105 protein-coding genes and 1 pseudogene (1 of these 106 running past the window's edge) are annotated in these 114,065 nt (G+C 59.2%); 51 read left to right on the top strand and 55 right to left on the bottom strand.

Annotation, left to right across the window (positions count from 1 at the left end; all coding sequences use genetic code 11):
- The 6 genes from AC1DVE_RS16555 to yaaA all read right to left on the bottom strand — a co-directional run.
- Positions 1–479, bottom strand: the 5' portion of a protein-coding gene (locus tag AC1DVE_RS16555) for an alginate export family protein (RefSeq protein WP_223459764.1). Its footprint begins 1,006 nt before the window's first position; 479 of the gene's 1,485 nt are visible here — the first part of the coding sequence; the start codon lies at positions 477–479; its stop codon lies beyond the left edge, outside the window.
- Entirely contained in the window at positions 476–1,987 is a 1,512-nt protein-coding gene (algK, locus tag AC1DVE_RS16550) for an alginate biosynthesis TPR repeat lipoprotein AlgK (RefSeq protein ID WP_411741612.1), read from the bottom strand. The genes AC1DVE_RS16555 and algK overlap by 4 nt, the downstream gene beginning before the upstream one ends.
- Positions 1,988–1,996: 9 nt before the next feature.
- Complete coding sequence (locus AC1DVE_RS16545; RefSeq protein ID WP_223532218.1) at positions 1,997–3,166, bottom strand: alginate biosynthesis protein Alg44; 1,170 nt, start codon at positions 3,164–3,166, stop codon at positions 1,997–1,999.
- A 36-nt stretch (positions 3,167–3,202) separates the two neighbouring features.
- Positions 3,203–4,684, bottom strand: coding sequence for a mannuronan synthase (gene alg8, locus AC1DVE_RS16540; protein WP_263287238.1), 1,482 nt, complete (start codon positions 4,682–4,684; stop codon positions 3,203–3,205).
- Between the two features lie 95 nt (positions 4,685–4,779).
- On the bottom strand, positions 4,780–6,096 hold the full coding sequence (locus AC1DVE_RS16535) for a nucleotide sugar dehydrogenase (protein WP_223459759.1): 1,317 nt from the start codon (positions 6,094–6,096) through the stop codon (positions 4,780–4,782).
- A gap of 812 nt (positions 6,097–6,908) precedes the next feature.
- Complete coding sequence (gene yaaA / locus AC1DVE_RS16530) at positions 6,909–7,688, bottom strand: peroxide stress protein YaaA (protein ID WP_057713390.1); 780 nt, start codon at positions 7,686–7,688, stop codon at positions 6,909–6,911.
- Positions 7,689–8,027: 339 nt separating this feature from the next.
- On the opposite strand from yaaA, the gene AC1DVE_RS16525 reads away from it, so the two are divergent.
- Together AC1DVE_RS16525 and AC1DVE_RS16520 are read left to right on the top strand one after the other, a co-directional pair.
- Positions 8,028–9,152, top strand: a complete 1,125-nt coding sequence (locus AC1DVE_RS16525) for a polysaccharide deacetylase family protein (RefSeq protein WP_477784050.1) — start codon at positions 8,028–8,030, stop codon at positions 9,150–9,152.
- A gap of 338 nt (positions 9,153–9,490) precedes the next feature.
- Positions 9,491–10,885, top strand: a complete 1,395-nt coding sequence (locus AC1DVE_RS16520; protein ID WP_007993255.1) for a PhoH family protein — start codon at positions 9,491–9,493, stop codon at positions 10,883–10,885.
- 132 nt (positions 10,886–11,017) lie between these two features.
- On the opposite strand, the gene AC1DVE_RS16515 is transcribed toward AC1DVE_RS16520, so the two are convergent.
- The gene (locus tag AC1DVE_RS16515) at positions 11,018–11,461 is read right to left on the bottom strand and encodes an HIT family protein (RefSeq protein ID WP_411741611.1); all 444 of its coding nucleotides are present in this window, start codon (positions 11,459–11,461) and stop codon (positions 11,018–11,020) included.
- Between the two features lie 600 nt (positions 11,462–12,061).
- Here AC1DVE_RS16515 and moaC point away from each other — a divergent pair.
- The 4 genes from moaC (at position 12,062) to AC1DVE_RS16495 (ending at position 14,295) form a co-directional block, all read left to right on the top strand.
- Positions 12,062–12,535, top strand: coding sequence for a cyclic pyranopterin monophosphate synthase MoaC (moaC, locus tag AC1DVE_RS16510; protein WP_007972660.1), 474 nt, complete (start codon positions 12,062–12,064; stop codon positions 12,533–12,535).
- Positions 12,532–12,774, top strand: a complete 243-nt coding sequence (gene moaD / locus AC1DVE_RS16505) for a molybdopterin converting factor subunit 1 (RefSeq protein WP_075945584.1) — start codon at positions 12,532–12,534, stop codon at positions 12,772–12,774. The genes moaC and moaD overlap by 4 nt, the downstream gene beginning before the upstream one ends.
- 3 nt (positions 12,775–12,777) lie before the next feature.
- Positions 12,778–13,230 carry a molybdopterin synthase catalytic subunit MoaE gene (moaE, locus tag AC1DVE_RS16500; RefSeq protein WP_007989960.1) on the top strand — a complete coding sequence of 151 codons (453 nt, stop codon included), beginning with the start codon at positions 12,778–12,780 and terminating at the stop codon, positions 13,228–13,230.
- Positions 13,231–13,518: 288 nt separating this feature from the next.
- Positions 13,519–14,295, top strand: coding sequence for an ABC transporter substrate-binding protein (locus AC1DVE_RS16495; RefSeq protein WP_223459756.1), 777 nt, complete (start codon positions 13,519–13,521; stop codon positions 14,293–14,295).
- A 112-nt stretch (positions 14,296–14,407) separates the two neighbouring features.
- On the opposite strand, the gene AC1DVE_RS16490 is transcribed toward AC1DVE_RS16495, so the two are convergent.
- The 5 genes from AC1DVE_RS16490 to AC1DVE_RS16470 form a co-directional block, all read right to left on the bottom strand.
- Positions 14,408–15,049 carry a helix-turn-helix transcriptional regulator gene (locus AC1DVE_RS16490; RefSeq protein WP_223459754.1) on the bottom strand — a complete coding sequence of 214 codons (642 nt, stop codon included), beginning with the start codon at positions 15,047–15,049 and terminating at the stop codon, positions 14,408–14,410.
- A 90-nt stretch (positions 15,050–15,139) separates the two neighbouring features.
- Positions 15,140–16,267 carry an NAD(P)/FAD-dependent oxidoreductase gene (locus AC1DVE_RS16485; RefSeq protein WP_477784049.1) on the bottom strand — a complete coding sequence of 376 codons (1,128 nt, stop codon included), beginning with the start codon at positions 16,265–16,267 and terminating at the stop codon, positions 15,140–15,142.
- 60 nt (positions 16,268–16,327) lie between these two features.
- Positions 16,328–17,272: an ornithine cyclodeaminase family protein gene (locus tag AC1DVE_RS16480; RefSeq protein WP_477784048.1), complete on the bottom strand. Its 945-nt coding sequence runs from the start codon at positions 17,270–17,272 to the stop codon at positions 16,328–16,330.
- A gap of 123 nt (positions 17,273–17,395) precedes the next feature.
- Positions 17,396–18,886: an ATP-dependent RNA helicase RhlB gene (gene rhlB, locus AC1DVE_RS16475; protein ID WP_223459748.1), complete on the bottom strand. Its 1,491-nt coding sequence runs from the start codon at positions 18,884–18,886 to the stop codon at positions 17,396–17,398.
- A gap of 98 nt (positions 18,887–18,984) precedes the next feature.
- Positions 18,985–19,641 (bottom strand): alpha/beta hydrolase, encoded by a 657-nt coding sequence (locus AC1DVE_RS16470; protein WP_223459746.1) that lies wholly within the window; start codon positions 19,639–19,641, stop codon positions 18,985–18,987.
- Between the two features lie 468 nt (positions 19,642–20,109).
- Between AC1DVE_RS16470 and AC1DVE_RS16465 the strand changes: the two genes are divergently transcribed.
- From AC1DVE_RS16465 to AC1DVE_RS16440, 6 genes are all read left to right on the top strand, one after another.
- Positions 20,110–21,141, top strand: a complete 1,032-nt coding sequence (locus AC1DVE_RS16465; protein ID WP_046041975.1) for an amino acid ABC transporter substrate-binding protein — start codon at positions 20,110–20,112, stop codon at positions 21,139–21,141.
- A 65-nt stretch (positions 21,142–21,206) separates the two neighbouring features.
- A complete protein-coding gene (locus tag AC1DVE_RS16460; RefSeq protein ID WP_223459744.1) occupies positions 21,207–22,388 on the top strand; it encodes an amino acid ABC transporter permease in 1,182 nt (393 codons plus the stop codon).
- Between the two features lie 10 nt (positions 22,389–22,398).
- Positions 22,399–23,496 carry an amino acid ABC transporter permease gene (locus AC1DVE_RS16455; RefSeq protein ID WP_477784047.1) on the top strand — a complete coding sequence of 366 codons (1,098 nt, stop codon included), beginning with the start codon at positions 22,399–22,401 and terminating at the stop codon, positions 23,494–23,496.
- Positions 23,497–23,524: 28 nt separating this feature from the next.
- Positions 23,525–24,289, top strand: coding sequence for an amino acid ABC transporter ATP-binding protein (locus AC1DVE_RS16450; RefSeq protein WP_223459741.1), 765 nt, complete (start codon positions 23,525–23,527; stop codon positions 24,287–24,289).
- 279 nt (positions 24,290–24,568) lie between these two features.
- Entirely contained in the window at positions 24,569–25,228 is a 660-nt protein-coding gene (locus tag AC1DVE_RS16445; protein WP_223459739.1) for a FadR/GntR family transcriptional regulator, read from the top strand.
- The gene (locus tag AC1DVE_RS16440) at positions 25,218–26,522 is read left to right on the top strand and encodes a CynX/NimT family MFS transporter (RefSeq protein ID WP_223532214.1); all 1,305 of its coding nucleotides are present in this window, start codon (positions 25,218–25,220) and stop codon (positions 26,520–26,522) included. The genes AC1DVE_RS16445 and AC1DVE_RS16440 overlap by 11 nt, the downstream gene beginning before the upstream one ends.
- A gap of 13 nt (positions 26,523–26,535) precedes the next feature.
- Here the strand turns inward: AC1DVE_RS16440 and AC1DVE_RS16435 are convergent, their stop codons facing one another.
- The 5 genes from AC1DVE_RS16435 to AC1DVE_RS16415 form a co-directional block, all read right to left on the bottom strand.
- Positions 26,536–27,186 (bottom strand): DUF1120 domain-containing protein, encoded by a 651-nt coding sequence (locus AC1DVE_RS16435; protein WP_223459735.1) that lies wholly within the window; start codon positions 27,184–27,186, stop codon positions 26,536–26,538.
- A gap of 82 nt (positions 27,187–27,268) precedes the next feature.
- A complete protein-coding gene (locus tag AC1DVE_RS16430) occupies positions 27,269–27,883 on the bottom strand; it encodes a DUF1120 domain-containing protein (protein WP_223459734.1) in 615 nt (204 codons plus the stop codon).
- A gap of 83 nt (positions 27,884–27,966) precedes the next feature.
- Entirely contained in the window at positions 27,967–29,109 is a 1,143-nt protein-coding gene (locus tag AC1DVE_RS16425; protein WP_223459732.1) for a DUF1120 domain-containing protein, read from the bottom strand.
- 10 nt (positions 29,110–29,119) lie between these two features.
- Positions 29,120–31,603 (bottom strand): fimbria/pilus outer membrane usher protein, encoded by a 2,484-nt coding sequence (locus AC1DVE_RS16420; RefSeq protein ID WP_223459730.1) that lies wholly within the window; start codon positions 31,601–31,603, stop codon positions 29,120–29,122.
- A 134-nt stretch (positions 31,604–31,737) separates the two neighbouring features.
- Positions 31,738–32,472: a fimbria/pilus chaperone family protein gene (locus AC1DVE_RS16415; RefSeq protein WP_223459813.1), complete on the bottom strand. Its 735-nt coding sequence runs from the start codon at positions 32,470–32,472 to the stop codon at positions 31,738–31,740.
- 472 nt (positions 32,473–32,944) lie between these two features.
- Here AC1DVE_RS16415 and AC1DVE_RS16410 point away from each other — a divergent pair, with 472 nt between their 5' ends.
- The 4 genes from AC1DVE_RS16410 to AC1DVE_RS16395 all read left to right on the top strand — a co-directional run bounded on the left by AC1DVE_RS16410 (position 32,945) and on the right by AC1DVE_RS16395 (position 35,538).
- Positions 32,945–33,571: a response regulator gene (locus tag AC1DVE_RS16410; protein ID WP_223459729.1), complete on the top strand. Its 627-nt coding sequence runs from the start codon at positions 32,945–32,947 to the stop codon at positions 33,569–33,571.
- 120 nt (positions 33,572–33,691) lie between these two features.
- Entirely contained in the window at positions 33,692–34,162 is a 471-nt protein-coding gene (locus AC1DVE_RS16405; protein ID WP_223459727.1) for a nuclear transport factor 2 family protein, read from the top strand.
- Positions 34,163–34,202: 40 nt separating this feature from the next.
- Positions 34,203–34,514: a GIY-YIG nuclease family protein gene (locus tag AC1DVE_RS16400; protein ID WP_223459725.1), complete on the top strand. Its 312-nt coding sequence runs from the start codon at positions 34,203–34,205 to the stop codon at positions 34,512–34,514.
- 88 nt (positions 34,515–34,602) lie between these two features.
- Positions 34,603–35,538, top strand: a complete 936-nt coding sequence (locus AC1DVE_RS16395) for a glutathione S-transferase family protein (protein ID WP_223532212.1) — start codon at positions 34,603–34,605, stop codon at positions 35,536–35,538.
- 128 nt (positions 35,539–35,666) lie between these two features.
- Here the strand turns inward: AC1DVE_RS16395 and AC1DVE_RS16390 are convergent, their stop codons facing one another.
- Positions 35,667–36,017, bottom strand: coding sequence for a glutaredoxin family protein (locus AC1DVE_RS16390; RefSeq protein WP_223459721.1), 351 nt, complete (start codon positions 36,015–36,017; stop codon positions 35,667–35,669).
- Positions 36,017–37,021, bottom strand: a complete 1,005-nt coding sequence (gene yejK, locus AC1DVE_RS16385) for a nucleoid-associated protein YejK (protein ID WP_057396732.1) — start codon at positions 37,019–37,021, stop codon at positions 36,017–36,019. Before yejK ends, AC1DVE_RS16390 begins: the two co-directional genes overlap by 1 nt.
- Before the next feature lie 396 nt (positions 37,022–37,417).
- Between yejK and AC1DVE_RS16380 the strand changes: the two genes are divergently transcribed.
- Both AC1DVE_RS16380 and AC1DVE_RS16375 read left to right on the top strand, forming a co-directional pair.
- Entirely contained in the window at positions 37,418–37,699 is a 282-nt protein-coding gene (locus AC1DVE_RS16380) for an HU family DNA-binding protein (RefSeq protein WP_007905514.1), read from the top strand.
- Between the two features lie 305 nt (positions 37,700–38,004).
- Positions 38,005–38,439: a DUF3757 domain-containing protein gene (locus AC1DVE_RS16375; protein WP_223532210.1), complete on the top strand. Its 435-nt coding sequence runs from the start codon at positions 38,005–38,007 to the stop codon at positions 38,437–38,439.
- Positions 38,440–38,594: 155 nt separating this feature from the next.
- Here AC1DVE_RS16375 and rlmF read toward each other — a convergent pair whose 3' ends face one another.
- The 5 genes from rlmF to AC1DVE_RS16350 all read right to left on the bottom strand — a co-directional run bounded on the left by rlmF (position 38,595) and on the right by AC1DVE_RS16350 (position 46,749).
- Positions 38,595–39,626 (bottom strand): 23S rRNA (adenine(1618)-N(6))-methyltransferase RlmF, encoded by a 1,032-nt coding sequence (gene rlmF, locus AC1DVE_RS16370; protein WP_223532208.1) that lies wholly within the window; start codon positions 39,624–39,626, stop codon positions 38,595–38,597.
- Positions 39,627–39,885: 259 nt separating this feature from the next.
- Positions 39,886–42,732, bottom strand: coding sequence for a valine--tRNA ligase (locus tag AC1DVE_RS16365; protein WP_223459717.1), 2,847 nt, complete (start codon positions 42,730–42,732; stop codon positions 39,886–39,888).
- 253 nt (positions 42,733–42,985) lie between these two features.
- A complete protein-coding gene (locus AC1DVE_RS16360) occupies positions 42,986–44,302 on the bottom strand; it encodes an MFS transporter (protein WP_223532206.1) in 1,317 nt (438 codons plus the stop codon).
- Between the two features lie 389 nt (positions 44,303–44,691).
- Complete coding sequence (locus AC1DVE_RS16355; RefSeq protein WP_223459714.1) at positions 44,692–45,924, bottom strand: transporter associated domain-containing protein; 1,233 nt, start codon at positions 45,922–45,924, stop codon at positions 44,692–44,694.
- Positions 45,925–45,936: 12 nt separating this feature from the next.
- On the bottom strand, positions 45,937–46,749 hold the full coding sequence (locus tag AC1DVE_RS16350; protein WP_223459712.1) for a cytochrome C assembly family protein: 813 nt from the start codon (positions 46,747–46,749) through the stop codon (positions 45,937–45,939).
- A 210-nt stretch (positions 46,750–46,959) separates the two neighbouring features.
- On the opposite strand from AC1DVE_RS16350, the gene ffh reads away from it, so the two are divergent.
- From ffh to rplS, 5 genes are all read left to right on the top strand, one after another.
- Positions 46,960–48,336 (top strand): signal recognition particle protein, encoded by a 1,377-nt coding sequence (ffh, locus tag AC1DVE_RS16345; protein ID WP_056726162.1) that lies wholly within the window; start codon positions 46,960–46,962, stop codon positions 48,334–48,336.
- Between the two features lie 250 nt (positions 48,337–48,586).
- On the top strand, positions 48,587–48,838 hold the full coding sequence (rpsP, locus tag AC1DVE_RS16340; protein ID WP_007972721.1) for a 30S ribosomal protein S16: 252 nt from the start codon (positions 48,587–48,589) through the stop codon (positions 48,836–48,838).
- Between the two features lie 5 nt (positions 48,839–48,843).
- Positions 48,844–49,380, top strand: coding sequence for a ribosome maturation factor RimM (rimM, locus tag AC1DVE_RS16335; RefSeq protein ID WP_223459710.1), 537 nt, complete (start codon positions 48,844–48,846; stop codon positions 49,378–49,380).
- Positions 49,381–49,382: 2 nt separating this feature from the next.
- Entirely contained in the window at positions 49,383–50,135 is a 753-nt protein-coding gene (gene trmD, locus AC1DVE_RS16330) for a tRNA (guanosine(37)-N1)-methyltransferase TrmD (RefSeq protein ID WP_007897583.1), read from the top strand.
- Between the two features lie 45 nt (positions 50,136–50,180).
- A complete protein-coding gene (gene rplS / locus AC1DVE_RS16325; RefSeq protein ID WP_003175895.1) occupies positions 50,181–50,531 on the top strand; it encodes a 50S ribosomal protein L19 in 351 nt (116 codons plus the stop codon).
- A gap of 74 nt (positions 50,532–50,605) precedes the next feature.
- On the opposite strand, the gene AC1DVE_RS16320 is transcribed toward rplS, so the two are convergent.
- Positions 50,606–52,408: a cation:proton antiporter gene (locus AC1DVE_RS16320; RefSeq protein ID WP_223459707.1), complete on the bottom strand. Its 1,803-nt coding sequence runs from the start codon at positions 52,406–52,408 to the stop codon at positions 50,606–50,608.
- A 107-nt stretch (positions 52,409–52,515) separates the two neighbouring features.
- Here AC1DVE_RS16320 and xerD point away from each other — a divergent pair, with 107 nt between their 5' ends.
- From xerD to AC1DVE_RS16290, 6 genes are all read left to right on the top strand, one after another.
- On the top strand, positions 52,516–53,412 hold the full coding sequence (gene xerD, locus AC1DVE_RS16315; protein WP_223459705.1) for a site-specific tyrosine recombinase XerD: 897 nt from the start codon (positions 52,516–52,518) through the stop codon (positions 53,410–53,412).
- A gap of 255 nt (positions 53,413–53,667) precedes the next feature.
- On the top strand, positions 53,668–54,399 hold the full coding sequence (dsbC, locus tag AC1DVE_RS16310) for a bifunctional protein-disulfide isomerase/oxidoreductase DsbC (RefSeq protein WP_007990033.1): 732 nt from the start codon (positions 53,668–53,670) through the stop codon (positions 54,397–54,399).
- A gap of 134 nt (positions 54,400–54,533) precedes the next feature.
- Positions 54,534–55,838 carry a homoserine dehydrogenase gene (locus AC1DVE_RS16305; protein ID WP_223459704.1) on the top strand — a complete coding sequence of 435 codons (1,305 nt, stop codon included), beginning with the start codon at positions 54,534–54,536 and terminating at the stop codon, positions 55,836–55,838.
- A gap of 150 nt (positions 55,839–55,988) precedes the next feature.
- On the top strand, positions 55,989–57,398 hold the full coding sequence (gene thrC, locus AC1DVE_RS16300) for a threonine synthase (protein ID WP_075945553.1): 1,410 nt from the start codon (positions 55,989–55,991) through the stop codon (positions 57,396–57,398).
- Between the two features lie 119 nt (positions 57,399–57,517).
- Positions 57,518–58,873, top strand: coding sequence for a transporter substrate-binding domain-containing protein (locus AC1DVE_RS16295; protein WP_223459700.1), 1,356 nt, complete (start codon positions 57,518–57,520; stop codon positions 58,871–58,873).
- Between the two features lie 161 nt (positions 58,874–59,034).
- Entirely contained in the window at positions 59,035–59,322 is a 288-nt protein-coding gene (locus AC1DVE_RS16290; protein ID WP_223459698.1) for a DUF3509 domain-containing protein, read from the top strand.
- A 169-nt stretch (positions 59,323–59,491) separates the two neighbouring features.
- Here AC1DVE_RS16290 and AC1DVE_RS16285 read toward each other — a convergent pair whose 3' ends face one another.
- Positions 59,492–60,460, bottom strand: a complete 969-nt coding sequence (locus AC1DVE_RS16285) for a TIGR02285 family protein (protein ID WP_223459696.1) — start codon at positions 60,458–60,460, stop codon at positions 59,492–59,494.
- Positions 60,414–61,613, bottom strand: coding sequence for a CaiB/BaiF CoA transferase family protein (locus AC1DVE_RS16280; RefSeq protein ID WP_150759557.1), 1,200 nt, complete (start codon positions 61,611–61,613; stop codon positions 60,414–60,416). The genes AC1DVE_RS16285 and AC1DVE_RS16280 overlap by 47 nt, the downstream gene beginning before the upstream one ends.
- A gap of 147 nt (positions 61,614–61,760) precedes the next feature.
- Between AC1DVE_RS16280 and AC1DVE_RS16275 the strand changes: the two genes are divergently transcribed.
- The 3 genes from AC1DVE_RS16275 to AC1DVE_RS16265 all read left to right on the top strand — a co-directional run bounded on the left by AC1DVE_RS16275 (position 61,761) and on the right by AC1DVE_RS16265 (position 65,455).
- On the top strand, positions 61,761–62,303 hold the full coding sequence (locus AC1DVE_RS16275; protein ID WP_007971297.1) for a YaeQ family protein: 543 nt from the start codon (positions 61,761–61,763) through the stop codon (positions 62,301–62,303).
- A 66-nt stretch (positions 62,304–62,369) separates the two neighbouring features.
- Entirely contained in the window at positions 62,370–64,079 is a 1,710-nt protein-coding gene (gene recJ / locus AC1DVE_RS16270) for a single-stranded-DNA-specific exonuclease RecJ (protein ID WP_223459694.1), read from the top strand.
- 269 nt (positions 64,080–64,348) lie between these two features.
- A complete protein-coding gene (locus AC1DVE_RS16265) occupies positions 64,349–65,455 on the top strand; it encodes an NADH:flavin oxidoreductase/NADH oxidase (protein WP_477784046.1) in 1,107 nt (368 codons plus the stop codon).
- A gap of 67 nt (positions 65,456–65,522) precedes the next feature.
- Here the strand turns inward: AC1DVE_RS16265 and glpD are convergent, their stop codons facing one another.
- The 4 genes from glpD to AC1DVE_RS16245 form a co-directional block, all read right to left on the bottom strand.
- Positions 65,523–67,061, bottom strand: coding sequence for a glycerol-3-phosphate dehydrogenase (gene glpD / locus AC1DVE_RS16260; protein ID WP_223459690.1), 1,539 nt, complete (start codon positions 67,059–67,061; stop codon positions 65,523–65,525).
- A 333-nt stretch (positions 67,062–67,394) separates the two neighbouring features.
- The gene (locus AC1DVE_RS16255) at positions 67,395–68,150 is read right to left on the bottom strand and encodes a DeoR/GlpR family transcriptional regulator (RefSeq protein WP_046042004.1); all 756 of its coding nucleotides are present in this window, start codon (positions 68,148–68,150) and stop codon (positions 67,395–67,397) included.
- Positions 68,151–68,245: 95 nt separating this feature from the next.
- Positions 68,246–69,751 (bottom strand): glycerol kinase GlpK, encoded by a 1,506-nt coding sequence (glpK, locus tag AC1DVE_RS16250; protein WP_046042005.1) that lies wholly within the window; start codon positions 69,749–69,751, stop codon positions 68,246–68,248.
- 74 nt (positions 69,752–69,825) lie between these two features.
- Positions 69,826–70,677, bottom strand: coding sequence for an MIP/aquaporin family protein (locus AC1DVE_RS16245; RefSeq protein ID WP_223459811.1), 852 nt, complete (start codon positions 70,675–70,677; stop codon positions 69,826–69,828).
- A 346-nt stretch (positions 70,678–71,023) separates the two neighbouring features.
- Between AC1DVE_RS16245 and ybaK the strand changes: the two genes are divergently transcribed.
- On the top strand, positions 71,024–71,494 hold the full coding sequence (gene ybaK, locus AC1DVE_RS16240) for a Cys-tRNA(Pro) deacylase (protein WP_007971306.1): 471 nt from the start codon (positions 71,024–71,026) through the stop codon (positions 71,492–71,494).
- Positions 71,495–71,600: 106 nt separating this feature from the next.
- Positions 71,601–72,383 (top strand): PhzF family phenazine biosynthesis protein, encoded by a 783-nt coding sequence (locus AC1DVE_RS16235; protein WP_223459686.1) that lies wholly within the window; start codon positions 71,601–71,603, stop codon positions 72,381–72,383.
- 114 nt (positions 72,384–72,497) lie between these two features.
- Here the strand turns inward: AC1DVE_RS16235 and AC1DVE_RS16230 are convergent, their stop codons facing one another.
- The 3 genes from AC1DVE_RS16230 to AC1DVE_RS16220 all read right to left on the bottom strand — a co-directional run bounded on the left by AC1DVE_RS16230 (position 72,498) and on the right by AC1DVE_RS16220 (position 74,833).
- On the bottom strand, positions 72,498–73,607 hold the full coding sequence (locus AC1DVE_RS16230) for an ABC transporter ATP-binding protein (protein WP_223459684.1): 1,110 nt from the start codon (positions 73,605–73,607) through the stop codon (positions 72,498–72,500).
- The gene (gene argF / locus AC1DVE_RS16225) at positions 73,604–74,524 is read right to left on the bottom strand and encodes an ornithine carbamoyltransferase (RefSeq protein ID WP_223532204.1); all 921 of its coding nucleotides are present in this window, start codon (positions 74,522–74,524) and stop codon (positions 73,604–73,606) included. Before argF ends, AC1DVE_RS16230 begins: the two co-directional genes overlap by 4 nt.
- Before the next feature lie 174 nt (positions 74,525–74,698).
- Complete coding sequence (locus tag AC1DVE_RS16220; protein ID WP_477784045.1) at positions 74,699–74,833, bottom strand: hypothetical protein; 135 nt, start codon at positions 74,831–74,833, stop codon at positions 74,699–74,701.
- A 265-nt stretch (positions 74,834–75,098) separates the two neighbouring features.
- On the opposite strand from AC1DVE_RS16220, the gene AC1DVE_RS16215 reads away from it, so the two are divergent.
- Together AC1DVE_RS16215 and grxD are read left to right on the top strand one after the other, a co-directional pair.
- Positions 75,099–77,207 (top strand): molybdopterin oxidoreductase family protein, encoded by a 2,109-nt coding sequence (locus AC1DVE_RS16215; RefSeq protein ID WP_477784044.1) that lies wholly within the window; start codon positions 75,099–75,101, stop codon positions 77,205–77,207.
- Positions 77,208–77,304: 97 nt separating this feature from the next.
- Positions 77,305–77,646, top strand: a complete 342-nt coding sequence (gene grxD / locus AC1DVE_RS16210) for a Grx4 family monothiol glutaredoxin (protein WP_007971318.1) — start codon at positions 77,305–77,307, stop codon at positions 77,644–77,646.
- 107 nt (positions 77,647–77,753) lie between these two features.
- Here grxD and bfr read toward each other — a convergent pair whose 3' ends face one another.
- Both bfr and AC1DVE_RS16200 read right to left on the bottom strand, forming a co-directional pair.
- Positions 77,754–78,230 carry a bacterioferritin gene (gene bfr / locus AC1DVE_RS16205; protein WP_046026484.1) on the bottom strand — a complete coding sequence of 159 codons (477 nt, stop codon included), beginning with the start codon at positions 78,228–78,230 and terminating at the stop codon, positions 77,754–77,756.
- 199 nt (positions 78,231–78,429) lie between these two features.
- A complete protein-coding gene (locus tag AC1DVE_RS16200; protein WP_008053520.1) occupies positions 78,430–78,648 on the bottom strand; it encodes a bacterioferritin-associated ferredoxin in 219 nt (72 codons plus the stop codon).
- Between the two features lie 311 nt (positions 78,649–78,959).
- On the opposite strand from AC1DVE_RS16200, the gene AC1DVE_RS16195 reads away from it, so the two are divergent.
- On the top strand, positions 78,960–79,562 hold the full coding sequence (locus AC1DVE_RS16195) for a peroxiredoxin (RefSeq protein WP_007985868.1): 603 nt from the start codon (positions 78,960–78,962) through the stop codon (positions 79,560–79,562).
- Positions 79,563–79,677: 115 nt separating this feature from the next.
- Here the strand turns inward: AC1DVE_RS16195 and rnt are convergent, their stop codons facing one another.
- On the bottom strand, positions 79,678–80,355 hold the full coding sequence (gene rnt / locus AC1DVE_RS16190) for a ribonuclease T (RefSeq protein ID WP_046043606.1): 678 nt from the start codon (positions 80,353–80,355) through the stop codon (positions 79,678–79,680).
- Positions 80,352–81,398, bottom strand: coding sequence for a dihydroorotase (gene pyrC / locus AC1DVE_RS16185; protein WP_223459678.1), 1,047 nt, complete (start codon positions 81,396–81,398; stop codon positions 80,352–80,354). Before pyrC ends, rnt begins: the two co-directional genes overlap by 4 nt.
- Before the next feature lie 159 nt (positions 81,399–81,557).
- Between pyrC and AC1DVE_RS16180 the strand changes: the two genes are divergently transcribed.
- Together AC1DVE_RS16180 and AC1DVE_RS16175 are read left to right on the top strand one after the other, a co-directional pair.
- On the top strand, positions 81,558–82,547 hold the full coding sequence (locus tag AC1DVE_RS16180) for a flagellar protein MotY (RefSeq protein WP_477784043.1): 990 nt from the start codon (positions 81,558–81,560) through the stop codon (positions 82,545–82,547).
- A 45-nt stretch (positions 82,548–82,592) separates the two neighbouring features.
- Positions 82,593–83,810 carry an argininosuccinate synthase gene (locus AC1DVE_RS16175; protein ID WP_046043604.1) on the top strand — a complete coding sequence of 406 codons (1,218 nt, stop codon included), beginning with the start codon at positions 82,593–82,595 and terminating at the stop codon, positions 83,808–83,810.
- Positions 83,811–83,960: 150 nt separating this feature from the next.
- On the opposite strand, the gene AC1DVE_RS16170 is transcribed toward AC1DVE_RS16175, so the two are convergent.
- On the bottom strand, positions 83,961–84,659 hold the full coding sequence (locus tag AC1DVE_RS16170; protein ID WP_223459674.1) for a hypothetical protein: 699 nt from the start codon (positions 84,657–84,659) through the stop codon (positions 83,961–83,963).
- Positions 84,660–85,205: 546 nt separating this feature from the next.
- Between AC1DVE_RS16170 and AC1DVE_RS16165 the strand changes: the two genes are divergently transcribed.
- Positions 85,206–85,832 (top strand): response regulator transcription factor, encoded by a 627-nt coding sequence (locus AC1DVE_RS16165; RefSeq protein WP_008053528.1) that lies wholly within the window; start codon positions 85,206–85,208, stop codon positions 85,830–85,832.
- Between the two features lie 81 nt (positions 85,833–85,913).
- Here AC1DVE_RS16165 and AC1DVE_RS16160 read toward each other — a convergent pair whose 3' ends face one another.
- The 8 genes from AC1DVE_RS16160 to metG form a co-directional block, all read right to left on the bottom strand.
- Positions 85,914–86,093, bottom strand: a complete 180-nt coding sequence (locus tag AC1DVE_RS16160; RefSeq protein ID WP_007972325.1) for a PA3496 family putative envelope integrity protein — start codon at positions 86,091–86,093, stop codon at positions 85,914–85,916.
- A gap of 106 nt (positions 86,094–86,199) precedes the next feature.
- On the bottom strand, positions 86,200–86,838 hold the full coding sequence (gene nth / locus AC1DVE_RS16155) for an endonuclease III (protein ID WP_477784042.1): 639 nt from the start codon (positions 86,836–86,838) through the stop codon (positions 86,200–86,202).
- 25 nt (positions 86,839–86,863) lie between these two features.
- A complete protein-coding gene (locus tag AC1DVE_RS16150) occupies positions 86,864–87,448 on the bottom strand; it encodes an Rnf-Nqr domain containing protein (RefSeq protein ID WP_223459672.1) in 585 nt (194 codons plus the stop codon).
- Complete coding sequence (locus tag AC1DVE_RS16145; protein ID WP_477784041.1) at positions 87,441–88,052, bottom strand: RnfABCDGE type electron transport complex subunit G; 612 nt, start codon at positions 88,050–88,052, stop codon at positions 87,441–87,443. Before AC1DVE_RS16145 ends, AC1DVE_RS16150 begins: the two co-directional genes overlap by 8 nt.
- On the bottom strand, positions 88,049–89,035 hold the full coding sequence (locus tag AC1DVE_RS16140; RefSeq protein WP_223459668.1) for an RnfABCDGE type electron transport complex subunit D: 987 nt from the start codon (positions 89,033–89,035) through the stop codon (positions 88,049–88,051). Before AC1DVE_RS16140 ends, AC1DVE_RS16145 begins: the two co-directional genes overlap by 4 nt.
- Positions 89,022–90,038, bottom strand: a complete 1,017-nt coding sequence (gene rsxB / locus AC1DVE_RS16135; RefSeq protein WP_223459666.1) for an electron transport complex subunit RsxB — start codon at positions 90,036–90,038, stop codon at positions 89,022–89,024. Before rsxB ends, AC1DVE_RS16140 begins: the two co-directional genes overlap by 14 nt.
- A complete protein-coding gene (locus tag AC1DVE_RS16130; protein ID WP_223459664.1) occupies positions 90,035–90,604 on the bottom strand; it encodes an electron transport complex protein RnfA in 570 nt (189 codons plus the stop codon). Before AC1DVE_RS16130 ends, rsxB begins: the two co-directional genes overlap by 4 nt.
- Positions 90,605–90,747: 143 nt before the next feature.
- Positions 90,748–92,799: a methionine--tRNA ligase gene (gene metG, locus AC1DVE_RS16125; RefSeq protein ID WP_223459662.1), complete on the bottom strand. Its 2,052-nt coding sequence runs from the start codon at positions 92,797–92,799 to the stop codon at positions 90,748–90,750.
- Between the two features lie 209 nt (positions 92,800–93,008).
- On the opposite strand from metG, the gene apbC reads away from it, so the two are divergent.
- Positions 93,009–94,103: an iron-sulfur cluster carrier protein ApbC gene (apbC, locus tag AC1DVE_RS16120; RefSeq protein WP_223459660.1), complete on the top strand. Its 1,095-nt coding sequence runs from the start codon at positions 93,009–93,011 to the stop codon at positions 94,101–94,103.
- A gap of 134 nt (positions 94,104–94,237) precedes the next feature.
- Here the strand turns inward: apbC and AC1DVE_RS16115 are convergent, their stop codons facing one another.
- Positions 94,238–94,996, bottom strand: a complete 759-nt coding sequence (locus tag AC1DVE_RS16115; protein ID WP_150728303.1) for an SDR family oxidoreductase — start codon at positions 94,994–94,996, stop codon at positions 94,238–94,240.
- A gap of 162 nt (positions 94,997–95,158) precedes the next feature.
- Here AC1DVE_RS16115 and AC1DVE_RS16110 point away from each other — a divergent pair, with 162 nt between their 5' ends.
- The 4 genes from AC1DVE_RS16110 (at position 95,159) to groL (ending at position 98,670) form a co-directional block, all read left to right on the top strand.
- On the top strand, positions 95,159–95,890 hold the full coding sequence (locus AC1DVE_RS16110) for a HugZ family pyridoxamine 5'-phosphate oxidase (RefSeq protein WP_223459658.1): 732 nt from the start codon (positions 95,159–95,161) through the stop codon (positions 95,888–95,890).
- Positions 95,891–95,956: 66 nt separating this feature from the next.
- A complete protein-coding gene (locus AC1DVE_RS16105) occupies positions 95,957–96,433 on the top strand; it encodes an FxsA family protein (RefSeq protein ID WP_218426941.1) in 477 nt (158 codons plus the stop codon).
- A 248-nt stretch (positions 96,434–96,681) separates the two neighbouring features.
- On the top strand, positions 96,682–96,975 hold the full coding sequence (locus tag AC1DVE_RS16100) for a co-chaperone GroES (protein ID WP_007985847.1): 294 nt from the start codon (positions 96,682–96,684) through the stop codon (positions 96,973–96,975).
- A gap of 48 nt (positions 96,976–97,023) precedes the next feature.
- A complete protein-coding gene (gene groL / locus AC1DVE_RS16095) occupies positions 97,024–98,670 on the top strand; it encodes a chaperonin GroEL (RefSeq protein ID WP_150728305.1) in 1,647 nt (548 codons plus the stop codon).
- Positions 98,671–98,857: 187 nt separating this feature from the next.
- On the opposite strand, the gene AC1DVE_RS16090 is transcribed toward groL, so the two are convergent.
- Together AC1DVE_RS16090 and AC1DVE_RS16085 are read right to left on the bottom strand one after the other, a co-directional pair.
- Entirely contained in the window at positions 98,858–99,601 is a 744-nt protein-coding gene (locus tag AC1DVE_RS16090; protein WP_223459656.1) for a phosphatase PAP2 family protein, read from the bottom strand.
- A gap of 54 nt (positions 99,602–99,655) precedes the next feature.
- Positions 99,656–101,605: an LTA synthase family protein gene (locus AC1DVE_RS16085; RefSeq protein WP_223459654.1), complete on the bottom strand. Its 1,950-nt coding sequence runs from the start codon at positions 101,603–101,605 to the stop codon at positions 99,656–99,658.
- Positions 101,606–101,807: 202 nt separating this feature from the next.
- Here AC1DVE_RS16085 and colR point away from each other — a divergent pair, with 202 nt between their 5' ends.
- The 5 genes from colR (at position 101,808) to AC1DVE_RS16060 (ending at position 105,526) form a co-directional block, all read left to right on the top strand.
- Positions 101,808–102,491 (top strand): two-component system response regulator ColR, encoded by a 684-nt coding sequence (colR, locus tag AC1DVE_RS16080; protein WP_007978572.1) that lies wholly within the window; start codon positions 101,808–101,810, stop codon positions 102,489–102,491.
- Positions 102,481–103,755, top strand: a complete 1,275-nt coding sequence (locus AC1DVE_RS16075; RefSeq protein WP_223532198.1) for a sensor histidine kinase — start codon at positions 102,481–102,483, stop codon at positions 103,753–103,755. Before colR ends, AC1DVE_RS16075 begins: the two co-directional genes overlap by 11 nt.
- 154 nt (positions 103,756–103,909) lie before the next feature.
- Positions 103,910–104,578, top strand: coding sequence for a class I SAM-dependent methyltransferase (locus AC1DVE_RS16070; protein ID WP_223459810.1), 669 nt, complete (start codon positions 103,910–103,912; stop codon positions 104,576–104,578).
- A 4-nt stretch (positions 104,579–104,582) separates the two neighbouring features.
- Positions 104,583–105,296 (top strand): lipopolysaccharide kinase InaA family protein, encoded by a 714-nt coding sequence (locus AC1DVE_RS16065; RefSeq protein WP_223459650.1) that lies wholly within the window; start codon positions 104,583–104,585, stop codon positions 105,294–105,296.
- A 2-nt stretch (positions 105,297–105,298) separates the two neighbouring features.
- Positions 105,299–105,526, top strand: a complete 228-nt coding sequence (locus AC1DVE_RS16060) for a hypothetical protein (RefSeq protein WP_223459649.1) — start codon at positions 105,299–105,301, stop codon at positions 105,524–105,526.
- A gap of 100 nt (positions 105,527–105,626) precedes the next feature.
- Here the strand turns inward: AC1DVE_RS16060 and AC1DVE_RS16055 are convergent, their stop codons facing one another.
- The 5 genes from AC1DVE_RS16055 to AC1DVE_RS16035 all read right to left on the bottom strand — a co-directional run bounded on the left by AC1DVE_RS16055 (position 105,627) and on the right by AC1DVE_RS16035 (position 113,650).
- Positions 105,627–108,653, bottom strand: a complete 3,027-nt coding sequence (locus AC1DVE_RS16055) for a multidrug efflux RND transporter permease subunit (RefSeq protein ID WP_223532196.1) — start codon at positions 108,651–108,653, stop codon at positions 105,627–105,629.
- A 13-nt stretch (positions 108,654–108,666) separates the two neighbouring features.
- Complete coding sequence (locus AC1DVE_RS16050) at positions 108,667–109,815, bottom strand: efflux RND transporter periplasmic adaptor subunit (protein WP_223459645.1); 1,149 nt, start codon at positions 109,813–109,815, stop codon at positions 108,667–108,669.
- A gap of 200 nt (positions 109,816–110,015) precedes the next feature.
- On the bottom strand, positions 110,016–111,116 hold the full coding sequence (locus tag AC1DVE_RS16045) for a DUF1513 domain-containing protein (protein WP_223459643.1): 1,101 nt from the start codon (positions 111,114–111,116) through the stop codon (positions 110,016–110,018).
- 14 nt (positions 111,117–111,130) lie between these two features.
- Positions 111,131–112,195 carry an imelysin family protein gene (locus AC1DVE_RS16040; protein WP_223459641.1) on the bottom strand — a complete coding sequence of 355 codons (1,065 nt, stop codon included), beginning with the start codon at positions 112,193–112,195 and terminating at the stop codon, positions 111,131–111,133.
- 27 nt (positions 112,196–112,222) lie between these two features.
- On the bottom strand, positions 112,223–113,650 hold the full coding sequence (locus AC1DVE_RS16035; protein ID WP_223459639.1) for a di-heme oxidoreductase family protein: 1,428 nt from the start codon (positions 113,648–113,650) through the stop codon (positions 112,223–112,225).
- 245 nt (positions 113,651–113,895) lie between these two features.
- On the opposite strand from AC1DVE_RS16035, the pseudogene AC1DVE_RS16030 reads away from it, so the two are divergent.
- A pseudogene (locus tag AC1DVE_RS16030) lies at positions 113,896–114,065 on the top strand (IS5/IS1182 family transposase); the annotation flags it as partial.

Genomic DNA, 114,065 nt, shown 5'->3' with positions numbered 1-114,065 from the left:
TTCAGGGCTTCGATGTTGGTATCGCGCCATTGGCCGTCGTCGTTGCGCAGGCGCTGGCGACCGAGTTTCAGGATCTCGCCGGGGTAGGGCGTGAAGCCGCTGTAGCCAACCCAGAACTCACGCATGGCCAGGTAGTTTTTCTTGGTCTGGCGATCATTGTTGTCAGTGTTCTCGGCGCCATCGGATTGTTGCAGGGTGTCGGTCTCGATGATGTCGGTGGACGTCACCGCCTGACCCATGGCGTAGGCGCTCCACGCGCCGCTTTCACCGTAGACCCACGGGCGCAGGTCGAGGCCGACGCCGTTGACGTCGCCGCCGGGAGCGGTGCCGAGGTCGCGGTCGTCTTCTGACTGACCGGTGATTTTCACTTCCAGGCCAAAGTTCTTGGTTTCTTCAGTCATCGCAGCAAGCGTCGGGCAAGACCAGATCAGCGCGAATGTCAGGCCAATGCCGGCCTTCATGAATGGATTCAACTTCATTGGGATTCCTCGCCATCTTCTTCTTGCAGGGCATGCAGTTCCGGCGTGTTCGGGCTCAGGGCACCGCGCACGGCCTGTTCTTGTTTCAACAGGCGTTGGGCTTCGGCCAACCGGTCGGGCGGCAGTTGCGTTTGGATTGTTTGCGCAAGCTCGGTGGCTTGCGGAGTGTTCTGGGCCAGGGCCAGTTGGCTGAAGACGTAGGCGTTCAGCGGATCAGGCTTGGTGCCCTTGCCTTGGGAAAACAGTTGGGCAATGGCGAAGTCGGCGCTGTTCTGGCCGTTGCGCGCAGCGGTCAACAGATGGTCGAGGGCCTTCTGCGGATAGACCTTGCCCAGGTAGCCACGGCGATAGATCTGGCCGAGGTAGTAATCGGCAGCGACTTCGCGGCCAACGGCTTTCTGGAAGTGCGCTTCGGCGACCTTGGCGTCAGCCGGCACCAGTTTGCCTTCGAAGTAGAGCTTGCCCAGCAACAGCTCGGCGCGTGGCTGGTCGGCGGCGCGACCGTTGTCCAGGTACTTCATCATCTGGTCGACGTCGCCCAGTTCGGGGAAGTCGTAGAGCAGTTGTGCGAGGGTGACCCACGACGCCGGGTAGCCCGGTGCGATCGGTTCGAGCAGCGACTGCGCGGTTTTCTCGTCAGTCTTGCCCAGGGATGCATCGGCGAGCACACGGGCGACGCTGTCGACGCGCTGCGCCGAAACGCTGCCGCGGGCGTGCGCCGCTTGCATCTGCTTGATCAGCTCGGCCTGTTGCTCTGGCTTGGCCTGTTTCTGATAGACCGTGGCCAGTTCGACGTAGCAGATATCGCTGGTGTTGAGCGCGGCTTTGCAGATTTTTTCCACGTCATCCAGATGCTGGTCGTAAGTGCCCTGGGTGCGATAGAGCAGCACCTGCGCCAGACCTGCTTCCGGTTTGTTCTCGGCACGCCATTGGCTGATCTGCTGCTGCGCATTCACGTTGGGAAAGCTGTGCGGGTATTGCAGGTACAACATCGCCAGCGGGATCAGCGTGTTGCCTTCACCTGCGGCGGCGGCTTTTTTCAACAGGGTTTCGGCTTCGTGTTGTTCCGCTTCGGTGGAACCGGGCTTGGCCACCAGCAGACGACCGAGGCGTGCCTGGGCGCGTGGCGAAACGCTGGCCGCGGCGCGGTAAGTCGCCTCGGCCTGTTTCATCTGCGCCGGGTCACGGCTGTCGACTTGGATATCGGCCAGACCGACCTGCGCTTCGCTGTAGCCCAGGTCTGCCAGTTGCCGGTAGTTCGCCGCGGCAGTGGTGGTGTCACCGCGCTTGAGCGCTTCGTTGGCCAGGCGCTGGTCGGGGAGACCGGCGCAACCGGCCAGGCTCACCGCCAATGCCACTGCACACAGAGACCCCATGTGGGAGCGAGCTTGCTCGCGAAAGCGGTGTGTCAGCAAGCATTGATTCTGAATGTTCAACCGCATTCGCGAGCAAGCCCGCTCCCACAGGGGCTGCGGCGTGTTTTGAGTTTTTGTGATAGTCACAGGCATGTCCTCGACTTAAAGACCGACAGCCATGGCTTTGTCGATCAGCCAGTTCAGGTTCGGGCCACGGTCGCTGTTGACTTCCACCGGGCGGCCGGCGAGGGAGCTGTCCAGGGTTTCGTCCGGCTGGATCAGCACGCGGATGTCCGAAGACAGGTCGGCGCTTTTCAGGCTGGTGCTGCTGACGATCTTGCCGGTGCGGCTCTTGTCCTCGCCGGCGATCTGGAAGCGCACCGAAGTGCCCGGGCGCACGTCGCCGAACTGGCGATAGGAGAAGCGCGCTTCAACATTGGCTTCGCTGTTGCGCGGCACCAGTTGGAAGATCACGTCGCCCTTGCTGGCGTACTGACCGTTGGCGACCATTTGCTGGGCCACGGTGCAGTCGCAAGGCGAGGTCAGGGTGCCGGTCATCTGCTTGCCGAACAGTTCTTCAACCTTGGCCGGTTGCAGTTGGTCTTCGTCCAGATGGCCCTTGAGCACGTCGAGCATGCTGGTGCTGAAGGTCGCCAGCGGTGCGCCCTTGGCGGCCACGCCGTCGGATTTCACCAGGCTCTGCACGGTGCCGTCGCGGGGCATGGTGATGTTCACGCCCGGCACGCTGACCAGGCCGGCCTGGGCGTGGCTGACGAAGTACATGCCGTACACCGATTTGAAGACAAAGCCGAATGCAGCCACGCCGACAACGAAGATCCCCAGGCTGAAGGTTACGGCTTTCAGGCGTCCGAACGCGGTCATGCCGTGGCCGCCGTCCTTCATCTTGCGCGCCTTGGTGAAGTTGTCGCGCTGCAGGGTCGCCAGCATTTCACCGACGCTGACGATGTCGCCAGCCAGGTGCGAAGTGATCAGGTGGCGCAGGGTCGAGATGTCCCGTGGTTCCAGGTTCTGGAACTGGCAGCCGGCGCGTCCGGTCTCGCGATCGAAGGAGCGGACCTGCAACTCGACGTCCATGGCCAGGCCGAGGTTGTCGATGACGAATTGCAGGCGGGCCTTGTACACGTCACCCATCTTCAGCGGCAATTGACCGGCGTTGAACGCCAGGCCACCGGCGGACAGGTCGATCACCCGGGCTTCGACCGGCGTCCGGTCAGGGCCGAAGAAACGCAACTTGGCCGGGATTTTCACTCGGGCGTGTTGGCGCTGGGCTTCGGATTCGTGCACTACGTTGGCGTTGACGGCGGTATTCATAGGGGGCGTTTTCCTAGTTAATTCAGGCGAGTTCGGTCAGACCATCAACAGCAGCACGGCGACAAAAATGCTGCCGGCAGAGAAGGTCATGGTCCGAGACGACCAAGTGTTGAACCAACGTTGAAAGCTGGCGAGATCACGGGTCAGAGACGTGGGTTGGCGAGTCCAGGACTGTTGGTCGAGGCGGAAGAACACGTAGATCTTCACCAGCGCGCCGACGATCTGGTTGTAATAGAGAATCGCCGGATAGGCCGGGCCGATCCGGTGTCCGGAGCACGACAGCAACAAGGTCAGGATGAACCGGGTGATGCCGATCCACAGCAGGTACACCAGGATGAACGCGGTGCCGTACTTGAAGCTGGCGATCAACGCCACGGTCAGGCCCAGCAGCGAGGTCCACATCGATACGCGCTGATCGAACAGCACCACCGAAGTGAACACGCCGAGGCGTTTGATCCCCAGGCCCAAGGCACGGGAGTTCTGCCGCAGGTTGTTGCCGTACCAGCGGAACATCAGTTTGCGGCTGGCCTTGATGAAGCTCTTTTCCGGCGGGTGTTCAACGGTGTTGATCGCCGCGTCGGGCACGTAGAACGTGTCGTAGCCCAGGCGCATCAGGCTGAACCAGCTCGACTTGTCGTCACCGGTGAGGAACTTGAAGCGACCCAGGCGCCAGTGTTGCAGCGAGTCGCTTTCCACGTCGGCGATGAAGTCCGGGTTGGTGACCACGGTGGCGCGGAACACCGACATGCGGCCGGTCATGGTCAGCACGCGCTTGGACAAGGCCATCGAGCACATGTTGATGTGGCGCTGGGCGAAACGCAGCTTGTGCCATTCGCTCATGATGTAGCCGCCGCGCACTTCGCAGAACTCGTTGGTGGTCAGGCCACCGACGTTGCCGAACAGCTGGAACCACGGCACGGTCTTGAGCACCACGCCTTCGGCCAGCACGGTGTCGCCATCGATCACCGCGACGACGGCGCGATCATCCGGCAGGTGCCGGGAGATGGCGCGGAAGCCATAGGCCAGGCCGTCGCGTTTGCCGGTGCCGGGAATGCGCACGAAGTCAAGCTTGACCCGGGACGGCGGGTTCATCCGGTTCCACAGGCTTTTGACCAGAAGCTCATCGGACATTTCCACGATGGAGCAAACCACGGTGGTCGGCAGGCCGCAGTCGATGGCTTCGCGGATCACCGAGCTGTAGACCTGCGCGGTGGTCAGGGCGTCGATGCGGAAGCTGGTGACCATCAGGAACACGTGGGACGGGTCAGCCGCTTTGCCCAGCTTGCGCACTTTGCGCCGCAGGTACGGGTAGACGATGTACAGAAAAATCATGCCGCGCACAAAGTGCGTGGCACCCATCGAGTAGCGCCAGATACCGACGATACCGATCAGGAAAATGAAGTCCTTCGACTCAGAGTCGAACGTGGACACGGGCAACGCCATGGCGAGGCCCATCAGTAAACTCAGGTAGAACAGCCACCCGGCGGCCTGGAGTAGGCCGTGCTTTAGCCTGTGCATAATCGGAATCCTAAAGTCAGTTGCAAGCCCCAAGCTTCAAGCCCCAAGCGAGGAGCTTTGAACTTGCGGCTTGGAGCTTGAAGCTTGCGGCTGCTTTACCAGCAGATACCTTCGGCCCGGCTATTCGTGCTGGTGGCCTTGGACATGAAACCAACCAGGTCGATCACCTGCTTGCCGTGTGGAACGTCCTTCACCAGGGCGCGGAATTTCTCGTCACGGTTGCCGAGGATGATCACGTCGGAGTTGTTGATCACCGCGTCGAAGTCGGAGTTGAGCAAGGACGAGACGTGAGGAATCTTCGACTCGATGTAGTCCTTGTTCGCACCGTGAACGCGGGCGTACTCGACGTTGCTGTCGTAGATGCTCAGGTCGTAGCCCTTGCCGATCAGCATTTCCGCCAGGTCGACCAGCGGGCTTTCGCGCAGGTCGTCGGTGCCGGCCTTGAAGCTCAAGCCCAGCAGGGCGACTTTGCGTTTGTCGTGGCTGGAAACGATGTCGAACGCGTTCTGCACCTGGGATTCGTTGCTGCGCATCAGCGAGTTGAGCAACGGGGCTTCCACGTCCAGGGAACTGGCGCGGTAGGTCAGGGCACGCACGTCTTTTGGCAAGCACGAGCCGCCGAAGGCGAAGCCTGGGCGCATATAGTACTGGGACAGGTTGAGGGTCTTGTCCTGGCAGACCACGTCCATCACTTCGCGACCGTCGACGCCGACCGCCTTGGCGATGTTGCCGATTTCGTTGGCGAAGGTGACCTTGGTGGCGTGCCACACGTTGCAGGTGTACTTGATCATCTCGGCGACCGCGATGTCCTTGCGGATGATCGGTGCGTCGAGCTCTTCGTACAGCGATTGCAGAACGTCGCCGGAAGCCTTGTCGAACTCGCCGATGACGGTCATTGGCGGCTGGTCGTAGTCGGCGATAGCGGTGCTTTCGCGCAGGAACTCAGGGTTCACGGCCACGCCGAAATCAACACCGGCCTTCTTGCCGGAGCAGTCTTCGAGAATCGGGATGACCACGTTGGCCACGGTACCCGGCAGCACGGTGCTGCGTACGACGATGGTGTGGCGGGTGGTCTTGTCACGCAGGACAAAACCGATTTCGCGGCACACTGCCTCGATGTAGTTCAACTCCAGATCGCCGTTCTTTTTGCTCGGCGTGCCCACGCAGATCATCGACAGGTCGGTGTCGCGAATCGCCTCGGCGAAGTTGGTGGTGCCACGCAGACGACCGGTCTGGATGCCCTGCGCCAGAAGTTCGCCCAGGCCTGGTTCAACGATCGGCGATTTGCCGGCATTGATCATATCGATCTTGTCTTTGGCCACATCGACGCCAACGACGTCATGGCCCCGTGCAGACAGGCAACCGGCACATACTGCGCCGACGTAACCCAAACCAAAAATGCTGATGCGCATCGCAATTACCTCTGTATTGATCAAGCCATTAGATGGCCGGAGTTAATGGTGTTCAGCGTGTTTTAATGCACTCGCAAGTGTGCCTTACAGGCGCAACAATGCCGTGTGCTGGCATATAAGTTACGAGTGTCTAAATAAATGCACTCAAGGTGTGCGCAACTAGGCCTTGTTGTTATGATTTGCCCTGTTATGCAGCCGATCCTCCTTTCAGAAGGATGCAGGTGCAACGGCCTTGCACGCTTGATGTCAGGCACGAAAGCCCGTGGATCAAGCGGTTGGGTGCTCGGGTGAGCACGTTTATAGGGGCGCTGCCGTGGCCTTGTAGGGGATAGCCATACTGCGTTATCTCCTCTCCGATTGCCGTTGTCCAAATCAGTGATTAGTCAGGGCAAGTTAATATTACAACTTGACTACATGAATCGCTTATCTGCGTAAGTTATCTCGTACACGCTCGGCGAGAATCGTTACCGGTGGTATGAGCGGCGCGTTTGGACATAGTTCCAGTCCGCTCATCGTCAAATCTGAAATTTCTTGAAATATTGAGAAAGATGGCACTGCTCTCAAATTGATAGCACTTGCCGTTTCGCCCTTTATATATAGGCGGATCATTGGGGGGGATATTTTTTTGCCACTACTGTTAAAAAAAGTCAGTGCCACTACGCAAAAAAATGTTCGAAGTCGAGTGAAACTAAAGTTAGAAAATTGGGCGATGTATTTTTGGCGCCATAAATATGGCGAAAAGGCGGGGAAGGTTGAAGTGAATCAAGGGTCGGCGCACGAGAGTTGTGGAGATCGTGCGCCGACTGGGTGCATCACTCTGGTGCGTGATCGCGCAGAAACACCAGATTGTCCGGTTTGGATTGTTCGGCGCTGTAGCGATAGCCTTGAACGTCGAACTGCTTGAGGGTGGCCGGGTCGTTGATGCGTTCTTCGATGACGAAGCGGCTCATCAAACCGCGGGCCTTTTTCGCGTAGAAGCTGATGATCTTGTACTGGCCGTTCTTCAGGTCCTTGAATTCGGTATTGATGATGCGCGCGTTCAAGGCGTTGCGCTTGACCGCCGAGAAGTACTCGTTGGACGCCAGGTTGAGCAGCACGTCATCGCCTTGATCGACCAGGGCTTCGTTCAGCCATTCGCTGATGCGCGTGCCCCAGAAGGCATACAAATCCTTGCCCCGGGCGTTGGCCAGCTTGGTGCCCATTTCCAGACGATAAGGTTGCATCAGGTCCAGCGGGCGCAGCAGGCCATAGAGGCCCGAGAGCATGCGCAGGTGTTTTTGCGCGTAATCGAAATCGGCTTCGCTGAGGGTTTGCGCATTCATGCCGGTGTACACGTCGCCCTTGAAGGCCAGCAGCGCCTGCTTGGCGTTTTCCGGGGTGAACGCGGGCGTCCAGCTGCCGAAACGCGCAGCGTTGAGCCCGCCGATCTTGTCGGAGACGTGCATCAACTCGCTGATTTGCGCGGGCGTCAGCTCGCGCAATTGCAGGATCAACTCCTGGGAGTGGTCGAGGTACTGCGGCTGGGTGAAGCGCTGGGTCGCCGGCGGTGTTTCATAGTCGAGGGTCTTGGCAGGTGAAATCACCATCAGCATGAAGTCGTCTCCTTTAATCGTGGCGGCGATTCTAGGGGGTTGTCCTCGTTGACTCCAGCTATGGCGTCCATAGGTGATGGCCGGTGGAGCACGGATTTTGTCTGGATGGGCTTCTGTGGCGAGGGAGCTTGCTCCCGCTCGAGCGCGAAGCGGTCGCAAAACCGGTAGTCGGGGTCTGGCTGAAGGAATGTGGTGACAGGTTTAGGTCTGCTTCGCAGCCCAGCGGGACGGTGCGGCGGTCCGACAAGCTCCCTCGCCACAGAAAGCATTCATGCCTCAGGAGGAGTGGGTGCCTTATCAGCTATAGTGCCGCGCGGGTTTTGTTATGGAGACATCCCATTGCGTATCGCTTTTCTCATCTCGATCTGGCTACTGAGCTTTGGCGCCATCGCGGCCCCGGGCGATGTGGCGACGCTCGATCGCAGCACCTGGCCGGAAAAACTCGGTAACCCGACGCTGTTCGACGTGGCGTCGAGGGCCGAGATCCTCATGTTTTCCAGTGTCCTGTTGGCCAGCGAGGCGCTGGATGAACCTGCCCTGGCCCAGCGCCTGGGCCTGCGCACGATCAATCTGGAGTCGGTCAACCGGGTTCGCCAACGTATGTGGCAACGGCTGCTGGGCAACTACAACTTCGCCCAACAGAGCTGCGATCAGGATGCCTCCTTCTGTTTTCTGGTCGAAGACATGCCCACCTTGCGCGAACAGGCCGCCAAGTTCCAGGTCGGCGCAGACAGCTACTACATCAAGTGGGCCGAGCCGAGCCGTGTGTTCCACACCCAGTACCTGGACGAACAGTTGCGCAAGGCCGCTTTGTTTCCGCAAACCAGCAGCGAAGTCGATCATTTTGGCGACTATGAGCGCAGCGGCGACGGAATGCATGACCGGCTGTTTCTGCTGACCTTCGACAGCGCTGCCAACGCCGCGCCGGATAACACCGCCTGGGTCGCCGAGTACCTGCGCAAGTCGAACCTGAGCGGGACATTCTTCGTCCTCGGCAAGGACATCCAGGCCCGTTTGGCCGAAGCTTCGGTGAGTAACCTGCAAGCGACCTACTCGAGCCAGTGCATCGGCGTACAAGGCTGGGAGTTCCGTTCCCACAGCCACTGGCAGGACTGGCAGGACTCGGTGCGCCGCAGCGCCGAACTGGTCAAGAGCAAGCTGCCGGAGAACTACGTGCCCCTGTTCCGTCCGCCCGATGGCCAGCGCCGTTCCGATGCCGAAGGCTTCTTCAAGACTCAGGGGCTGCAGGTAGCGTTGTGGGACATCGATGCCCAGGACGGTGCCGGCAAACTCAAGGGCAACCCGAGTGCGCAACGGGTGCTGACCCTCATGCTGCTGTGGCGGCACGGGGTGATCAATTTCAATGTGAAACAGGACGCAGTGAAAACGGCGTTGCCGTGGCTGGTCATGCAAACGGCGCCTGTCGGGATCGGCTGGGAGGATTGCCAGGATGCGTTTCGCTGAAAACGAAAAAACCCCGTAAACATTGGGTTTATGGCGATTTTGGAAGGGGATTCGTTGCAGGTGGACTTCCGACTGTAAACGGGTGATGGCAGTCCGCCAAGTGCTATTGGTCAATCTGCAAAATAAACTTCAAAAAAGCGTCAAAGTACTTTTTTCTGTCACACGTTTTGGAGTATTACGAAGACAGACCGCCGAAACCTGCAACACAGGTGGCGTCTCCCAAGACCCAGCTATGTATGCAGTTCACTTGAGTCCCCGCAGGTGAAGTTCGGTAGTCACTTCGAGGCGCAGCACCGTCAAGGTATTGCGTCGAATGGCTCCCACAAAGGTGACCGAGTATGGATGATCACGGACGTAGCTCTTCTTCCAACCAGCCAATCCTTTATGTACTCGATACCAACGTATTGATTCACGATCCAAACGCGCTGCTTAACTTCGAAGAACACCACGTCGCGATCCCGATGACCGTGCTTGAAGAGCTCGACAAGCTCAAGAGCGGGCATCACAGCGTAGCCGCCGAATGCCGCCAGGCCATCCGCCTGATCGACAAGACCCTGGGCGATGCCTCACCCGAGGACGTCGAGCAGGGTGTGCCGATCCAGCGTGGCAAAAGCGGACCCAAGGGTTTGCTGTCAATTCTGATGAGCAAGCATGCCGAGCCGAACCTGATTCTGCCCGAGCACCTGAACGACAACAAAATCATCAACCAACTGATCGACCTGCACGCGCGCGACCCGAAGAAGCCCGTGGTGCTGGTCACCAAAGACATCAACATGCGCCTCAAGGCGCGCGCCTGTGGGATCGCGGCCGAGGACTACAGCACCGACCAACTGGTCGATGACGTGTCCTTGCTGCCCAACGGCTACCACAACATGACCGGCTCTTTCTGGGACCGCGTGAGCAAGGTCGAAACCCGTCAAGACCACGGCCGCACCTGGCATCAGGTGCAGTTGATCGACAACCTGCCGGCGGTGCACGTCAACGAATTCATCATTGATGAGCAGGGCTTTGTCGGCTGGATCAAGGAGATTGAAGAGGACCGCTTGCTGATCCTCGACCTGCACCAGGAACCGCTGCTGCACCAGGAAGCCTGGGGCCTCAAGCCGCGTGATATCTATCAGAGCCTGGCGTTGTACGCCTTGCTCGATCCGGACATCCACCTGGTCAACCTGTCGGGTGCCGCGGGTTCGGGTAAAACCATCCTGGCGCTGGCCGCTGCGATCGAGCAGACCATGGTCAGCAAACGTTATCGCCGCATCATCGCCACCCGCAGCGTACAGGGCCTGGACCAGGAAATCGGCTTCCTGCCCGGCACCGAGGCGGAAAAAATGGAGCCGTGGCTGGGCGCCATCACCGACAACCTCGAAGCCTTGCACATGGATGACGAAAGCACCCATGGCAGCGTCGACTACATCCTCAGCAAAGTGCCATTGCAGTTCAAATCCCTCAACTACATCCGGGGCCGCAGCTTCCAGCAGAGCCTGATTTTGATCGACGAATGCCAGAACCTCACACCGCACCAGATGAAAACCATCATCACCCGTGCCGGCGCCGGTTCCAAAGTGGTGTGCCTGGGCAACCTGGCACAGATCGACACCCCTTACCTGTCCGCGACCAGCTCCGGGCTGACCTACCTCACCGAACGCTTCAAGGACTTCCCGAACGGGGTGCACATCACTCTGCAAGGGGTACCGCGCTCGATCCTGGCCGAATACGCCGAATCGCATCTGTAACTGTCCACCTGAACCGGGCGGCCGCAAGGTCGCCCGGTTTTTTGTACGCGACGTAAAGGCGCCCGTGCCTCAGGGCAGACCCAATACCGATGAATGTGTTTCTGCAAAGCCTGGGGCCGAAAGCAGTCTTATTTACAGAGATTGCGAAAAATAGCTCTTGAGGGTTTCCGTAAGAATTGATTGAGCGTTCAATACCTCTTGGGTCGGCTCAGGCTGTGAGCTACTGAACTTTTTTCGCGTCCAGCTGAAAAAGAAGGGGCCATCAATAATACGTTCACTGTGTTCCGCCAAATATAATTTGGTTACGGAGGCATACCTGGGGAAAACATGAAAATGTAGCTCATGATTGAGCTCGGAAATACGCATTATGTATATTTTCTCGGGAGAAAATAGAGTGTTTAAGGCTTGCTCCGTAAATGCCAAGCTTTTCATCAGTTCAGCACTTTCCGTCGAACTTAACTCTTCCAGTTTAAGTATCTTCCGCTTCAGAGCAATAATCATGTAGCCCGGGATGTCACAGTCCCGGCAGTGAGAGATTACGATGTGTTTTCCTGAGTAAATTGTCCGCGCTGACATGACTAGTCTCCCGTGTGCCACCATGGTTTACGTGTAGGGCCTGCCCCGTTGAGCTGCTGCCGGAGGTCAGTAGAAAAAAACCTAATGCGATACCTCAGTACTGAAATTTTTAGAATCGTTAGCTTTGTTGGTCAGTTTTTCTCGAATTAACAAATCGGTCTAACATTCAGTTGTAGGAAGTTTCATAGCGGGCCATGAGTGCGTACTTACGGAAAATTCTCACGTCGAAATTTGTTATAAAATAATCAGTAACTTACCGGCTGGTGCACCAATTAAATCTGATCGGTGATGGCAGAAAAAGCGAATGCTCAGTAGGCTTTTGTTACATTTTTTTCTGTTGTTTTGTATGACTTTAATTTGTGTTTTTAAAACTTAATAAGGAATCGCATCTGAAACTGTCCACCGAGTCCGGGCATATGAGGAACCTGTGGGAGCGAGCTTGCTCGCGATGACGGTGTGTCAGTCGACATCTCGGGTTAATGACAGGCCGCTATCGCGAGCAAGCTCGCTCCCACATTGGTTTGTGGTGGGCCGACAATCGTGCGTGCGGAAATCTGACCCGCAGGTTTACAATCGACGCTCCTGATCAGGAGTAATCCCGTGCTGACTCATCTCGATTCCCAAGGTCGCGCCAACATGGTCGACGTCACCGAAAAAGCCGTGACATTCCGTGAGGCGACCGCTCAAGCGCTGGTGCGCATGCTGCCCGAAACCCTGCAGATGATCGTCAGTGGCGGCCACCCCAAGGGTGATGTGTTTGCCGTGGCGCGCATTGCCGGCATTCAGGCGGCGAAGAAGACCAGCGATCTGATTCCCCTGTGCCATCCGCTGATGCTGACCGGCGTCAAGGTCGAGCTCAGTGCCGAAGGCGACGATTCGGTGCGCATCGTGGCGCGCTGCAAGCTGTCCGGGCAGACCGGCGTCGAGATGGAAGCCTTGACCGCCGCCAGTGTCGCCGCCCTGACGATCTACGACATGTGCAAGGCCGTGGACCGTGGCATGACCATCGAAAGCGTGCGTCTGCTGGAGAAGGTCGGCGGCAAGAGCGGACATTTCCAGGCGGAGCAGCCATGAACGTTACCGTGAAGTTTTTCGCCCGTTATCGTGAAGCGCTGGGTCTGGACTCGGTGAAAGTAGAAGGCAACTTCGCCACCGTTGACGACGTCCGCGCACTGTTGGCCCAACGTGACGGTGCCGAGGTGTTGAGCGAGCAAAACCTGATGTGCGCCCGCAATGAAGACCTGTGCCAGCTCGACGAGCCGGTCAGCGAGGGCGATGAAGTGGCGTTCTTTCCGACTGTGACCGGAGGCTGAGCCATGGCGATTCGCGTGCAGTCCACCGCGTTCGACCCGGGTGCCGAAGTCAATGCCATGCACGATGCCAATGTCGGCGTGGGTGCGGTGGTGAGTTTTGTCGGCTACGTGCGCGACTTCAATGACGGTCTCGATGTCGCCGGGATGTTCCTCGAACACTATCCGGGCATGACCGAAAAGGCCCTCGGCAAGATTGCCATCGAGGCCGAGCAGCGCTGGCCGCTGCTCAAACTGGAAGTGCTGCACCGCATCGGCGCCCTGGAACCGGGCGAGCCGATTGTCTTCGTCGGCGCGGCCAGCGCTCATCGTCAGGCGGCATTCGACGCCTGTGCCTTTGTCATGGATTACCTGAAAACACGTGCGCCGTTCTGGAAGAAAGAAAACACCAGTGACGGGCCGCGTTGGGTCGAGGGTCGTGACAGTGATCATGCGGCGGCGGATCGCTGGAAGCAGTAATTCCTGCGGCGTCTCTGATTAAGCCATCGCGAGCAGGCTCGCTCCTACAGTAGATCTGTGTTCACAGTTCAAATGTAGGAGCGAGCCTGCTCGCGATGGCGTCATCTGCACCACTAAAAATCTTGATGATTCACCACCCGACCATCGGCCGGTACGGGCTGCATTTGCCTCATTGACGATTTATACATAAAAGTCCAGTATGGAATTATAAGTACAAAAAAAGGTTTCCACCCGTTTCAGCTTTTTCTTCTGTCTTGCCAAACCAACAACAACCGCGAGAAAACGAACATGAAGAAGTTCCCCCTCATCACCGGTCTGGCCCTGAGCCTGTTGGCGTGCAGCTCTGTGTTCGCCGCCGAGAAAACCTTGCGCATCGGTATCGAAGCGGCGTATCCGCCGTTCGCCTCGAAAACCGACAAAGGCGAAATCGTCGGTTTTGACTATGACATCGGCAATGCCCTGTGCGCGCAGATGAAGGCCAAGTGTGTGTGGGTCGAAGGCGAGTTCGACGGTCTGATTCCTTCCCTGAAGGTGAAGAAAATCGACATGGCGCTGTCGTCCATGACCATCAATGAAGACCGCAAGAAGTCGGTGGATTTCACCCACAAGTACTATTTCACTTCGTCGCGTCTGGTGATGAAGGATGGCGCGGTGGTGGATGACCAGTACGCCAGCCTCAAGGGCAAGACTGTCGGTGTGCAGCGCGCCACCACCACCGACCGTTACGCCACCGAGGTGTTCGAGCCCAAGGGCATCAACGTCAAGCGCTACAGCAACAACGAAGAAATCTACATGGACCTGGCCGCCGGTCGCCTCGACGCGATTTTTGCCGACACCATTCCACTGAATGACTTCCTGTCGATGCCGCGTGGCAAGGGTTACGCCTTTGCCGGGCCGGAGCTGAAAGATCCGAAATATGTGGGCGAGGGTGCGGGGATTGCGGTGCGCAAGGGCAACACCGAACTGGTCAGCGAGCTGAACACGGCCATTGATGGCATTCGCGTCAGTGGTGAGTACCAGAAGATTTCGGACAAGTATTTCAAGTCCGACATTTACGGCGACTAATCAATCGCTTTCGCGAGCAGGCTCGCTCCTACAGGGTACGGTGTACACCGATCCATTGTAGGAGCGAGCCTGCTCGCGATGGCGTCGGATCAAACAACTCAAGTCTCAGGGCCTAGCCCTTCAATTCCTTCAAATGCTTGTACACCGTCGCCCGACCCATGTTCAGTACATTGGCCACGTAGTTCGATGCGCTTTTGCCCTTGAACGCGCCTTCGGCGTGCAACGCCAGCACCAGTTCACGCTTGTGGTCGCGAGTCAGCAGATTCAGGCTCAACTGCCGTTCGCGCAGCCAGGCGTGGAGGAAGGTGTTGATCCGCTCCTGCCAGTCATCGCGAAACAGTGAGTCCGGTTGCGGGATCAGCTTGGTCGGCGACAGGAACAGGTCCAGGGCGGCCTTGGCATTTTCGAACAACGAAATATTCAGGTTGATGCACAGCACCGCCAGTGGATGACCCCCGCTGTCCCGTAGCACGGTGCTGAGGCTGCGAATCTTCTGACCATCCCAGTTGAGCTTTTCGTACGGCCCGATGTTTCGTTCGCTGACATCGTCGCTGAGCATGTCTTCCAGCGCCGAGTCGTCGCCGATTTCCCGCTTGGACAGGTTGTTGGCGATGTAGTCGACCTTTTGCGTGCGCAGGTCGTGCAGCACCACTTCGGCGTGGGGGAAAAACAACGTGGCGATGGCGTCGGCAATCGCGTGGAAGTTATCCAGGGACGTGTCGTCCAGGGCCGAGTCTTTTTCGGGGGCGTTCATACAGTGGAGCTCCAGGCAGCGTCAGCGCCCCATCAAAGGGGCGCTGAAAGTGTGCCGTAATCGTGTGGGTACGTCACCTGAGGATCAGGATCAGCCGAGGCGGGCAGGGGAGAGCATTTCGGCATTCAGGCCGAAATAGCTGAGCGACTCGGGCAGCGCGGCACCGCGCACCAGTGCTGCGCTGGCCTGACCCATGGCCGGCGAGGTCTGGATGCCATAACCGCCTTGTGCCGCAACCCAGAATAGCCCCGGTACCTGTGGATCGAAGCCGGACAGCAAGTCGCCGTCGCTGACGAAGCTGCGCAGGCCGGCCCAGGTGCGGGTCGGGCGGCGAATGGTCAGGGTCGTGGCTTCTTCGATCTGGTAGATGCCCATGGCGATGTCCAGTTCTTCGGGCTGCACGTCGTGGGGTTCCACCGGATCGGCGTTGGCCGGCGAGCCGAGGAACATCCCGGCGTCGGGTTTCATGTAGAAGGATTCGTCGAGGCTGACCAGCATCGGCCAATGATGGATGTCCACGCCTTCGGGGCCGGCGAAGATGAAAGCGGCACGGCGTTTGGGTTGCAGGCCCAGGGGCTTGGCGCCAGCCAGTTCGCCGATCTTGTCGGCCCAGGCGCCGGCGGCGTTGATGATGATCGGCGCGCTGAAGGTCTGGCTGCCGGTCTGGACGTGCCATGTTCCTTGGTCGTCGCGGCTCAGGCTGACGACTTCGCTGTCGGTATGCACTTCGCCCTGGTTGCGGCGGATACCGCGCAAATAGCCCTGGTGCAGGGCATCGGTGTCGATGTCGCTGGCGGTCGGGTCGTAGATGGCGCCGTGGACCTTTTCCCGGCGCAAGACCGGCACCAACGCGCAAGCCTCGTCGACGCCGAGCAATTGCATCTCCGGCACCGTGGTTTTTGCGCTCTGGTATTGCCTGTTCAGTTCGTCCGGGTCACCGGTCAGGTCCACGGTCATTTCACCGCGCGGGGTCAGCAGCGGGTGCTCGCAGAAACCGCTGGGCGGGTTGTCGAAAAAGTCCCGGCTGGCCAGGGTCAACGCCCGCACTTGCGGGGTGCCGTAGGCGGCGGTGTATAGCGCCGCCGAACGGCCGGTGGAGTGATAGGCCGGATGGGATTCGCGTTCGAGCACGATCACGCGGCCGTGCTGCGACAGCCAGAAACCCGTGGAAGCACCGGCAATCCCGCCGCCGATGATGATGAAATCTGCCTGGCTCATGAACGTCTCCTGTAAAGCACAATGCCGGAATTATGGTGATCCCCTGTAGGGGCCGAGATGTCAGCGGGACAGGCGATAGATCGCATTGGCCAGCGCAATGTCTTCCAGGCCCAGGCCGATGGAGCGGAAAAACACATGGCGATCGTAATCAGGGCGCAGGACTTTTTCGCTGAGCAGGTCGGCCAGGTCGCCGACAATCGCGCCCTTGTCCCAGCCGTGCTGCTCGGCGGCGATCAGCATTTCACCGGCCGAGCCCGGGGTCGTCAGGCGATAGTCACAGAACACCTGCATGTCGTTGAGGCTTTGCGGCGGCACTTCATGGGCACGCGGTGCGTTGGTGCTGATGGAGGTGATCAGCGCCGGTTTGCGCAAGCTCGATGGATCGATCACCGGACCGGCGGACGAGGTGCAAAGCATGATCACGTCGGCGTCCTGAACGGCAGCTTCGCGACTGTCGACGATGTTCAGGCGTGGCTCGATGTTTTTCAGCCGGCTCACGGTTTCGGCGTCTTCGCTCAGGCTCGGCGAGTACAGGCTGATGCTCTGCCAGTCGCGCAGGCCTTTCACATAGTGCAGGTGCGCCTGGGCCACTTTGCCGCTGCCGATAATGGCCAGGCGAATGGCTGTGAGTGGCGCGAGGGCATCGACCGCTACGGCGGTGGTCGCAGCGGTGCGCGCTGTGGTCAGTTCGCCGGCATCGCACAGCAATAGCGGCTGACCGGTCTGCATCGACATCAGCAGCGTCCACGCCGTCACCAGCGGCCCTTGTTCACGGACGATGTATGGCGACGTCTTGATCCCGTACACACCGTCTTCAGCCAACACGCCCAGGTAGTTGATGAAATCGCCGGCGCCCTGTGGAAACTCCACCAGTTGTTGCGCCGGTTGTACGGCCTGCCCGGCGGCCAGGTCGCGGAACAGTTTGCGCAGGATCTGCGGCACATCGACCTGCGCCAGTAGCTCGCGAGCCTGGGCTTGAGGGATCACTTGGGGCGTGCTGGACATGGTCGGCTCCGGAGTTGAAAGTAAACTAATTTGTCCATTATGGACTTTTAGATATCTCAGGCAATATCCGGGCGAAAAAAAAGCGCAGTCCGTTGCCGGCTGCGCTTGTCTTTTCAGCGTCGCTTAATGCGGGCGCTTGCGTTCAACGGCCCGCAACAGATGCGTCGGTGGTGTTTCACAGCTGATCTTGCGCCCCAGCTTTTCCTCGATGGACGGTAGCTGGTAGGAGTCGTCTTCACCCGCAAAGCTGATGGACACGCCGTCGGCGCCAGCACGACCGGTACGACCGATGCGGTGCACGTAGTCGTCCGGCACTTCCGGCAAGGTGAAGTTGATCACGTGGCTGATGCCGTCGATGTGGATGCCGCGACCGGCCACGTCGGTGGCGACCAATACGCGGATCTTGCCTTCGCGGAAGCCTTCGAGGGTCTTGATGCGCTTGTGCTGCGGCACGTCGCCGGACAGTTGCGCGGCGTTGATGCCGTCACGCACCAGGCGTTCTTCGATGCGTCGCACTTCATCCTTGCGGTTGGCGAAGACGATGACACGCTCCCAACCATTGTCGTTGACCAGGTTGTAGAGCAGTTTGTACTTGTCGGCACCGGCCACCGCGTAGATGTGCTGCTCGACGTTTTCGTTGGCCACGTTCTGCGACTCGATCTCGACGATCGACGGGTCGGTGGTCCATTGCTTGGCCAGGTTCATCACGTCTTCGGTGAAGGTCGCGGAGAACAGCAGCGTCTGGCGCTCGGACTTCGGAGGCGTCTGGCGAATGATCTGGCGCACTTGCGGGATGAAGCCCATGTCGAGCATGCGGTCGGCTTCGTCGAGCACCATCACTTCGACCATGTCCAGATGCACGTCGCCGCGCTGGTTGAAGTCCAGCAGGCGGCCCGGTGTGGCCACGAGGATGTCGCAGTGGCGGGCTTCGAGGTGCTTGAGCTGCTTGTCGAAGTCCATGCCACCGACGAACGTCATGACGTTGAGGCCGGTGTACTTGGTCAGGTCGGCGGCGTCCTTGGCGATCTGCACCACCAGTTCGCGGGTTGGCGCGATGATCAGTGCCCGTGGCTCACCCATGTAGCGCTCTTTCGGCGGTGGGGTTTGCAGCAACTGGGTGATGATCGAGACCAGGAACGCAGCGGTTTTGCCGGTACCGGTCTGGGCACGGCCGATGGCGTCTTTGCCCGCGAGGGTGAAGCCCAGCACCTGGGCCTGGATCGGCGTGCAATACGGGAAGCCCAGGTCCTGGATGGCGTGCATCAGTTCCGGGGCGAGTTTGAAATCGTGGAAGCGGGTTTTGCCTTCCTGGGGTTCGACGACGAAGTCTTCGAGTTTCCATGGGATGACCGGCGCCTTGGGCTTGGGTTCGCGACGCGGTTTGGCGGGTTTCGGCGTTTCGCTGAGCGGCTGCTCCGGGGCTGTTATCGCCGCAGGCTGGGCAACTTTTGCGGTCTTTGGCTCATGCTTGGGTGCCGCGGCGGTGGCGGCTCGTTCAGACTGATTACCGTCGGTGCGGTGGCCGGGAGCGTGAGACGCAGGGCTGGGAACTGGCGCGAGTTGCTCAGTCTCGCTTTTACCGAACATTTTCTTGAGTGCTTTGAGCACGGTCATCTCATCAATTGATTAAGGAATGTACGCCGGCCAGTGTAATGCAAGAATCGGGCGCGGCGTAGTAGGATGGATCAAAGGGCACTTTTAAACAGGAATGCTTAACGCAAACGCTCGGCGAGCCAGACGCCGATGTCGCGAATTTCTTCGGGTAACACTTCGTGACCCATTGGGTATTCCTGCCATGTCACGGTGACACCACGCAGCTTCAAATGCTCGTAGGCGCTGCGCCCCATCGAGTTTTGCACCACGTCGTCGTACTGGCCGTGCATCGACAGCACCGGAATCCGCTGCTGGCTGGCGGACAGTTGCAGTTCGTCGCTGAAGGTCGGTGCATAAGTAGAAAGGGCAACTACGCCACCCAGTGGTCCCTGCCATTTCAGAAACGCGGTGTGGAAAACCACGGCGCCGCCCTGGGAAAAACCTGCCAGGAAGATCCGCGAGGCGTCTATTCCGCTGGCTCGCTGCACTTCGATCAATTCAATGACGCGATCTGCCGACACTTCCAGTTGCTCGCGGTTGATCGCGCGCGCCGGGCTCATGGCCAGGATGTCGTACCAGCTCGGCATCTCGTAGCCGCCGTTGATAGTGACAGGGCGGTGCGGTGCCTGCGGGAGAACGAAGCGGGTACTCAGCAAGGTTTCCTGCAGCGCTTCGGCCACCGGCAGGAAGTCGTAGCGATCGGCGCCCAGGCCGTGCAGCCATATAACGCAGGCGTCTGCGGTCTTTACGGGCTGAAGAATCAAGGGCTCGGTCATGTCTGCTCCAATGTTGTGCGTGCGCGCACATATAAGTGCGTGATCAAAGTGCGCGTCAGGTTGATCCGTTAAGAAAGTGTCGCAAGCGTACAAGTTTTGCTATTGACCTGCAGCTGAACCGCTTCGGTGAGCGGTGTGGTACGGGCTTTGCTATGGAGAAACGGTGCAACACATCTCGCGCCCGGCGGTAACACTATCAGTGTACTGCCGACTGTGGGATAGCAATGAATCCGGTGATGGATGTTCGCCAAGGGCCGCTACGGGGCTTCGCGAACGTGAAAGGGCTACAGCCCGTTCGGCCGACTGGTGAGAGTGAGTTTTCCATGACGTGGATTTTCTCCTACTAGACTCATAGCTAACGTCTTACGTCGGTTGATCCCAAAACAAGCCAACACGGGTCGACTACGCCTCAAAAGGGTGCGACAGGACTCACGCTCCGACACAACAAGAGCAAAACTGGAGGTTTGAATGAAGATGTTGAAATCCACCCTGGCTATCGTGACTGCAGCCGCGGTACTCGGTGTCAGCGGGTTTGCCCAGGCGGGCGCAACCCTGGATGCAGTGATGAAGAAAGGTTTCGTGCAGTGTGGCGTCAGCGATGGCCTGCCAGGCTTTTCGGTTCCGGATTCCACCGGCAAGATCGTGGGTATCGATGCTGACTACTGCCGTGCAGTAGCGGCTGCTGTCTTCGGCGACGCGACCAAGGTCAAGTTCAGCCAGTTGAACGCCAAGGAGCGCTTCACCGCGCTGCAATCCGGCGAAATCGACATTCTGTCGCGCAACACCACCATGACCAGCTCCCGTGACGCGGGCATGGGCCTGAAATTCCCGGGCTTCATTACCTACTACGACGGTATCGGCTTCCTGGTAAACAACAAGCTGGGCGTCAAGAGCGCCAAGGAACTGGACGGTGCAACCATCTGCATCCAGGCCGGTACCACCACCGAACTGAACGTTTCCGACTACTTCCGCGGCAACGGCCTGAAATACACCCCGATCACCTTCGACACCTCCGACGAAAGCGCCAAGTCGCTGGAATCCGGTCGTTGCGACGTACTGACCTCCGACAAATCCCAGCTGTTCGCCCAGCGCAGCAAGCTGGCTTCGCCGAAGGACTACGTGGTTCTGCCGGAAACCATTTCCAAGGAGCCTTTGGGCCCGGTCGTGCGTAATGGCGACGACGAGTGGCTGGCCATCGTGCGCTGGACTGGCTACGCCATGCTCAACGCTGAAGAAGCCGGCATCACTTCGAAGAACGTCGAAGCCGAAGCCAAGGGCACCAAGAACCCTGACGTTGCCCGTCTGCTGGGTACCGACGGTGAATACGGCAAAGACCTGAAAGTGAAGAAAGACTGGGTCGTGCAGATCATCAAGCAAGTCGGTAACTACGGCGAAGTGTTCGAGAAAAACCTCGGCAAGGGCACTCCGCTGGAAATCGACCGCGGGCTGAACGCTCTGTGGAACGCTGGCGGCATTCAATACGCACCACCAGTGCGCTGATGGTTCTATCACCCGGTGGGCCAACCACCGGGTGATGTTCTGTTCCATTATTTCCGGGGCACTTCATGCAAAATTCAATCGGCGCACCAAAGCAGAGGCTCAGCCTCAGCGATCCGAAAGTGCGTGCGTGGCTATTCCAGATCATCACCATTGTGGCGGTGGTCTCGATGGGCTGGTATCTGTTCGATAACACGCAGACCAACCTTCAGCACCGGGGCATTACCTCGGGCTTCAGTTTTCTGGAGCGCAGTGCCGGTTTCGGCATCGCTCAACACCTGATCGACTACACCGAATCGGACACCTATGCCCGAGTGTTTGTCATCGGCCTGCTCAACACGCTGCTGGTGACCTTCATCGGCGTCATCCTGGCGACGATCCTCGGGTTCATCGTCGGCGTGTCACGGCTGTCGAAGAACTGGATCATTGCCAAGCTGGCGACGGTGTACGTGGAGGTTTTCCGTAACATCCCGCCGCTGCTGCAGATCCTGTTCTGGTACTTCGCGGTGTTCCTGACCATGCCGGGGCCGCGCAACAGCCATAACTTCGGCGACACCTTCTTTGTCAGCGCCCGTGGCCTGAACATGCCGGCGGCGCTGATGGCGGACGGCTTCTGGCCGTTTGTGGCCAGCGTTGTAGTCGCCATCATCGCCATCGTGCTGATGAGCCGCTGGGCCACCAAGCGCTTTGAAGCCACCGGTGTGCCGTTCCACAAGTTCTGGGTTGGCCTGGCGTTGTTCCTGGTGATCCCGACACTGGGCGCACTGATCTTCGGCGCGCCGCTGCACTGGGAAATGCCGAAACTGCAAGGCTTCAACTTCGTCGGTGGCTGGGTGCTGATCCCGGAACTGCTGGCGCTGACGCTGGCCCTCACCGTGTACACCGCGGCGTTCATCGCCGAGATCGTACGTTCGGGCATCAAGTCGGTCAGCCACGGCCAGACCGAAGCGGCGCACTCACTCGGCCTGCGCAACGGTCCGACCCTGCGCAAGGTGATTATCCCGCAAGCCCTGCGCGTGATCATCCCGCCGCTGACCAGCCAATACCTGAACCTGGCGAAGAACTCCTCGCTGGCGGCCGGTATCGGTTATCCGGAAATGGTCTCGCTGTTTGCCGGTACGGTGCTGAACCAGACCGGTCAGGCGATCGAGGTGATTGCCATCACCATGAGCGTGTACCTGGCGATCAGTATCAGCATTTCCCTGCTGATGAACTGGTACAACAAGCGCATTGCGCTGATCGAGCGGTAAGGAATAGCGCATGAGTACTCATACTTTCAAACCTGACATGCCGCCACCGAGCAAAGTCTTTGGGCCGGTGGCGTGGATGCGCGCGAACATGTTCTCCAGCTGGCTCAACACCCTGCTGACCCTGTTTGCCTTCTACCTCATCTACCTGGTGGTGCCGCCGATCCTGCAGTGGGCCATCCTCGACGCCAACTGGGTCGGCACGACCCGCGCCGACTGCACCAAGGAAGGCGCCTGCTGGGTGTTCATCCAACAGCGTTTCGGCCAGTTCATGTATGGCTATTACCCGCCGGAACTGCGCTGGCGTGTGGACCTGACGGTGTGGCTGGCGATCGTCGGCGTGGCGCCGTTGTTCATCTCCCGCTTTCACCATAAAGCGGTGTACGGGCTGAGCTTCCTGGTGCTGTACCCGATCTTTGCCTACTTCCTGTTGCACGGTGGCATCTTCGGCCTGACCAACGTGGCGACCAGCCAGTGGGGCGGCCTGATGCTGACCCTGGTGATCGCCACCGTCGGCATCGCCGGTGCGCTGCCGCTGGGGATTGTCCTGGCTCTGGGCCGTCGTTCGAACATGCCGGCGATTCGCGTGGTCTGCGTGACCTTCATCGAGTTCTGGCGCGGCGTGCCGTTGATCACGGTGCTGTTCATGTCCTCGGTGATGCTGCCGTTGTTCCTGCCTGAAGGCATGAACTTCGACAAGCTGCTGCGGGCGTTGATCGGCGTGATCCTGTTCCAGTCGGCCTACGTGGCTGAAGTGGTGCGCGGCGGTCTGCAAGCGATTCCAAAAGGTCAGTACGAAGCGGCGGCGGCGATGGGCCTGGGTTACTGGCGCAGCATGGGTCTGGTGATTCTGCCGCAAGCCCTGAAGCTGGTGATCCCCGGCATCGTCAACACCTTCATTGCGCTGTTCAAGGACACGAGCCTGGTGATCATCATCGGCCTGTTCGACCTGCTCAACAGCGTCAAGCAAGCCGCCGCCGACCCGAAATGGCTGGGCATGGCCACCGAAGGCTATGTGTTCGCCGCCCTGGTGTTCTGGATTTTCTGTTTTGGTATGTCGCGCTATTCCATGCATCTGGAACGCAAGCTCGACACTGGCCACAAGCGCTAAGTCGCTACCTAATTTAGGAAGTTTTGTGATGAGCGAAGCAATCAAACAGCCTGTGAGCCCTGAAGGCATTATTCAGATGCAGGGCGTGAACAAGTGGTACGGTCAGTTTCACGTACTCAAGGACATCAATCTCAACGTCAAGCAGGGCGAGCGTATCGTCTTGTGCGGCCCGTCGGGTTCCGGCAAATCCACCACCATCCGCTGCCTCAACCGTCTGGAAGAGCACCAGCAGGGCCGTATCGTGGTCGATGGCGTGGAACTGACCAACGACCTCAAGCAGATCGAAGCGATCCGCCGCGAAGTCGGCATGGTGTTCCAGCACTTCAACCTGTTCCCGCACCTGACCATCCTGCAGAACTGCACCCTGGCGCCGATGTGGGTGCGCAAGATGCCTAAGCGCAAGGCCGAGGAAATTGCCATGCACTACCTGGAACGCGTACGCATTCCGGAGCAGGCGCATAAATTCCCGGGGCAACTGTCCGGCGGTCAGCAACAGCGTGTGGCCATTGCCCGCGCACTGTGCATGAAACCGAAAATCATGCTGTTCGACGAGCCGACCTCGGCACTCGACCCGGAGATGGTGAAAGAGGTACTGGACACCATGATCGGCCTGGCCGAAGACGGCATGACCATGCTCTGCGTGACCCACGAAATGGGCTTCGCCCGCACCGTGGCCAACCGCGTGATCTTCATGGACAAGGGCGAAATCGTCGAGCAGGCGGCGCCGAACGACTTCTTCGACAAGCCGCAGAATGAACGCACCAAGCTGTTCCTGAGCCAGATCCTGCATTGATCGAACCCAGGCACTGAAATAAACCCGGACCGAGTGCCGGGTTTATTTTTGCCTGGAATTCAAGCTTTTCTGTGGCGAGGGAGCTTGCTCCCGTTGGGCTGCGTAGCGGCCCTAAGGTCTTCAAGATCATGGACAATTGTGAGTGCTGCGCACTCAAGCGGGAGCAAGCTCCCTCGCCACAATTGTCTTATTCGTTGCGACTTTGTAGTTGCCCAGCGGAAAGATGCTGACTAACATGTCAGAAAATTCATCCTATGATTGGATGAAAGGGCGAATTCCATGTCAGACATCTCTCCATTAGTAAAACGATCCCTGGTTGATCAAGCCCTGGACCAACTGCGCTTGCGCATCAACCAAGGCGTTTGGGTCGTGGGCCAGCGTTTGCCTACCGAGCCTGAGTTGTCCGCCGAGCTGGGCATCAGCCGCAACACCGTGCGCGAAGCCATGCGGGTGTTGGCATTTTCCGGGTTGATCGAAATCCGTCAGGGTGACGGCAGTTACCTGCGGGCAGTGGTCGATCCGCTCGATACCTTGAAGGCGCTGTCCCGTTGCTCCCTTGAGCAGGCCCGGGAAACCCGGCACATCCTAGAAGTCGAGGCCATTGGCCTGGCGGCAGTGCGCCGTACCGACGAAGACCTGGTGGCATTGCGCGAGGCGCTGGGTGTCAGTGGCAGCCACTATCACGGCGATCTTGATACCTACATCGCCTGCGATCTGGTGTTTCACCGCCGTCTGGTGGACGCCGCGCACAACCCGACCCTCAGCGAGTTGTATCGCTATTTCTCCAGCATCGTCGGCGCGCAATTGCGCCAGACCCTGAACATCGTCCCGCGCCGCCAGGAAGTGTTCGACCTGCACATCGAGTTGCTCGATGCCGTCGAACAACGCGACCCGGAACGGGCCAAAGCCCTGTCGAGGCAGTTGATCAATGAACCTTGAAACCGAGAAGTCCATACACCGCAGTGATTTATCCACAGCCCTAAAACGCTCGGCAGAGCTGGAAGAGCTGCTGATCGACGCCGAGGCTGATGACGAACAGGTCCAGCAAGCCCACCCGGTTCTGCGCCGGCCGTGGCTGTTGCTGCTGGGCCTGATTCTGGTGGCGCTGAACCTGCGCCCGGCGCTGTCGAGCATGGCGCCGATGCTCAGCGAGGTGTCGAAGTCCCTTGGCTTGTCGGCGTCCGCGGCGGGATTGCTGACCACGTTGCCGGTGCTTTGCCTGGGTCTGTTTGCGCCGTTGGCACCCGTGCTGGCGCGGCGATTTGGTGCGGAGCGGGTGGTGCTGGGCATTCTTCTGACTCTGGCGGGCGGGATCATCCTGCGCAGTTCGCTCGGTGAAATCGGCCTGTTTGCCGGCAGCGTGCTGGCCGGTGCCAGCATTGGCGTGATCGGCGTGTTGCTGCCAGGCATCGTCAAGCGCGATTTCCCGAAACAGGCCGGGACCATGACCGGGGTCTACACCATGGCCCTGTGTCTGGGCGCGGCGATGGCGGCGGGTGCGACCGTGCCGCTGAGCGAGCATTTCGACAAGAGCTGGGCGATGGGCCTCGGCTTCTGGGTCATTCCGGCATTGGCGGCCGCGCTGTTCTGGTTGCCGCAAGTCGGCCAGAAACACGGTGCGCACAACGTTGCCTATCGCGTTCGGGGATTGCTGCGCGATCCGCTGGCCTGGCAAGTGACCTTGTACATGGGCTTGCAATCGTCTCTGGCCTACATCGTGTTCGGCTGGTTGCCGTCGATCCTGATCGGGCGCGGCCTGACCCCGACCCAGGCTGGGCTGGTGCTGTCGGGTTCTGTGATGGTGCAACTGGTCAGCTCCCTCGCCGCGCCATGGCTGGCGACGCGTGGCAAGGACCAGCGGCTGGCGATTGTGATCGTGATGGTGCTGACCCTCGGTGGCTTGTTCGGTTGCCTGTATGCACCGATCGAAGGCTTATGGGGCTGGGCGATCGTGCTGGGGTTGGGACAGGGCGCCACGTTCAGCTTGGCATTGACGCTGATCGTGCTGCGCTCGCGGGACTCCCACGTCGCGGCGAATCTGTCGAGCATGGCCCAGGGCTTCGGTTACACCCTGGCGTCCATGGGGCCGTTCGCGGTCGGTATCGTGCATGACTGGACCGGCGGCTGGACGGCCGTGGGCTGGATTTTTGGCGTCATTGGCCTCGGTGCGATCATCGCCGGGCTCGGTGCCGGGCGGGCGCTGTATGTGCAGGTCAGCAGTGAGAAAATTTAATCGCGATGCACGCCTATAAATAGAGAACCTCCAGGGTCGCCGAGCCATCGAGTGTTGCATCGTCACTCAAGTCCAGGGTTGAGGTGGCGGCAATGACCGTGACGAGAGTAACCCGACTGCTCAGGTTCAGAATCGCGACAGGACCCGCAGTGCTGCCCGCCACATCGGTGAAGCCCAGATAACTTTTGGCGCTGATCGGTATGGGGCTGGACCTGGATGTACTCCACGCCCGCCCATTGGTGGTGGAATCGGTTCGATACACTTGAGGCAGAGCGTCCACTACGGTGTTGGCGGGATCGAAGTGCAGTGAATACAGACCGATCCTGTTGCCGCTGCGGTCGAACTCCAGGCCATAGTAGATCCCACTGTCGACGATGGCCGAGCCTTCCCGGTTGTCCTGCATGAGCAATGCGAAACGGGCAGGTGTCGTGCAGCTGATGTTGAGGTCGAGGGATTCGTCACGCAGTTGCGTCCTTTTGTCGACGTTCAGGTCTTGCCGGGAGATTATTCCGTAGTCGACAACGCCGTTGTTGGAAAAAATCGGGGTGCAGGCGACCGGGGTGATGATGCCGTTGACAGTCAAATCAGCGGTAGACGCCGCCAGGGCGCAAGTCACCGTACTCATCAACAGCGCTGCGGTCAGGGTTAAAGGCATACGCTTCATCGGTAAATTCCTTTTTGAGAAGAAGGTATAGGTGCTGAACCGCTTGTTCATACAGGCAACGAACGGTTCAGCGTCTTGGTCCTTAGAGGTACTTCACTTCGAACGTCGCGGAGCCGTCAATGTCGAGGTCGCCGTTCAGCGTCAGCTGGTCAGCACGGATGATGTAGGTTTCGACCTTAAAGTCCACGGTGACAAGCTTTGCATCGATCGGTGTAGTACCGCCACTAGTGGCGGCAGCGGACAACCAGTATCCCGGTTTAGCAGCGTCTGTTGTCGCCCAAGTGACTCCGCTGTCGTTTGACTCGATAGGATAAACCGTGTCTGCATCTGCAGTGACTGTCTGAATTAGTGGGATAAAGTATCCCACCGGTTCTCCGTCGTTCAGGCCAAGGCCAAACCCGTCACCAATTCCTGAACCGCTTCTATTGTCGATTGCAATGATGGCGAAGCCGGTAGATCCATCGCAGTCCATGGTCAATGTAATATCATGATCGTCAAGCTTGGTGTTCTCGTCCTTTTTAAGCTCATGATACGAGATCGATCCCAAGTCAATGACACCTCCACTGGAGAGTGTCGGCGTGCAAGCGGCTGGCGTGATGACGCCGCTGACCGTCAGGTCAGTGCTCGGCCCTGCGAGAGCAAAAGGAGCGACGCTGATCAGTGCCGTTGTGGTGAGTGCTGCGAAGTACTTTTTCATAGATGAAACTTCCTTTCTGTTATTGACCTTGAATGGCCCAGGGCGCGTGATTGCACTTCGGGTTCAACAAGGCAGGGTGGGTGTTACGGGTAAAATATTTCAATCGTCCCTGAGCCATCGAGGTGAACGGCGGTGCTCATGTCCAGGCTCGCGGTGGGGGCGATGACGGCATCGACCGTAACCGTCGTTGTGAGGTTTTGGACCGAGGCCGGCCCTGCGGTACTGGCGGCGCTGTCGGTAAAACCCAGGTAGCTTTTCTGGGCGATCGGTATGGGGTTTGAACTGGAGGTACTCCAGGCCATGCCTTGGGTGGTGGAGTCGGTTCGATACACGCGGGCAAAGCTGTCCGCGCTGGCGTTGGCGGGATCGAGATTCAGTGAGTACAGGCCAATCCTGTTGCTGCGCTTATCCAGACCCAGTCCGTAGTAAATCCCGCTGTTGACCGTCGCCGTACCTGGGCGGTTGTCATGCATGACAAGGGCAAATTGCGTCGGTGCGTCGCAGCCAACCTGCAGGGTCAATTCCTTGGGTGGCAGTCGGGTACTTTTGTCGGGGTTCAGGTCGTTTATCGATAACCGACCGAAATCCACCAGGCCGCCATTGGACAGTTCCACCTTGCACGCGGCAGGGGCGAAACTGGCGCGCAGGGTTAGCTCCCTGGAGCGGCCCGTAGCGACCGCGTCGAACAGGCCGGTGGTTTCCCAGACAACGGTGTCACGTACCTGCAATGCTTTTGCCGGCGCCCAGGCTGTCAGTTCCAGTTGCGCCGACAGGCTTTGCCCTTGTACCGCCACCCCACCCCGAACCGGAACGATCGCCTGTTGCGGTCGCCAAAGCAGACTTGAAGCGGCTTCTTCGGGTACCTGGCCGACGGCGGAAATCTGGCCCAGGTCCACCGGTTGCCCATCGAGTACGGCGTCCCCCATGCGCACGGCATAGCTGCCGTGCTCGGTAAAGCGAAAGCGCTCGGCGGTCGCTGCCATGGCGCGGTAGAACAGGGTCATGTCGGTGGGTTGTGAGCAGTTCAGGTTCAGGCTCAGGCGGCGCTCGCCCAGTGGCTGTTCTGCGGGGGCATTGGCGCGTATTGCCCGATTCATCAAGCCGTAATCGAGTACCGGCTGACTCAAGGTGAGCTGGCATTCATCGGCGAGCGCCCAGGCCTGTGGCGTGAGTCCGCTCAACATCAGCGTGCCGAGTGTTAACAGCAAAGGGCGGGACAGTTTCATAGGGTCATCCTTAAAGAGCCCGACACTGGGCGGTGGCGGTCTCGTAATACACCTGGGCATTGGCCTTGGCGGGCAGCTCGAAACGCAGTTCGCAGCGTTCCAGCCCCGGTGCGGTTATCCACAGGTCGCGGGTGTCCAGGACGTTGGGCAGAAACACCAATCCCCCTTCTTGAGCGAGCGTGACGAACTCACCGTTTGCGGTGCTTACCGTCGCGCCACGGGGCAGGGGGGCACCGTTGTCGGTGGTGACTTTGAGCAAGGCACGACGGGTCAACGTGACACCGAACTCGACTTTGTCGACGGCTCCGCGCCCGGCGGAAACCACGGCCAGTCCGTTGTTGATATCGAGGTTGCGTGGCAGCGAGCGGGTGTCGACTTCTACCGGGCTGCGGCCATAGGCGCTCACGTGAGGAACCACGGCGTGACCTTGCCAATCGGTCCAGACCGGACCGCTGGGGGTCGAGACTTTGATGGCGCTCGTATCGCCTACCGAAAGCAGCGCGAAGGTGTCCCGTACGGGGTATGGCGATAACGTCAAGCCGTCGCCGTGCAGCACAGCGCCGCCACGCGCGCCAATCTGGTAGCTGGAGTGTTCGGCATCGGAGCGGGTGTAGCTCAAGTCCAATTGGCTGTAGCGCGGCAGCAGGGAAACCCCTGCTGAGGACTGCACTTGTTTGTCTCGGGTGTCGTGTTCAACGCCGACCCGGTAACTCAACTGGTCGTTGATCTGTTCGTTCAAGCCGACACCGCTGCGGTATTCGCCAGCGGAACTGCGTAACCAGGTGCGGGCTCGACGGCTTTCACCCAGTGGAATACTCAGGCTCAGGTAAACACTGTCGTCGCTACGTTGGGTGCCGCTGACTTGCCATAGCGCCGTGGCCGACAGCGACACGCCGCCGATCTGGGTGCCCCAGGACGCCAGGGCGCGGCTACTGTTTTGTCCGTCGAAAGTCGTTGAACGATTGAAGCCGCTGCTGAACGCGCCAAGCCCGGGGCGAGACCAGGCCAGCGACAGGCTCTGCTGATCGCGGTAACGCGTCTGGCTGCGCTCCGAGTGAGTATCGAACACTGCCTCCGACAGTTCGCGAAAGCCGAAGGTCCGGTGCGAAGTTCCGGCATTGATCGACCACTGCTCCCCCATGCGTTGCGAAACATTCAGGTCGGCCTGAAGCCCTCTGTTGGCCTGGTGGGTGCTGGTGTCGGTCGCTTGCAGGGTGGCCTGGATCTGTGTGTCGGGCCCTGGCAGCAGGCTCAGGCCTGCGCCCGCAGCACGGTAGTCGGCGGCGCCCGTAGCGCCGGTGCTGAGCAGGACATTCGGGTTGAGTGCTCCGCTCCAGCTGCCGCTGATTACCCAGGGGTCGCCGCTCTGTGCAGTGCCGAGACTGCGTACCTGGCCGGCGGCCAACGAAAAGCCGGGAGCCGGCAGGCCAACGCCGAGCATGGCGACGGGGACCGTGAAGCGTTGCTCGCTACCATCCGCTTCCTTGACGGTGACCTCGACATCGGAGCGACTGTCGAGCCGACGCACGTTACTAAGGGAAAACGGCCCGGCCGGCACCACTGTCGAGTGGATCAGCGAACCGTTCTGCCGGATTTCCACCTGAGCCTGGCTGTGAGCAATCCCTTCGATGGGATTGCTTTGGCCTTCGACCTGGAGCGCCTGCTCGGTCATGACCTGGACGCCGGTGATCTGCGCGCCGGCCAGTACCGGGTTGTAGAGATTGACCTGACCTGCTTGAAGCACCGTCTCATGGCTGGCAATGGTGCGCTGGGCGTAAGCCGCCAGGTGAGTGGTGCTGGACACATCGTTCTGCCAGGTCTGCACCTGACGACTGCGCACAATCCAGTCGCCGGCATTGAAACCGACTTCGGTATTGGCCGAGAGGTAGCGGTTCGATTGACTGCCGTATTGGCTGTGAAGGCTGTTGACGTCGTAGTTGAGTAACCCGGCGATACCGCCGGTTTGAAAAGCAGAGATATCGCGGACAGCCGGACGTATCGCCTGGGTGGGCACTATCAATGAAAGGCCGAGGTTGGCCGGGTCCTGTTCGATTCGGGCTTGCGGCCAGGTGGCGAGCGTATCGAAACAGCCTTTGTCGTTGGCTGGAGTTGGGGGGGCGGTCAGGTTTGCCGCATCGAGCAGGGCACGGTCAAAGCACAAGTCGCCTTCGCGGTTGAATGTGACGTCCACCCGGCCACTACGCATTCCATTGACCGTGAGGGTGATCGGATGTCGGCCAGGGGTGAAGTTCGGAGCGGCCAGCAGCAGGGTTGCGAGACTGGGGTCGATACCGCGTTGACTCAGCATTTTCTGGTCGAACGAAGTCAGCATCGAAGCATCATTGAGATCTTCGGCATAGGCGTTGGTCCCCATCACTACATTGCTTAGCAGCAACACCATGCCGGTACGAAGTCGCGACAGATGAGGGAGTTTGCGGATCGCCCGAATCGCAGGCATGGCTTCGCCATCACGGTATTTCAATACGGTGTTCATGAGGTTCACTTGGGTTATGTCTGGGTGCCGACTTGATCCGCTACGGCTTCCGTCACGCATGCAGCGAAAGCAAAACCGGCCGTCACGTTGAAATGTCGACGCCTGCCTTTCCCTGTACGGCGCTATCGGTGGCGTCAGTTCCAGGGGGCGAGCGGCGCCTCATAGGGCGGCACAGAAAAGCCATAGACGGTCGCTGGGAAAATTCGAACCTGGGTGGCAGCCTTTGCACGGACCGAAACGCTGATGTGGTCACCAGGCAGCACATAGGTTCGCGGTAGCAGTGCAGCGCTCCCGGAAGGCAGCAGTTGTACTTCCTGAGCCAGGCGAACGACATAAGGTGTTTCGTTGCGTACGGTCAGTTGACCATCCTGCAGCGACCATTTCAGATCGGTCCATGGTGTGCGGTTGCGCGCCAAGCCAGCGGGGTGAAGGATGATTGGCAGGTTCTGGCGCACCGTCACCCCCACACGGGCACGCCCGGCTTCCAGAGCGGATTTGTCTTGGGGGATGCCTTCAAAAATCACCCGTTTCAAACGCTGGGTGAGCAGGGGTTTTTCTGATTGCAGGATGAAGCGCACCAATTGTGACTTGGAGGCTTCAACGCGTGCCAATGGAGGGGTCACGAACACCAATGGCTCGGTGTCTTCGGGAATGTCTTCGATGGTGATATGTAGCAGCGCCAGGTTGGCGTCGGTATTGGTCACGGATACAGCGGTTTCCCCATTGGCTTCATTGACGATCACCACTGAGGTATCGGGCACCATGCCGTCGGCGTGAGCCTGCGCGGTCAATAGCAGAGCGCATGCACCGATGCCCGTATGGGTCAAGCGGCGCATCTGCTTCAAAAATATTGTCTTGATGTCTCTCATTGAAATTCCCGGATAAAAGACCGTTGGCATGGCTCGCAGTACAGGTAATGCAGGGATTCTGTGAGTAAGCGTGGATTGCGCAGGGTCATTGGCGTCTTGTTCATGTTTTCGATAGTCAGGCGAGAGTGAGCGCAGTTCTGTGCAGGTACGGCCGGACTGCTTGGTAGACCGCAATTTAGCGAGCAGGCGGAGCGGGAGGAATGCAACTAGTACGAAAAGAGAGGGGGGTATGTATGAAAGAGTGTTGCGGACTACGTAACGTTTTCTAACGAGGAATCCTTTGGTAATAGCCCTCCTGCGTAGTCTTCAGCGCGCTGCAATGTAGGAACCATCTATTTGTTAGATGGGCAAAGAGTTAGCCCATTGAATACATTGAGGATGTGACGTTAGAGGTTTTTTCGGGGCGTTGTGGAGGGGGGAAGAACGGCGCTATTTTTCGCGCCATTGCGCCACAAGCAGGAGGTATCCCACAATGCGAGTCGTAATTGCTGACGACCATTCCGTCGTTCGAGTCGGACTACGCATACTCATCAACGCCAGCCGACGATGCGTGATCGTCGGCGAGGCCGACAGTGCCGACAGCCTGATGCATCTGCTTTCAAGCACGTCCTGCGACCTGCTGATCACTGACTTCTCCATGCCGGGAGGGCAGCAGGCCGATGGCTTGAAAATGTTGAGTACGATTCAACGCCTTTACCCGGCCTTGCCGATCATTCTGGTAACGATGTTTACCAGTGTGGCGACGGCAAGGGCTGCGTTGGCTCAAGGCGTGATGGCCATCGTCGCCAAAACCGCATCGGCGACTGAGCTGCCTCTTGCAATCAATGCGGTGCAGGAAGGGCGCCGTTACCTCAGCGAGTCCCTGCGCACACTGCTGGCCAACGCCCGCAATCAGCTGCACGAATCGCCACTGTCAGCCAAGGAGCACGAAGTGGTCCGAATGCTCGCCAGTGGCATGACCGTCAGCGAAATCGCCATTCATTTCAAACGCAGCGTGTCGACCATCAGTAAACAAAAGAACATGGCCATGCACCGGCTGGGTATTTCCACGGACGTTGATCTTTTTTCCTACGCCCGGGACAACGGAATGTCGTACTGAAATGAAGTGAATAATCATCGCGTTATTTTCGTCATGAATGCCGATAGTGTTCGATGCATTTGCAGATTATCGTGCAGGCAATCTTTCGAAGCCATTATGCAAATCCAGGGGAACCCGCAAATGAGTGAAGCCCATAGCGCCTTGATCACCCGTTTCTACCAGGCTTTCCAGCGCTTGGATGCCGAAGCCATGGCGGCCTGCTACACCGATGATGTGGTGTTCAGTGACCCTGCGTTCGGCGAGCTTCGCGGTCGCGATGCCGGTGACATGTGGCGCATGCTGACCACGCGGGCCAAGGACTTTTCCCTGACCTTCGATCATGTTCGCGCCGACGAGCGAACCGGTGGTGTTCATTGGGTCGCGACCTATCTGTTCAGTCAGACCGGCAACACCGTGGTCAACGATATCCAGGCGCGTTTCATCTTCCGTGATGGCAAGATTTGCGAACATCACGACAGTTTCGATCTATGGACCTGGTCGCGTCAGGCGTTGGGTTTCAAAGGCCTGTTGCTGGGCTGGACGCCGCTGGTGAGAAACGCCGTTCGCGCACAGGCATTGAAGGGCCTGAAGGCATTCCAGGCCAGTCGCTGATAAGATCGCGGCTTGTTTTCCTTCAAGCCCTGATCGTTACGTGACCACCCTCAGCGAAAGCCCTGTCGACGCCGACACCCCCGCGAGCAAAACCTGGTTCGTCTACCTTGTTCGTGCGGCCAACGGTTCGCTCTATTGCGGGATCAGCGATGATCCCGTGCGTCGCTTCGCCAAGCATCAAAGCGGCAAGGGCGCGCGATTCTTTCTTTCCAGCCCTGCCATGGCCCTGGTCTACACCGAACGCTGTCGCGATAAAGGCGATGCTTTACGTCAGGAACGGCTGATCAAAAAACTCAAAAAGAGCGCCAAGGAATGCCTGGTGGCGAGCGCCGTCTCTGGCTTATCACTCTGACTGATCAGTTCCCATCAGGCAGATCTGTAGGCTGCCAGGTGATTGCGCGCTAAGCTGCGGACTCCTGATCCTTGCGGCGGAGCCGAGCATGTCCGAGTTGATTCTGCATCATTACCCGACGTCCCCCTTTGCCGAGAAGGCCCGCCTGCTGCTGGGCTTCAAGGGCTTGTCCTGGCGTTCGGTGAAGATCTCGCCAGTGATGCCGAAACCGGATCTCACGGCGTTGACCGGTGGCTACCGCAAGACTCCGGTGTTGCAGGTCGGTGCCGATATCTATTGCGACACGGCATTGATTGCTCGGCGACTGGAACAGGAAAAAGCCTTGCCTGCGTTCTTCCCGGAAGGTCAGGAAATGATCACCGCGTCGTTTGCAGCCTGGGCCGACTCAGTGGTGTTCCAGCATGCGGTGAGCCTGGTGTTCCAGCCGGAATCGATAGCGGTGCGCTTTGGCAATTTGTCGCCGGAAGCGATCAAGGCGTTTCTGGCCGACCGTGCCGGTTTGTTCAGTGGAGGTAGCGCGACAAAACTGTCCACCGAACAGGCCAAACATCAGTGGCCAACGATCATGTCGCGCCTGGAGTTGCAGTTGCAGCGCGAAGAGGGTGATTTCCTGTTTGGTGAACCGTCGATTGCCGACTTTGCACTGGCCCATTGCCTCTGGTTCCTCAAAGCCACACCGGTCACGGCACCACTGGTGGAGGCTTACCTGGCGGTGGCCGCGTGGCATGCTCGGGTATTGGGCTTCGGTCATGGAGCGTCCAGCGAGATGAGTTCCGAGGAGGCTCTGGCAGTGGCACGCGCGTCCACGCCAGCGGCATTGCCGAATGAGCAGTTCGTTGATCCCAATGGATTCAAGGCGGGGCAACAGGTAGTGATCGCGGCCACGGATTACGGCGTTGATCCGGTGGCGGGGGAGTTGTTGTTTGCCGGCTGCGAAGAGCTGATTGTACGGCGAGAGGACGAGCGTGGCGGTGTGGTGCATGTGCACTTCCCGCGGTTTGGTTTCCGGATCGAAGCCTGCTGAAACCGACATGCACCTGTGGCGAGGGAGCTTGCTCCCGTCGGGTCGCGAAGCGGCCCCTGAAGAGGGACTGCTGCGCAGTCCAGCGGGAGCAAGCTCCCTCGCCACACGGATTGTTTGAACCCGATTAGTTAATTCAACGCCGCCAGAATCGCATCCGGGTCATACCCGCGAATCAGCGTCCCGTTCACATCGATAATTGGAATGCCGCCACCGCCCAGTGCCCGATAGTCCTCGCGCGCGACAGCATCCTTCTCGATATCGAATTCCTTGTACGGTATGCCTTCCTGATCGAGGAAGCGCCGGGTCAGCTTGCAGTAACCACACCATTCGGTGGCGTAGAGCACGACGTTGGCCTTGGCCTGCGTCTGCGCAGGCACCACTTGCGATGGGTTGAACACCCGCTCGATCTTGCCCCAGTTCTGATAGACCACGACCACCAGCAGGATCAGCAGGAATTTCTTCAGTACGCCACCGAGCATCAGTTTCGGCGCTTCAGTTGATCGGTGAGCGAAGTGGGCAGGCCCTTGATGATCAACGTGCCGGCTTCTTCGTCGTACTCGATCTTCGAGCCCAGCAGGTGTGCTTCGAAACTGATCGACAGGCCTTCGGCGCGGCCAGTGAATCGGCGGAACTGGTTCAGGGTGCGTTTGTCGGCCGGGATTTCCGGCGAGAGGCCGTAATCCTTGTTGCGGATGTGATCGTAGAAGGCTTTCGGGCGTTCTTCGTCGATCAGCCCCGACAACTCTTCCAGGCCCATCGGCTCACCGAGCTTGGCCTGGCTGCTGGCGTAATCCACCAGGGTCTTGGTCTTCTCGCGGGCGTCGTCTTCCGGCAGGTCTTCGCTTTCAACGAAATCACTGAAGGCTTTGAGCAGGGTGCGGGTTTCACCCGGACCGTCGACGCCTTCCTGACAGCCAATGAAGTCGCGGAAATACTCCGAAACCTTTTTGCCGTTCTTGCCTTTGATGAACGAAATGTACTGCTTGGATTGTTTGTTGTTCTGCCACTCGGAAACGTTGATCCGCGCGGCCAGGTGCAACTGGCCAAGATCGAGGTGGCGGGACGGGGTCACGTCCAGTTCGTCGGTCACGGCCACGCCTTCACTGTGGTGCAGCAGGGCGATGGCCAGGTAGTCGGTCATGCCTTGCTGATAGTGTGCGAATAGCACGTGGCCGCCAACCGACAGGTTCGATTCTTCCATCAGCTTTTGCAGATGCTCAACCGCCACGCGGCTGAACGCGGTGAAATCCTGGCCGCCATCGAGGTACTCCTTCAGCCAGCCGCTGAACGGGAACGCGCCGGATTCCGGATGGAACAGGCCCCAGGCTTTACCCTGTTTGGCGTTATAGCTTTCGTTGAGGTCGGCGAGCATGTTCTCGATGGCTGCAGACTCAGCCAGTTCAGAGTCACGAGCGTGGAGAACTGCGGGTGTGCCGTCGGGTTTTTTGTCGATCAGGTGGACGATGCAATGACGGATCGGCATGGGCTTCTCGGCTGAATGAAGAGAGGAGGGCGTGCTCCCCCGAAAAAGCGCCCAGTGTACCGCAACCACTGGTTTTGGCGCGGTGCGAAGGGCAATTGGCGGGCGACCGACGGTGCTTATGCAGTTTTTTACGGTTTTAGCGCAATAAAGCTGACCAAATGGGTAGCTAGAGGCGGATATTTCCACGTCTGTGTGCTAGCTTTGCCCGGTCTTGCGCGAAGTCACTGCGTTAAGCGTGCAGTCAGCATTTGTCAGGTCGAACCAAACCCTGATTTCGGTATCTATAACCCCGATCCCGAGGTTATTTGGCCGAGGGTGCCGGATCCAAAAGATCGGGCTCGATGGCTGACATTGCACTCTGCAATCCATATGAATTTGATAGGGAAGGAACACTAAATGGCTCTTACTAAAGACCAACTGATCGCCGACATCGCTGAAGCTATCGACGCGCCGAAAACCACCGCGCGTAACGCTCTGGACCAACTGGGCCAAATCGTTGCCGATCAGCTGGAAAACGGCGGCGAAATCACTCTGCCAGGTATCGGCAAACTGAAAGTGACCGAGCGCCCTGCCCGTACTGGCCGTAACCCTTCGACTGGCGCTGCCATCGAAATCGCTGCCAAGAAAGTGATCAAGCTGGTTGTGGCCAAAGGCCTGACCGACGCTGTTAACAAGTAAGACTTGTTAAGAAAAAACCGTGCACCGGAGCGATCCGGGCACGGTTTTTTTGTGGGCGTCGTAACGATTTACGCAATGTAAATTGTTGAAATAATCCCTTTGTTTGAAAGCAGTTGTTACCCGCGCATCTGACAGGAATAGCCGTTTGCGCTGAGTTGCATTTTTCTCTCTGTATAAAACGAACGTTCCTACAGAACTGATAGTTGAGTGTGCGCCTTGGGTCGGTAGTATCAATAAGGCGTAGCGCTTGGCTTTGCGTAAAAAGCCAAAACCAAATTTCAGTTGTTGGTTACAGGGACGTTTTTATGAAAGTTAAACAGTTGTTGATGTGCGTATCGTTTCTGGTGTCCGGTCAGGCTTTGGCAAATGTTACCGAGTACTGCCCAAGCCCATCTGACATCAAGGAGTTTGCACCAGGTTCCTATAAAGCCCCGACAGCAAGTGGAGAGGGGGAGTGGTACGGTGTTTCGCAAACCGGGCGTGGGCTGGTAGGTGAATTCGAGTTGGCGATATTCGTACCTCGCGTAGCAGCCGAAGGTGGCACTGTTGCCGGTGAAATTCTGCGTTGTGGTTACAAACTGCAAAATGGAGGCGATCTGGATATGAGATACAAACGAGAGGGAACTATCGTAAGTATTGATACCAGTGGGCCATGGGAGCAATGGTATGGTCAGTATCACTGCTATAGCAAGGAGGCGCGAGCTTGTGCGTTCACAGAGAATGTTCGTACAAAACGTTAAAGCGAAGATATCTAAACTTTCCTGTTATCGAAGTTGCAGGAAAGTTGTCAGGCAGTTAGTGGTTACAGATCTGAGCGTCACTGTTAATCGCTAAGGTCTGTTAAAAGCCGTGTACAGGAGTCATCCAGGCACGGCTTTTTTGTGCGTCTGGCTTTTTACTCGGCTGTAGCTTTCGACCATCGTGCCTGACGCCAGGCCTGTTGCTGCGCTTTGGTCTGGAAGGTCCAGGCGACGAAGCGGCTCTGCTTTTGGCCTTGGCCCATTTCGACCACTTGGCTGTCCAAAGCACCGACCTTTTTCAAGGCGGTCTGGATCGCCGGCAGGTTCGACGCCTTCGACACCAGCGTGCTGAACCACAGCACTTGTTGCGCCACTTGTACGCTCTCGCTGACCAGTTGCGTGACGAATCGCACCTCCCCACCTTCACACCATAATTCCGCCGCTTGCCCGCCAAAGTTCAAAACCGGCAGCTTGCGCTTCGGATCGGCTTTGCCCAGGGCCCGCCATTTGCGCGTGCTGCCCCGCGTGGCCTCGTCCAGCGAGGCGTGGAATGGCGGGTTGCACATGGTCAGGTCAAAGCGCTCTGTGTTCTCCAGCAGTCCTGCGAGGATCTGCTTGGGGTTGCTCTGCTGGCGTACCTGGATCGCTTTGTTCAGGCCATTGGATTGAATGATGGCCTTCGCCGCGGCGATGGCAGTCGCATCGATATCGGAACCGAGGAACTGCCAGCGATAGTCGCTATAACCGATCAGCGGATACACGCAGTTGGCGCCCATGCCGATGTCCAGCACCTTCACGACGGCGCCACGGGGAATCACACCGTCATTGTCACTGGCCAGCAGGTCGGCGAGGAAGTGTACGTAATCGGCACGGCCTGGCACCGGTGGGCACAGGTAGTCGGCCGGAATGTCCCAGTGAGCGATGCCATAGAACGACTTGAGCAGCGCCCGATTGAACACCCGCACGGCTTCCGGGCTGGCGAAGTCGATGCTTTCCTTGCCGTACGGATTGATGATCACGAACTTCTTCAGTTCCGGCGCGCTTTTGATCAGCGTCGGAAAGTCGTAGCGACCCTGATGGCGATTGCGCGGGTGCAGGTTGGCCTTTTCGCGGGGCTCCACGGCTTTGGCCGGAGTCGCGGGTGAAGGCTTTTTACGCGCAGGTTTCGGTGGACGAGGGGCGGTCATGGCGGCGGTCGATTCGGGTATGGCTAAAAGTGGCGGGCATTGTCCCACATCTGAGAGCCACACTAATCAAATGTGGGAGCGGGCTTGCTCGCGAAAGCGGACTTTCAGTCAATATTTATATCGAATGTTATGGCCTCTTCGCGAGCAAGTCGGATCGCCGCACCGCCGCTCCCACAGGGGATCTTCATTGGATGTAAGAAAGTGACAGGCATAAAAAAGGGAGGCCACTTGGGCCTCCCTTCTTCATTGCGATCTGCCGTTACAGGCTGGCAATCCGCGCATGCTGCTCGGCCAGCTTGCCCAGGGCCTGTTCGGCCTCGGCCAGTTTGGCGCGTTCTTTCTCGATGACTTCGGCTGGCGCCTTGTCAACGAAGCCGGCGTTGGACAGCTTGCCGCCGACGCGTTGCACTTCACCTTGCAGACGCTGGATTTCCTTGTCCAGACGCGCCAGTTCCGCACCTTTGTCGATCAAGCCGGCCATGGGCACCAGCACTTCCATCTCGCCGACCAGTGCGGTGGCGGACAGCGGTGCTTCTTCGCCAGCCGCCAGAACAGTGATCGATTCGAGGCGCGCCAGCTTCTTCAGCAGGGCTTCGTTCTCGGTCAGGCGACGCTGATCCTCGGCGCTGACGTTCTTCAGGAACAGCGGCAGCGGTTTGCCCGGGCCGATGTTCATTTCGCCACGGATGTTACGAGTGCCGAGCATCAGGCCCTTGAGCCATTCGATGTCATCTTCGGCGGCCTGATCGATGCGTGTTTCGTTGGCCACTGGCCAAGGTTGCAGCATGATCGTCTTGCCTTCGATGCCGGCCAGCGGCGCGATGCGCTGCCAGATTTCTTCGGTGATGAACGGCATGAACGGATGCGCCAGGCGCAACGCCACTTCCAGTACGCGCACCAGGGTGCGACGGGTACCGCGCTGGCGTTCGACCGGTGCGTTTTCGTCCCACAGCACTGGCTTGGACAGTTCCAGGTACCAGTCGCAATACTGGTTCCAGATGAACTCGTACAGGGCTTGTGCGGCCAGGTCGAAACGGAACTGGTCGAGCTGGCGGGTCACTTCGGCTTCGGTGCGTTGCAGCTGGGAGATGATCCAGCGGTCAGCCAGGGACAGCTCAAAGGCTTCGCCGTTCTGGCCGCAGTCTTCGCCCTTGTCCAGCACGTAGCGCGCCGCGTTCCAGATCTTGTTGCAGAAGTTGCGATAGCCTTCGACGCGGCCCATGTCGAACTTGATGTCGCGACCGGTGGACGCCAGCGAGCAGAAGGTGAAGCGCAGGGCGTCGGTGCCGTAGCTGGCGATGCCTTCGGCGAACTCGTCGCGGGTCTGCTTCTCGATCTTCTTCGCCAGTTTCGGCTGCATCATGCCGGAGGTGCGTTTCTGCACCAGGGCTTCGAGCTCGATGCCGTCGATGATGTCCAGCGGGTCCAGGACGTTGCCCTTGGACTTGGACATCTTCTGGCCCTGGCCATCACGTACCAGACCGTGAACGTACACGGTCTTGAACGGAACCTGCGGCGTGCCGTCTTCGTTTTTCACCAAATGCATGGTGAGCATGATCATCCGGGCAACCCAGAAGAAAATGATGTCGAAACCGGTCACCAGGACGTCGGTGGAGTGGAATTTCTTCAGGAATTCGGTTTTTTCCGGCCAGCCGAGGGTGGAGAACGTCCACAGGCCCGAGCTGAACCAGGTGTCGAGAACGTCGTTGTCCTGTTGCAGCGCAACGTCAGGGCCGAGGTTGTGCTTGGCGCGCACTTCGGCTTCGTCGCGACCGACGTAGACCTTGCCCGACTCGTCGTACCAGGCCGGAATCCGGTGGCCCCACCACAGCTGACGGCTGATGCACCAGTCCTGGATGTCGCGCATCCACGAGAAGTACATGTTTTCGTACTGTTTCGGCACGAACTGGATACGGCCGTCTTCAACGGCGGCAATCGCAGGCTCGGCCAATGGCTTGGTGGACACGTACCACTGGTCGGTCAGCCAAGGCTCGATGACGGTGCCGGAGCGGTCGCCTTTCGGCACTTTCAGGGCGTGATCGTCAACGCTGACCAACAGGCCGGCAGCGTCGAACGCGGCTACGATCTGCTTGCGCGCTTCGAAGCGGTCGAGACCGGCGTATTCGGCCGGGATCTTGCCGTCGATGGTTTCGTTCAGCGTGCCGTCGAGGTTGAACACCTGGCAAGCCGGCAGGACCGCTGCGTTCTTGTCGAAGATGTTCAGCAGTGGCAGGTTGTGACGCTTGCCGACTTCATAGTCGTTGAAGTCGTGGGCCGGGGTGATTTTCACGCAGCCGGTGCCGAATTCTGGGTCGCAGTAATCGTCGGCGATGATCGGGATGCGGCGGCCAACCAGTGGCAGCTCGACAAATTTTCCGATCAGGGCTTTGTAGCGTTCATCGTTCGGGTTCACCGCGACGGCGGAGTCGCCGAGCATGGTTTCCGGGCGAGTGGTCGCGACGATCAGGAAATCGTTGCCTTCAGCGGTCTTGGCGCCGTCGGCCAGCGGGTATTTCAGGTTCCACAGGAAACCTTTCTCGTCGTGGTTCTCCACTTCGAGATCGGAAATCGCCGTGTGCAGCTTGGTGTCCCAGTTGACCAGGCGCTTGCCGCGGTAGATCAGACCGTCTTCGTGCAGGCGGACGAAAGCCTCTTTAACGGCTTCCGAGAGACCGTCGTCCATGGTGAAGCGCTCGCGGCTCCAATCTACGGACGAACCGAGGCGACGGATCTGACGGCTGATGTTGCCACCGGACTCATCCTTCCACTCCCAGACTTTCTCGAGGAATTTCTCACGGCCCAGGTCATGGCGGCTCTGGCCCTTGGCTTCGAGCTGACGCTCTACCAGCATCTGCGTAGCGATACCAGCGTGGTCGGTACCCGGCTGCCACAGGGTGTTGCGACCCTGCATGCGGCGGAAACGGATCAGGGCGTCCATGATCGCGTTGTTGAAGCCGTGACCCATGTGCAGGCTGCCGGTGACGTTCGGCGGCGGGATCATGATGGTGTAGGACTCGCCCGCGCCTTGCGGGGCGAAGTAATTCTCTGACTCCCAGGTGTTGTACCAGGAAGTTTCAATGGCGTGCGGCTGGTAGGTCTTATCCATGCGCGGCGGGACCCTATTGGCATTTATTCAGGAAAAGCCGGGAAGTATAGCGGGGATGAGCCGAAGCGCGTAGAGCGAGGTGACAATGGGTGGGGGAAAAGTTGTGGGGGATCGGGATCTATTGAGTCAGTGAAGACCCCATCGTCGGAACGCCGCCCGGAGCCGGCTCGCTCCCACAGGGATATGTGTCGTACCAGCATTTTGTGAACGACACTCAACCTGTGGGAGCGAGCCTGCTCGCGATGACAATCTGTCAGACAACCTGATTCAGGTCGTTATGCCGCGTTTCCTTCAGGCACAGCACCGCAATCAAACTCAGCACCGCCGCCCCGGACACATAACCGCCGACGTAACTCAACCCGCCCATCGCCACCAGTTTCTGGGCGAAGAACGGCGCCGCGGAAGCGCCGACGATACCGCCCAGGTTGTAGGCAGCCGAGGCGCCGGTGTAGCGCACGTGGGTGGGGAACAGCTCCGGCAGCAGCGCACCCATCGGCGCAAATGTCACGCCCATCAGAAACAGTTCGATGCACAGGAACAGCGCCACACCCCAGGTCGAGCCTTGGGTCAGCAGGGGCTCCATGAGGAAGCCGGACAGGATCGCCAGCACACCGCCGATGATCAGCACCGGTTTGCGCCCGTAACGGTCGCTGGCCCAAGCCGACAGCGGGGTGGCGGCAGCCATGAACAGCACCGCGAAGCACAGCAGGCCGAGGAAGGTTTCGCGGCTGTAGCCGAGCGTTGCCACGCCGTAACTCAGGGAGAACACGGTGGAGATGTAAAACAGCGCGTAGCACACGACCATTGCGCCAGCTCCCAGCAATACGGGCGCCCAGTATTGGCCGAACAGCTCGAACAGCGGGATCTTCACTCGTTCCTGACGCGCTATGGCGTTGGCGAACACCGGGGTCTCATGCAGCTTGAGGCGCACGTACAGGCCGACCATCACCAGTGCGGCGCTGAGCAGGAACGGAATACGCCAGCCCCATGAACGGAACTGTTCATCATCCAGCACCACGGCCAGGGTCAGGAACAGGCCGTTGGCCGCCAGAAAGCCAATGGATGGACCCAATTGCGGGAACATGCCGAACCACGCGCGCTTGCCTTTCGGCGCATTCTCCGTGGCCAGCAATGCCGCGCCACCCCATTCACCGCCCAACCCAAGGCCTTGGCCGAAGCGCAGGACGCAAAGCAGGATCGGTGCCCAGGCGCCAATGCTGTCGTATCCCGGCAGCACGCCGATCAGCGTAGTGCACACGCCCATCAGCAGCAGCGAGGCGACCAGGGTCGACTTGCGGCCGATACGGTCGCCGAAGTGACCGAAAAGGGCCGAGCCCAAGGGGCGTGCAAGGAAGGCGATGCCGAACGTGAGAAACGCCGATAGCATCTGGGCGGTGCCGGATGTCTGCGGAAAGAACACCGGGCCGATTACCAGTGCGGCGGCGGTGGCATAGACGTAGAAGTCGTAGAACTCGATGGCGGTACCGATGAAGCTTGCGGTGGCCACGCGGGTGGCGGAGTTCGTCGGTTGCGCGGGTGTGGAGTCGCTGTAAGTCGTGCTGGTCGTCATGCGGTTATCCCTGACAGTCATGTGCTCCAGTGGAGCTAATTATTATGGTCGAGAACCCAGGGATGTGGGTGGAGGCACGGTCGCTGTTCAAGGTAGGAACAGTCGTCGGTTTGCTGCGGGCATTGCTGATGGTCGGGCCGGAAGCTGCGAAGTGCGGGGTAAGCACGGGGCCGGCGAGGCTTGGGTAAGCGCTTCGATTATAGGAAGGTGGCTAACGATCGAACAAGAGGGGGGAGCACTGGATTATTGTGGCGAGGGAGCTTGCTCCCGCTGGGCTGCGAAGCAGGCCTAATGGACAGACACCTCTATTATTCTGGTCCGGCTTGATGGCGGCCGCTGCGCGCCCGAGCGGGAGCAAGCTCCCTCGCCACAGAAAACTGCGCTGACCTTTAGATAACAACAGGCATCGAGCTGGTCTGCCAGATCAGCACCCGCGTGACACGGTTGTCCTCGGTCTCGAGAATCTCCAGGCGATACCGACCGATCTTCAGGCACACCGCGCTTTCGGGAATGGTTTCCAGTGCCTCGGTGACCAGACCGTTCAGGGTTTTCGGGCCATCGCTGGGCAGGTGCCAGCCGAGGCTCTTGTTCAGCTCACGAATGGACGCGGCACCGTCGATCACCAGGCGTCCGTCGGCTTGTGGATGAATGTGCGGATTGTCCAGGCTGTGCTGGCTTTCGAACTCGCCGACGATTTCTTCGAGAATGTCTTCCAGGGTGACGATGCCCAGCACTTCGCCGTATTCGTCGACCACCATGCCCAGGCGCCGCTGCTGCTTGTGGAAGTTGAGCAGTTGCAGCTGCAACGGGGTACTTTCCGGCACGAAGTACGGCTCGTGACTGGCCGCCAGCAACGCTTCCCTGGTCAGGCTCGCATCGGGCAGCAAGTGAAGGATGTGTCGGGTGTTGAGGACGGCTTCGACCTGGTTGATATCACTGTGGAACACCGGCAGGCGCGTGCGCTTGTTGTGGCGCAATTGTTCGATGATTTCTTCGATGGAGTCATCGAGATTGATGCCGTCCACGTCGCTGCGCGGTACCAGGATGTCATTGACGGTAATGTTGTCCAGCGCGTGGATGCCTGGCAGCGGGTGAGGGCGGCTTACGGTTTCGGAGGGCGCATGCCGCTCCGTCAGCATTTCGTCCTCACTTTGTTGCACCACTTTGGTTTTACGGGCGAATGGTCGCGTCAGCAACTGACTGATGCTATTGAGCAACCATGCCGCGGGGTAGATGATTTTCAGCGGCACCCGCAGCAGATTGTTGCCCTGGGCCAGGATCGCATCCGGATAGCGTGCGGCGAGGGCGCGTGGCAAGTAGTCGGAAAACACCAGCAAAATGGCGCCCGCCCCGAGGCAGGCGACCCACGGGCCGTTCTCGGCCCAGGTGAATATGGCCAGCAAGGTGCTGATGACCACCACGAGTGCACGGCAGAGGGTATTGCAAAAAATCAGGCTGGCCAGGGGGAAACTGAGTTTCGCCACCGGTTTGTCGCTGGAACGCGTTGCGGTGCGCTGGGCCAGCAAATGCTGATGCGCCGCTTCGATGGCGGTAAACAGCCCCGACCATAAAACCAGCAGGGTCACTACCGCGAGCATCGGCCCTATGGGCAAGTCGTCCATTAATGCCGCCCGTCAGATATGCAGGATGTATTCACGAACCAGTTTGCTGCCGAAATACGCCAGCATCAGCAGGCAAAAACCGGCCAGGGTCCAGCGAATGGCTTTGTGCCCGCGCCAGCCGAGGCGATTGCGTCCCCACAGCAGCACGCTGAAAACGATCCAGGCCAGGCAGGCCAGCAGGGTTTTGTGCACCAGGTGCTGGGCGAACAGGTTCTCGACGAACAGCCAGCCGGAAATCAGCGACAGCGACAGCAGCGTCCAGCCGGCCCAGAGGAAACCGAACAGCAGGCTTTCCATGGTTTGCAGCGGCGGGAAATTCTTGATCAGCCCGGAGGGGTGCTTGTGCTTGAGCTGGTGGTCTTGAACCAGCAGCAGCAAGGACTGGAACACCGCGATGGTGAACATGCCGTAGGCCAGAATCGAAAGCAGGATGTGGGCGAGGATGCCCGGCTCCTCATCGATGACCTGTACCGTGCCGGCGGGGGCAAAATGCGCCAGCAACACGGTCAAGGCCCCAAGCGGGAGCAGCAGGACCAGCAGGTTCTCTACCGGAATCCGCGAGCAGGCCAGCAGGGTCAGTGCGATGACCGCCACGGCAATCAGGCTGGCGGCGCTGAAGAAGTCCAGGGCCAAGCCGCCCGGGGTCAGCAGGTGGGTGAGCAGGCTGGCGCTGTGGGCCAATACGGCGAGCACGCCGAGCATGACCAGCAGGCGTTTGTTGGCCTTGGCGCCGGACGCCAGGCGAGTGCCCTGATAAATGGTCGCAGCGGCATACAAGCAGGCGGCGGCGAGGGTAGTAAGCAAGCTGGGTGACAAGGGGAGCATAAATCCTGTTAGGCAAGCCCGAAAGTCGCTGAGTTTGGCATAGAACCCCTGCCACACGAAAGACCGCGCAACCCGACAGCGAGGTGTCCGCCGGCCACAGTCTTCGCTATAATCCGCGACCTGCCCACGCCGCAGGCTCGCCGAGCACACGTTTAGTCCGGTCCGGGCCGCCATTATCCCGGTCTACACAGGGCCTGAAAGGATCGCGCAATGTTTGAAAACTTAACCGACCGTCTCTCGCAGACGCTGCGCCATGTCACCGGCAAGGCCAAGCTGACTGAAGACAACATCAAAGACACCCTGCGTGAAGTGCGCATGGCGTTGCTCGAAGCCGACGTCGCCCTGCCGGTGGTCAAGGACTTCGTCAATTCGGTCAAGGAACGCGCCGTAGGCACCGAGGTGTCGCGCAGCCTGACGCCGGGCCAGGCCTTCGTGAAGATCGTCCAGGCCGAACTCGAAAGCCTGATGGGCGCGGCCAACGAAGATTTGAACCTGAGCGCCGTGCCGCCAGCGGTCATCCTGATGGCCGGTTTGCAGGGCGCTGGTAAAACCACCACCGCCGGCAAGCTCGCGCGCTTCCTTAAAGAGCGCAAGAAGAAGTCGGTCATGGTCGTATCCGCCGACGTTTATCGTCCTGCGGCGATCAAGCAGCTGGAAATGCTCGCCGGTGAAGTCGGCGTTACCTTCTTCCCGTCCGACCTGAGTCAGAAGCCGGTCGAGATCGCGCAAGCGGCTATTAAGGAAGCGAAACTCAAATTTATCGACGTGGTCATCGTCGATACCGCCGGTCGCCTGCACATCGATGAAGAGATGATGGGCGAGATCAAGGCGCTGCACGCCGCGATCAATCCGGTCGAAACCCTGTTCGTGGTCGACGCCATGACCGGTCAGGACGCCGCCAACACGGCCAAGGCCTTCGGTGATGCATTGCCGCTGACCGGTGTGATCCTGACCAAGGTCGACGGCGATGCCCGTGGCGGTGCTGCGCTGTCGGTGCGCGCCATCACCGGCAAACCGATCAAGTTCATCGGCATGGGCGAGAAGAGCGAAGCGCTCGATCCGTTCCACCCTGAGCGTATCGCCTCGCGCATCCTCGGCATGGGCGACGTGCTCAGCCTGATCGAGCAGGCGGAAGCGACCCTCGACAAGGACAAGGCCGACAAACTGGCCAAGAAGCTGAAGAAGGGCAAGGGCTTCGACCTCGAAGACTTCCGCGATCAGCTGCAACAGATGAAGAACATGGGCGGCCTCGGCGGGCTCATGGACAAGCTGCCGAACATGGGTGGCGTGAACCTGGCGCAAATGGGCAACGCCCAGGGCGCGGCAGAAAAGCAATTCAAGCAGATGGAAGCCATCATCAACTCCATGACCCCGGCCGAGCGCCGCGACCCTGAGATGATCAGCGGTTCGCGCAAACGCCGGATCGCCATGGGTTCCGGCACCCAGGTGCAGGACATCGGCCGCTTGATCAAGCAGCACAAGCAGATGCAGAAGATGATGAAGAAATTCTCCGCGAAAGGCGGAATGGCCAAGATGATGCGCGGCATGGGCGGTATGTTGCCCGGCGGCGGCATGCCAAAGATGTAAAGAATCCGCGCCGGCCATCAGGTCGGCGCAGCCCCACACGGAAGTGGGATATACAGCAAACCCGCACTTGGCGGGAGCTGACCGGCCGTTTTCAACGACGGCTCTATAGCAAATCTGCATGGCGGCCGATAGACCGCCGGAAAAAGTCATTTGCAAAAGTCCGGATATTCCTTAGAATATGCGGCCTTTCGGGCACCCATGCCCGCTGTGCCTTTAGATTTGCAGCACCGACTACAGGAACGATGTTCACATGCTAACAATCCGTCTTGCCCTTGGCGGCTCCAAAAAGCGCCCGTTTTACCACTTGACCGTAACCGACAGCCGCAACCCGCGCGACGGTTCGCACAAGGAACAGGTTGGCTACTTCAACCCTGTTGCCCGTGGTCAGGAAGTTCGTCTGTCCGTGAACCAAGAGCGCGTAGCCTACTGGCTGAGCGTTGGTGCACAACCTTCTGAGCGCGTTGCTCAGTTGTTGAAGGAATCTGCTAAGGCTGCGGCCTGAGCAATATGAACGCGACGCCTGCCATTGCTGATGATTTGATCGTTATCGGCAAGATTTATTCTGTTCACGGCGTTCGCGGCGAAGTGAAGGTGTACTCCTTTACTGATCCGATTAAAAACCTGCTGGACTACAAAACCTGGACGCTCAAGCGTGACGGTAATGTAAAGCAGGTAGAGCTGGTCAGCGGACGCGGGAACGACAAGTTCCTGGTCGCAAAGCTCAAGGATCTCGATGATCGCGAAGAAGCTCGTCTTCTGGCCGGTTATGAGATCTGCGTGCCGCGCAACCTGTTCCCTGAACTCACCGACGGCGAGTACTACTGGTACCAGCTGGAAGGTCTCAAGGTCATCGACACCCTCGGACAACTGTTCGGGAAAATCGATCACCTGCTGGAGACCGGCTCGAACGATGTCATGGTGGTCAAGCCTTGCGCTGGCAGCCTGGATGATCGCGAACGCCTGTTGCCCTATACGGAGCAATGCGTGTTGGCCGTCGACCTGGCAGCGGGCGAGATGAAGGTGGATTGGGACGCGGATTTCTAAGCGTGGCTAACTTGCGCGTAGAAGTGATCAGTCTGTTTCCCGAGATGTTTTCCGCCATCAGCGAGTACGGCATCACCAGTCGGGCGGTGAAACAGGGGCTCTTGCAGCTCACCTGTTGGAATCCGCGAGACTACACGACGGATCGACATCACACTGTGGACGATCGCCCGTTTGGCGGTGGTCCGGGCATGGTGATGAAGATCAAGCCCCTGGAAGATGCTCTGGTTCAGGCCAAGGCAGCAGCCGGGGAGGCGGCGAAGGTAATTTACCTGTCCCCCCAAGGCCGTCAACTGACTCAGTCGGCGGTACGCGAGTTGGCGAATCTGGATGCATTGATCCTGATTGCCGGCCGCTATGAAGGCATTGACGAGCGTTTTATTGATGCTCATGTCGATGAAGAGTGGTCGATTGGCGACTATGTACTGTCTGGCGGCGAGCTGCCGGCGATGGTCCTGATCGATGCGGTTACACGACTGCTGCCTGGAGCTTTAGGGCATGCGGACTCCGCCGAGGAAGATTCCTTTACGGATGGTTTGCTGGATTGCCCGCACTACACCCGACCGGAGGTGTATGCGGATCAGCGTGTTCCCGACGTATTGCTAAGTGGCAATCACGCGCACATCCGGCGTTGGCGTTTACAGCAGTCCCTTGGTCGGACCTTTGAACGACGCGCTGATCTTCTGGAAAGCCGCTCGCTTTCTGGAGAAGAGAAGAAGCTGCTCGAGGAATACATCCGCGAGCGGGACGATAGTTAACAACGTATCGATGGTAGATCCGACGATTTACCTTAGGAGCACAGCATGACTAACAAAATCATCCTTGCACTCGAAGCAGAGCAGATGACCAAAGAGATCCCTACCTTTGCCCCGGGCGACACCATTGTCGTTCAGGTGAAAGTGAAGGAAGGCGACCGTTCGCGTCTGCAAGCGTTCGAAGGTGTTGTTATCGCCAAGCGTAACCGCGGCGTAAACAGTGCATTCACCGTTCGTAAAATCTCCAACGGTGTTGGCGTAGAGCGTACTTTCCAGACCTACTCCCCGCAAATCGACAGCATGGCTGTCAAGCGTCGCGGTGACGTACGTAAAGCCAAGCTGTACTACCTGCGTGACCTGTCGGGTAAAGCAGCTCGCATCAAGGAAAAACTGGCTTAAGTCCAGCTTCCGATGCAAAAAAAGCAGCCTGCGGGCTGCTTTTTTGTTGCCTGCGATTTAGTGCTCGCTTGGATTTACACTGTCTCGGGCTGGATCAACGCTAACAACGTCCATCCCGCCGAAGGCTTTAACGTGTTTTCCGGTGTCACCACGTGTACCCAACCGCTGTTGTCGCGCACGAACAGCAGGGTCGCACGCTCGCCATGCAGCGCGCGGTAGTCGTCCCAGCTGAAACCGTCTGTCAATGTCGTGCTGTACAGCTCTGAGCCCTGACTCAGCTGGCTGGCGAGCTTGGCGTAGGTCAGCGCTTCGCTGCCCAGTTGATTGCCGCGATGTTCCAGACTGGTGCGATGCTTGTCGGTGCGGCGGCTTTCCTGGCCGCTGGCCAGACCAAACATGCGTTGATGGCCCAGTTCATGACGAAAGCGCATCAGCGCCAGGGTGTTCATCTCGCCGGAGGGTGACAGCGCCAGCAAATGCCCGAGGCCGACCAGGTCCAGATGCGCATCGGCATGTTGCGACGCCGGGTTGCCAAAATAGGTCGACAAGCCTTCCATCCGCGCTGCACTAATGTTTTCCCAGCTCGAATCCGTCAGCAGTACGCGACTGCCCAGTTGTTGCAGTGCCTTGCCCAGCGTGCGCGCAGGCCCGTTGGCGCCGATGATCAGGAAACCGCTCGGTGCCGGTTCCGCCACCTTCAGCAGGCGTGCCAACGGTCGTGCCGTCGCGCTTTGCAGCACCACCGTGCCGATGATCACAGCAAAGGTGAGCGGCACGAGCAGCAACGCGCCCTGATGGCCGGCCGCGTGCAGGCGAATGGCGAAGATTGCCGACACCGCCGCTGCCACGATGCCCCTTGGGGCAATCCATGCCAGCAGCGCCCGTTCGCGCCAATTCAGGCTGGAGCCCGCCGTGCACAGCAGCACATTCAAAGGGCGGGCGATGAATTGAATGACCAGCAGCAAAATCAGCACCAGAGGCCCGAGGCCGATCATGGCGTTCAGGTCCAGCCGTGCCGCCAAAAGAATGAACAGGCCGGAGATCAGCAGCACGCTGAGGTTCTCCTTGAAGTGCAGGATATGCCGCACGTCCACGCCTTTCATGTTGGCCAGCCACATGCCCATCAAGGTCACGGCCAGCAACCCGGATTCGTTGGTGACTTCGTTGGAGGCAATGAAAATACCCAGGACTGCCGCGAGCGCTGCCAGGTTGTGCAGGTATTCCGGCAGCCACTGGCGACGAATCAGGGTGCCGAGCAACCAACCACCAAAAACACCGAACAGGCTGCCGCACAAAATCACGCCACCGAAGGTCAGCAGGCTTTCCTTGAGGCCGTTACCTTCAGCGTTGGCGATGATAAAGCTATAGACGACCACCGCCAGCAGGGCACCGATGGGATCGATGGCAATGCCTTCCCAGCGCAGGATATTGGCAATCGACGCTTTCGGGCGCACGACGCGCAGCATCGGTACGATCACGGTCGGCCCGGTCACCAGGGTCAGACTGCCGAACAGGATGGCCAGCATCCAGTCGAAATCCAGTAGCCAGTGAGTGGCGACAGCAATGACCACCCAAGTGGAGAGGGCGCCAATCGTGACCAGGCGGTGGACGACGCTGCCGATCTCTCGCCACTCGGACAAATGCAGGGTCAGGCTGCCTTCGAACAGGATCAGCGCCACCGCCAGGGACACCAGCGGCATCAGCAGTGGCCCGAACATCTCTTGCGGGTTGAGCAAGTGCAGCACGGGGCCGGCCAGGATGCCGGTCAACAGCAGGAAAAGGATTGCCGGCAGTTTCAAGCGCCAGGCCAGCCATTGACAGAGCAGTGCCGCCGCACCGATTCCGCCAAATGCCAATAAGATCTGCTGTTCGCTCATTGCGGCTCCCTGTTCCTTGAAATGGCGGCCTATGAAAGACTAGCGGCCGTTTCCATGTCCAATTTTAATTTTGCGCGCAGCCTCAAGGCTGCGTGATTCGAGTGCCCATGCCTGCCATCGATCACCCGCTGATAGATCAATTCCTCGATGCCTTGTGGCTGGAGAAAGGCCTTTCCGATAACACTCGCGGTGCCTATCGCAGTGACCTGGCGCTGTTCAACGGCTGGTTACAGGACAAAGGACTAGAGCTGGTCAATACCGGGCGCGAGTTGATACTCGACCACCTGGCCTGGCGCCTGGAGCAAAACTACAAGCCTCGTTCCACTGCGCGATTTCTTTCGGGTGTGCGTGGCTTCTATCGGTATCTGTTGCGGGAAAAGATGATCTCGGTCGATCCAACGTTACGGGTTGATATGCCGCAACTCGGCAGGCCGCTGCCAAAGTCCTTGTCTGAGGCGGATGTGGAAGCCTTGCTGAAGGCGCCGGACTTGAGCGAGGCCATCGGTCAGCGCGACCGGGCCATGCTTGAAGTGCTGTATGCCTGTGGCTTGCGGGTGACCGAGCTGATCAGCCTCACCCTGGAACAAGTCAATTTGCGTCAAGGCGTGTTGCGAGTGATGGGCAAGGGCAGCAAGGAGCGGTTGGTGCCGATGGGCGAGGAGGCGATTGTCTGGGTCGAGCGCTACATGCGTGATGCCCGCAGCGAACTGCTTGGCGGACGTCCCAGCGACGTGTTGTTCCCCAGTCAGCGTGGCGAGCAGATGACCCGCCAGACCTTTTGGCACCGGATCAAGCATCAGGCCAAGGTGGCCGGCATCGGCAAGTCGCTGTCGCCACACACGCTGCGCCATGCCTTCGCCACGCACCTGCTCAACCACGGCGCAGACCTGCGGGTGGTGCAGATGCTGCTGGGGCACAGCGATTTGTCGACGACACAGATCTACACCCATGTTGCCCGGGCGCGCTTGCAGGATCTGCATGCCAAACACCATCCCAGAGGCTAACGCAAAACCTGTGGGAGCGAGCCTGCTCGCGAAGAGGCCGGCATATCCAATATTAATGGCGCCTGATACACCGCATTCGCGAGCAGGCTCGCTCCCACAGGGGGGTTGTGTCGCCACAAATGTCTTGTGTCAGGTGCATTCGGCCATGCGGACCTTATGTGATAGGCTGGGCCGGTTTGCACGATGGGCGGTTATGACCCGGTGTTTCGGCACGGGCGTTCTGATCGTCCCATATGTTCGCCTTCAGGAGTTCTCATGCGTCTGACCCAGATTTTCGCCGCCGCAGCCATTGCGTTGGTCAGCACTTTTGCCGTCGCCGATGATGCGGCCGACAAAGCCATTCGTAAAAGCCTGGAAAACCTCCAGCTCGAAGTCCCGGTGGAAAGCATCACCGCCAGCCCGTTGCCAGGCCTGTACGAAGTCAAACTCAAAGGCAGCCGTGTGCTGTACGCCAGTGCCGACGGCCAGTACGTGGTTCAGGGCTACCTGTTCGATCTCAAGGACGGCAAGCCGGTCAACCTGACCGAGAAGACCGAGCGCCTGGGCATCTCCAAGCTGATCAACGACATCCCGGTTGCCGAAACCGTTGTCTACCCGGCCATTGGCGAAACCAAGTCGCACATCACCGTATTCACCGACACCACTTGCCCGTACTGCCACAAACTCCACGCCGAAGTGCCTGAGCTGAACAAGCGCGGCATCGAAGTGCGTTACGTCGCGTTCCCGCGCCAGGGCCTGGGTTCGCCGGGTGACGAACAGCTGCAAGCGGTGTGGTGCTCGAAAGACAAGAAAGCGGCCATGGACAAAATGGTCGACGGCAAGGAAATCAAGGCCGCCAAGTGCGATAACCCGGTTTCCAAACAGTTCGCACTCGGTCAGTCGATCGGCGTGAACGGCACACCGGCCATCGTTTTGGCCGACGGTCAGGTCATTCCGGGCTACCAGCCTGCGCCACAAGTCGCCAAACTGGCGCTGGGCGCGAAGTAAATTCGCATCGTCACGGTCAGCCATTGACGATCATGGTCCGGTAGCGACATTCGCCGGGTCATCAATAGAGAACCGCGAGTATGCGGTTGTTTTCACGGCCGGCCTCGAGTCGGCCGTTTTATGGGGAGTTCACAGTGAAACCGGTCAAAGTAGGCATCTGTGGGTTAGGAACCGTCGGTGGCGGTACCTTCAACGTACTTCAGCGCAACGCCGAGGAAATTGCTCGTCGTGCCGGGCGTGGGATCGAAGTGGCACAAATTGCCATGCGCACGCCAAAGCCTCAGTTCCAAACGACCGGTATTGCGATTACCAACGATGTCTTCGAAGTGGCCACGAACCCTGAGATCGACATCGTTATAGAGCTGATGGGCGGCTACACCGTTGCCCTCGAGCTGGTACTCAAGGCCATCGAGAATGGCAAGCATGTGGTCACCGCGAACAAGGCGCTAATCGCCGTTCACGGTAATGAAATTTTCGCCAAGGCCCGCGAGAAGGGCGTGATCGTTGCGTTCGAAGCGGCGGTGGCCGGTGGCATCCCGGTGATCAAGGCGATCCGCGAAGGCCTGTCCGCCAACCGCATCAACTGGGTAGCCGGCATCATCAATGGCACCGGCAACTTCATCCTGACGGAAATGCGCGAGAAGGGTCGCACCTTCGAAGACGTATTGGCCGAAGCCCAGGCCCTGGGTTACGCCGAAGCCGATCCGACCTTCGACGTTGAGGGTATCGACGCCGCTCACAAGCTGACGATCCTGGCGTCCATCGCGTTCGGTATTCCGTTGCAGTTCGACAAGGCTTACACCGAAGGCATCACCAAGTTGACCACCGCCGACGTGAACTACGCCGAAGCGCTGGGTTACCGCATCAAACACCTGGGCGTGGCGCGCAGCACCGCGGCCGGTATCGAACTGCGCGTGCACCCGACGCTGATCCCGGCCGATCGCCTGATCGCCAACGTCAACGGCGTGATGAACGCGGTGATGGTCAACGGCGATGCTGCCGGTTCGACCCTGTTCTACGGCGCTGGCGCAGGCATGGAGCCGACCGCTTCGTCGGTGATCGCCGACTTGGTGGACGTGGTTCGCGCCATGACTTCCGACCCGGAAAACCGCGTGCCGCACCTGGCGTTCCAGCCGGACTCGCTGTCGGCTCACCCGATCCTGCCGATCGAAGCCTGTGAAAGCGCCTACTACCTGCGTATTCAGGCCAAGGACCATCCGGGCGTATTGGCTCAGGTCGCGAGCATCCTCTCGGAGCGCGGCATCAACATCGAGTCGATCATGCAGAAGGAAGCCGAGGAGCACGACGGCCTGGTGCCGATGATCCTGCTGACCCACCGCGTGCTGGAACAGCACATCAACGATGCCATCGCTGCTTTGGAAGCCTTGGCGGGTGTGGTCGGTCCGGTTGTACGGATCCGTGTCGAGCACCTTAACTGAAGCAGCGGCAAGCTTTTAGCTGCAAGCTGCAAGAAAAAGCATTAACACAGCGGCAGGCTTCATGACGCCAGTGGCAGGACGAAAGCGATTCGGCTTTTACTTGCAGCTTGTAGCTTGAAGCTTGCAGCTCCAAACCAAAGGTTTGCCCCTATGCGCTACATCAGTACCCGCGGCCAGGCACCGGCCCTGAATTTCGAAGACGTCTTGCTGGCAGGCCTTGCCACCGACGGCGGTCTGTACGTCCCGGAAAACCTGCCACGTTTCACCCAGGAAGAAATCGCTTCCTGGGCCGGCCTGCCGTATCACGAGCTGGCTTTTCGCGTTATGCGCCCGTTCGTTACCGGCAGCATCCCGGACGCCGATTTCAAAAAGATTCTTGAAGAAACCTACGGCGTGTTCGCCCACAGCGCCGTTGCGCCGCTGCGTCAGCTGAACGGCAACGAATGGGTGCTGGAGTTGTTCCACGGGCCGACCCTGGCGTTCAAGGACTTCGCCCTGCAATTGCTGGGTCGTTTGCTCGACTACGTGCTGGAAAAGCGCGGCGAGCGCGTGGTGATCGTCGGTGCCACCTCCGGTGACACCGGCTCGGCCGCCATCGAAGGCTGCAAACACTGCGAAAACGTCGACATCTTCATTCTGCATCCGCACAACCGTGTGTCCGAAGTGCAGCGTCGGCAGATGACCACCATTTTCGGTGAGAACATCCACAACATCGCCATCGAAGGCAACTTCGATGACTGCCAGGAAATGGTCAAGGCAAGCTTCGCCGACCAGGGTTTCCTCAAGGGCACTCGCCTGGTGGCGGTGAACTCGATCAACTGGGCGCGGATCATGGCTCAGATCGTCTACTACTTCCACGCGGCCCTGCAGTTGGGTGGCCCGGCGCGTTCGGTGTCGTTCTCGGTACCGACCGGCAACTTCGGCGACATCTTCGCCGGTTACCTGGCGCGCAACATGGGCCTGCCGATCAACCAGTTGATCGTCGCCACCAACCGCAACGACATCCTGCATCGCTTCATGAGCGGCAACCAATACGTTAAGGAAACCCTGCACGCCACGCTGTCGCCGTCCATGGACATCATGGTGTCGTCGAACTTCGAACGCCTGCTGTTCGACCTGCATGGTCGCAACGGCGCGGCAATCGCCGGGCTGATGGATTCGTTCAAGCAGGGCGGCGGTTTCAGCGTCGAGCAGGAGCGCTGGACCGAAGCCCGCAAGTTGTTCGACTCGCTGGCCGTGGATGACGCGCAAACCTGCGAAACCATCGCCGAAGTCTACGAGCAGACCGGTGAAGTGCTGGATCCGCACACCGCTATCGGTGTCAAAGCCGCGCGGGAATGCCGCCGTAGCCTGGACATTCCAATGGTGATCCTGGGCACCGCCCACCCGGTAAAATTCCCGGACGCCGTGGAAAAAGCCGGTGTAGGAAAAGCTCTCGAACTGCCTGTGCATCTTTCTGATTTGTTTGAACGAGACGAACGTTGCACCGTTTTGCCAAATGACCTGAAGGCCGTGCAGGCCTTTGTCAGTCAGCATGGTAACCGCGGCAAGCCGCTGTAACCGGTCAGCGCTGTTACATTTTGAAGCCCGTCTCCTGACGGGCTTTTTCATTTCTGCATGCACACTTGTCGTGTTATCGCCGCGAAAGGACAGGCGAGTGAATCACCAAGGACGTGGGAATGCTGTTTACAAGTGTGTTCAAGTCAGTTGTGCGCTGGCTGTTTTTGCTCGGCATCCTGGGTGTTGCCCAATGGGGAGGGGCGAGCCCTGCATCGACTCAGGAGCGTGGGAAGTCTGTCGCACGTTCAATGGTCGTGCTGGATGACCAGGAGTTGCAATGGATGGCCGGCCATCCACGGGTCGTGGTCACGGCACTGGAATACCCGTTGTACCTGTTCAAGGATGAACATGGCCAATGGACGGGCTTGAACAGTGACCTGCTCAAGCGCATCAGCGACATGACAGGGTTGCAGTTCGTTTACGAACAGTCTTTTTCCACCGATCAGATGCTGGCCCATCTGGAAAGCGGCGCGGCGGATTTGAGTACGACCCTGTCGATGAATGACGAACGAAAGGTATTTCTCGACTTCAGCCATGCGTTCGGCGGTGCCGGATGGGTCTTTGTCGGGCAGGCTGGGGCGCCGCCGGTGCAGTCGCTGGAGGATCTGGCGAAGCGGGTACTGGTGCTGCCGACCCGGCATGCACTGGAAGCAGTGATCCGTCGAGATTATCCATCCATCGAATTGCGTTCGGTTAAAACCTACGCCGAAGCCCGTGCCTGGGTTGAAAGTGACGAAGCCTACGTCACCATCGAAAACGAAATCGGCGCCCAGCATTTTCCGTCGGGTCGGCTGCAGATCGGGGCTGTGGTGCCGGGCAAATGGGATGCGGATTATCTGACATTGCGCAAAGGTCAGCCGCAGTTGCTGAGTATCCTCAACAAGGCGCTTGAGGCGTTTCCTGCGCAGGAGTTGCGCGACCTTCGTCTGAAATGGTTCGGTGGCGCTACCGTGCCACAGCCGACTGGCCTCTGGCAGCGGATTGACCAGTGGGTTTGCTGGGGGGTGTTGGTGCTCAGCCTGTTCGGTCTGTTGTCCCTGCTCTGGAATCGGCGGTTGGCGGTGGTGGTCAGGCAACGGGTCGAGGCCCAAAGCAGTCTGCGCGATCAGCTCGCATTCCAGCATGCCCTGATGGATGCCATGCCTGACCCGATGTTTGTCCGTGATCTGCAGGGGCGCTTGATCATGTGCAACAAAAGTTATGAGGACGCCTTGTCGACGCGCTTTGACAGGATGCAGGGGCGGCAGTTGATCGAGGTCGATGTCATGCCCAGACAAACCGCGGAACTGCTGCATGCCGAGTTCCTGGCGCAATTGAGTACGCGCAGGACGCGCTTCTTCGAGCGTCAATTGATGTTTAAGGACGGTGTCAGGGATATCTACCAGTGGACAGTGCCGTTTTATACGGCCGATGGCCAGCTACGAGGATTGTTGGGGGGCTGGGCCGACATCGCCCGGCGTACCCGACAGACGTGATGGTTGGGTTTTTTCTCTGTCATGTTCGCCGTGCATGCTCTCTTGACTGGGTTGCAGGTTCGCCTGCTGTCAGTATCCAGAACTTTCTTCTCGGGCCAGCGGTCATCTGTTGTAGGCATGCCCCAGGTACGTTGTTTTCGGACTATTGAGTGGTGATCGGGATGGAAAGTATCAGTTTGTTGCTCGGTGAGGCGCTGAGCCCGTATCAGGTCACACTGACCCCGTCAGGCATTCGTGGCGAATGCCGGGTGACCCTGAAGAATGCTATCGGTGCGACGGTGGTCGAGCGCGAGTTCAATCAGGTCCAGTTGAAAGACAAACGCTTGCTGACGGATGTGGTCGACGGTTTGCATCGCGACGTGCTGATCGCTGAAGGACGCCTTGAGCCTTGTGTCATCGCGGCATTGCGTAATGCGGCGCAGGACAAGCTTCTGGCCAGCCGCAATTGAACGGATGTTTGTGGGAACCTTCCCGCGCCCAGGTCAGTCAGACCTTGTAACAGCAGGATCGAGCATTGTGCTCCGGTGCTTGTAGCTTGCTGCTACTGGTCTCCAAGCAGGCCACGTTTTACCCCGAGTCGTCTCCCCACTTCTCGGGGTTTCTTTTGCCCGGGATTTGTCAGGGCTGCGCCAGGTTGTCGAAAAACGCCTTGGTGTCTTTCAGGTAATCGCTTCGACTCTCCGGATCCAGCCAGGCAGCGTAGGCCTCGTCAAGGCGTTCGCGGGGAAGGGTGCGCAGCACCTGGTTGATCTCGACAATGGCCTGCCGGCCCTTTGGCGTGTCGGTGCAACCGATGTAACCGGACAGGTACTTGCCCGTGCCACGGATCGGATAGAACTGCAATTCATCCTCGGCGATGCCTTGCAGTGAGGCCTGGTAGCGAATTTCCGGGCGATAGCCCAACAGCAGGCGCAAGCGCCCCAAGCGCTGCATCTGCAGCAGGCTGCCCAAGGCGTCGTTGCCGTAATGAGCGGTCAGCGCGTCGGCTGGCGCTTGCTTGAGCAGCCCGTCGAGGTATTCGCCGTAATTGCGCTCGGCAATGATCCCCAGCTTTTCGCTGCCGCTGGCGAGCAGCTCTGCCAGGTCCACTTCGCCGTCCTTGATAAAGGGTGCCAGCACTTTCTGGTCAACGCGCCGCACGGCCAAGCCATTGCTCATGGCGCGGAAGACCGGGATGGAAAAGGCAATCCACTGTTCCCGTTCCTTGCTCCAGTTCAGCGCCGCGTCGCAGACGAGGGACGGTTCGTGGAGCATTTGCAATCCACGGGCACGATTGACCCTCATCACGCTGTGCTGGTATTGCGGCATGCCGGCAATCAACAACAGAAGCAGTTGATCGATAACGCCCTGGCCCTTTTTCGGCCCGTCGAAGATCGTCAGCGGCGGCAGGTCGCGCTTGAGCCAGATCAGGGTTTCCTTGGTTTGCGCCAGGGCTGACGGGACCGGTTCAAGGAGCAGGAACAAGGTCGCCAACACGCACAGTAGCCACCCGCCGCGCGACGGGCAGTGACTAATGGCCCATGCAGGCCGGCGCCTCCGTTCAGATGGCTCCGTCTTTGCGCAATTGTGCGATCTGTGTCGCGTCATAGCCAAGTTCCTGGAGTACCTGTGCGTTGTGCTCACCCAGTTGTGGCCCGACCCATTCACATTCCCCGGGTGTCTCTGAGAGTTTCGGCACAATGCCCGGCATCTTGAAGTCTTTGCCGTCCGGCAGCTTGGCTTGCAGGAACATTTCCCGCGCCAGGTACTGAGGGTCATTGAACATGTCTTCGGCGCTGAAGATCCGGCTGGCCGGCACCTCGGCCTGATTGAGCTGTGCCAGCACCGTGTCCAGTGGCAACGAGTTGACCCAGCGATCGATGACGCCATAAATCTCGTCGCGTCGGGCATCGCGGCCATCGTTGCTGGCAAGCAGAGGGTCGTTGGCCAGGTCTTCCCGGCCAATGATCAGCATGAAGCGTTTGAAAATCGCGTCGCCATTGGCGCCGATCTGCACGTGCTTGCCATCGGCACTGGTGTGGATCGAGGACGGGGTGATGCCCGGCATGATGTTGCCCGTGCGTTCGCGGATGAAGCCGAACACGTCGAACTCCGGGACCATGCTTTCCATCATCGCGAAGATGGCTTCGTACAGCGCTACGTCCACCACTTGCCCCTGGCCGCCGTTGACTTCACGATGACGCAGGGCCATCAACGCGCCGATCACGCCCCAGAGCGCGGCAATCGAGTCGCCGATGGAAATGCCGGTGCGCACCGGTGGCCGGTCTTCGAAGCCGGTGATGTAGCGCAGGCCGCCCATGGATTCACCGACCGCGCCAAAGCCGGGCTGATCTTTCATCGGGCCGGTCTGGCCGAAACCCGACAGCCGCACCATCACCAGTTTCGGGTTCAAGGCGTGCAAGACGTCCCAGCCCAGGCCGAGTTTTTCCAGGACACCGGGACGAAAGTTTTCGATCAGAATGTCGGCTTCACCCAGCAGCTGTTTCAGGATCGCCTGACCGTCGGGGTGCTTGAGATTGAGAGTCAGGGACTTTTTGTTGCGGGCCTGGACGAACCACCACAACGAAGTGCCTTCATACAACTTGCGCCATTTGCGTAATGGATCACCGCCGTCCGGGGATTCGATCTTGATCACGTCGGCACCGAATTCAGCGCAAATGCGCGAGGCAAACGGGCCGGCAATCAAGGTACCCAATTCGATGACTTTCAGACCGGAAAGCGGTTTGGCGGTGAACGGCATGCTGGATCCTGTGGGGCAAAGGTTGGGCGAATAGAGCGTTTTAGCATAGCCGACTGTCCGACGCTCCAGCTTGATTGTGTTCAATTCGTGGATTGCCCGTCGCATCGGTTAGACTTGCCGCCTTTCCTCGTATCAAGAAGCCCGTTCATGGCCCAGCCGTCCACGACCTACAAGTTTGAACTGAACCTCACCGACCTCGACCGCAGCGTCTATGAGAGCGTGAAGCAGACCATCGCCCGTCACCCTTCGGAAACCGAAGAGCGTATGACCGTGCGCCTGCTGGCCTACGCCCTCTGGTACAACGAGCAGCTGTCTTTTGGCCGTGGTCTGTCAGAAGTGGATGAGCCGGCCTTGTGGGAAAAAAGCCTGGATGACCGCGTCCTGCACTGGATCGAAGTCGGCCAGCCGGATGCCGAGCGCCTGACCTGGTGCTCGCGTCGCACTGAACGCACCAGCCTGCTGGCCTATGGCAGCCTGCGCGTGTGGGAAGGCAAAGTGGTGCCGGCGGTGAAAAACCTGAAAAACGTCAACATTGCTGCCGTGCCTCAGGAAGTCCTGGAAACCCTGGCCAAGGACATGCCCCGCGTTATCAAGTGGGACGTGATGATCAGCGAAGGCACGATCTTCGTCACCGACGACCGTGGTCAGCACGAAGTCCAGTTGCAGTGGCTGGCCGGTGAGCGCGGCTGATTTTTCGCTGCTGCACCGCGTCACCCGGTTTTATCCTATGTATTGAAGAGAAGCATCTTTCACCCCATGCGCATCGAACCTCGCCTGCTGCCCGACACCCTGCCATTCCTCGGTGATATTCCGCCGCTGTTGACCCGCCTGTACGCGGCGCGGGGCGTGCAGTCCGAGGCGGAACTGGACAAGAGCCTGGCGCGGTTGATTCCGTTCCAGCAACTCAAGGGCATCGATGCCGCCGTGGATCTGCTGGTGACTGCGCTCGAACAGCGCCAGCGCATTCTGATCGTCGGCGACTTCGATGCCGACGGCGCGACGGCCAGCACCGTGGGCACGCTGGGTCTGCGTCTGTTGGGGGCGGCACATGTCGATTACCTGGTGCCCAACCGATTCGACTATGGCTACGGCCTGACTCCGGAAATCGTCGCGGTGGCGCTCGAGCGTCAACCGCATTTGCTGATCACCGTCGACAACGGCATCTCCAGCGTCGAAGGCGTGGCAGCGGCGAAAAAGGCCGGGCTCAAGGTGCTCGTCACCGACCACCACTTGCCCGGTGACGAGCTGCCGCTGGCCGATGCCATCGTCAATCCGAACCAGCCCGGTTGCGAGTTTCCGAGCAAGGCGCTGGCCGGTGTCGGGGTGATTTTCTATGTGCTGATGGCCCTGCGTGCGCGGTTGCGCGAGCTGGGCTGGTACTCAAGCAAGCCGCAGCCGAATATCGGCGAACTGCTCGATCTGGTGGCTCTGGGCAGCGTGGCCGACGTGGTGCCGCTGGATGCCAACAACCGGATTCTGGTGCACCAGGGCCTGGAACGGATTCGCGCCGGACGTGCCCGGCCGGGGATCAAGGCGATCCTCGAAGTGGCCAAGCGCGATCATGCGCGCATCACCTCTACCGATCTTGGCTTCATCGTCGGCCCGCGCCTGAACGCTGCAGGGCGCCTGGACGACATGAGCCTGGGCATCGAATGCCTGCTGACCGAAGACGCAGGTCTGGCCCGTGAAATGGCTGCTCAATTGGACGGCATGAACCAGGATCGCAAATCCATCGAGCAGGGCATGCAGCGCGAAGCGCTGGCGCAACTCAAGGATCTGCCGGTGGAGTCGATGCCGTTCGGCTTGTGCCTGTTCGATCCCGAGTGGCATCAAGGCGTCATCGGTATCCTCGCGTCACGGATGAAAGAGCGCTATTTCCGCCCGACCATCGCCTTTGCCGATGCCGGAGATGGCCTGCTCAAGGGCTCGGGGCGTTCGGTCCAGGGCTTTCACATCCGCGACGCCTTGAGTGTGGTGGCGGCGCAGCATCCGAATCTGATCACCAAATACGGTGGCCACGCGATGGCGGCCGGCCTGACGCTGCCGGAAGCGAATTTCCCCTTGTTCGCCGAAGCCTTCGACGCTGAAGTGCGCCGGCAACTGCGCGAAGAGGACCTGACTGGCCGCCTGTTGTCGGACGGCACCCTGGCGGTGGAGGAGTTCCACCTGGAGCTGGCCCGTGCCCTGCGGCATGCCGGTCCTTGGGGGCAACACTTCCCGGAACCCTTGTTTCATGGGGTGTTCCAGTTGGTCGAGCAGCGCGTCGTTGGCGAGCGCCACCTTAAAGTCGTGCTGAAAAGCGAGTGTGGTTCGGTGAAGCTCGACGGCATTGCCTTCGGGATCGACCGCGACATCTGGCCGAATCCGACCATCAAATGGGTGGAACTGGCCTACAAGCTCGACCTCAACGAGTTTCGTGGCAACGAGACGGTTCAACTGATGATTGCCCACATCGAACCGCGTTGACCCCTTCGCGAGCAGGCTCGCTCCCACAGGTTTTGCATGAACCCTGTAGGAGCTGGCTTGCCAGCGAAGGCGATTTGCCTGACACCGAATCTCTCTGAACCCTCCCTCATCCCCGGTTGTCGACTAGGCTCTAAGCACTGCTTGATTTTGGCCTTGTGACGTCTTGTCGAATTTTTTGCCCGCGGGGGCGGGTGTTGTACCTTTTTCCTGTCACTCGTCGACTATTCAAACAGAACCTGGAGCCTGCCCACTGATTCGAGAGGTGCCCCATGAGTCTGCTGCTTGAACCCTTTACCCTTCGCCAATTGACCCTGCCCAACCGCATCGCGGTATCGCCGATGTGCCAGTACTCCAGCGCCGATGGCCTGGCCAATGACTGGCACCTGGTCCACCTCGGCAGCCGCGCTGTCGGCGGGGCCGGGTTGGTGTTTACCGAAGCCACGGCGGTCACCGCCGACGGGCGTATCACGGCCGAGGACCTCGGTCTGTGGAATGACGAACAGATCGAACCCCTGCAACGCATCACCCGCTTTATCACCGCCCAGGGCGCCGTTGCCGGCATTCAGCTGGCCCATGCCGGGCGCAAGGCCAGCACTTACCGGCCGTGGCTCGGCAAGCATGGCAGCGTCAAACCCGATGAGGGCGGCTGGGTGCCGGTCGGACCTTCACCGATTGCATTCGATCCACAGCACACCCAACCCAGGCAACTCGATGACGGCGAGATCGCCAAGGTGATCCAGGCCTTTGTCGATGCGGCAAAGCGCTCACTGACGGCCGGTTTCAAGGTGGTCGAAATGCACGCGGCCCATGGTTACCTGCTGCATCAGTTCCTGTCGCCGTTGAGCAATCAGCGTCGCGATCAATATGGCGGTTCGTTCGAAAATCGCATTCGGCTGGTGCTGCAGGTCACCGAAGCGGTGCGTGCGGTGTGGCCTGAAGAGTTGCCGGTGTTTGTCCGGGTCTCGGCCACCGACTGGGTGGAAGACGGCTGGAACCCCGATGAAACCGTGGAGTTGGCGCGCCGCCTGAAAGACCTGGGGGTGGACCTGATCGACGTCTCGTCAGGCGGGACGGCGGTGAATGCGGAGATTCCCACAGGGCCCGGTTACCAGACCCGCTTCGCCGAACGTGTGCGCAAGGAGTCGGGCATGGCCACCGGCACCGTTGGCATGATCACCGAGCCGGCCCAGGCCGAGCACATCCTGCGCACCTGTCAGGCGGACATCATCTTCCTTGCCCGTGAGTTGTTGCGCGATCCGTATTGGGCGCTGCATGCAGATGACGATCTGGGTGGGCACAAGGCCGTATGGCCGGCGCAATATCAGCGGGCGACTCACCGTGAGCAGCCGATTCATGAATCGGATTTGCGCGACTGAAATCCATCGATAAACAAAAGCCCCTGAATCGTGAGATTCAGGGGCTTTTGTTTATGCGGCTGACCGATCAGGCGGCTTCGATCTTGCTGCGGTTCTGCTCGACCTGGTTCAGGTAGCCCTTGAGCTTTTCCTGCTCGGCTATCGTCGTGAACAAACCGAGCTTGCTGCGACGCCAGAGGATGTCGTGGGCGCTGGTTGCCCATTCTTCACTGCACAGATAGTCGACTTCGCGGGTGTAGAGACCGCCACCGATGTGCTCGCCCAGATCGCTGAGGTCCTGTACGCCTTCGAGCATGCGCCAGGTACGGCTGCCGTAGGTGGTGGCCCAGCGGCGAGCGATCTCGCTCGGTACCCAGTCGAATTTGTCGCGGATACGCGAGCTCAAGGCTTGCGGGGTGGTCATGTCTTCACCGCCCGGCAGCGTGGCGCTGGCGGTCCAGCTTGGCTTGATGTGCTTGAAGTACGGTGCCAGTTGCGCCAGCGCCGACTCGGCCAGTTTGCGATAGGTGGTGAGCTTGCCGCCGAACACCGACAGCAACGGAGCCTCTTCGCCAGTGCCAGACAGCGCCAGGGTGTAATCGCGGGTCACGGCCGACGGGTTATCGGATTCGTCGTTGCACAGCGGGCGCACACCGGAATAGCTGTGCAGGATGTCGTCGCGGCTGATTTGCTTTTTGAAATGGGCGTTGACCACGTTCAACAGGTAATCGGTTTCGCCGTCGGTGATCGCAACGGCTGCCGGATCGCCGGTGTACTCGCGGTCGGTGGTGCCGATCAGGGTGAAGTGATTCAGGTACGGAATGGTGAACACGATGCGCTGATCTTCATTTTGCAGGATGTGCGCGTGTTCGCCTTCGTACAGTTTCGGCACGATCAGGTGGCTGCCCTGGATCAGGCGGATGCCGTATGGCGATTCCATCTTCAAGTCATCGCGAATGAACTTGGCGACCCATGGCCCGGCCGCATTGACCAATGCCTTGGCGCGGATCGAAAACAGGCTGCCGTCGGCGCGTTCCAGGTGCAGGTGCCACAGGCCCTTGGTGCGACGCGCGCTGACGCAGCGGGTCTGGGTGTGAACGTGGGCGCCGTTTTCCCGGGCGGCCATGGCGTTCAACACCACCAGGCGCGCATCGTCGACCCAGCAATCGGAGTATTCGAAACCCTTGGTGATCTCGCTTTTGAGCGCGCTGTCGGGGCCGAACTTCAGGCTTTTCGAACCTTGCAGTTGTTCACGCTTGCCCAGGTTGTCATAGAGGAACAGACCGGCGCGGATCATCCACGCCGGGCGCAGGTGCGGGCGGTGTGGCAACACGAAACGCATTTGCTTGACGATGTGTGGAGCCTTGGTCAACAGCACTTCGCGTTCGGCCAGGGCTTCACGCACCAGGCGGAATTCGTAATGCTCGAGGTAGCGCAGGCCACCGTGAATCAGCTTGCTGCTGGCCGACGAGGTATGGCTGGCCAAGTCATCCTTTTCACAAAGGAACACCGAGAGACCGCGACCGGCGGCATCCGCTGCGATCCCCACGCCATTGATCCCGCCACCGATGACGGCGATATCGTAAATCTCGGCGAGAGGGGGCGTAGGCAAGGTGGAAGTGGGCATCGGCGCGGCCTCGGAATTCTTTGATGTTCTGTATTTGAATTCGAACATTAATGTTCATTTGCGAAAATACTAGCCCATAAAGACGCGCACAGCCAGTCAGCTTCGATTGAAAATACTCATCGAAGGGGCGTTAAAGGAAAATTTACGAACATTTGAATGTATGTCGGGAGTGCTTTTTGTGGCGAGGGAGCTTGCTCCCGCTGGGCTGCGAAGCAGCCCTGAAACCCGTCAACCAGGTTCAGTCAGTTGTATTGAGCCAGTCGGGTTTGCGACGGCTTCGCCGTCGAACGGGAGCAAGCTCCCTCGCCACAGGGGAGCGTCGCTTTCGAGAGGTTAAACGACTTCCAGCCGAACCTTGTGCTGGTTCAACAGCTGCGCCAGCGCCGGGGAAGGCTGCTGATCGGTGACCAGGCAATCGACCAGGCTGATCGGCCCCAGGCGAATCATGGCGTTGCGCCCGAACTTGCTGGAGTCGGCCGCGAGGATCACTTGCCGGGCATTGGCAATGATCGCCTGGGATACCCGCACTTCCTGATAGTCGAAGTCCAGCAGGCTGCCGTCTTCATCGATGCCGCTGATGCCGACCAGCGCGAAATCGACCTTGAACTGGTTGATGAAGTCGACACTGGCCTGACCCACCACGCCACCATCGCGCCGCACATTACCGCCGGTCAGCAGGACATCGAAATCGTCCTTGGCGCTGAGCATGGAGGCAACGTGCAGGTTGTTGGTGATGATCTTCAGATGGTTGTGATTGAGCAGTGCCCGGGCAATGGATTCGGTGGTCGTGCCGATGTTGATGAACAACGAGGCATGGTCGGGAATCTGCGCAGCAATGGCTTCGCCGATACGCTGTTTCTCATCGCGCATCTGATCGGCACGCATGGCGTAGGCGGTGTTTTCAACGCTGGAGTCGTAAGCCGCGCCGCCGTGGTAGCGACGCAACAAATTGGCTTCCGCGAGCTGATTGATGTCGCGGCGAATGGTCTGCGGGGTAACTACGAACAGCGTGGCCATTTCCTCGATGCTGACATAGCCGCGTTCGCGGACCAGTTCGAGGATTTGCTGCTGACGGGGAGGCAGATTCATGGGGCGTCCTTTGGGCTGCCGTGCAAAATTTGCCCATGATGCCGCAGGAATCTGCTCCCGACCAGTTACATACAGATATGGGGACTGGAGTTCGCTTATTCAGCTTCGTCTTCAGCCGCCCAATTACGGGTGCGGCTGACCGCTTTTTTCCACCCTGCGTAGAGTTTTTCCTTCGCCGTTTCATCCAGCGTCGGCTCGAACTTGCGCTCGATCACTGCCTTGCCGCGCAACTCTTCCAGGCTGCCCCAGAAACCACAGGCCAGGCCTGCCAGGTAAGCCGCACCCAGTGCCGTGGTTTCGCGCATTTGCGGGCGCTCGACCTGCGTGCCGAGGATGTCGGCCTGGAACTGCATGAGGAAGTTGTTGGCCACCGCGCCGCCATCCACACGCAGGGCCTTGAGGCGTTCGCCGGAGTCCTGTTGCATGGCGTCGAGCACGTCGCGGGTCTGGTAGGCAATCGATTCCAGTGCGGCACGGATAATGTGATCCACGCGTACGCCGCGGGTCAGGCCGAACAATGCGCCACGGGCGTACGGGTCCCAGTAGGGAGCGCCAAGACCGGTGAAGGCCGGCACCAGGTACACGCCGTTGCTGTCCTTGACCTTGTTGGCGAAGTATTCGGTGTCGTGGGCGTCGTTGATGATCTTCAGTTCGTCACGCAGCCACTGCACGGTAGAACCACCGTTGAACACCGCGCCTTCCAGGGCGTAGGCCACTTCGCCACGTGGGCCGCAAGCGATGGTGGTGAGCATGCCGTGTTGGGATTTCACGGCTTTGTCGCCGGTGTTCATCAACAGGAAGCAGCCAGTGCCGTAGGTGTTTTTCGCCTGGCCTGGCTCGACGCACATCTGGCCGAACAGGGCGGCTTGCTGGTCACCGGCAATGCCGCCGATGGCGATGCCGCTTTTGGTACGGCCATAAATTTCCGAGGACGATTTAACTTCCGGAAGCATTTCGCGCGGAATATCCAGCACCTCCAGCATCTTCGCGTCCCACTCCAGGGTGTGGATGTTGAAGAGCATGGTGCGCGAAGCGTTGGTGTAGTCGGTGACATGCACCTTGCCGCCGGTAAATTTCCAGATCAGCCAGCTGTCGACGGTGCCGAACAACAGTTCGCCGTTGCGCGCGCGCTCGCGGCTGCCTTCGACGTTGTCGAGGATCCACTTGAGCTTGGTGCCCGAGAAGTACGGGTCGGTGACCAGGCCGGTGGTGTCGCTGATGTATTGCTCGTGGCCATCGCGCTTGAGTTGCTGGCAGATCTCGGTGCTGCGTCGGCACTGCCAGACGATCGCGTTGTAGATCGGGCGGCCGGTGTTCTTGTCCCAGACAACGGTGGTTTCGCGCTGGTTGGTGATACCGATGGCCGCCACTTGGTCGTGGTGCAGGCCGGCTTGTGCCAGGGCCTCGACCATCACGGCGCTTTGGGTGGCAAAAATTTCCATTGGGTCATGTTCAACCCAGCCGGCTTGCGGGTAATGCTGGGCAAACTCCCGTTGGGCGGTGCAGACCACGTTTGCGTCGCGGTCGAAAATGATCGCGCGGGAGCTGGTCGTACCCTGATCGAGGGCAATGATGTAGTTCTTATTCTGTGTGTCGGTCATGTCGATTGCCTTGGACGAAATAAGGGGGTGAGGTCTGGCGCGCGATCAAAGGGCAGGGGCACGCGCCAACGGTATCAAGAAGTTCTGGGTTTGCCGTCAATGGCAGCTGTTACATCCTTTGTAGCAGGTACGGCGCTGGGCAGATGGCGGGCAATCAACCCACGATAGGCTGCAGCACCGAGGCAGGCACCGACAATCGGTGCAAAAACAGGAATCAGGAAATACGGAATATCGCGTCCGCCGGTGAAGGAAATTTCACCCCAGCCAGCGAAGAAAGTCATCAGTTTAGGGCCGAAGTCCCGCGCAGGGTTCATGGCAAAACCGGTCAGCGGCCCCATCGAACTGCCGATCACAGCAATCAGCAGGCCGATCAGCAGCGGTGCCAGCGGGCCTTTGGGCAGGCCATTGTTGTCATCGGTCAGGGACATGATCACGCCCATCAGGATGGCTGTAATGATCACCTCGACCAGAAATGCCTGGGCGGTGGTCAGCACAGGATTCGGGAAGGTGGAGAACACGGAGGCCAACTCAAGGCTGGCTTGAGTGCCGCGAACCATGTGGTGCGTTTGTTCGAATTCGAAGAATAGATTGCTGTAGAGCGTGTAGACCAACAGCGCTCCACAGAAGGCCCCCGCCACTTGGGCGAGTACGTAGAAAGGCAATTTACGCTTTTCGAAGTCCGCGAAAATGCTCAGGGCAATACTGACGGCAGGGTTCAGATGAGCCCCGGAAACCCCGGCGGTAAGGTAGATCGCCATGCTGACGCCGACGCCCCAGATAACGCTGATTTCCCACAAGCCAAAACTGGCACCCGCGACCTTGAGCGCGGCAACACAACCTGTACCAAAAAAGATCAGCAGCGCTGTACCCAGAAACTCGGCCATGCATTGGCTCGAGAGCGACGGTTGTTGTAAAGCAGTTGTCATTGAAACCTCATTTTTTTGTTGTCTGGCGCTTTTTCCATCATGGTCGGAGCGCGGTTTTCGCCGAGGCAGGATCCCCATCCTGGTCGCGGTTTACTGCTGGGTGCAGCGGTAGGACGTTTCGTACAGTTTCATAAACGAAAAAATATAGACAAGAAACGCTGCTGTCAAAGGTCGAAAGTGAACCATCGGTCACAAAAAAACTATTCGTTGCATGAATGAATGAGTCATTGCGCAATGGGATGGCCAGGCAATGGCGTTATGGATGCGCCGCCGTAGAGCCTTTTAACGATCAATGTCCTAGAATCGGGCGCAGTATTTTTCTTCTGCCGCCCAGTCTGGAGCTGTCATGACCCCCGCATTGGATTTGTTGAAAAAGGTTCGGGCCGAACATCGCGTACACAGTTACGAACATGATCCCAAGGCCGCCTCCTACGGATTGGAAGCGGCGGAAAAACTCGGGCTCGATCCAGCGCAGGTGTTCAAGACTTTGCTGGCGGCCAGCGAAAAGGGCGAGTTGCTGGTGGCCGTGGTGCCGGTTGTCGGCAGCCTGGACTTGAAAGGGCTGGCCCACGCCGCGGGCGTGAAAAAGGTCGAAATGGCCGACCCGGCGGCAGCGCAGCGCTCTACTGGCTATCTGTTGGGCGGGATCAGTCCGCTGGGGCAGAAAAAGCGGTTGCGTACCTTCATTGATAATTCGGCCCAGCCCTTCGCCAGCATTTTTGTCAGTGCGGGCCGACGTGGATTGGAAGTCGAACTGGCACCGGCCGTGCTGGCCGAACACACCCAGGCGAAGTTTGCCGATATCGGCCGTGCGTGAGCGTCCAAGTGAGCGTAGCGCTGTATGGTGAAAATCAGCCTGCTCTGTCACTGGCGCTGGCTCGGCCGGCGCTACATGCTCAGCGGTCTGACAAAGGGAGAAGGTTATGCAGCTTGAGTTTCATCAGGTCGACGCGTTCAGTAATCAGCCATTTAGCGGTAATCCGGCGATGGTCTATCGGCTCGATACATGGCTCGCCGATGAGTTGATGCAAAAGATTGCCGCCGAGCACAACCTCGCCGAAACGGCGTTTGTCGTGCGTGAAGGGCAGGGCTGGCACATACGCTGGTTTACGCCGACCACCGAGGTGCCATTGTGCGGTCACGCGACGCTGGCTAGCGCCTATGTGCTGTTCGAGATCTATAAAGAGCCTGTCGAGAGACTGGACTTCACCTGCAAGTCCGGCCCGTTGAGCGTGACGCGGGAGGGCGGAGGCCTGTGGCTGGACTTCCCGGCGATCACTGCGTCGCCGGTGAACGTGATCCCGGACATCGAGCGTGCACTGGGCGTGAAGGCTGTCGAGGTACTGGCTTCGAATGAGCTGTTCGTGGTGCTGGAGTCGGAGCAAGCCGTGCTCGACTGCAAGCCGGACATGGTGGCCCTGGCGAAACTGCCATGGTTGGGCGCCATCGTGACGGCGCGGGGCGAGCAGCACGATTTCGTTTCCCGCTACTTCGCCCCGGCAATCGGCATCAATGAAGACCCTGTGACCGGATCGACCCATTGCCTTCTGATTCCGTACTGGTCAAAGCGTTTGGGCAAGTCGAGCCTGACGGCTTTTCAGCGTTCGGCGCGGGGTGGGGAATTGTTCTGTCGACTGGAAGGCGATCGAGTGAAGATCGGCGGGAATGCGACGCTCGTGGCGAGTGGAACGCTGATGTTGGGCTGATCCAAAACCACTGTAGGAGCGAGCCTGCTCGCGATAGCGGTATCACATTCAACAGAGGTGTTGACTGATCCATCGCTATCGCGAGCAAGCTCGCTCCCACAGGGATTGTGTTGTTTAGTTAGCGGGGCTGTAACGCCGGACACCGGATTCGGCCACCGGAATCTGCGCCGCCGTGCTGCCGGACGCCTGGAACAGCACCAGGTGTTCAGCTGCGACACGAATACCCACCTCCGTCCCAACCTGACGATCGACATGGCTCGGGAAAATCGATTCCAGCTGTGCGCCTGTCGGCAGTTGCAAGCGATACAGGGTCGATGCGCCCAGGAACGTCTTGCCGGCGATTCGTGCCTTCAGTGCGCTGTCCGGTGCATAGACGATATCGTCCGGGCGCAGCAGCACGTCCACAGCGCCGCCTACCGGCCAGGTGTAGGCCCGATTGCCGCGCAACTCACCCAGCTCGGTTTGCACCGATTCGGGGCTGCTCAACTGACCGCGAATGAAATAGCCCTGGCCGATGAAACTCGCCACGAAGGGGGTCAGCGGTTCGTGATACAGGTTGTAGGGCGTATCCCACTGCTCCAGGCGACCTTCCTTGAACACGCCAACGTGGTCGCTGACCGCGAAGGCTTCTTCCTGGTCGTGAGTCACCAGAATCGCGCTGGTGCCACGGGCTTTGAGGATGTCGCGTACTTCATGGCTGAGCTTGCGGCGCAATTCGCCATCAAGGTTGGAAAACGGTTCGTCGAGCAACAGCAGTTGCGGTTCCGGCGCCAGGGCGCGGGCCAGGGCGACACGTTGCTGCTGACCACCGGAAAGCTCGTGGGGGAAACGCTTGCCGAGGTTCTTCAGGTTGACCAGTTCCAGCAACTCTTCGGTCACGCGATCCTTTTGCGGATGCTTGCGAATGCCGAAGGCGATGTTGTCGGCCACGCTCAAATGCGGAAACAGCGCGTAGTCCTGGAACACCATGCCGATACGACGCTTCTCCGGAGCGAGGGTGAAACCGGCGCTGGAGATGGTCTCGCCAGCCAGCTGGATTTCGCCTTCGTGTACCGGTTCGAAACCGGCAATCGCCCGCAGGGTGGTGGTCTTGCCGCAGCCCGACGAGCCCAGCAGGCAACCGATGTCGCCTGCGTTCAGGTGCAGGTTGAGGTTCTGCACCACGCGCTGGTCTTGATAGCCGCAGGCGAGGTTGCGCAGGTTAAGCAGTAATGGCTGGCTCATGCGTGGTGATACGCCGGTTCGACGAGGAACTCGAGCAGGGCTTTTTGCGCGTGCAGACGGTTTTCGGCTTGATCCCAGGCCACCGAGCGTTTGTCGTCGAGCAGGTCGACGCTGATTTCCTCGCCACGGTGCGCCGGCAGGCAGTGCATGAACAGCACGTCTTCAGCGGCCAGGTCGAGCAGGGCGCGGTTGACTTGATACGGTGCGAACAGTTGCAGACGCTTGGCGGTTTCCTCTTCCTGGCCCATGGAGGTCCAGACGTCGGTGCTCACCAGGTGTGCACCACGCACGGCTTCCTTCGGGTCGCGAACGATGGTGACCCGATCGCCGGCCTTGGCCAGGAACACCGGGTTGGGTTCGTAGCCTTCAGGGCAGGCAACGCGCAACTGGAAGTCGAACTGGATCGCCGCTTCTATATAGCTGTTGCACATGTTGTTGCCGTCGCCGATCCAGGCCACGGTCTTGCCCTGGATGGAGCCGCGGTGTTCGAGGAAGGTCTGCATGTCCGCCAGCAACTGGCACGGGTGCAGGTCATCGGACAGGCCGTTGATCACCGGCACGCGGGAGTTGGCGGCGAATTCGGTCAGGTTGCTGTGGGCAAAGGTACGGATCATCACCGCGTCGAGCATGCTCGACATGACGATGGCGCAGTCGCCGATCGGCTCGCCACGGCCCAGTTGGGTGTCACGTGGCGACAGGAAGATCGCCTGGCCGCCGAGCTGGATCATGCCGGCCTCGAAGGAGATCCGGGTACGGGTCGAGGATTTCTCGAAAATCATCCCCAGGACGCGGTTTTTCAGAGGCTCGAACAGTACGCCGCGGTTACGCAGGTCCTTGAGCTCAACGCCTCGACGGATCACGCTGACCAGCTCTTCGGGCGTGCAATCCATCAGGGAGAGAAAGTGCCTTGCGCTCATCATTGACTACCTTTTGCTACAAACCGCAGATGCTCAAAGCCTTGTTTAACGGAACAACGGGCGAGACCTGCGGCGTAAGCCGCACGGGGCGACGAAATAGGGGGAGGCGCGATCTTATAATTAAATGTCGCGTCTTACCAATAGGGCTACAGTTTTTAGGGAGTTTCAGAGGTGCTACGGGTTCACCGAGGTAGCGCTTTTGAAACCTTTTTCCTGATAGCAGCGGTTCATTTGTACACCGGCCTCTCGGGGCTTGGCAATCAGGCTGGGCGGCAATGGTGCGCTGACAGTCGGTTTCTGACCTGTCATTCATCAGCGCCGGGCTCGACGAACGCTGGCGCCTGATCGGCGAACTGACCGGCGTGCAGGGCCCCCACGGGCCGATTGAAACCCTTCAGGAAATCCAGTTGCAGGCGCTGCCCAGGCTGCCTTCGAACTGAACTCTGATGGCTATCGGCTGGCCTGATAACCCTCGATTCACAAGACGAACGTCGCTGGCGCAGTGTCGGGTCTGGCGCCATAGTTTTGTTTCCGCGGCCAACGCTGCCCGCCCATAACAAGACAGAAACTGGCCATGACCAAGACTCTCCATCACCGTGCGTGCCATTTGTGCGAAGCCATCTGTGGCTTGACCATCGAAACCACCAGGGGCGAAGGCGGTAACGTCCAGATCACTTCGATCAAGGGCGACCCCCAGGATACGTTCAGCCGTGGGCACATCTGTCCCAAGGCCGTGGCGTTGCAAGACATTCAGAACGATCCGGATCGCCTGCATCAGCCGATGCAGCGGGTGGGCAATGAGTGGCAGCCCATCGAGTGGGAAGCGGCATTCAATCTGGTCGCCGAACGCCTCGCCGCCATTCAGGAGCGTCACGGGCAAAACGCCGTGGCGGTCTATCAAGGCAACCCGAGCGTGCACAATTACGGGCTGATGACCCACAGCAATTACTTCCTCGGCCTGCTGAAAACCCGCAATCGGTTTTCCGCGACGTCGGTCGATCAATTGCCCCATCACCTGACCAGTCATTTGATGTATGGCCACGGTCTGTTGCTGCCAATCCCGGACATCGATCACACTGATTTCATGCTGATCCTGGGCGGCAACCCGCTGGCTTCGAACGGCAGCATCATGACCGTGCCGGATGTGGAAAAACGCTTGAAGGCGATACAGGCCCGGGGCGGCAAAGTGGTGGTGGTCGATCCGCGCCGTAGTGAAACGGCGGCGATTGCCAACCAGCATCTGTTCGTGCGCCCGGGTGGTGATGCCGCGCTGTTGTTCGGCATGCTCAATACCTTGTTCGCTGAAGGTCTGACCCGCGACAGCCATCTGCCGGTGGACGGCCTGGAGGACGTGCGGGAGGCCGTCGCGTCGTTCACCGCCGAGGCCATGAGTCCGTTGTGCGCCGTACCGGCCGAACAGATCCGCCAGTTGGCGCGGGACTTCGCCGCGGCACCGAGTGCAGTCTGCTATGGCCGCATGGGCGTTTCGACCCAGGCCTTCGGTACGCTGTGCCACTGGGTGGTGCAGTTGATCAATCTGGTTACCGGTAATCTCGATCGCGTGGGGGGGGCCTTGTGCACCGAGCCGGCGGTGGATCTGGTGGCGTCGACCTCGGGTGGGCATTTCAATCTGTGGCAGAGCCGGGTCTCCGGGCGCCCGGAATACGCCGGAGAATTACCTGTCTCGGCGCTGGCCGAAGAGATGCTCACCGAAGGGGAAGGGCAAGTCCGGGCGTTGATTACAGTGGCAGGCAATCCGGTGCTGTCCACGCCCAATGGCCGAAAGCTCGAGCAGGCGCTGGACGGGCTGGAGTTCATGGTCAGTATCGACCTGTACATCAATGAAACCACGCGTTACGCCGACCTGATCCTGCCGTCCACATCGGCGCTGGAAAACGACCATTACGACACCACGTTCAACCTGTTTGCGGTGCGCAACGTCAGCCGTTTCAACCGCGCCATCCTCGCCAAGCCCGAAGGTGCATTGCACGACTGGGAGATCTTCGTCGGGCTGGCCAAGGCATTTGCCGCCAGGACCGGCAAAGAGTTGAAGCCCACCATCGCCCCTGCGCAAATGATCGATCGCGGCCTGCGCATGGGGATGTACGGCGACACGTCAGAGCACAAGCTGTCGTTGGCGACTTTGTTCGATCATCCCCATGGTGTCGATCTGGGAGCGCTCAAGCCTAACCTGGCACCACGCCTGAAGACTGCCAATCAACGCATCCAGGCCGCGCCGGCCGCGATTCTCGCTGACCTGGCGCGCTTCGCAGCCTTGCGGGCGCCGGCTGCCGACGAGTTGTTGATGATTGGCCGTCGGCATGTACGCAGCAACAACTCATGGATGCATAACTATCATCGGTTGGTGAAGGGCAAGCCACGTCACCAGTTGCTGATGCATCCGGACGATCTGGCCAGTCGCGGGCTCAGCGATGGGCAACGTGTGCGGGTCAGTTCACGGGTGGGGGTGATTGAGGTCGAAGTGCTTGGCAGTCTGGACATGATGAAAGGCGTGGTCAGCCTGCCCCACGGCTGGGGTCACGCGCGGCCGGGCGTGCAAATGACGATTGCCAGCAGCCAGCCGGGCTCCAGCGCCAACGACCTGACCGACGACTGCCAGCTTGACGAGCTGTCGGGAAATGCTGCACTCAATGGTGTGCCGGTGACCGTGGCGGCGGCTTGAATCAGTCTGACGGAGAGACCGAGCAGGGCGCTCGGCTTTCCGTTACAATGCGCCACCGTGCCGACCCATGAGTCGGAAAGTTCAGCCGAGGTGCTCCATGGATATCATCGAAACGATTAAAGAGCAGATTGCCAACAACACCATTCTGCTTTACATGAAAGGCTCGCCGAATGCCCCGCAGTGTGGCTTCTCCGCGAAAGCCGCGCAGGCCGTGATGGCGTGTGGCGAAAAGTTTGCGTACGTGGACATCCTGCAGAACCCGGAAATCCGCGCCAACCTGCCAAAATACGCCAACTGGCCAACCTTCCCACAGCTGTGGGTTGCCGGTGAGCTGGTCGGTGGTAGCGACATCATGACTGAAATGGCTGCTGACGGTTCGCTGCAGAGCCTGATCAAGGACGCTGCCGCCAAGGCCGCTGCTCCAAAGACCGAAGCCTGATTCGCTTCTGCCCGGGTTTCGGTAAACCTGAATCCCGGGTAACAAAAAGCCCCGCCACTCGAAAGAGGGCGGGGCTTTTTATTGCATCGAGATTAATGACGTAGAACTTACTCGTCTTCGCCCATCTGCGATTGCAGGTAGTTCTCAAGACCCACTTTATCAATCAGGCCCAACTGGGTTTCCAGCCAGTCGATATGTTCTTCTTCGGACTCGAGGATATCTTCAAGAAGTTCACGGCTACCGAAGTCGCCGACTGTTTCGCAATGAGCGATGGCTACTTTGAGATCCGCGTGACCGATGCGTTCGATACGCAGGTCGCACTCAAGCATTTCCTTGGTGTGTTCGCCGATATGCAGCTTGCCCAGGTCCTGGACGTTCGGCAGGCCTTCGAGGAACAGGATGCGCTTGATCAGCTTGTCCGCGTGCTTCATCTCGTCGATGGATTCGTGGTACTCGTGCTTGCCGAGCTTGTTCAGGCCCCAATCTTCATACATGCGCGCATGCAGGAAATATTGATTGATCGCGACCAGTTCATTGGCGAGGATCTTGTTGAGATGCTGGATGACTGTAACGTCGCCTTTCATGATGGGGTCCTGCCCTGTATTAGCTGTCAATAGAGCAGAGTTTGAGCCGGGTATTTAAGAGTGTCAAACCTAAGTTATTGAAACTTAAATGAAAATTAATCGGAATAAGAATGTTTGTGTTCCGCGTCTAGAGCATAACTAGTTGATTTTGAGGCACAAAAAAAACCGGACATATGTCCGGTTCTTTGAAATTCGATATTTAAGCCGCGGTAAATTCTGCTGGAAAAGGAATTGCAGCCTGGGCCGTTTGCAGTTTGGTCAGGGTCTCGCGGACCACTTCCTTGGCAAGGCAGGCACATTTGCCGCATTGACTGGCAACGCCGGTAGCCACACGGACTTCCTTGTAGCTGCAGCATCCTTCATAGATCGCATCGCGGATTTGACCGTCGGTGACGCCAGTGCAGAGGCAAACATACATAAGGAAGGTCCGTCGCTGATTGTGACTCAATTGCGATGGATCTTAATGTTAACGAGAATGATTGTCAAAGTGGTTTCAGAACACTTTTCGCCATAAGCGGGTATGGCTGACGAACGGTCGGCCTGGCAAATCAGTGATACAAAACCGTCGGGGATTTCATCGTACAGGGAAAAAACAGCTAAGCCAGCTCAAACACGCGGTGTATGATGGCCGGTCTTTTGCGACCGGGGATCGTGTCACAGGGCTGTCGCCTCAGGGTGGCAGGCTGATGCGAACCCTGTTTCTCACGCTATTACACCAGGAGATATCCAATGAGCGTACTCGTAGGCAAGCAAGCCCCTGACTTCACCGTACCGGCCGTACTCGGCAATGGCGAGATCGTTGACAGCTTCACCCTGTCTTCGGCGATCAAAGGCAAATACGGCCTGGTGTTCTTCTACCCACTGGACTTCACCTTCGTTTGCCCGTCCGAGCTGATCGCTCTGGACAACCGCATGTCTGAGTTCAAGGCACGCAACGTTGAAGTGATCGCTGTTTCGATCGACTCGCACTTCACCCACAACGCATGGCGCAACACTCCAGTGAACAATGGCGGTATCGGCCAGGTTCGCTACACCATGGCTGCCGACATCAAGCAGGACATCATGAAGGCCTACGACGTTCAGTCCGCTGACGGCGTGGCTTTCCGTGGCGCGTTCCTGATCGACGACAAAGGCGTTGTCCGCTCGCAGATCATCAACGACCTGCCGCTGGGCCGTAACATGGAAGAGCTGATCCGTCTGGTCGACGCTCTGCAATTCCACGAAGCGCACGGCGAAGTCTGCCCTGCCAACTGGAAGAAAGGCGACAAAGGCATGAACGCTTCGCCAGAAGGCGTTGCGGCTTACCTGACCGAGCACGCTGCCGCTCTGTAAGGCGCACGCTCCAGCTATAAAAAGCAGGTACAAAAAAACCGGCCATCGAGGCCGGTTTTTTTATGGGCGGGATAACGCCGGGACTGTGTAGGAGCAAGCTCGCTCCTACAACACATCAATCGTCGAAATCTTCCCAGCCACCCATCTGCTTCCAGCGATTGACGATGCCGCAGAACAGCTCTGCCGTCTTCTCGGTGTCATAGCGAGCCGAGTGAGCCTCGCGACCGTCGAAGTCGATGTCCGCTGCCTGGCACGCCTTGGCCAGTACGGTTTGACCGTAAGCGAGGCCGGCGAGCGTTGCGGTATCGAAACTGGAAAACGGATGGAACGGATTGCGCTTCATGTCCAGCCGCGCAACCGCCGCATTCAGGAAGCCCAGGTCGAAGCTGCTGTTATGCCCGACCAGGATCGCCCGTTTGCAACCATTGGCCTTGAGGGCCTTGCGCACGCCGCGGAAGATATCGTTCAGGGCAGACTCTTCACTCACGGCCATGCGCAGCGGGTGATCGAGCTTGATCCCGGTGAATTCCAGGGCAGCCGCTTCGATGTTCGCGCCTTCGAACGGCTCGACACGGAAGAAGTAGGTGTGATCCGGATAAACGAAACCCTTTTCATCCATGGCGATGGTGGTCGCAGCGATTTCCAGCAGGGCGTCGGTGGCCGAGTTGAAGCCACCGGTTTCTACGTCGACGACAACCGGCAGGTAACCACGGAACCTGGCAGCCATTGGATGACGAGGACCGCCTCCGCCGCCATTGCCTTCCAGTTCGTCGTCGAAATGGTCTTCACTCACGCGTGTTCCTCCAGCAGGCGCCAGCGCAGTTTTTCACCGGCGCGCAGCGGGATAACGGTCAGCTCGCCAAATGGCAGGCTGGTCGGGGCGGTCCACTCTTCGCGGACCAGGGTGATGCGATCGGTGTTGGCCGGCAGACCATAGAACCGAGGGCCGTTGAGGCTGGCGAAGGCCTCGAGCTTGTCCAGCGCATTGCGCTGTTCGAAGGCTTCGGCGTACATCTCGATGGCCGCATAGGCGGTGTAGCAACCGGCACAACCGCAAGCAGCTTCCTTGGCGTGCTGGGCATGGGGCGCCGAGTCGGTGCCGAGGAAGAACTTCTCGCTGCCGCTGGTGGCGGCGTCGAGCAGGGCTTCCTGGTGGGTATTGCGCTTGAGGATGGGCAGGCAATAGAAGTGCGGCCGGATCCCGCCCACCAGCATGTGGTTGCGGTTGTACAGCAGGTGGTGAGCCGTGATGGTCGCGCCGACGTTGGCCGAAGCCGAGTTGACGAACTGCACGGCGTCCGTGGTGGTGATGTGTTCGAAGACCACTTTGAGGGTCGGGAAACGTTCGACCACACGGCGCATGTGTTCATCGATGAAGATTTTTTCGCGGTCGAACACGTCGACATCACCACGGGTGACTTCACCGTGAACCAGCAACGGCATCCCGACTTCGGCCATGGCCTCGAGTGCAGGGAAAATCTTGTCGATGCTGGTGACGCCAGAGTCCGAGTTGGTGGTCGCGCCGGCCGGGTACAGCTTGGCGGCGTGAATGAATCCGCTGGCCTTGGCCTCGCGAATTTCTTCAGGCTGGGTGCGGTCGGTCAGGTACAGGACCATCAGTGGCTCGAACAGGCTGCCGGCCGGGCGGGCAGCGAGAATCCGCTGGCGATAGCCGTCGGCTTCGGTCGCGTTGCGCACCGGTGGAACCAGGTTGGGCATGATAATGGCGCGGCCAAAGGTGCGCGCGACATCCGCGACGGTATTGGTCAACACGGCACCATCGCGAAGATGAATATGCCAGTCGTCGGGACGCAGCAGGGTCAGGCGGTCGGACATGAGGGGATTCCAGGCGGGTCAAACTCAAGGGAATGCTACCGGAAAAGACTCTTGCAGGCACTCGCTATCAAGTTTTGCAGGAAGCTTCCGATATCCAACGGGTATGCCGTAAACATGTGTGTGTCGGTCTTTTTGTTGTAGAAGCCAGTGGAGCCTCCCGTGCGCCAGCGTTTTTTAGCCTTGCTCAGTGTGTTTGCCAGCCTTCCCGCGATGGCGCTCACTTTCCAGACCCGTCTGGAGAGCATTGAGTGGACGGTCGAGGGTGACAAGTTCGAATGCCGCCTGACTCAGCCGATTACCGACTTCGGTTCGGGCGAGTTCGTGCGTCGTGCCGGCGAACAGGCGACGTTTCGTCTGAAAGCCTACAACCCGATGATTGGCGGTGGCTCGGCGACGCTGCTGGCCGCTGCCGCGCCGTGGCAACCGGGGCGTGACGATATCAACCTGGGCACGGTGAGAATCGGCAGTGGCAACGTTTTGTTCAACAGCTCACAGGTTCAGGCCGGGCGTCTGATCAGTGGCCTGATGGACGGTCGCAGCCCGGTCGTTCGACATTCCTCGGGGGATGGGCGGGTGTCGGAAGTACGCTTGTTGCCGGTCAGGTTCACCAAAGCGTTTGCGGACTATCAGGGTTGTGTGGCGAAACTGTTGCCACAGAATTTCGAACAGGTGAAGCAATCCGAAATCGGCTTCCCCGGCGGCGGAATCGAACTCGACAGCGCCGCGAAGGCCAGGCTGCAGGTGATGCTGGAGTACATGAAGGCCGATCCGACGGTCAATCACATCGAACTCGACGGTCACTCCGACAACAGTGGCAACCGCCTGACCAACCGCGATCTGTCGCGGCGCCGAGCCCTGGCAGTGCTGGAGTTCTTCAAGGCCAACGGCATCCAGGAGTCGCAAATCACCGTGCGTTTCCATGGCGAACGTTATCCGTTGGCGCCTAATACCAACAACACCAACCGCGCGAAGAACCGTCGAGTAGCGGTACGCCTGGAGCGCGGAGCACCAGCGGAACAAGTCGCCCCGCAAGCGACGAAAGCGGCCACTACGGCCACTTCCTGCCCCGGCTGTAATCGTCGCGCCCTCGACAGAATCTGTCGCTTCGTCGTCATAAGCTGTCGCGCCCCTGTAAATTATTCTGTATGAGCGGTAGACTTCCCCGCTTTCCGTAGAACCCCGTGGAGTGATGGCATGGCGGACGTAAACAAGGTCGTTCTGGCGTATTCCGGCGGCCTGGACACTTCGGTGATCCTCAAGTGGCTGCAGGATACTTATAACTGTGAAGTGGTGACCTTCACCGCTGACCTGGGTCAGGGCGAAGAGGTCGAACCTGCACGCGCCAAGGCTCAGGCCATGGGCGTGAAAGAGATCTACATCGACGACTTGCGCGAAGAGTTCGTGCGCGATTTCGTTTTCCCGATGTTCCGTGCCAACACCGTTTACGAAGGCGAGTACCTGCTGGGTACTTCCATCGCTCGTCCGCTGATCGCCAAGCGCCTGATCGAAATCGCCAACGAAACCGGCGCTGACGCCATTTCCCATGGCGCCACCGGCAAGGGCAACGACCAGGTTCGTTTCGAACTGGGCGCGTACGCCTTGAAACCTGGTGTGAAAGTGATTGCCCCTTGGCGCGAATGGGACCTGCTGTCCCGTGAAAAGCTGATGGATTATGCCGATAAGCACGCGATCCCGATCGAGCGCCACGGCAAGAAGAAGTCCCCGTACTCCATGGATGCCAACCTGCTGCACATCTCCTATGAAGGCGGCGTGCTGGAAGACACCTGGACCGAGCACGAAGAAGACATGTGGCGCTGGACCGTTTCCCCGGAAAACGCTCCAGACAAGGCGCAGTACCTGGAACTGACCTACCGCAACGGCGACATCGTCGCGCTGGACGGCGTCGAAATGACTCCGGCCACCGTGCTGGCGACCCTGAACCGTATCGGTGGCGAACACGGTATCGGCCGTCTCGACATCGTCGAGAACCGCTACGTGGGCATGAAGTCCCGTGGCTGCTACGAAACCCCTGGCGGCACCATCATGCTGCGTGCCCACCGTGCGATCGAATCGATCACCCTGGACCGCGAAGTGGCTCACCTCAAAGACGAGCTGATGCCCAAGTACGCCAGCCTGATCTACACCGGCTACTGGTGGAGCCCAGAGCGTCTGATGCTGCAACAGATGATCGATGCTTCCCAGGTCAACGTGAACGGCGTTGTGCGCCTGAAGCTGTACAAGGGCAATGTGATCGTCACTGGCCGTAAGTCCGACGACTCGCTGTTCGATGCCAACATCGCTACTTTTGAAGAAGATGGCGGCGCGTACAACCAGGCGGATGCTGCGGGCTTCATCAAGCTCAACGCCCTGCGCATGCGCATTGCGGCGAACAAAGGCCGGAAGCTGTTCTGAGACCTTTGAAATCGTGATGGATACCTGACCTCGTCCTCGACGAGGTCAGGTACCTGAAAACGGGGTGTGACGCCAGTTACTACGTTGTCGGGTGTTTTCGTTTCCGCGGATGATTTCCTGTTTTTCTCCTTCTCGATGGTCTGACCTGTACTACACGTTGTTGTTCGCCGGTTGCCCGGCCTGATCAATGACCGACAACCTGTGCGAGTCCAGATTGTAGGCAACATAAAAGGCGGCACAGCGCTTCCTGGTCTGCTTTGAATATTTAAGCGCACTGGCTTTCAGTAAAGTCTCCGAAACGGCACAAGTGACAAACAGAGTCACGTACGCCGTCTTTTCCCGTGGCCTCTGGAGGTTTTCCAGCAGCGCTCCAAACTCGACCTCCTTGCTCATCCAGCGTGCATCAACGATGTACAGGTCTTTTATAAGCTCCGGTAACTGAAGCTGATGCTGAACAGAGACAGTGGTTTGCAGACCAATCTCGGTTGGCGGGTCCTGTGCGCCGCAGGGCGTCCGAGTTGACTGCGGGTCATTCATTGATGTTTCCAGTGCGGGATTTTCAGACGACTTCCCGGCCGCTTTTTTTTCCGGCCGCCCAGCATCATCCATGACCTTCATGAAGTGTTTTCCCTTTTCAAAGTCGGAGGGCGCATAAAGGGATTTGTAGTTGAAGTTGAGTGTCGCGAAAAAAAGCAAAAGTAAATAAAACGGAAAGCTGATCAGAAACCAGACGTAGAGTTCTCTTTCCTCTTGGTCGAGGAAAGGTAGAGAAACAGCTGCCGAAGTTTCAGAGAGTGCTGCGAATATCGCGATAATTGTCATTGGGTTGGTGATTCGTTTTTTTATCATGTTCTGTACTCATGCCGGGTTGTCTTTTCTCGAATGATTTATGAGGTTGGTTTGATGTGGTAATTATTGTAGTGTTTTTTATTGCTTGTTGGTTTTGATAAGCGTTTTTATTCGTTTGTTGTATTGCTCTTCGTTTTTTGGAATGTTAGTGGTGTTTTAATGATTGCTCAAAAAATATTATTTGCTGTAAGAGTAATTGGATGCTTGGTGTGTGATATGTCTGGTGTGAGTGTTTAGTGCGTAAATATCAGTTGCGTTTTAACAGAGGGGTAGAGGCTTATGTTTGTCAGGGCGCTACCGCTCAGGCTGACTCTCGGAAAATTTTGGTCGTAAATCGATAGAGGTGACGGCTGGAAAGTGCGACACACTGACGCTGATACAGTTTTCAATTCATTCCGTTCGAGGGATTTTTGTAGGAGGAATCCGTGTTGTTTGTAGGGGATGTCTCTTGGTGTGGGTGGCTGGGAGGGGCGACATGCCATGGGTGAAACGACTAGGCTATTGTGCGGGCTCTAAAAATTCGAACAGCGAAAATTGGACTTGCCCATGAATAAAGTGCTGATCGTGGATGATCACCCCGTCATTCGTCTTGCGGTACGTATGCTAATGGAGCGTCATGGCTACGAAGTTATTGCAGAAACCGATAATGGTGTGGACGCACTGCAACTAGCCCGTGAACTTATGCCGGATATTGTCATTCTGGATATCGGGATTCCGAAGCTGGACGGGTTGGAAGTCATCGCGCGTTTGTCTTCGACCTCAATGCCTATGAAAGTGCTGATTTTGACTTCCCAGGCGCCGGGGCATTTTTCCATGCGTTGCATGCAATCCGGTGCAGCCGGTTATGTCTGCAAACAACAAGACCTGACGGAGTTGCTCAGTGCAATAAAGGCGGTGTTGTCAGGCTACAGTTACTTTCCTAACCAAGCCTTGCATACCGTGCGTTGCAGTTTGGGAAATGCCAGTGAGGCTGATATGGTTGATCGCTTGTCAGGACGGGAAATGATGGTCTTGCAACAGTTGGCCCGAGGAAAGACCAATAAAGAGATTGCCGATGGAATGTTTCTCAGCAATAAGACAGTCAGTACTTACAAGACCCGCCTGTTGCTCAAACTGAATGCGCGGTCTCTGGTCGATCTGATCGAGCTGGCACAACGCAATGGTCTGGTGTGATGACGTAACTGTGCGACAAGGGGCGTCTACCGGAGTATGGCACTTAGAAAAAAAGCCTCCGTTTCGGGAGGCTTTCAGGTGTCATAAGTCAAAATCGTAATCGGCCAATTGCTTTTGCAGTCGGCGCTCCTCCAGCAGGTTGTCGATGGTGCGGCGTTTGCTCAGATTAGTTTTCGCTACTTCAACCACCGGCTCAGCGTCATCGGTTTCGGCGGTGGTGAAGTCGTCTTCTACGTCCAATTGCTCTTTGCCAGTACTCATTTAGTTACTCCAGGCTAAGAAGGCCTTTGGCGCTCCTTATATCGACAATCTCCCGGCGGGTAAAAAAGATTTTTTCAATCGATAATTCAATAAACCTAATAGCGCCTCAATCGTCGGAGGTTTTGTGCTTGTATTCGCACAAGTCCTCGATCCGGCAGCTCCCGCATCGGGGCTTGCGGGCCAGGCAAACATAGCGGCCGTGAAGGATCAGCCAGTGATGGGAGTCGAGCAGGTATTCCTTGGGCACGAATTTCATCAGTTTTTTTTCGACTTCCACCACATTCTTGCCGGGAGCAATGCCCGTCCGGTTGCTGACCCTGAAAATATGCGTGTCGACGGCCATAGTCAGCTGGCGGAATGCCGTATTGAGTACCACATTGGCGGTCTTGCGGCCGACGCCGGGCAGTGCTTCCAGCTCTTCGCGGGTTTGTGGCACTTCACCGGCGTGACGCTCGACCAGCAAGCGGCAGGTTTCGATCACGTTTCTCGCTTTGCTGTTGTACAGGCCGATGGTCTTGATGTACTCCGACAGCCCTTCGACACCCAGGGCATGGATCGCTGCCGGGGTATTGGCGACCGGGAACAGCCTGGCTGTGGCCTTGTTGACGCCGACATCGGTCGACTGCGCCGAGAGAATCACGGCAATCAGCAATTCGAACGCTGAGGAATAGGCCAACTCGGTCTTTGGTTCCGGGTTGTCCTCGTGCAGTCTGCGGAAAATTTCCAGACGTTTTGCGGCATTCATGGGCGGTGCGTTTCCTCGAAGGCAATCAATGTGTAGGTGTGGGGCGCCAAGCCTGCCAGGCGGCGATCAGCAGTCCGAGCAGTATGAACCCGCCAGGGACCAATGTGGCCAGGCGCAGACCGCCATCAGCCACCAACACCCAGCCTTGCCAGTCAGTTGGCGTTGCGCCGATCGGCCACGATAGATGGTTTCCAAGTGTTCCGTTGCCGATGAGTTCGCGCAGCAGGCCCAGCGCAATCATCAGCGTGGCAAACAGGCCATTGAGTCGCAGGCGTTGGCGCCAACCGTTCTGAAAGAACCCGGTGTGTTCCAGTACGACGCATTGCAAGGCGATCAGGGCGCCATAAAACCCCAGATGCTGCTGCCATTGCAGCGACCAGGCTTGTGCCATGAGTTCCGCGCAACTGGTGAGCGTGGCCGCCAACAGGATGCTGGCCAGCAAACGGGTCGCCGGGACCAGTCGGGTTCGCAGGGCGCCCATGGCCAGACCGAACAACTGGGTCACCACCATGAACATCAGGCACAGGCCAAGTGCAGCCATCAGCGAGTGGGTGGCGCCGATCAGCGGCGTCAGCATCAAGGCGTTGCGCAGAGTCGATGAGTTATCCATGGGCAGGGATTCCGAGCAGTTGTTGCCGGTGTTCATCGAAGTAGCGCAAGGCATCGTGGACGGCATTGATGACCGCTCTTGAGGTGATGGTTGCGCCTGCGATCTGATCGAACTGCCCCTGATCCTTTTTCAGCGCCCAGCCGCCGTCAACGGGTTCTGTTCGAGACTTGCCGGAAAAAACCTGGAGCCAGGTATTGGGCCAGTCGGCGATCCGAGCCCCCAGTCCAGGTGTTTCCGACTGTTTGAGGGTTTTGACGCCCAGCAACCTGCCATTGGCGTCGACAGCGATCAACAGGTCGATGGTACCGGCGTAGCCAAGGGTTTGACTGCGCAGCAACACCGCGATGGGTTGATCGGCCCGGGTCGCCAGATAACCACCCAGCAAGGTGCTGTTGGCCAGTGCGGTTGCTTCAATCTTTATGGGGTGTTCGAGTGGTTGATTGTCGTAGCTGTCCGGCGCGATCAGGTCCAGCAGATTACGGCTGTCGATCAGGCGCTGTTCGGCTGCAATGCGCGGCGCGCTGCCGAGTTGCACGAAGTACGTCACGCCAAGGCCCAGTGCGGCCAAAAGCACCACAAGCGCGATGCTTGATGTCCGGCTCATGGCGCCTCCGGCTGTTGCCTGGCCGCCACGAACCGCTCCAGCGCTGGTACGCACAGGTTCATCAACAGCACGGCGAAGGCGATGCCGTCCGGATAGCCACCCCAGGTACGAATCAGATAAGTCAGAAGCCCCACGCCAGCGCCGAATAGCAGGCGCGCGCCAGGGCTTCTGGCGCCGGACACCGGTTCGGTGATGATGAAGAACGCCCCCAGCATGGTCGCGCCGGTCAGCAGATGAAACAGCGGTGAGCCATGGGAGTCGGAGCCCGAACCGTTCCAGCACAGCAGGCTGATGATGAACAGACTGGCCAGCATGCCGACCGGTGCATGCCAGCTGATCACCCTTCGTTGCAGGAGAAACATTCCACCCGCCACAAAGGCCAGATTCAGCCATTCCACCCCTCGGCCGCCAAAGTGGCCGAATGCCGGGTTGCCGGCAAACAGTTCATCCATGGTCAGGCTTTTGTTGATCCGCAGACTGTCCAGTGCCGTGGCCTGTACCCATGCATCCGGCGCATAGCCGACACCGAACACTTGCTGCAAGCCGCTCAGTAGATCCATGCCATGGGAGGATGGCCAATGGGTCATTGATTGGGGAAAGGTCACCAGCACCAGAGCAAAGCCGAGCATCGCCGGGTTGAAGGGATTCGAGCCGACACCGCCATACAAGTGCTTGCCAAACACCATCGCAAAAGTGGCAGCACTGAGGGTCAGCCACCATGGGCAGTAAGGCGGGAGCGCCAGAGCGAGCAACGTGGCACTGACCAACGCGCTGCAGTCACTCAAGGTTGGCCCCGGCGGTCGCTTGCGCAAATGCACGACGGCGGCCTCGACGGCCAACGCGGCAGCGGCCGCCAGAACCAGATTGATCAACACGCCCCAGCCATACAGCCAGAACGCCGCCAGCATTCCCGGCAGCGTGGCCAACAGCACCAGTTTCATCGCCTGTTGCAGGCGATCATCAACTGCGTCAGGGGCTGGCATGGGCGTCCACCAGGCGTTCGGCTTCACCGAGTGCGCGCTCCAGGGCTTCGATTTGCTCCGCCGGTGCTTCGTTGGCCTGAGCCTTCTTGAGTTCGGCGCGGCGCATGGCCACCTGGATCTTGGCCCGTTTCAGATCGGCATCATTTGACGGCGCAGCAATTGCGACTTTCTGCGCTGGAGCGGGTGGGGTGGCGCTTTCCAGTTGCGCCAGGCTTTGTTCGGCGGCTTCGAACTGTTGTTGCAGGACAATCAACTGCGATTGCTGCTCGAAGGTCGGCGGATGCCCAAAGGCCTTCAGCGATTTGTGCAACTGCGCCCGACTCATCGCCACATCGATCTTGGCCTTTTTCAGCGCGGCATCGGCATTGGCGGTTTTCTGTGCGCGGACGCGCTCGAGGGCCGCCTGCACCGGGTCGGCTGTCGTCTCGGCAGGTTGCGCGGCACGCTGCCTTGCCTGTCGCTCGACGATTTTCTGTTGCTCCTCACGCTGCAAGCGGGCATTGCGCTGTTCGAAGCGGCGCCGTGCGTGATCGCGCTTGAGGGTGCGGGCCTGCCGCGCCTGTGGTGTGAGGGCCAGCCCCCCGACAACGGGCAGTACCGTGTTCGGCGGCAGGGGGCGCATTTCGATGCAGTCCACCGGGCACGGTGCCACGCAGAGGTCGCAACCGGTGCACTCATCGATGATCACCGTATGCATCAGTTTGGCCGCGCCGACGATGGCATCGACCGGGCAGGCCTGAATGCACTTGGTGCAACCAATGCACTCGGCCTCGCGGATATAGGCGATCTGCGCAGGTGCCGAGCCACGGCTGACATCAAGCTCCAGCACCGGCACCTTCAGCAGTTCGGCCAGGGCATTAATGGTTTCGTTGCCGCCTGGCGGACACTTGTTGATCGGCTCGCCATTGGCGATGCCTTCGGCGTACGGCTTGCACCCGGGGTGGCCGCACTTGCCGCATTGGGTTTGCGGCAAGAGTGCGTCGATGAGTTGAATCAGACTCATGTTTTGATCAGTCCGCTGAATCCGAGAAAGGCCACTGCGATCAGGCCGGCGCCGATCAGGTCGATCGGCAAGCCGCGAAAGGGCAGGGGAACATCGTTGTCGGCCGTGCGTTCACGTAAATCAGTGAACAGGCTCAGCACCAGCCAGAAGCCCAGCCCTGCACCGAGGCTCAAGGCTGTGGCGTGAAAAAATCCCTTGTCTTCCTGTGCATTGAGCAAGGCCACGCCGAGCACGCCGGCATTGCCCAGCAGCAACGGCCAGAGGCCCTCGAACGGCAGTGTCGAAAACACTCGAGCCAACAACTTCAGCAACGGGCTGATCAGCAGCACGCTCAATGGCAGAAACACAAACAGACGCAGCGCTGTCAATTGCAGTGGCACCAGCAGCCATTGATAGAGCGCGTAGCCAAGCATGCCCACGCCCAGCATCAGGCAGGTCGTCGCAATGCCCAAGGCATGGACCTGACGGCGCTGACCGGCCAACAGCGGATCGACGGCCAACGGCCAGTGCAACACGAGGTTGTTGATCAGGGCGGTGCTGATAAGCGTAAGCAAGATCTCGGTCATTGTTCGTGCCGGCAAGAACAGGGCTTTTTTAGCGCAGTTGTCTAAAAAGAGTAGGCATTATCCGGCAAGGCGGGAGGGTGGGCCAGACATGAAAATCCCACAGCCGCGCCAGGCACGACTGTGGGATCGATTTGCCGCAGACCTTACTTGATGCGCTGGCCCGGCTTGGCGCCGCTGTCAGGGCTGAGCAGGTAGATTTCTTCACCGCCAGGGCCGGCCGCCATCACCATGCCTTCGGAGATGCCGAACTTCATTTTCCGTGGCTTGAGGTTGGCAATCATCATGGTCAGTCGACCATCGAGCTTGGACGGGTCCGGGTAAGCGCTCTTGATCCCGGAGAACACGTTGCGTTGCTCGTCACCGATGTCGAGGGTCAGGCGCAGCAGCTTGTCGGCGCCTTCCACGTGTTCGGCTTTTACGATCAGGGCGACACGCAGGTCGACGGCGGCGAAGGTGTCGAACTCGATTTCCGGCGACAGCGGATCCTTGGCCAGTTCACCATTGCCGGCAGGTGCGGCTGCGCCGGTGTCGGTCTGGCTGGCGGTCAGGTCTTCCTTCGAAGCGTCGGTCATGGCTTGCACCTTGACCGGGTCGATTCGGGTCATCAACGGCTTGAACTCGTTCAACTGATGGTTGCTGAGCAAGGTCGCGTGGTCGTTCCAGGTCAGCGGCGCGACGTTCAGGAACGCCTCGGCGTCGGCGGCCAGCAACGGCAGCACAGGCTTGAGGAAGATCACCAGTTGGCGGAACAGGTTGACGCCCGTGGCGCAGATGGCCTGGACTTCATCCTGTTTGCCTTCCTGTTTGTTCAGCGACCACGGCGCCTTGTCGGCGATCCAGGCGTTGGCGCGATCGGCTAGGCCCATGATCTCGCGCATGGCGCGGGCGAAGTCGCGGGCTTCATAGGCGTCGGCGATGCTTGGCGCGGCGGCCAGGAAGGCTTCGGTCAGTTCAGGCGCGGCGTTGGTGTCGACCATCACACCGGCATTGCCCTTGTTGATGAAACCGGCACAACGGCTGGCGATGTTGACGACCTTGCCCACCAGGTCGGAGTTGACCTTCTGCACGAAGTCTTCGAGGTTCAGGTCGAGGTCATCAACGCCACGGCCCAGCTTGGCCGCGTAGTAATAGCGCAGGTATTCCGGCGACAGGTGGTCCAGGTAGGTCCGGGCCTTGATGAAGGTGCCGCGGGACTTGGACATCTTCTGGCCATTGACGGTCAGGTAGCCGTGCACGTTGATCCCGGTCGGCTTGCGGTAGCCCGCGCCTTCGAGCATGGCAGGCCAGAACAGGGCGTGGAAGTTGACGATGTCCTTGCCGATGAAGTGGTACAGCTCGGCAGTGGAGTCCTTGCCCCAGAACGCGTCGAAGTCCAGCTCCGGCGTGCGGTTGCACAGGTTCTTGAAGCTGGCCATGTAGCCGATCGGCGCATCCAGCCACACGTAGAAGTATTTGCCCGGCTCGTCGGGGATTTCAAAACCGAAATACGGTGCATCGCGGGAGATGTCCCACTGTTGCAGGCCGGCATCCAGCCATTCGGCGATCTTGTTGGCCACGGCATCCTGCAGGGTGCCGCTGCGGGTCCAGGTCTGCAGCATTTGCTGGAAGTCTGGCAGTTTGAAGAAGAAGTGCTGGGAATCCTTGAGCACCGGGGTGGCGCCGGAGATCGCCGACTTCGGATCCTTCAGGTCGGTCGGAGCGTAGGTCGCGCCGCATTTTTCGCAGTTGTCACCGTACTGGTCTTCAGTGCCGCATTTCGGGCAGGTGCCCTTGATGAAGCGGTCGGCCAGGAACATTTTCTTTTCCGGGTCGAAATACTGGGTGATCGAGCGCGTGGCGATGTGCCCGGCGTCGCGCAGCTTCAGGTAGATCTGGCTCGACAGCTCACGGTTTTCTTCGGCGTGAGTGGAGTGGAAGTTGTCGAAGTCCACCAGGAACTCGGCAAAGTCGGCGCTGTGTTCAGCCTGGACATTGGCGATCAGTTGTTCCGGGGTGATGCCTTCCTTTTCCGCGCGCAGCATGATCGCCGAACCGTGGGCGTCGTCGGCGCAGACATAAATGCATTGATTGCCGCGGTGCTTCTGGAAGCGCACCCACATATCGGTCTGGATGTATTCCAGCATATGGCCAAGGTGGATCGAACCATTGGCATAGGGCAGGGCGCTGGTGACGAGGATCTTGCGTGGCTCGGACATGGGGCTCGGCTACTTGATGAAACGGAGGTCGGCCACTATAAAGCGCCGGCGCATATTTTTCACCCTGTGAGCCTGTTTCCGGATGCATAGCTGGTGAAACCTGTGGCGAGGGGATGCGTTCACAACAAATGATCTACAAGCATGCCGCCTCGGGCGCGGAACAGGTACGATACCCACTATCTTTTCCAGTCCTGTTTTCGGAGTTGCCCATGAGCGCCGTCAATCGCGCAGCGGTGGAAGCCGTCCTTCGCCAATACACCGACCCTTACCTGAACCAGGACCCGGTCAGCGCCGGGTGCGTGCGCAACATCGAGATCCAGGGTGACCGCGTCAGCGTTCAGCTTGAACTGGGTTACGCCGCCGGTCTGTTCAAGAGTGGCTGGGCGCAGATGCTGGAAATGGCCATTCAGGGGTTGGATGGCGTGGCAAGTGCCAAGGTCGAAATCACCAGCGTGATCGCTGCGCACAAGGCTCAGGCGCAGATTCCGGGCCTGGCGAACGTGAAAAACGTGGTGGCCGTGGCATCCGGCAAGGGCGGCGTGGGCAAATCCACCACGGCGGCCAACTTGGCCCTGGCCCTGGCCCGCGAAGGCGCCAAGGTCGGGATTCTCGATGCGGACATCTACGGTCCGAGCCAGGGCATCATGTTCGGCATCCCCGAGCGTACCCGCCCCGAGGTCAAGGATCAGAAATGGTTCGTTCCGCTCAAGTCCCATGGCGTCGAAGTGATGTCCATGGCGTTCCTCACCGACGACAACACGCCGATGGTCTGGCGTGGTCCGATGGTCTCCGGCGCCTTGCTGCAACTGGTGACCCAAACCGCGTGGGGCGATCTGGACTATCTGGTCATCGACATGCCGCCAGGCACCGGCGATATCCAATTGACCCTGGCGCAGAAAGTCCCGGTGGCCGGTGCGGTCATCGTTACCACCCCGCAGGACCTGGCATTGCTGGACGCGCGCAAGGGCGTGGAAATGTTCCGCAAGGTCAACATTCCGGTGCTGGGCGTGGTGGAAAACATGGCCGTGCACATCTGCTCCAACTGCGGACATGCCGAGCATCTGTTCGGTGAAGGCGGTGGCGTGAAGCTGGCCAACCAGTATGGCGTCGAGCTGCTGGCTTCGCTGCCGTTGTCGATGGTCATCCGCGAACAGGCCGATGGCGGCAAGCCAACGGTGATCGCCGAACCTGACAGCCAGATTGCGATGGTTTACCAGGAATTGGCCCGCCATGTCGGTGCGCGGATCGTGTTGCAGGAAGCTTTGACGCCGGCGATGCCGAATATCAGCGTCAGCGACGATTGATATTCGCCAGATAAACGCTGACCAAATGTGGGAGCGGGCTTGCTCGCGAAAGCGATGTGTCATTCAACCAATAAGTTGGCTGATCTATCGCCTTCGCGAGCAAGCCCGCTCCCACATTGGGTTTTGGGTCGGGCTTAGATGCGCAACCCGCCATCCATCTCCAGAATCCGACCGGTGTAATAGTCGTTCTCAAAGATGTAAGCCGCCGAATGGGCGATTTCCTCAGGCCTGCCCATGCGCTTGAGCGGGATCCCTGCAGTCATTTTTTCCAGTGCTTCAGGCTTCATGCCCAAGGTCATTTCGGTTTCGATGAAGCCCGGTGCAATGCCGGCGACGCGAATGCCGTAGCGCGCCAGCTCCTTGGCCCAGGTCACGGTCGCCGCAGCAACACCGGCCTTGGCGGCCGAGTAGTTGGTCTGACCGACGTTGCCGGCGCGGGAAATCGAAGAGATATTGATGATCGCGCCGCTGTTGTTCAGCTCGACCATTTTCGCCGCGACTTCACGGGTGCACAGGAACACGCCGGTCAGGTTGACGTCGATGACCGCCTGCCATTGGGCCAAGCTCATCTTGGTCATTTCGCCATCCTTGACCTTGAGCAACAGGCCGTCGCGCAGGATCCCGGCATTGTTGATCAAGCCATGGATCGCGCCGAAGTCTTCAGCGACCTGGGCAACCATGTGGGTCACTTGCTCTTCGTTGGCCACGTTGCACAGGTAGGCGCGGGCCTCGACACCTTGGGCCTTGCAGGCCGCGACGGCGTCGTCGAGTTTTTCCTGGTTCAGGTCCACCAGCGCGAGTTTCGCGCCCAGGCCTGCGAAATACTCGGCCATGGAGCGGCCTAAACCCTGGCAACCGCCAGTGATAATGATTACTTTGTCAGTGAGTTGCATTCGCATGCCCCGGTAGCAGGTCTGAGTGGTTTCCTTTAGAGAGCCTCTCGATCTGCGCCTGACCTGGCTTGGCTGCACATGAGAACTGCCCCGATGGCTTGCTGGGACTTTCACCAGCAGCTCGTCCGTTTTTCTGACGGATTCTATTTAAGGAGTCATAAATTGAGCGTTGAAGCGGCTAAGCATGCACGAGAATTGCTCCTCAAGGAATACCGTGGGGTGCTCTCGACGCACTCCAAATCAATGCCCGGTTTTCCGTTCGGCTCCGTGGTTCCGTACTGCCTGGACGAGCAGGGCCGGCCGCTGATCCTGATCAGCCGCATCGCCCAGCACACTCATAATTTGCAAAAAGATCCGAAGTGCTCGCTCTTTGTCGGCGAGCGTGGCGCCGAAGATGTCCAGGCCGTTGGTCGACTGACTTACCTGGCTGAGGCGCAGCAGCTCGAAGACGAAGCCGCCATCGAAGCCGCCTCCGAGCGTTACTATCGCTACTTCCCTGAGTCGCAGGGTTATCACAAGGCCCACGATTTCGATTTCTGGGTGCTCAAGCCTGTACGCCACCGTTACATCGGCGGTTTTGGCGCGATTCATTGGGTCAACGAGCTGACCCTGGCCAACCCGTTCGCCGGCAAGGCCGAAGTGAGCATGGTCGAGCACATGAACGCCGATCACGCCAAGGCCATCGCCCATTACGTCGATCTGGCCGGGCTGCCGAAAAACGCGCTGGCGCAAATGGTCGGTATCGATACCGAAGGCATGCACCTGCGTATCGGTCAAAGCCTGTACTGGTTGCCGTTTCAAGTGCCTTGTAATACGCCGACACAAGTCCGCGAAGCCTTGGTTTCTCTGGCTCACGCCGAGCATTGGCCGAAAAATGAAGTGGCCGACGCTTGAATTCACGAAACGGCGACGTCATCTAAGGTGAACTGGCAAGGCATTCTTGCGTTGAGGAACCATTTGATGCGCCCTTTTTTGTTGCTCTTTCTGCTGTTCCCGGTGTTGGAGCTGTTCGTATTCGTCAAGGTGGCAGGGTCCATCGGGTTTTTCCCGGCCCTGCTGCTGATCATTCTCGGCTCGATGTTCGGTGTTTTCGTGCTGCGCGTCGCCGGCCTGGCCACGGCCCTGCGTGCCCGTGAGAGCCTGAACCGCGGCGAGCTGCCGGCCCAGACCATGCTCGAAGGCCTGATGCTGGCATTGGCTGGCGGCCTGTTGATTCTTCCGGGTTTCATCAGCGATGTGATCGGCCTGTTCATGCTGCTGCCGTTCAGTCGTCGTCTGCTGGCCAATAAAATGCGCCAGCGCGCCGAAGAGCAGGCCATGCGTCAGCGAGCGTTCGCCGACGACCTCCAGGCCCGTGGCGGCCCGGCGCCTCGCGAGCCGCTGGGCCGCGAGCCCAACGTGATCGAAGGCGAGTTCGAACACCGCGATACCAAGTAATGCGCACATCGACACGGCACCTTCGGGTGCCGTGTTCGTTTGCGGGGCAGCGAACTGAAAATTTTTCGATCCCCGCCCTTGTAATAAGCTTATGTGCCCTTATGTAACGGTCACCGCAAGGTTTCTGGCGATTACGCCAGACAGACTTCCGCGGTTCGCTTGACGAACCGCAACCGGCACCGCCGGCCTTTGTTAAACCCGCCGGGACTACACCGGCCGATGAAAACCACAATTAGGAGAGATCGACAATGAAGCTTCGTCCTCTGCATGACCGCGTCGTCATCCGTCGCAGCGAAGAAGAAAAGAAAACCGCTGGCGGTATCGTCCTGCCAGGTTCGGCTGCTGAAAAAGCCAACAGCGGCGAAATCCTCGCTGTAGGCACCGGCCGCGTACTGGAAAACGGTGAAGTGCGTGCACTGTCCGTGAAAGTGGGCGACAAGGTTGTGTTCGGTCCTTACTCCGGCAGCAACACTGTGAAAGTCGACGGCGAAGACCTGCTGGTAATGAGCGAGAACGAAATCCTCGCTGTTATCGAAGGCTGATTACCCGTTCATTTTCCGCTACTACAAAGTATTTAAGGAATATCGATCATGGCTGCTAAAGAAGTTCTGTTTGGCGATTCCGCCCGCAAGAAAATGCTCAAAGGCGTCAACGTCCTGGCTGACGCGGTAAAAGCGACCCTGGGCCCGAAAGGCCGTAACGTGATCATCGAGAAGAGCTTCGGCGCTCCGACCATCACCAAGGACGGCGTTTCCGTCGCCAAAGAAATCGAACTCGAAGACCGTTTCGAAAACATGGGCGCGCAGCTGGTCAAAGACGTTGCCTCCCGTGCCAACGATGACGCTGGTGACGGTACTACCACCGCTACCGTTCTGGCTCAGTCGATCGTCAACGAAGGCCTGAAAGCCGTCGCTGCCGGCATGAACCCGATGGATCTGAAGCGCGGCATCGACAAGGCGACCATCGCCATTGTCAAAGAGCTGAAAAACCTGTCCAAGCCATGCGCTGACACCAAGGCCATCGCTCAGGTTGGTACCATCTCCGCCAACTCCGACAACTCCATCGGCGACATCATTGCCGAAGCCATGGAAAAAGTCGGTAAAGAAGGCGTGATCACCGTTGAAGAAGGCACTGGCCTGGAAAACGAACTGTCGGTTGTAGAAGGCATGCAGTTCGACCGTGGCTACCTGTCCCCGTACTTCGTCAACAAGCCGGAAACCATGGTTGCCGAGCTGGACAACCCGCTGGTTCTGCTGGTCGACAAAAAGATCTCGAACATCCGCGAAATGCTGCCAGTGCTGGAAGCCGTTGCCAAAGCCGGCCGTCCACTGCTGATCGTTTCCGAAGACGTTGAAGGCGAAGCCTTGGCGACTCTGGTCGTGAACAACATGCGTGGCATCGTTAAAGTCGCAGCCGTCAAGGCTCCAGGCTTCGGCGACCGCCGCAAGGCCATGTTGCAGGACATCGCCGTTCTGACCGGCGGTACCGTTATCTCCGAAGAGATCGGCCTGAGCCTGGAAGCAGCCACCCTGGAAAACCTGGGCAGCGCCAAGCGCGTGACCATCTCCAAGGAAAACACCATCATCGTTGACGGTGCTGGCGTAGCAGGCGACATCGAGTCCCGCATTGCTCAGATCCGTGCTCAGGTTGCCGAAACTTCCTCGGACTACGACCGTGAAAAACTGCAAGAGCGTCTGGCGAAGCTGTCCGGTGGCGTTGCAGTGATCAAGGTTGGCGCTGGTTCCGAAGTAGAAATGAAAGAGAAGAAAGCCCGCGTTGAAGACGCCCTGCACGCAACCCGTGCAGCCGTTGAAGAAGGCGTGGTACCTGGCGGTGGCGTTGCGCTGATCCGCGCTCTGGAAGCAATCCTCGACCTGAAAGGCGACAACGCCGACCAGGACGTGGGTATCGCCGTTCTGCGTCGTGCCATCGAAGCACCGCTGCGTCAGATCGCTGCCAACAGCGGTGACGAGCCAAGCGTTGTGGTCAACGAAGTCAAGAACGGCAAAGGTAACTTCGGTTACAACGCTGCGACTGGCGAATACGGCGACATGATCGAAATGGGCATCCTGGACCCAACCAAGGTCACCCGTTCCGCGCTGCAAGCTGCATCGTCGATCGGCGGTCTGATCCTGACCACCGAAGCTGCTGTTGCTGATGCACCGAAGAAAGACGGCGGTGCTGGCGGCGGTATGCCAGACATGGGCGGTATGGGCGGCATGGGCGGCATGATGTAAGCCAGCCTTACCCCTGTACGAAAAAACCCCGCCTGCGAAAGCAGGCGGGGTTTTTTATTGCCTTCAATTTGGGGTTGGCTGGAGATCGCGTCGCGCCCATCGCGGGCAAGCCACGCTCCTACAGGATCTGCATCGTCTCTGTGGGAGCGTGGCTTGGTCCGGGCGGCGCTCCGACGAAGGCGTCAGATCAGGCGCTGACAGGTTCTGCAGTGGTCCCGCGTTCAGCCCTCAAAGCCGGTCGATACAGAACGTAGTAGTACGACCCCAAACAAATCAGCCAGCAGAACACCGCCGTCCACACGTTGTGCGAGAAGAAGTGCGCGCCCTGCATCATCCGCCCGATGGAAAACACCGAGCCGAGGGCGAAGGCGAAGACAAACGCTGCGCGAGCCATGCGCGGGCGACGGTCACGCAATACGAAAAACAGGGCAAACAGGGTGAAGCCGGTGGCCGCATGGCCGCCGGGCCAGCAACGACCTGGTTTTTCGGTAGCCGGGCGATGGCTCAACAATTCGCTGTAGGTCTCGTGACCGCCAAATTGCTCAAGGCTCCAAGGACATTGCACCGCGGTCACCGCTTTCATCGGGGTGACAAAGGAAGTCGCCAGACCCAGGGACAGCACCAGGCAACCCAGTTCCCGCTTGAACGGTTTGAGCTTGACCATGAAAAACGAGGCAACGTAGACAATGATCGCGAACACCGAGAAGGCAATGACCACTTGCTTGGCGCGGGTATGCAGGATGTTTTCCAGGAAGTAACTGTGCCGTCCGATGAAGTCACCCGCGACCGGGTCGTAGAACAGCTTGGCAAGGTCCATGTCCAGTGAAGTCAGTTCGAGCAACACCAGAATGATCGCCGCAACGGCGGGAACCCCCAGGCACACCCAGAAGTTGAGCGGGCGCGGGGCAGGGCGGACAGCGGTTGATGACATGGTGGATCCTGAACAAAGGAAAAAGCCCCGGGGCATCAGCCCGGGGCGATTCGGTTAACGTTCGCCGACTTGACCGGCACCCTCCTTGGGCGCCTTCCAGCCAAGCAGCTGTTGCTTGAAGCCATAACTGGCGGTTTGGTAATAGGTGATGGCGCGGGTAATCAGCGGGTCATCGGCGGTCGACCGGGACTCGCGGCTTTCGGTCAGTGCGTCATCGTGACGACGCAATCCCTGGCGTGGGCTCAGAATCGCCAGGTCCTTGCCGTCGAACAACCCCAGGTGCTGGTAGTTGCCGACCACCACCCGTGGCGGCAGCGGGTTATCCTGCAACAGGTTACGGCCAAAGAACGTCGACTCATAATCCAGATTGAGCAAACCGAGCAGCGTCGGTGCCAGATCGATCTGGCTGGCCAGCTGTGCTGTTTCCCGAGCTTCGATCAACTTGGGCGCATAGATGAATAGCGGGATCTGATAGTTGGCGATAGGCAAGTCTTCCTTACCGGCGCTGCCTGCGGTGTGGTCGGCGACAAAGATGAAGATTGTATTGTCAAACCAGGGTTTTTGACGCGCCTGATCGAGAAACTGACCGATGGCGTAGTCGGTGTATTTCACCGCGCCGTCACGACCGTTGCCGGACTTGATGTCGATCCGGTTGTCCGGATAGGTGTAAGGGCGGTGGTTGGACGTCGTCATCAGCTGCAGCAGGAATGGCTGCTGCTTGGCATAGTCGGCATCGGCCAGTTTCAGTGTCTGGTTGTAGAGATCCTCGTCTGCCATGCCCCAGGCATTCTTGAAGTGAATCTCCGACTCCTCGACGCTGCTTTGGTCCACGACGCGGTAACCATTGCCGCTGAAGAATGCATTCATGTTGTCGAAGTAACCGCGGCCGCCGTAGACAAACACACTGTCGTAGCCCACGGCATTGAGTTGCTGACCAAGGCTGGCAAAGCCGCTTTCACGACCCACACGCTTGACGATCGAGCGACCGGGGGTTGGCGGGATCGCCAGGGTAATGGCTTCCAGGCCGCGGTCGGTGCGGGTGCCGGTGGCGTAGAAATTATTGAAATACAGGCTCTGCTTGCGCAAGGCATCAAGGTTGGGGGTCAGGTTACGGTTGTCACCGTTGCTGCCCATGTACTTGGCGCTGAAGCTTTCAATGGTGACCAGCACGATATTGGGTTTGCGCGGTGCGCCCGGGTTATCGATCTGCCGGCGTATGTCCTGCGGGTCTTCACCTACGAAGCGGGCATTGGGTTCTGCCAGTTCGGCGCGAATCTGTTGGGCAACCACGGCCGCCGGCAGTGTGCTGTAGAACTGCGGGTAGTCCAGTTCGTTGTTACGGAACGCGGCGAAGAACTGGTAGGGACCGTTGCTCGCCAGTTCGTTCTGATAGGCGTTGCCGCCCTGGGCGCGCGGGGCATCCTGGCTGAGCAACTGCATGCTCAGGCCGGCGACGATCAACAAACCGAGTGCATTCAGCAAGCGGCCACGTAGCGGCGGCAACGGCGCAGCGAGCGCAGCGTTGAAGGGTTTGCGCAATGCAAGACTCAGGACCACGGCCAGCACGGCGAGAATGCTCAGCAGCGTGCCGATCGGGTATGACTCCAGCAGGTTGTTCAGTACTTCGTCGGAATACACCAGATAGTCGACGGCGATGAAGTTGAAGCGCACGCCGAATTCATCCCAGAACAGCCACTCGGCCACCGAGGTGAACAGCATCGCGAACAGACTGACCGTCAGCAGACCCTGGAGAAACCAGCGGTGGCCACGAGTGCGCCAAAGGGCCGGTGGGCACAGTAATAGGTAGAGCCCCATGGGCAGTGCCGCGTAGGCAATGAAACCCAGGTCGTAGAGCAGGCCGATACTGAAGACGGACAGAAACCCGCTACCGGCCTCATCCAGATGCGTGAGGAGCAGGACGGTTCGAGTCAGAAAAAAAATTGCCAGCCAGGAGCCGGTTACCAGCAGCAAAAAGCGCATGGGTGCCGTCTTCAAATAGTCCATTTTCTATATTCCTTATTATCAATCGCGTGACAGTCTTCACCGCCTGCTGTAGGCAGCGTGTGAATCGATAGTGAAAAACTTGTCAATCATACCTGTTGGTTGAGCGAATTGATCCATGCACAGCCTTCCCCTAGCCGTGAGCCACACTTGGCCTTAAGCTGCGCGGGCCATGACGGCCGTTACTGTGGACGGAGAGATACCCATGCGAATTCTATTGGTTGAAGACAACCGCGATATCCTGGCCAACCTGGCCGATTACCTGGGGCTCAAAGGCTATACCGTGGATTGCGCGCAGGATGGTCTGTCTGGCCTGCATCTGGCGGCCACCGAGCATTACGATTTGATCGTGCTCGATATCATGCTGCCCGGCATCGATGGCTACACCCTGTGCAAACGCCTGCGCGAGGATGCCCGTCGCGAAACGCCGGTGATCATGCTCACGGCCCGTGATCAACTGGATGACCGTCTGCAAGGCTTCAAGTCCGGCGCCGATGACTACCTGATCAAACCGTTCGCCCTGTCTGAACTGGCGGCGCGTATCGAAGCGGTCATGCGCCGAACCCAGGGCGGCGGGCGGCGGACGTTGCAGGTCGGCGACCTGAACTATGACCTCGACACCCTGGAAGTCACTCGCGAAGGCCGGTTGCTGAAACTCAACCCGGTCGGCCTGAAGTTGCTGGCCGTGTTGATGCAGAAAAGTCCTCATGTGCTGCGCCGTGAAATTCTTGAAGAAGCGCTCTGGGGCGACGACTGCCCGGACAGCGACAGCCTGCGCAGCCATGTCCACCAACTGCGCCAGGTGATCGACAAGCCGTTCGCCAAGCCATTGCTGCAAACCGTGCACGGTGTGGGGTATCGCTTGGCCGAGGGCCGTGATGGAGTTTAAGCAGAGCCTTGCTCAACGCATCATCATTGCCTTTGCGCTGATGAGCGCACTGGTGGCGGGTGCCTTTGCCATGGGCATCGTGGCGACCGTGCACCTGGTGGAAGAAAAACTGATTTCGGCAGGTCTGGGCGGCGATTTGCAGCGCCTGTTGCTGATGGACAATGTCGCGGACTGGAGCCATCGTCCCGAACCGGACCAATTGTTCTACTTCAGTGGCGGACCGGGCGATTTCCAGCTGCCCAAGGATTTGCGGCACCTGGAACCGGGTTTCCACGAAGTGTTCCGTGAAAACCTGTCGTACCACGCCATGGTCGAAATCGTCGACGGCCGGCGTTATGTGTTATTGCAGGACCAGAGCGACTTCGAAGAGCGTGAACGGGTGCTGTTTGCCGTGGTGCTGGTGGGTTTCGTACTGAGCCTGGCGCTGGCGGTGTTTCTCGGCTGGGTCCTGGCGCGCAAGGTCATGGCGCCGGTGGTGCGGCTGGCCCGCCAGGTACGCCATCGCGATCAACTGCTGGGTTTGGCTCCCCCTTTGGCGCCGGATTATGCCGCCGACGAAGTGGGCGAACTGGCCGTGGCCTTCGACGCCACCCTCGGGCGCTTGCGTCAGGCCCTGACCCGCGAGCGGTTGTTCACCAGCGACGTCAGCCACGAATTGCGTACGCCCCTGATGATCCTGGCCAGTTCCTGCGAACTGTTGCTGGAAAACCCAGGTCTCGATCAGCGCGGTCGAGCCCAGGTCGAGCGCATTGCCAGGGCGTGTGAAGAAATGCGCGAGCTGGTGCAAACCTTCCTGATGCTGGCCCGCGCCCAGCGCGAAGACGCCAGCATGTCGCCGCAGCAGTCCCTGGGCCAGATAGCCGAGGGCCTGCTCGGTCTGTGGCGCGAGCCCATAGAAGAAAAAGGATTGAAGTTGATCTTCGAACCGGGCAACCCTGAGGCCAAGGGCTACAACGCGACATTCCTGCATGCGGTGATGGGTAACTTGCTGCGTAATGCCTTGCATTACACCGAACAGGGCTTCATCCGCTTGACCCTGACGGGTACAGGCTTTCTGGTCGAAGACAGTGGCGTGGGCATTCCCGAGGAAAAACGCGAGGCGATGTTCGAACCCTTCGTTCGGGGCACTGAAAAACGCGGTGAAGGCTTGGGCCTGGGGCTTTCACTGGTGCAGCGGATCTGTGAAAACCAGGGCTGGAGCGTCAGCCTGACGACCATGGAACCCAATGGCTGTCGTTTTCAGGTGGAATTGTCCCGAACTTGATCGGTTGAGTCAGGCGTTCAGCAAACCCTGCCAACTCTGTAAAACCCTGTAATACTTCTTGGTTTCCCATCATAAAATTTTCACAAGTGGATCACCTGTCACCAACACCACGAAACCTAAGGTAGTTGCTATCAGAAGTTCAGGAGACCTGATGATGGACGGTCCGATCAAACTCGATTTTTCGGAAAAATACGACGATCAACACGCCCAACGCTATTTGCGCAAACACCAGGAAGGTCTCGGCCGTCGATTGTCCCATTGGCGTGACGAACAACTGGCACGCAAGGCGCTGTCCCTGGCTGGCGAGCCTGGCCTGGTCCTCGATTTGCCTTGTGGTGCAGGGCGTTTCTGGCCCTTGTTGGCGGAAAAATCCAACCGCGTGATCATCGGTGCCGATAACTCGCAGTCCATGCTGAAAATCGCAACCCAGGCGCAACCTGCCGATGTGGTGAAACGGGTACAACCCTTGCCCACGTCTGCATTCGACATCGCCTTGCCGGACAACTCCGTCGACAGCATTTTTTGCATGCGCTTGCTCCACCACATCGGTGAAGCCGAGCATCGCATGGCTATTTTGCGTGAATTCGAGCGGGTTTCCCGTGACAGCGTGATCATTTCGCTGTGGGTCGATGGCAACTTCAAGGCTTGGAAACGCAAGCGTTCGGAGAAAGCCCGTGGGCAGGTAGGTTACCAAAACCGGTTTGTGTTACCGGCCGCTACCGTAGAAAAGGAATTTGAGCAGGCGGGTTTCCGCATCCAGGAACAACTGGACTTTTTACCGCTCTATGCCATGTGGCGAGTTTACGTATTACGCAAGAGGTAACAGGATGGCAGTGCAGTGTGCAGCAGAAACGGAAGTCGCTCCCCCGGACCGCTTCGATTACTTTTGGAATCAGCGCGGTGAATGGGTAGAAGAACCCAACGTCCGTCGCGGCGGGGAAAGCGGCGTTCAACGCCTGATGGGCAGTGATGGTCAACTGCTCTACGTCAAGCGCCAGACCGGGCATATCCATCGTAGCTGGCAGCACCCATTCGGGCGGCCTACGGTACTGCGCGAGCATGCTGCGCTCATCGGTGTGACCGCGCTTGGCGTACGGGTTCCTGAAATCGTTTTCTGTGGCGCACAGCGCGATCCTGTGCACAAGTGGCGTGCCTTGCTGGTCACCAAGTCATTGGACGGCTACGAGGAAATCGATCGCTGGTACGCCGGTGGCGGTCGAGAGCGTCATGGTGAAGCCATAAACGAACGAGTGCTTAAGGACCTGGCCGAAAACCTGGCTCGCATGCACAAGGGCCGCTGGCAGCACGGTTGCCTTTACGACAAGCACGTATTCGTTCGCGTGACCGGTGAGGGCGAAACGGCCAAGGTCGAGGTTGCCCTGATCGATCTGGAGAAATGTCGACAGCGTTTGACCGCCAATCGCGCAGCTGTCCATGACTTGAAGCAGTTGCGTCGCCACTCGTCGTTCAGCGACGCAGACTGGAAAAAACTCATCTACTTTTATGAGACGGCGTTTGGCAGCGCTATCAAGGATTTATAGCGATGAAACTCGAAATTGCACGAGGTTTGTTTCTGGTAGGAGCCTTGGCAGTTGCATCGATCGCGATGGCAACCTGGGAGCAACCGCGCCCCCAGGTTCTCAGCTCGATAAGCGCAGAAGAACATTGTCCATTACCACGGGTTGCAAAGGCATCCGTGGCCACCCGACCCGATCATGACTTATTGTTGTTCATGTTCGGACTTTCTCAGGGATTGAGGCCGCAAAATTGAACCGATTGAAGCCCAAATGAAAGGCCTCGCTGATGCGAGGCCTTTTTTTATTGCCCTGACTTTCAATACAACAGGTTCATCTCATACAGATACATCTGTTTCAGCGCTTATCGGGTTTAGCCAGCAACGTGTAGACGCAGGGCAACACAAACAGGGTGAACAACGTCCCGATCGACATGCCCGTCGCGATGACCGTGCCGATGTCGAACCGGCTGACTGCGCCAGCACCGGTGGCGATGATCAATGGCACCATGCCGAACACCATCGCCGCAGTGGTCATCAAGACCGGACGCAGCCGGATGGCCGCCGCTTCCTCCACCGCTTCCCGTGCCGTCAGGCCCTTGTCCTTGCGCAGCTGGTTGGCGAACTCGACGATCAGAATGCCGTGCTTGCTGATCAGCCCGATCAACGTCACCAGCCCGACCTGGGTGTAGATGTTCATGCTCGACCAGCCCAGGAACAGCGGAATCAATGCGCCGCAGATAGACAACGGCACGGTGACCAGGATCACCAGCGGGTCGCGGAAGCTTTCGAACTGGGCCGCCAGCACCAGGAAAATGATCGCCAGTGCCAGGGCAAAGGTGACCCACAGGGCGCTGCCCTCCTGAACGTACTGCCTCGATGCGCCGGCGTAGTCGAAGGCAAAACCGGCGGGTGCCTCTTCCCGGGCGATCTGGCGCACGAGGTCGATGGCTTCCCCCATGCTCACCAGCGGCACGCCGGACAGGATGGCCGAGTTGAGTTGCTGGAACTGGTTCAGCTGTCGCGGTCGAGCACGGTCGGTGACGGTGATCAGGGTCGACAACGCCAACAGTTCGCCGTCGGTGTTTTTCACGTAGTAATTGTTCAGCCAGTCCGGATTGTCGCGGAACGGCCGCTCGACCTGGGCAATGACTTTGTAGCTGCGACCTTCAACGGTGAAACGGTTGATCTCGCCTTCACCCAGCAGGGTCGCCAGGGTTCCCCCCAGATCCTGCATGGAAACCCCCATCTGCGCGGCCTTGGCGCGGTCGATATCCACCACCACTTCCGGCTTGTCGAAGGCCAGGTCAACGTGGACAAACGCAAACTTGCCGGATTCCTTCGCACGTTTTTTTACCCGTTCGACCACCTGTAGTAGCAATTCGTAATCTTTGGCAGAGTTGATGACGAACTGGAACGGCACGCCTTCGCCGGTGCCCGGCAGTGATGGCAGGTTGAAGCCGAAAATCTGCAACCCCGGGATCTTTTCCAGTTTGGCCTGCACCTCGGGCAGGATCGCCATTTGCGTGCGACTGCGCTCGTTCCACGGCTTGAGCAGGAAACCGCCGATGCCCGATTGCACGCCGTTGAAACCGTTGATCTGGAATGACGAGTAGTACTCGGGAAACGCCTTGAAGATCGAGACGAATTCGTCGGTGTAGGTGTTCAGGTAGTCGAGGTTGGTCGGTTGCGGGGCGTTGGCTATCATGAAAATGATGCCCTGGTCCTCATCCGGCGCCAGTTCCGATTTGGTGAATTTGAGAAAGACCGGAATCAGGCACAACACGATCACGGCGAACACCAGCACCACCGGCCGGGTGTTGAGGGTTCCGTGAAGCAAGCTCTGGTAGCGGCGCTTGAGTCTTTCGGAAATCATGTCCAGGCGATGGGCCAGGCCAGTGGGGTTCTCATCGTGGCGCAGCAGAAAAGCACACATCATCGGCGACAGGGTCAGGGCGACAATACCGGAAATCACCACCGCGCCGGCCAGGGTCAGGGCGAACTCCTTGAACAGCGCCCCGGTCAGGCCGGTCAGGAAACCGATCGGTGCATACACCGCCGCCAGGGTGATGGTCATCGAGACCACCGGCATGGCGATTTCCCGGGCGCCTTCAATGGCGGCGTTGAGCGGTGTCTTGCCTTCCTCGATGTGGCGGTGAATGTTTTCCACCACCACGATGGCGTCGTCCACCACCAGGCCGATGGCCAATACCATCGCCAGCAGGGTGAGCAGGTTGATCGAGTACCCCATCATCTGCATGAAGAACATGACGCCGATCATCGACAGCGGGATGGTCACCACCGGGATCACCACCGACCGCAGGGCGCCAAGGAACAGGAACACCACCACGATCACGATCAGCACCGCTTCGAACAGGGTTTTCACCACTTCGTCGATCGAGGCCTGGATGAACAGGGTGGAGTCGTAGGCGATTTCACTCTTGAGGTTCGGCGGTAGTTGGGCCTCAAGGTCCGGCATGATCTTGCGCACTTCCTTGATCACTTCCAGCGGGTTGGCACCGGGTGTCGCCTTGATGCCGATGTACACCGAAGGGGTGCCACCGAACGAGCTGATGGTGTCGTAGTTTTCCGCCCCCATTTCCACACGCGCCACATCGCGCAGCAATACACGGCTGTCGCCATCGACCTTGAGCGGAATCGCGCCGAAGGCTTCGGCGGACTTGAGTTCGGTATTGGCGTTGATGCTGGTGACCACATATTCGCCCTTCACCTCGCCGGCGGCAGAGAGGAAGTTGTACTGGCGCACCGCGTTGGTCACATCGCTGGCACTGAGGCCGAAACCCGCCAGCTTCATCGGGTCCAGCCACAGGCGCATGGCAAATACCTGGTTACCGAGGATCTCGGCTTCGGCCATGCCGGGCAAGGTCGCCAGTTTGGGCTGGATCACCCGTGACAGGTAATCGGTAATCTGCGGGTTGTTCAATTCCTTGCTGAAGTAACTGATGTACATCAGCACTGACGCATTGGCAGACTCTTTGCTCAGTACCGGATCTTCAGCGTCCTGGGGCAGTTGGTTCTTGACTTCGTTGGCCTTGGCCAGCAGTTCGGTAAACAGACGGTCGCTATTGGAGCCGATGCGCGCGTAGATCGAGATCACCGAAAAGTTCTGGCGACTGACCGAGGTCATGTAGTCGATGCCCTCGGCGCTGGCCAGGCTTTGCTGCATCGGTTGGGTGATATAGCCCTGGATGGTCTCGGCGTTGGCCCCGGGGTAGGCGGTGGTCACCGTGATCAGGGCGTTTTCCATTTGCGGGTACTGGCGTAGCGGCAGCTTGCTCCAGGCCTGGAAGCCCAGCAGCACGATCAACAGACTGATCACGGTAGCGAGAACCGGACGGCGGATGAACGGGTCGGTAAAAGCCATGGGAATTCCTTGATCAGTCCGCGCGTGGCGGGCTGTTCTGCCCGGCCAGGGTCTTGTCGTCGCTGATGGCAACGCGTGAGCCGTTATCCAGTTTGAGCTGGCCGGCGGTCACCACTTTCTCGCCGCTCTGCACACCTTTGGTGATCATCACTTGCCCATCGCGGCGTTCGCCGGTCTCGACAAAACGCCGTTCGGCGATCAGCACCGGTTGGCCCTTGTCGTCCTTTACCAGGCTGCCATCCTCGGCCTTCTTTGGTACGGCCACATACACCGAGTTGCCGTAGAGCGTGTAGGTAATCGCGCTTTCCGGCACCACGATGCGCGGCAGCGGGTCGGGCAGGAGCACCTGGAGGCTGGCGAACATGCCTGGCATCAACTTGCCATCGGGGTTGGCCAGGGTGGCGCGGACCTGCACGTTACGGGTGCTGTTCTCGACTTTAGGGTTGATTGCACTGATGGTGCCGGGGTACTCCAGGGTCGGATACGCCGCGACAATGACCTGCACTGGCTGGCCGAGCGCAATCTTCGGCACCGACTGCTCGGGCACGAAAAAGTCGACATACAGGCTACTGAGGTCTTGCAGGGTGGCGATCATGGTGCCGCTGGCCACATAGTCGCCGACGTCCACCTGACGAATGCCGATGGTGCCGCTGAACGGCGCGATGATGCGTTTTTTCTCGAGCGCAGCCTTGAGCTGATTGACCGTGGCCCTGCTCTTTTTCAGGACCGCCGAGAGTCGGTCGAATTCACCTTTGGAAATCGCCTGGCTGCCCACCAGCTGGCTGCCACGGTTGTAGTCCAGTTGGGCCAGCCCGAGGTCGGCCAGGGCGGTTTCGAGCAAGGCACTTTCCACGGCGCTGTCGAGCCGGACGATGGGTTGACCGGCCTTGACCTTCTGCCCTGACTCGAACTGGACATCGATGACGGTGCCATCGGTCTCCAGGCTCAGGTCCACGCCCTGCAATGCCTTGAGCGTGCCAACGGTAGGCAGGCGGGCTTGCCATGGGCGCTCGGTGGCGGTGGCCACGGCAACGCTGATGGCCGGTCTGGGCGCAGAGTAGCCTTGAACCATCGTGTAGATCGACAAGGCTTTGTACGCGGCCAGGACCAGCACAATCAGTAGAACAACACCCAACATGATCAGCATGCGGCGACGCAGCATATCCAGTTCCTTGGAGAAAATCAGGTGAGACAGCGGGGAACATTACCGGGAGTGTAGAGGGTAATCCAACTGCCGTTTTTACAGGTTGTGAGGTATTAGAGAGGTGAAAGCCTGAAAAGATTCGCCGCGTTGGGTCGCGCCTGTGGGGTGTACGTCATCCCGATGCAGGCGCGGCTCAAAGCGGCGATTTTTTCAATGATTCAGGCCATCAGATGCAGATGGTTGTCCCAGAGCCCTGCGGGTAGCTCAAGCGGTTTTGCAACAAGGTTTGTCTGGCGGCAGTCGTAGTACCGGCAGCGTCCCTGGCCCGAGGTCACGACAAAACCATCGGCCACGGCGCCGACCCCGGCGCAATCGGGCAGTGGCGCGTCCAGGCGTACTTCACCGCTGTCCAGGTCCCAGATGAAAAAACGGTTGCCCCGTGGTGCGGTCAGCGCCACCAGGCGCAAGTCGCTGTGTACCGCGACGCTGGCGGTGTAGTGCCCCATGGCCTGCAACTGGTGCTCGGGCACCGGGAACGCGACGAAGGGCTGACCGGGCCGCTTGATCGCCAGCAACTCCGACGACTCGTGGGCTGCGCCCATGAACTGCTGGCTGGCGACGATGGTTCCGTCACTGGCGATTGCCAGATGACGCACGCTGTTCATCTGCTGGGCGAGGGTTTCCCTGCTCAGGAGGGTGCCGTCGCGGTGCATCAGGACCAGGCTCGGTTCCATGGCGTTGAGGTTCATCTCCACCCGGCTTTCGGCCTCGGTGCGAATCCCGCCGTTGGCCACCACCAGGGTTTCGCCATCGGGCATCCACGACACCTGGTGCGGACCGAGGCCGTGGGTGGAAATCTCACCGCTGTGCACCAACCGTTCACCTTCGAATCTGTACACACCGAGCAGGCCGCGACCCGGATCGGTGGTGTCGTTTTCGGTGGCGTAAAGCCAGTCGCCGCTGTGGTGAATGACCGCGTGACCGTAGAAGTGCCGGTTCGGCTGTGACACCACGGTTTGCAGGAGCGTGCCGTCGCGCAGGTCGATCAGATAGCTCTCGGTGCCCGGACGGCGGGCGACAAACAGCGCAATCGGCAGTGTCGGGTGGTTGATGATGTCGTGGCACCGCTGGCCGACCCGGGTGGCGAACACCTGGGTGCCATCCAGCCGAAATCCGACGGCGTAATGCTGGCCGTCGGTATCGTCCCGTGCCGAAAGCAACAACGGACTCTTGTCCTTTTGCTTGAACAGCTTCCAGCCGCCCAGTGTCACTGCACCCAGCAGCAAACTACCTAATGTCAGAACCTGGCGTCGCAGCATGGAACTGGCCCTCATCAGTCACCGTCGTTGGCGTTGAAGCCCAGTTGGATGCCCAGTGCCTTGGCCAGATCAGCCTCGTGCAGGCGATGGACGACGTTGAGGCTTTCGTACAGGTCGTTGAGCTGCTGGCGGCCGGCCTCGTCATTGAGCATGTCGGTCAGCGAACGCTGGTTACCGGCAAACAGTTTCAGCGAGGCGGCATAGGCCGCATCGATCTTGTCGGCCAACGGTTTCTGCTCGCTCGGCAACAGGCTGCGCAGGCCTTTGTTATCCACACCTTCCCAGACGGTCTTGGCGGCCGCGAGGCTGGCTTCGAGGCTGGTCAGGGACGCCTGGCTGCGCCATGCATCGGCCTGGAACGGTTGCGGCACGCCCTTGCTCTGGCGGCCCATCGGCGTGCCGAGTTTTTTCTTCAGGGTGTCGATGGCGGTGACTTGCACACGCAGCAGATCGGCGATCGCTTCGTGGGAGTCCGCATAACGCTGGTTCGGGAATTTGCTCATTTGCGCGAGCATGCCGTCGGTGTTGTTCCAGGTTTGCAGAATCTCTTCGGCCAATTGCTTCTGGCGTTCGCCGATGGCGATCAGCAGCGGGCAGTATTTGCTCTTCTGCTCAGCGTTGGCCACGTCAGGCTTGCTGTCGAACAGAATGTATTCGTAGGCCGAGAGGCCCTGTACCACAACGCTGGACTTGGCCAGTGCAGCGGCATCGATTTGCGGCTGGGCGGTGACCAGTTGCTCGACCTGACGGCCGACCAGGTTTTTCTTGTCCGGCCAGAACTGCACTTGCCACGACCGGTTGCCTTCGGCCAATGGCCCGATCAGCAGCGGTTGCAGTTCGGCCCAGGCTTTTTGCGCGTGCAGGAAATCGGCACGGGCGGTTTCCAGGTTTTCCTTGCCTTCGCAGTAGGCGAGGGCGCTGACCGCCAATTGACGGTCGGCTTCAACCCAGCGGGTGTAGGTCGGCAGGATCACCGACTTGGCGATGGCCGCCGACGTGACCGCTTGCGGGTCCTGGGGCGAGCAGGCGCCCAGGGCAAGTGCGGCAAGGCTGGTGAACAACAATTTGGGACGGAACATGTCGGGCTCCCGCGAGTGGAATGCGTGTTAAAGGGAATTCAGGAACGCCAGCAACGCAGCGCGTTGCTCGGCATTGAAAGACAAAACCTGTTGCTGCGCCGCTGCCGCCTCGCCGCCATGCCAGAGCACGGCTTCGAGCAGGTTGCGGGCGCGGCCGTCGTGCAGGAACTGGGTGTGGCCGCTGACCGCCTGTGTCAGGCCGATGCCCCACAACGGCGGGGTTCGCCATTCGCGGCCGCTGGCCTGGAATTCGCTACGGTTGTCGGCCAAGCCGTCACCCATGTCATGCAACAGCAGATCGCTGTACGGGCGAATCACTTGATTGGCCAGTTCAGGTTCGGCAGCGTTGGCGGCGGTGGTGTATTTCGGGGTGTGACAGGATTGGCAACCGGCCTGATAAAACAGGGTCTTGCCGGCCAGCACTTCAGGTGCACTGACGTCACGACGTGCCGGTACGGCGAGGTTTCGGCTGTAGAACAGCACCAGGCGCAGGATGTTGTCGCTGACTTCCGGCTCGCCATTCGGGCCGTTGCCACTGGGTGCCTGTTTGCAGGCCGTTTGCGCGTCCGTGCAGTCATCAAAGGGTCTCAGGCTGGTCGTGAGTCCCATATCCCCCGAAAACGCGTGAACATTTTGTTGATTGAGGTTCGGTTGTCCGGCTTTCCAGCCAAATCTTCCCAACACTGTCTTTAGTTGGGCGTCGTCCCACACCTGGTTCGGGCGTCCGGCAATGCCGTTGTTCGCCTTGGCCTGGGCCTCGGCGTTGGCCAGGATTGCTTCCTCGGGGATCGCTTCGAGCAAGCCCAGGCCAATCATTGGCGGCGCCACGCGGGCCGAGAAACGGGTGTCGGGGTGCATCGGGCCGTAGCCCAGCTGGGTGATGTTCAGGCTCGGTTTGCGCAACTCGACTTCGGTGCCGTCCTTGAAGCGAACCGGCACGGCGGTGTAATCGACCCGCACTTTGCCTTCGGGGGCCACGCCGGGTACGGCCATGTCCTGGAACTGGCCGCCGTAGACGGGCTCCGGCACCACGCCGAGCTGTTCGATGACCTTGGCATACGCCGGGGCGTCGGGAATCGACAGGCGTACCAACATCGACACGGCGTTCACATCGTCGGGAGTCGGCGGATGGCCGCGGCCGTCCTTGATGTGGCAGCCCTGGCAGGCATTGGTGTTGAACAGTGGGCCGAGGCCATCGCGAGCGGTCGTCGTCGACGGCGCGATCACCCAAGGGCTGCGGAAGAAGCTGTTGCCAACGCTGAAATCCACGCGCCGCGACGGCGGCAGATTCGCCGAGGGCATGGAAAACGCGTTCTGATCGGTCTTGCGCACCGTCGCACTGCCGCCGGAGCGGGCTTCACCGGGTTCGGCCTGGGTGAATTTCGGGGCGTCATCGCAGGCACTCAGGCCCAGGGCCAGAAACAGTGCGGACAAGCGAAGAGGCAGCGAGGGCATCAGACATCCTGCAAGACGAGCAAAACAAGGGCGCAAAGTCTAACAGGGGATGGGAATTTGAATAAGAGGAATTATCGTTTGCTTGATGTGGGACAGGATTTTCACTTGAGACCGCGATGAGGCCACCAGCATCACCCTAAAAGCTGATATGAAAAAGGCGACCCGAAGCAGACTGTGTGAAAACCTAGCAATCTGCTCTCCGGTTAAAGAAAATGCCCGCATCGCAAGATGCGGGCATTTTTCTTATGCGCTATATCCAAGGTGAAGATCGCTGTCAGGGGGCACTGTTTCCAGTGTCACTTGACGAACTTATTCCCGAAGACCATCTGGTTCGGGTGATTGAGGCTTACATTTCCCGCCTCGATCTGGCACTGCTGGGTTTCGACAAAGCCAAACCCAAGGCCACCGGGCGGCC

Source organism: Pseudomonas sp. P4_B4, assembly GCF_056402255.1.
The sequence above is the reverse complement of the archived record's forward strand: the minus strand, read 5'-3'. Positions and strand labels throughout refer to the sequence as shown.

Coding starts and splice junctions, on each gene's coding strand:
- AC1DVE_RS16290 (WP_223459698.1), top strand. CDS start 59,035: ATGGAAAGTATCAGTTTGTTGCTCGGTGAGGCGCTGAGCCCGTATCAG.
- AC1DVE_RS16220 (WP_477784045.1), bottom strand. CDS start 74,833: ATGACAGGTCAGAAACCGACTGTCAGCGCACCATTGCCGCCCAGCCTG.
- AC1DVE_RS16535 (WP_223459759.1), bottom strand. CDS start 6,096: ATGCGCATCAGCATTTTTGGTTTGGGTTACGTCGGCGCAGTATGTGCC.
- rhlB (WP_223459748.1), bottom strand. CDS start 18,886: ATGACCGTGCTCAAAGCACTCAAGAAAATGTTCGGTAAAAGCGAGACT.
- xerD (WP_223459705.1), top strand. CDS start 52,516: ATGCCTGCCATCGATCACCCGCTGATAGATCAATTCCTCGATGCCTTG.
- rpsP (WP_007972721.1), top strand. CDS start 48,587: ATGCTAACAATCCGTCTTGCCCTTGGCGGCTCCAAAAAGCGCCCGTTT.
- AC1DVE_RS16520 (WP_007993255.1), top strand. CDS start 9,491: ATGGATGATCACGGACGTAGCTCTTCTTCCAACCAGCCAATCCTTTAT.
- AC1DVE_RS16405 (WP_223459727.1), top strand. CDS start 33,692: ATGAGTGAAGCCCATAGCGCCTTGATCACCCGTTTCTACCAGGCTTTC.
- grxD (WP_007971318.1), top strand. CDS start 77,305: ATGGATATCATCGAAACGATTAAAGAGCAGATTGCCAACAACACCATT.
- AC1DVE_RS16045 (WP_223459643.1), bottom strand. CDS start 111,116: ATGCTGCGACGCCAGGTTCTGACATTAGGTAGTTTGCTGCTGGGTGCA.
- AC1DVE_RS16380 (WP_007905514.1), top strand. CDS start 37,418: ATGGCTCTTACTAAAGACCAACTGATCGCCGACATCGCTGAAGCTATC.
- AC1DVE_RS16140 (WP_223459668.1), bottom strand. CDS start 89,035: ATGCCAGCCCCTGACGCAGTTGATGATCGCCTGCAACAGGCGATGAAA.
- AC1DVE_RS16480 (WP_477784048.1), bottom strand. CDS start 17,272: ATGTCCAGCACGCCCCAAGTGATCCCTCAAGCCCAGGCTCGCGAGCTA.
- AC1DVE_RS16100 (WP_007985847.1), top strand. CDS start 96,682: ATGAAGCTTCGTCCTCTGCATGACCGCGTCGTCATCCGTCGCAGCGAA.
- AC1DVE_RS16515 (WP_411741611.1), bottom strand. CDS start 11,461: ATGTCAGCGCGGACAATTTACTCAGGAAAACACATCGTAATCTCTCAC.
- AC1DVE_RS16195 (WP_007985868.1), top strand. CDS start 78,960: ATGAGCGTACTCGTAGGCAAGCAAGCCCCTGACTTCACCGTACCGGCC.
- AC1DVE_RS16035 (WP_223459639.1), bottom strand. CDS start 113,650: ATGCCCTCGCTGCCTCTTCGCTTGTCCGCACTGTTTCTGGCCCTGGGC.
- AC1DVE_RS16430 (WP_223459734.1), bottom strand. CDS start 27,883: ATGAAAAAGTACTTCGCAGCACTCACCACAACGGCACTGATCAGCGTC.
- AC1DVE_RS16390 (WP_223459721.1), bottom strand. CDS start 36,017: ATGCTCGGTGGCGTACTGAAGAAATTCCTGCTGATCCTGCTGGTGGTC.
- AC1DVE_RS16445 (WP_223459739.1), top strand. CDS start 24,569: ATGTCAGACATCTCTCCATTAGTAAAACGATCCCTGGTTGATCAAGCC.
- AC1DVE_RS16065 (WP_223459650.1), top strand. CDS start 104,583: ATGGCAGTGCAGTGTGCAGCAGAAACGGAAGTCGCTCCCCCGGACCGC.
- AC1DVE_RS16440 (WP_223532214.1), top strand. CDS start 25,218: ATGAACCTTGAAACCGAGAAGTCCATACACCGCAGTGATTTATCCACA.
- rplS (WP_003175895.1), top strand. CDS start 50,181: ATGACTAACAAAATCATCCTTGCACTCGAAGCAGAGCAGATGACCAAA.
- AC1DVE_RS16090 (WP_223459656.1), bottom strand. CDS start 99,601: ATGTCATCAACCGCTGTCCGCCCTGCCCCGCGCCCGCTCAACTTCTGG.
- AC1DVE_RS16320 (WP_223459707.1), bottom strand. CDS start 52,408: ATGAGCGAACAGCAGATCTTATTGGCATTTGGCGGAATCGGTGCGGCG.
- dsbC (WP_007990033.1), top strand. CDS start 53,668: ATGCGTCTGACCCAGATTTTCGCCGCCGCAGCCATTGCGTTGGTCAGC.
- AC1DVE_RS16375 (WP_223532210.1), top strand. CDS start 38,005: ATGAAAGTTAAACAGTTGTTGATGTGCGTATCGTTTCTGGTGTCCGGT.
- AC1DVE_RS16285 (WP_223459696.1), bottom strand. CDS start 60,460: ATGACGCGACACAGATCGCACAATTGCGCAAAGACGGAGCCATCTGAA.
- AC1DVE_RS16115 (WP_150728303.1), bottom strand. CDS start 94,996: ATGCAACTCACTGACAAAGTAATCATTATCACTGGCGGTTGCCAGGGT.
- AC1DVE_RS16200 (WP_008053520.1), bottom strand. CDS start 78,648: ATGTATGTTTGCCTCTGCACTGGCGTCACCGACGGTCAAATCCGCGAT.
- AC1DVE_RS16040 (WP_223459641.1), bottom strand. CDS start 112,195: ATGTTCCGTCCCAAATTGTTGTTCACCAGCCTTGCCGCACTTGCCCTG.
- AC1DVE_RS16425 (WP_223459732.1), bottom strand. CDS start 29,109: ATGAAACTGTCCCGCCCTTTGCTGTTAACACTCGGCACGCTGATGTTG.
- moaE (WP_007989960.1), top strand. CDS start 12,778: ATGGCGATTCGCGTGCAGTCCACCGCGTTCGACCCGGGTGCCGAAGTC.
- AC1DVE_RS16450 (WP_223459741.1), top strand. CDS start 23,525: ATGAGCGAAGCAATCAAACAGCCTGTGAGCCCTGAAGGCATTATTCAG.
- AC1DVE_RS16105 (WP_218426941.1), top strand. CDS start 95,957: ATGCGCCCTTTTTTGTTGCTCTTTCTGCTGTTCCCGGTGTTGGAGCTG.
- groL (WP_150728305.1), top strand. CDS start 97,024: ATGGCTGCTAAAGAAGTTCTGTTTGGCGATTCCGCCCGCAAGAAAATG.
- rsxB (WP_223459666.1), bottom strand. CDS start 90,038: ATGAGTCTGATTCAACTCATCGACGCACTCTTGCCGCAAACCCAATGC.
- rlmF (WP_223532208.1), bottom strand. CDS start 39,626: ATGACCGCCCCTCGTCCACCGAAACCTGCGCGTAAAAAGCCTTCACCC.
- AC1DVE_RS16085 (WP_223459654.1), bottom strand. CDS start 101,605: ATGGACTATTTGAAGACGGCACCCATGCGCTTTTTGCTGCTGGTAACC.
- AC1DVE_RS16215 (WP_477784044.1), top strand. CDS start 75,099: ATGACCAAGACTCTCCATCACCGTGCGTGCCATTTGTGCGAAGCCATC.
- AC1DVE_RS16265 (WP_477784046.1), top strand. CDS start 64,349: ATGAGTCTGCTGCTTGAACCCTTTACCCTTCGCCAATTGACCCTGCCC.
- AC1DVE_RS16060 (WP_223459649.1), top strand. CDS start 105,299: ATGAAACTCGAAATTGCACGAGGTTTGTTTCTGGTAGGAGCCTTGGCA.
- ybaK (WP_007971306.1), top strand. CDS start 71,024: ATGACCCCCGCATTGGATTTGTTGAAAAAGGTTCGGGCCGAACATCGC.
- AC1DVE_RS16360 (WP_223532206.1), bottom strand. CDS start 44,302: ATGACGACCAGCACGACTTACAGCGACTCCACACCCGCGCAACCGACG.
- colR (WP_007978572.1), top strand. CDS start 101,808: ATGCGAATTCTATTGGTTGAAGACAACCGCGATATCCTGGCCAACCTG.
- AC1DVE_RS16455 (WP_477784047.1), top strand. CDS start 22,399: ATGAGTACTCATACTTTCAAACCTGACATGCCGCCACCGAGCAAAGTC.
- argF (WP_223532204.1), bottom strand. CDS start 74,524: ATGAGCGCAAGGCACTTTCTCTCCCTGATGGATTGCACGCCCGAAGAG.
- AC1DVE_RS16145 (WP_477784041.1), bottom strand. CDS start 88,052: ATGAGCCGGACATCAAGCATCGCGCTTGTGGTGCTTTTGGCCGCACTG.
- AC1DVE_RS16350 (WP_223459712.1), bottom strand. CDS start 46,749: ATGCTCCCCTTGTCACCCAGCTTGCTTACTACCCTCGCCGCCGCCTGC.
- yejK (WP_057396732.1), bottom strand. CDS start 37,021: ATGCCGATCCGTCATTGCATCGTCCACCTGATCGACAAAAAACCCGAC.
- AC1DVE_RS16470 (WP_223459746.1), bottom strand. CDS start 19,641: ATGACCGAGCCCTTGATTCTTCAGCCCGTAAAGACCGCAGACGCCTGC.
- glpK (WP_046042005.1), bottom strand. CDS start 69,751: ATGACCGACACACAGAATAAGAACTACATCATTGCCCTCGATCAGGGT.
- AC1DVE_RS16050 (WP_223459645.1), bottom strand. CDS start 109,815: ATGCTGCGTCGCCGCATGCTGATCATGTTGGGTGTTGTTCTACTGATT.
- AC1DVE_RS16460 (WP_223459744.1), top strand. CDS start 21,207: ATGCAAAATTCAATCGGCGCACCAAAGCAGAGGCTCAGCCTCAGCGAT.
- yaaA (WP_057713390.1), bottom strand. CDS start 7,688: ATGCTGATGGTGATTTCACCTGCCAAGACCCTCGACTATGAAACACCG.
- nth (WP_477784042.1), bottom strand. CDS start 86,838: ATGAATGCCGCAAAACGTCTGGAAATTTTCCGCAGACTGCACGAGGAC.
- AC1DVE_RS16485 (WP_477784049.1), bottom strand. CDS start 16,267: ATGAGCCAGGCAGATTTCATCATCATCGGCGGCGGGATTGCCGGTGCT.
- AC1DVE_RS16395 (WP_223532212.1), top strand. CDS start 34,603: ATGTCCGAGTTGATTCTGCATCATTACCCGACGTCCCCCTTTGCCGAG.
- AC1DVE_RS16355 (WP_223459714.1), bottom strand. CDS start 45,924: ATGGACGACTTGCCCATAGGGCCGATGCTCGCGGTAGTGACCCTGCTG.
- AC1DVE_RS16295 (WP_223459700.1), top strand. CDS start 57,518: ATGCTGTTTACAAGTGTGTTCAAGTCAGTTGTGCGCTGGCTGTTTTTG.
- rimM (WP_223459710.1), top strand. CDS start 48,844: ATGAACGCGACGCCTGCCATTGCTGATGATTTGATCGTTATCGGCAAG.
- AC1DVE_RS16055 (WP_223532196.1), bottom strand. CDS start 108,653: ATGGCTTTTACCGACCCGTTCATCCGCCGTCCGGTTCTCGCTACCGTG.
- AC1DVE_RS16435 (WP_223459735.1), bottom strand. CDS start 27,186: ATGAAGCGTATGCCTTTAACCCTGACCGCAGCGCTGTTGATGAGTACG.
- AC1DVE_RS16150 (WP_223459672.1), bottom strand. CDS start 87,448: ATGGATAACTCATCGACTCTGCGCAACGCCTTGATGCTGACGCCGCTG.
- moaD (WP_075945584.1), top strand. CDS start 12,532: ATGAACGTTACCGTGAAGTTTTTCGCCCGTTATCGTGAAGCGCTGGGT.
- AC1DVE_RS16490 (WP_223459754.1), bottom strand. CDS start 15,049: ATGAACGCCCCCGAAAAAGACTCGGCCCTGGACGACACGTCCCTGGAT.
- AC1DVE_RS16415 (WP_223459813.1), bottom strand. CDS start 32,472: ATGAGAGACATCAAGACAATATTTTTGAAGCAGATGCGCCGCTTGACC.
- AC1DVE_RS16165 (WP_008053528.1), top strand. CDS start 85,206: ATGAATAAAGTGCTGATCGTGGATGATCACCCCGTCATTCGTCTTGCG.
- AC1DVE_RS16465 (WP_046041975.1), top strand. CDS start 20,110: ATGAAGATGTTGAAATCCACCCTGGCTATCGTGACTGCAGCCGCGGTA.
- AC1DVE_RS16545 (WP_223532218.1), bottom strand. CDS start 3,166: ATGAATACCGCCGTCAACGCCAACGTAGTGCACGAATCCGAAGCCCAG.
- metG (WP_223459662.1), bottom strand. CDS start 92,799: ATGTCCGAGCCACGCAAGATCCTCGTCACCAGCGCCCTGCCCTATGCC.
- bfr (WP_046026484.1), bottom strand. CDS start 78,230: ATGAAAGGCGACGTTACAGTCATCCAGCATCTCAACAAGATCCTCGCC.
- AC1DVE_RS16130 (WP_223459664.1), bottom strand. CDS start 90,604: ATGACCGAGATCTTGCTTACGCTTATCAGCACCGCCCTGATCAACAAC.
- apbC (WP_223459660.1), top strand. CDS start 93,009: ATGAGCGCCGTCAATCGCGCAGCGGTGGAAGCCGTCCTTCGCCAATAC.
- AC1DVE_RS16160 (WP_007972325.1), bottom strand. CDS start 86,093: ATGAGTACTGGCAAAGAGCAATTGGACGTAGAAGACGACTTCACCACC.
- AC1DVE_RS16495 (WP_223459756.1), top strand. CDS start 13,519: ATGAAGAAGTTCCCCCTCATCACCGGTCTGGCCCTGAGCCTGTTGGCG.
- AC1DVE_RS16280 (WP_150759557.1), bottom strand. CDS start 61,613: ATGCCGTTCACCGCCAAACCGCTTTCCGGTCTGAAAGTCATCGAATTG.
- glpD (WP_223459690.1), bottom strand. CDS start 67,061: ATGCCCACTTCCACCTTGCCTACGCCCCCTCTCGCCGAGATTTACGAT.
- AC1DVE_RS16365 (WP_223459717.1), bottom strand. CDS start 42,732: ATGGATAAGACCTACCAGCCGCACGCCATTGAAACTTCCTGGTACAAC.
- AC1DVE_RS16175 (WP_046043604.1), top strand. CDS start 82,593: ATGGCGGACGTAAACAAGGTCGTTCTGGCGTATTCCGGCGGCCTGGAC.
- thrC (WP_075945553.1), top strand. CDS start 55,989: ATGCGCTACATCAGTACCCGCGGCCAGGCACCGGCCCTGAATTTCGAA.
- recJ (WP_223459694.1), top strand. CDS start 62,370: ATGCGCATCGAACCTCGCCTGCTGCCCGACACCCTGCCATTCCTCGGT.
- AC1DVE_RS16235 (WP_223459686.1), top strand. CDS start 71,601: ATGCAGCTTGAGTTTCATCAGGTCGACGCGTTCAGTAATCAGCCATTT.
- ffh (WP_056726162.1), top strand. CDS start 46,960: ATGTTTGAAAACTTAACCGACCGTCTCTCGCAGACGCTGCGCCATGTC.
- AC1DVE_RS16255 (WP_046042004.1), bottom strand. CDS start 68,150: ATGAATCTGCCTCCCCGTCAGCAGCAAATCCTCGAACTGGTCCGCGAA.
- AC1DVE_RS16230 (WP_223459684.1), bottom strand. CDS start 73,607: ATGAGCCAGCCATTACTGCTTAACCTGCGCAACCTCGCCTGCGGCTAT.
- AC1DVE_RS16170 (WP_223459674.1), bottom strand. CDS start 84,659: ATGATAAAAAAACGAATCACCAACCCAATGACAATTATCGCGATATTC.
- pyrC (WP_223459678.1), bottom strand. CDS start 81,398: ATGTCCGACCGCCTGACCCTGCTGCGTCCCGACGACTGGCATATTCAT.
- AC1DVE_RS16410 (WP_223459729.1), top strand. CDS start 32,945: ATGCGAGTCGTAATTGCTGACGACCATTCCGTCGTTCGAGTCGGACTA.
- AC1DVE_RS16420 (WP_223459730.1), bottom strand. CDS start 31,603: ATGAACACCGTATTGAAATACCGTGATGGCGAAGCCATGCCTGCGATT.
- AC1DVE_RS16075 (WP_223532198.1), top strand. CDS start 102,481: ATGGAGTTTAAGCAGAGCCTTGCTCAACGCATCATCATTGCCTTTGCG.
- AC1DVE_RS16245 (WP_223459811.1), bottom strand. CDS start 70,677: ATGACAACTGCTTTACAACAACCGTCGCTCTCGAGCCAATGCATGGCC.
- AC1DVE_RS16070 (WP_223459810.1), top strand. CDS start 103,910: ATGGACGGTCCGATCAAACTCGATTTTTCGGAAAAATACGACGATCAA.
- algK (WP_411741612.1), bottom strand. CDS start 1,987: ATGCCTGTGACTATCACAAAAACTCAAAACACGCCGCAGCCCCTGTGG.
- AC1DVE_RS16275 (WP_007971297.1), top strand. CDS start 61,761: ATGGCCCAGCCGTCCACGACCTACAAGTTTGAACTGAACCTCACCGAC.
- alg8 (WP_263287238.1), bottom strand. CDS start 4,684: ATGCACAGGCTAAAGCACGGCCTACTCCAGGCCGCCGGGTGGCTGTTC.